This window comes from Niveispirillum sp. FG148, assembly GCF_057809655.1.
The window spans coordinates 57,672-173,014 of record NZ_JBMDKJ010000002.1 but is presented as its reverse complement, the minus strand read 5'-3'; the positions used below and the strand labels follow the sequence as shown (position 1 = coordinate 173,014).

Here is a 115,343-nt window from a genome sequence, read left to right as displayed (position 1 = left end):
GTGGTGGTGGACAGGTCCGGCGGGCGGGCCAAGATGCTGGCCTGCATTGCCATGCCGGCCGGGCGCAGCGGGGTGGCAGGGCCGACGACGTCACCAAGGCCGGCCGCCGCTGCGGCCTTCGGCACATTGGTGATGGCCGGGACGGTGAACCTGTCGGCACTCATCGCGGTCCCTCCCGCCTGATGGGTCAGTAGACCAGGGCGTTATTGGGATCGCTGCGGTTGGAGATGACGATCTCTCCTTCTTCTGCCAATTGCTTGGCCGTGCGCAGGACGGTCAGGCGGGCCTCTTCCACCTCCGTCGCGCGGACGGCGCCCATCAGCTCGATCTCGTCGCGGATCAGGTTGCCGGCGCGTTCAGACATGTTGGCCAGGAAATGCATCTGCATGGGCTGATCCAGCCCCTTCAGGGCCAGCGCCAGCACATCGGCATCGCAATTGCGGATCAGCACCTGCAGGGCCTGCGGTTCCAGGCGGGTCAGATCCTCGAAGGTGAACATCAACTGCTTGATGCGCTGCGCGCTTTCCGGCAGGCGGCGTTCCAGCGGGTCCATGATCGCGTCGAACAGCACCTTGTCGGTGCGGTTCAGGATCTCCGCCATGATGGCGTGGCTGTCATGGCCCAATGTGCGCACATAATTGGCCATGAATTCACTGCGCAGGGTCTTTTCCACATCTTCCAGCACGTCGCGGGGCACGGCTTCCATCTTGATGATGCGCGACACCACCATCTGCACCAGATTCTGCGGCAGCAAGCCCAGGACGCGGGCGGCATGGTCGGCCCGAATCTTGGTCAGGACGACGGCGATGGTCTGGGGATGTTCATTGCGCAGATATGTGGCTAGCACCTGCTCGTTCACATTGCTCATCTTCTCCCACATGGTGCGGCCGGCGGGGCCACGGATATCCGCCATGATCTCCTGCACCCGGTCGCCGGTCATGAATTTGGACAGGAAGCGTTCGGTCGTATCGAAGGTGCCGGCCAGTTCGCCCGTGCCCGCGAAACGTTCGGTGAAATCGCGGATCAGCCGTTCCACCACCTTGCCGGACACGGTACCCAGGCCGGCCATGGCGTAGCTGACCTCCCGGATCTCGTCATCCTCCAGCCGTTCCATCAGGCGCGATCCGCGCTCCTCCCCTAGCGCCAGCAGGATGCAGGCGGCCTTTTCCAGCCCGTTCAGGCTTTTTTGATCGGTGCGTACTTTCAGCATCGGACACTCTCCGTGAAGGGGCCGGGGTCAGCGGGGGGAAGGGGACAGGGCGGCATCGCCGCCGATCTGGCTGTTCAGGCGGTAGAGATGGCTCAGCACTTCGGCCACGGCCATCATGGCTTCCAGCGGGATTTCGGTGCCGGGTTCCACCGCCGCCAGCAGGGTGGCAAGGTCGCTGTCCTCCCGCACCGGCACGCCGTGGGCAAAGGCCAGCGCCACGATGCGTTCCGCCACGGCACCCCGGCCGCTGGCCGTCACGCGCGGCAGGTGATCATCACCCCGCTGGTAGTTCAGCGCGGCGGCGCGGGCCATGGGATCGGGGCGGTTGGGTGGTCGTCCCGTCATCCGCCCACCCCATAAGACCGCACCAGGCTTTGCGCCACCAGCAGCCAGCCATCGACCAGCACGAAGAAGATGATCTTGAAGGGCAGGGAGATGACGACGGGCGGCAGCATCATCATGCCCATGGCCATCAGCACGGCGGCCACAATCATGTCCACCACCAGGAAGGGCAGGAACAGCATGAAGCCGATTTCGAAGGCGCGGCGCAGTTCGGAAATGACGAAGGCCGCGATCAGGGTGCGCAGACCGGGTTCAGCGTCGGTCACCACCGGGGCCGGGGCGGCCGTCTGGTTCACCGGGGTGCCGGCAATGCCGGCCAGTGCCTGGAACGCCGCAAGATCCTTGGGCCGGACATGGGCACGCATGAAGGCGCGGAACGGTTCCACCGTGCGTTCCAGGGCCTGTTCCTCAGTGATCTGGCCATCGACCAGGGGCTGGACCCCCTCGCTCCAAGCCTTGTCCATGGTTGGTCCCATGATATAGGCGGTCAGCAGCAGGCCCAGCCCCACCAGCACCATGTTGGGCGGCGTCTGTTGCAGGCCCAGGGCGGAACGCAGCAGCGACAGCACGACGACGATGCGGGTGAAGCTGGTGACCATTACCAGCAGGCCGGGTGCCACCGACAGCACGGTGACCAGCGCCATGACTTGCACCAGCCGCCCGGAGAAGGAGGCGCCGCCGGCCCCGGCATCCAGGGTGATGGACTGGGCCATGGCCGCACCACCCGTGCCCAGCACGACCAGACAGAGCAGCAGCAACAGCTGCCATCGCGGGGGAGAGAGGGGCGTCATGGGGGCGCCGTCCTTCTGAACGGGGGCCAAGATCAGATCAATCCCAGCTCGGCCTTGACGATTTCCGTCATGGTGACACCCAGATTGCCCTTGTCGACAATCACTACTTCGCCGCGCGCGATCAGGCGGTCATTGACATAGACATCCACCGCCTCACCGACCTTGCGGTTCAGTTCCACGACGGCCCCGCGCCCCAGTTTCAGCAACTGGCTGACAGGCATGGTGGTGCAGCCCAGCACGACCTGCACATTGACCGGCACATTGAAGATGGCCTTCAGTTCGTCGCGGTCCTGCGGGGCGACGGTTTCATCATCGCCGGGGACGGTGCCGGCGCCGGGGAAGGTGGCCTGCTGCGTTGCCATGGGTCGGTTCCTTGGGAAGTTGGTGTTAAGGGGGGGGGCGGTCAGCGCGACGCGCGGGTGCCGACGGTCAGGCGGCTGATGGCAATGGCGATGGCATCGCCCAGTGCGCGTTCCAGGGCGCGGGGATCATGTTCAGCCCCGCCCGTGCCCCAGTCGGCCATGGCGGCACCGGGGGACAGGGTGGCGTCTGCGGTCAGATGCACGTCGCCCTTGAAACCGGATTCAGCCGCGATGGTGTCGATCTCTGTATCGATACGGTCCAGGGCGGACGGGGCCAGCCGGATTTCCAGGCGCGGGCGCCCGATGGCGGCGCGCAGGATGTCGCGGACCAGCAGATCCAGTTCTGCATCGGCCGCCGCATCCAGCAGAGGCGGGGCCAGACGCGCCACCAGCGCGGTCACGACGCGCACCGCGTCATGTTCCAGGCGGCGGTGAAAGCCGGTCAGGTCGGCCATTGCGGCGCGGATGGCGCTGTCGATGGCGGAAAGGGCTGTGCTGCGCTGGGCTTCCAGTGACTGTCGGGCGGCCTGCTGGCCACGCTCGAACCCGTCGCGTTCGCCCAGTTCCATGCCCTGCTTGTAGGCACGGTCGCGGACGGCGGCCAGATCCTCTTCCGTGAAGCCACCGGTTTGCAGGACCGGGTCCGGTGCGACAGTGGCTGTATTGGCGCTGCTGTCGCCGGGGAAATGGGTGTCGAACAGGAAAGGACGCATGGTTACGGTGCCCCCTCATAGATCCAGCTGCGCAGGACGCTGATGCTGTCTTCGGGATGGGTGTCGACCAGGGCCGCCAGACGTCGCAACGCCATGGCACTGACCCCACCTTCGACGGAGCGCAGGGCGATCAGTTCGTCAAATTCCATCTCCTCCTCACCCTCATAGACTTCCCCGGACGTGTCGGCTGCCGCCAGGTCGGTGCCGGGTGCGGCTTCATGCGCAAGCTGCGGCGCCTGGGTTGTTGCGGGATCGGACGACACCTGTGGGGCGGACGGTGCGCCGGCACCCGCCAGGGCCGGGGCGGGGACAAGGCCGGTGATGGTGCGACCCAGCAGGGGACGCAGGGCGAACCCCAGCAGCAGGGTGACGGCCAGGGCGGCGACGGCCCAGGGCAGCCAGCCGCGCGCCGGCCCCGCATCCGTGATGGGCATCATCCCCGATGCTGCCACCGGTTCGGCCAGGAATTGCAGATTTTCCACCGTCACCTGATCCCCGCGCGTCTGGGAGAAGCCGATGGCGGTGCGAACCACATTCTCCACCTGACGCAATTCCGCCTCGCTGCGGGGCTGGTACTGGCTGGAGCCGTCGGCCGCAGTACTGTAGGTGCCGTTGACGACGACAGCGACGGCCAGCCGGCGGATGTCGCCCGCATCCTGCACCCGTTCGCGCTGCCGGCTGCTGATCTCGTAATTGGTGGTTTCCTCGTCCCGGGCCGTCTGGTGGCGCGATCCGGTGGCAGCACCCTGATTGACACCCTCCAGCGGCAGGTTCTCTTCCACCGTGGTCGGGGTTTCCGTGTCCTGATCCTGGGAGCTTTCATGCTCCGCGACATTCTGCACGGACCGTTCGACGCGGCCATTGGGATCGAAAATCTGTTCGCGCAGGGTTTCCCGGCCCAGATCAATCTCCGCGGCGACACGCACCCGCACATTGCCGGGGCCGAATTTCGGCACCAGGATTTCTTCCACGGCGCGGGCCAGCCGCTGTTCGGCGGCGGCGCGCAGTTCTTCCGCCCGGACCAGGGCCAGACCGTCGGCGGCTTCCCCATCAGCGGCCAGGACGACGCCATTGGCATCCATCACGGTCACTGCACCCGGCCGCATGCCCGGCACGGCGGCGGCCACCAGATGCCGGACCGCCAGCGCCTGCGACCGATCCAGCCCCGCCGCCACCGACCGCACCACAACAGAGGCGGCTGGGGCGGACGTCTGTGGCTGGAAACTGTCCGTGTCCGGCACCGACAGATGCACGCGGGCCGACTTCACGCCGTTCAACGTCTGGATGGTGCGGACCAGCTCGCCCTCCGTCGCGCGCAGCTTGTTCATCTTCTGCATGAAGGAGGTGAGGCCCAGTGCCCCCTGGCTGTCGAACAGTTCGTATCCCACGCCACCGGCACTGGGCAGGCCCTGCTGGGCCAGCTGCATGCGGATGCGGGCGATGCTGTCGACGGGCACACGGATGGAGCCGCCTTCGCTGCCCACCTCGTGCGGGACGTTCAGGGTCTGAAGCTGGGCCAGGATGCGGCCGGCCTCTGCGTCGTCCAGTCCCGCATAAAGGACGCCCATGGTGGGCCTGGAAACGGAGTAGGCGACGACGCCCACCGATCCCAGCACCGCCGCCGCGATCACGCCCAGCGTCACCAGCCGTCGCGGTCCAAGTGCCATCAGGTTCTGAAGGAGGTTAGCCACCCTGGTGCCTCGGCTCTTTAACGTTTCTGGAAACCAGCCCCGGTATGGTCAACCCGTGGACTGAACAGCACCTTAGCCGAGGCTCTTTTAACGGGCGTAAAAATGGCGGCAGGTGGTGATCGGAAAATTGGAGAAGAATCGACTGGATTTGTAATTGATCTGTCGTGAGGTCAAGAATGACTGAAAGTACATTTGACCGATTGGAGAAACGTCTTCCGTCGTCGGCTCCGAATACCCGAAAGAAACTCTATGTCATTGCGGGTGTCTTCATTCTTGGTCTTGTCAGCGGCCTGACGGCTGGCCGGATGCAAGCCGATGGAGAGGCCGAAAAGGCGGTCATCGCGGCTGCACCCAAGGAACGCTTCGTCGTTCTGCCTGAACTGACGGTCAATCTGCGCAGCACGGCTGCGGTGAAGCTGATGAAGATTGGCGTCACCTTGCAGACCGCGCCCGAGCAGCAGCCAAAGCTGGCCCAGATGGAACCGGTGCTGGTCGATGAGATGCAGCAATATCTGCGCACCCTGGACGAAAACGATCTGGAAGGTCGCCTGGGGGTGGAGAATCTCCGGGCGGAACTGCTGCGCCGGGTGCGGAATATCGCTGATCCGGTCCCGGTCGATGCGGTGCTACTGCGCACCCTGATCCTGCAATAGGAGGCCTGCGATGAGTGATCCGACCATGGAAGGTGCCGATGGTGAGGATGTCCACAGCGCCTGGGAAAGCATGCTGGCGGGCGAGGGTGACAAGATGCTGAACCAGTCGGAAATTGACCGGCTGATGCAGTTCGATGCGGCGGAAGGTGTGGCACCCCGCAGCGTCATCGACCAGATCGTCAATTCCAGCTTTGTGAATTACGACCGGCTGCCCATGCTGGACGTGATCTTCGACCGGCTGGTGCGGATGATGAGTTCCAGCTTCCGCAACCTGACATCGGGCAATGTGGAGGTGACGGGCGTGGTCCCCGCCGCCGTGCGTTTTGGTGATTTCCTGTCCTGCATTCCGTTGCCTTCCCTGATTACCGTGGTGAAGGCGGTGGAATGGGACAGCACCCTGCTGCTGACCGTCGACAGCGAACTGATCTATTCCATTGTCGATATCCTGCTGGGGGGCCGGCGCAGCGAACCGGCTCCCATCGACGGGCGCCCCTATACGGTGATCGAGCGGGCACTGGCCGAACGGGTGATCAAGATGGTGCTGCGCGATCTGGCCAGTGCTTTCGCCCCCCTGACGGAGGTGCATTTCGTCGCCGAACGGATCGAGACCAACCCGCTGTTCGCCACCATCGCCCGGTCCAACAATGCTGCCGTGCAGGTCAGCTTCAATGCCCAACTGGACGGGCGCAGCGGTTCGGTCAGCCTTCTGATCCCCTATGCCGCACTGGAGCCCGTCCGCAATGTCCTGCTGCAGCAGTTCATGGGGGAGAAGTTCGGGCGTGACAGCATGTGGGAAAGCCACCTGAAAAGCGAGCTGCGTCGGACCAATGTCGATCTGTCCGCCGTGCTGGGGCAAGCGACGGTCAATCTGGCCGACATCCTGACCTGGAAGCCAGGCACGCAGCTGACGCTGGATACGCGTACCGATGCCCGGGCTACTCTGAGTTGCGGGCACGTCCCGATGTTCCAGGGAGAGATGGGCCAGCGCAACGGCCGCATCGCCATCCGTATCGAAACCGACCTGGGTGGACAGGATGAGGTGATCCATGGCCTTACCCAGCGTTGAGGCCCTGGCGCCCCTGGTCAGCCTGACCCTGACCGTGCTGTTCGCGGGCACCCTGTTCGTGCTGGCGCGGCTGCACGGACGGGTGGCGGCCCTGCGCGGTGCCCAGGCGGAACTGCGCGGCTTGCTGCGCGCCTGTTCGGATGCCGTGGATGGGGCGGAACGATCCGTCACCAGCCTGCGCCAGTCCGCCCAGCATCTGGCCACCGATCTGGGCCGGACGATGGATGAGGCCGAACGGCTGCACCAGGAGATCGACCGGACCTGCGCAATCGCCCGCCAAAGTCTGGATCGGCTGGGCCCGCTGGTGACGCAAACGCCGGCCGCCGTGCCGCCGGCGCCACCCGCGCCGCGCCGGGTGCCGACACCCGCCGCCGCTTCAACACCCATCGCATCGCCGCGCATGCCCGCCGGTCCGGGGGAACGCGCGGCCATGCGCCTGTTCAGGGAGACCATCCGTGGCCTTTGACAAAGCCAAGCTGGAGCGGATCGTGACTTTCCGTCCGCGCCTGCTGCCGACGGCCGCTACGGTCGCAGCATTGGCCATTCCCTTATATGCCACCACCCTGGTGGCCCGCGTCGGCGGCGCTGCGGCGGAGGTGGCTGGTCCGGAGACCATGTCGCCGCCGCCCGCCGCGGCCATCCCCCTGATGCAGGGCTATACCGATCTGCTGGCCGCCGGCGCCGCCAAGCCCACGGTATCGTCGGAGGGACCGACCCCGGCGCGCTGTGATCCGGCCCTGGCCATCATGCTGGCGGCCGAGCGCCGGTCACTGGCCGACCGTCAGACCGAACTGGACCTGCGGGCCCAGATGCTGGCGGCCGCAGAGAAGAAGGCGGCAGAGCAGATTGCCCGCCTGGAACAGGCACGCCAGGACGTGTCGACCCTGCTGGATCGACGCGCGGCCATGGCGAGGGCCGACCTGCAAAGGCTTGTGTCGATCTATGAGAACATGAAGCCCAAGGACGCGGCGCGCCTGTTGAACGAAACCGATGCCGAAATCCTGGTGGATCTGCTGGACCTGATGCAGGAACGGCGGTCCGCCCCCATCCTGGCGGAAATGGAAGCGGCAAAGGTGAACCAACTGACCCGGACCCTGGCGCTCCGGCGCGTGCTGCCCGCCGACCGGCCGACCAGAGCGCCCCCGCGCAGCGCGGGATTGACCGCCAGCCGGTAATGGCGGGCGTTGGCCCATCCCGGCTGCCCGCCCCATCCAAACAATGTTTCTGGAATTTCCGGGCCTGGCTGCCGACCACCGGGGTTGGCGGCCAGGCCTGTTTGTCTTGCGCGCAGGACGCCCATCGGATTTTGCTTTTCATTCATTTATCACTAAGTTAATGAAATGGCGTCCGCGAGCCGTCGGCCCCCGTGCGCAGGCATGCGCAGAAAAGAAGGGGTGGCGGGGAGGTTACAAGTCAGGAGTTGCCGTAATGTCGAATGATGGTGTCGCCCTCAGTTCCATTCTCACCCACCATGCGCGTCGATCTCCCGGCCGGGTGGCCCTGATCCTGGACGATGCCTCCATCTCTTTCGCGGCGCTGGATGCGCGCTCCAACCAGCGGGCGCGGCAGCTGGCGGCGCACGGGGTCGAGCAGGGGGACTTCGTGACGGTGGCGCTGCCCAACGGCGCCACCTTTTACGAGACGGTCTTCGCGATCTGGAAGCTGGGCGCCATACCGAACATCGTGGCGGCCAAGCTGCCCAAGCTGGAAATGCAGACGATCCTGGACATCGTCCGCCCCCGTCTGTTCATTGGTACCCCGCCTGGTCCTGGCATCCCGGCCCTGGCAATTGATCCGGACGCGCTGCACCAATATGCGGCCGATCCCTTGCCGGAGACTGTATCCCCGTATTGGAAGGCCATGACCAGTGGTGGATCGACGGGGCGGCCGAAGGTGATCGTGGATGCCATGCCCGCACGATGGAACCCGCAGGAGGGGTTTCTGGGCCAGGTTCCGGGTGATGTGATCCTCAATCCCGGACCGCTTTATCACAATGCCCCGTTCCACTGCATGTCCATGGGCCTGTTCGTCGGGGCGACCATCGTGGAGATGGGGCGCTTCGATGCCCTGCGCGCGTTGCAGCTGATCGAGGCGCACAAGGTGGAGTGGGTGACGCTGGTGCCGACGATGATGCACCGCATCTGGCATCTTGGGCCGGCGGTCCTGTCGCGCTTCACCCTGCCCAGCCTGCGCATGATGCTGCACATGGCGGCCCCTTGCGCGCCCTGGCTGAAGGAAGCGTGGATCGACTGGCTGGGCAGCGGGCGGGTGCATGAATATTACGGCACGACCGAAGCCATTGGCTCGACCATGATTTCCGGCACGGACTGGCTGGCTCACCGTGGATCGGTGGGGCGCGTGCGCGACGGTTATGAGTTGGCAATCCTGGACGGGGAAGGCCGGGCATGCCCCGCCGGAGCAGTCGGGGAGGTGTTTTTCCGCCCCAATGGTGGTGCCGGGTCCACCTACCATTACCTGGGCAGCACGGCAAAGCGCGTGGGTGAGTGGGAGTCGACGGGTGACCTGGGCAGCGTGGATGCGGAGGGCTATCTCTACCTTTCCGACCGGCGCAACGACCTGATCATATCCGGCGGTGCCAATATCTATCCAGCCGAGGTGGAGGCAGCCATTGATGCCCATCCGGCAGTGCGGACCAGTGCCGTCATCGGTCTGCCGGATGAGGAATGGGGCGCCCGCGTCCATGCCATCATACAGCCCCTGGCGGACACCGCCTTGGACGAGGCGGAGATCCTGGCCTTCATCGCTGAACGGCTGGCCCGCTACAAGCTGCCCAAAAGCGTGGAGTTCACGCAGGAGCCCTTGCGGGACGAGGCCGGGAAGGTCCGCCGGGCAGCCCTGCGCGACGCCCGGTTGCCGCCTGTCTGACCAAAAGGGCTGCCGGCCAGCAGACACGGCGGCCCCACTTACTTTGCTGCGGTCCGGCGCTTGTACAACGCTTCGAACCCGCCCGCCATGAAGGTGACGAACCTTTCACGGGCGGCCTCGAAATCATCGGAGGTGCAGAGATTGTCAGACAATCGGTCGATACGTCCCGTGCGGGACAGGATCAGCGTGTAGGCGCCGGACGTGAACTGGAAGCACCAGAACAGGTCTTCCAGTGGCGCTTCGGGCAGGGCCTTCTTCAAGATGCCCACCAGCCGCCTTACCGACGGGTCGAAATAGGCGTCCATCTTTTCCGCGCCGTAACCGGGCGCATTGTTGACCTGGGCGAAGATGCGGCCGAAATTGCGCCAGCCTTCGCCGCCGTTGATATAGATGTCGAAGGCCCCGTCATAATAGGCCCGCAGCGCCCCTTCAACGGTCGGATTGTCGCCCGTCTCCTCCTCATAGGTCGCCAGGGCGGCCGTGCGTGTGGTGACGGTGTACTGTACCCGACGGTCGAAAACCGCGTCGAACAGCGCCTTCTTACCGTCGAAATAGTAATGAATCAGCGCGGGATGGATGCCCATCTTGTCCGCGACATCCTTGATCGTCACCCCGAAATAGCCGAGCTGGGCGAACAGCTCCTCGCTTGTATCCAGGATCAGTTTCAAGGTCGCCGCCCGCTGTTCCGCGCGCGTGCGGCGACCCGCTGGTTTCGGCTCCGTTGCCATACCCTTCAGCCTTTCTGACGGGATGCACCCCGATAGGACGCCATCCACCCGATCATTCAGGCCAGACGATGCGTGCGGGACCCCTGCGCGGTCAAGCGATGACGTTCATGGCCAACAATTTCATTTATCACTAAATGAATGAACTTGACGGCCCGGCCGGGTTCGGGATATCGAACTGCAAAAGCCATAATCAAATAAGGGAGGAGATCACATGTCGAAGGGCTGGAAATCCGCGCGGCATCTCACGCTGTCCGGGGTATCTTCTGTTGTCCTGATGCTGACATCGGCGTCGGCTGGGTCAGCGCAGACGCCGGATACATCCGACAATGTTCTGGAAGAAATCATCGTGACCGGTTCCAGAATCCGGGGCGTGCCGCCCACCGGTTCGAACCTGATCAGTGTTTCCCGCGAAGATATCGAGGCTGTCGGAGCCCCGACCACGCCCGATCTGCTGGCCAGCGTGCCGCAGTTGAACAGTTTCAACACGGCTCCGCGTGCCAGCAGCGCCGGCTTCGGGCCCTTCGCGCCGGGACTGCGGGCGTTGCCAGCGAGCGCGACACTGGTCATGATGAATGGCCGCCGGCTGGTCGGTGCGGCTGCCAACGACACCAACCCAGACTATCCGCATCTGCCAGGTCTGGCGATCGAACGGGTGGAGGTGGTTGCCGATGGCGCATCCTCGGTCTACGGATCGGATGCGATCGCCGGCGTGGTGAACTTCGTCACGCGCCAGCATTTCTCCGGGGCGGAAGCCGATGTGCGCTACGGCGTCGCCGACGGCTATCATTCGACCTATGCCAGTACCCTGGTCGGTGATGACTGGGGCACCGGGTCGTTCCTGGCGGCCTATCAATATACGCAGAACGACAATATCACGGGGGCCGACCGGGATTACCGGGTGCTGGATTTCCGGCCCTATGGCGGTGTCGACACCAGACTGACCAACTGCCCGACGCCGAACGTCCTGATTCCGCAGACCGGTGCCGTCACATACGCCGCCCCTGCCTTCGCGCCGAATACGACGAATTACTGCGACAATGGTGCGACGGTTGACCTGTATCCCCGGACACGCATGCATAGTGGTTTCCTGTCCGGTCGCCAGGAACTGGGCGAGCATGTGACCGTGTGGGGCGACCTGCTTTATTCCGACCGCAAGGACAAGATCCAGGCGGCCCCGGCCATCCAGGCGGTGACGATCCGCAATACCAATCCGTTTTTCGTGGCGCCGCCCGGTACCAATGCCACCAGCGAGACGGTCCTGTTTCGAACCGATAACCTCTATGGGTCGGACCATGTCGTGAACACGGACCGGGCCAAGGTCGGCAATTCCACGCTCGGCCTTGACGTATCCCTGCCGGGTGACCTCAATCTCAGCGCCTATGGCACCTTCGGCTGGACCACCAACGACGCCTTCATTCCTGATGTGAACCCCTACGCGCTGGCGGCCGCTGCCGCGGGCACGACGACGGCGACGGCCCTGGACCCATTTGGCACGCGCACGGCCTCTGCCGTTGCCGCCGCCATCACCGACTATTCCACCAGTGTCACGGTCAAACAGCGCACATCGCTGGGCGCCGTGAAGGTCGATGGCCCGCTGTTCAACCTGCCGGGGGGCGAATTGAAATTCGCGGCTGGTGCCGAATACCGTCGAGAGACGTTCGAGCAGCAAGGATTTGTCGGGTTCTTCCCCGTTCCGGAAGATCTTGGCCGGAATATCTATTCCGTCTTTGGTGAGATTTTCGCGCCTGTGGTCGGGGCGGATAACGAGGCGCCGCTGCTGCATCGCCTTTCGCTGTCCCTGTCGGGCCGCTATGACCATTACAGTGATTTCGGATCGACGAAGAACCCGAAGATCGGCTTCAACTGGGACCCGATCAAAGGTGTCACTGTCCGCGGTACCTATGGCCGATCGTTCCGGGCACCGGGCATGCGGCAGGTGGGCGCGACCGTCGGCGCCTACTATCTTGACGCGGCCTCGGCGGCGGTTGCCGCCCGTGACCCGACGCGCGGCGCCAACCAGGTCAACACCGTCTATTTCCGGGGCGGCAACCGCGACCTGCAGCCGGAGAAGGCCCGTACCTATTCGTTGGGTATCGACTGGCTGCCCGGTTTCCTGCCGGAGCTGCGCACCAGCGCCACCTTCTATGATATCCGCTTTACCGATGCCATCGGCGTCCCGGCCGCCGCCCTGATGTTCTCCGACCCGACGCTGGCGTCGATCGTTTACCGCAACCCGTCGGCATCACAGCTTGCCGCCCTTCTGGCGCAGGCGACGCCGGTCAATCTGCCGACACCCTTGCCCCAGATCGGTAATGTGCTGGACCAGCGACTTGGTAATTTCGGTATCCGCAAGACCAATGGTCTGGATTTTGATATTGGCTGGCGGCATCCGACGGATTTCGGCGCGGTCTTTGCCGGTCTGGCCGGCAATTACATCTTGAAATTCGACACGCAACTGTCGCCGGGCGCGCCGATTTCGAACAGCCTGAATCTGGGGCTTGCCCGGGCGACGGCACGGGCCTCGCTGGGGGCGGTCGCCGGTCCGGTTGGTGTCATCGGGTTCATCAATTACCGGACGGGCGTTAAAAGCACCTACAGCACGCCGACCGGCCTCGGGGAGTACAAGGCCGATCCCTATACGACCGTCGATCTGCGCATCTCCTGGACACTGCCCGACGGCGGCGTGACGTCCGGCACGCAGCTGGCCTTGCAGGTCAATGACCTGTTCGACCGGAAGCCGCCCTTCTTTCCCGCAACGGACGGCATCGGGGGTAATTATAATCCCATCGGCCGTTTCGTGGCGCTCAACCTGCGCAAAGCCTTCTGATTAAATGTCAGGCTACCGGCGGAAGACGTTCGTTCCCTGGTGGATGAATTCTTCTGCCGCCTCCCCCGTGCTTCCGCAGCTTCGATGAGCGTCCAGACATGACCAATGTGCCCCAGACATCGTCATCCACCATGGCCCCACCGCCGGACGCCCGCGCCTGGTATGTGCTGGGTGCGCTGTGTTTTGTCTATGTGCTGAACTTCCTGGACCGGCAGCTTCTTTCCATCCTGGCCAAGCCGATCCAGGATGATCTGGGCGTCACGGATGGGCAGCTTGGACTGATCAGCGGGCTCTATTTCGCGCTGTTCTACTGCACCATCTCCATTCCGGTGGCCTGGCTGGCCGATCGCACCAACCGGGTGCGGGTCCTGTCGATCGCCTGTGCGTTGTGGAGTGCGGCAACCGTCGCCTGCGGTCTGTCATCGACATATCCGCAGTTGGTGCTGGCCCGCATGTCGGTCGGTGTGGGGGAGGCCGGTGGCGTCCCCCCCTCCTATGCCATCATTACCGATTATTTTCCGCCGGGCCGACGGGGCACGGCACTGGGCCTGTTCAATCTGGGCCCGCCATTGGGCCAGGCGCTGGGCGTGGCTTTCGGTGCCTCCATCGCGGCGGCCTACAGCTGGCGCAGCGCCTTCGTGGTACTGGGCATGTTCGGCGTCGGGGCGGCGATTGTCGTCTGGACGACCATCCGGGAGCCCAAGCGCGGTGGGCTGGACCTGCCGGCTGCCGGTGCGATGGCTGTATCGGCGCCCGCCAAGGCACGCTTCTGGGAGACGGTGGCCATGTTCTTCGGACGGCGTTCCCTGCTGCTGCTCTCCCTGGCCGGTGGCGCCACGCAGTTCGTCACCTATGCTGTGATGAATTTCACCGTCCTGTTCCTGATGCGGGAAAAGGGGATGAGCCTGCAGGAGGTGGCGCTTTACTACGCGCTGCTGATCGGCATCGGCATTTCCATCGGCATGTTTGCGTCGGGCCGGTTGATTGACCGGTACAGCGCCCGGTCCAAGCAGGCCTATGCCTATATTCCAGCGCTGGGCCTTGCCGCCTCTGTCCCGTTCTTCATCGGCTTCGTCTGGGCGCCGGGTTGGGAACTGGCACTGCTGTTCCTGGTCGGTCCGACCATCCTGAATTATTTCTTCCTGTCGCCGGCTGTGACACTGGTGCAGGAAGAGGTGAAGCCCCATCAGCGGGTGATGTCCGGCGCCCTGTTGCTGCTGGTCATGAACCTGATCGGTTTGGGCCTGGGTCCGACTTACCTGGGGGCGGCCAGTGACTATTTCCGGGCCGGCAACCCCGATAATTCCCTGCAACTCGCCTTCTACACGCTGACCCCCTTCTATTTCCTGGCCATCGCGCTCTATCTGCTGCTGGCCCGGGTGCTGAAGGCGGAAGCGAATGGTACAGGAGTTTCCTGATGCGTTTCTTCCGCACCCTTGGCACCGTTGCCGCCGTCGCCTTGTTGACCCTCTCTGCAATGGCCGGCGACAATCCGATGGTCAATGCCCCGGCGGGCAGTCTGGAAGGGCGCGCCGTCGGTGACCGGCTTGTCTTCAATGGCATCCCTTATGCCCAGCCGCCCATCGGGCCGCTGCGCTGGAAAGCGCCACAGCCGCTGGCGACGTGGCAGGGGGTACGCGATGCCGCGTCGCCTGGGCTGGCCTGTGTTCAGCCGACCGTGACTGCCATCAGTGTCTATACCAACCCGCCCAAAACCACGGGTGAGGACTGCCTGACCCTGAATATCACCGCGCCGAAGGGGGTGACCAAGGCGCCCGTCCTGATCTGGATCCATGGTGGCACGCTGTTGAACGGCCGCGGTTTTGGGGAGATGTATGACGGCACGGAGATGGCCGCCCGGGGTGTGATGGTGGTGTCCATCAATTACCGGCTGGGCGTGCTGGGCTATATGGCGCATCCCGGCTTGAGCGCGGAGAATCCCGATGGGGTTTCCGGCAATTATGGTCTGCTGGACCAGATTGCCGCCCTGCGCTGGGTCCGCGAGAATATTGCCGCCTTCGGGGGCGATCCCGACAATGTCACCATTTCGGGGGAGTCTGCTGGCGCCCTTTCGGTCATGTACCTGATGGCGTCGCCCCTGGCCAAAGGTCTGTTCGCCAAGGCCATCGTGCAGAGCGGCTATATGATTTCAGGCCCCGAACTGAAAAAGCCAAACCATGGGGAGTTCGCGGCAGAGGCGATCGGCGCCTATATGATGGCGCAGGCGGGTGCCGCGGATGTGGCATCGATGCGGGCCATGGATGCGCAGGCCCTGGTCGATGTCGGGGCCAGGCTCAACTATTTCCCGCTGGGCACCGTCGATGGCAAGGTGTTGACGGGTCAGCTGGTGGATGTGTTCGACAGGGGCGAACAGGCGCCGGTTCCCATTCTGGCCGGGTTCAATGGCGGGGAAATCCGCACCTTGCGTCACCTGCTGCCGCCGAAGCCGGCCGATGCCGCCAGCTATGAGAGGACCATCGCCGAAAAATATGGTGATCTGACCGATCTGTTCCTGCGGCTATATCCGTCCGGCAATCTGGAGGAAAGCATGCTGGCGGTCACGCGCGATGCGCTTTATGCCTGGACGGCGGAACGGCTGGTGCGCAGCCAGACTGCGCAGGGGCAGCAAGGCTATTACTACCTGTTCGACCATGCGTATCCGGCGTCGGATGAGAAGGGGTTGAACGCCTTCCATGCTGCCGAAATACCGTATGTTTTCGGTACCATGGGCCGCACGCCGCCATATTGGCCCAAGGCGCCGGATACGCCTGCCGAGCGCAGCCTGTCGGCCGCCATGACCGACTATTGGGCCAGCTTTGCCCGCGACGGCAAGCCGGTAGCCAAGGGGCAGCCGGACTGGCCTGTCTACGGCAAGGATGAAGGCTACATGGCCTTCATCGACAGCCCGACGTCGGGCCGGCAGTTGATGCCGGGAATGTTCAAGCTGCACGAAACAGCCATGTGCCGGCGCCGTGCGGCCGGCACCATGCCCTGGAACTGGAACACGGGCCTGGTGTCCCCGGTGCTGCCGCCCGGGGGGAAGGGGTGTTGACCGGGGGCAGGGAGGTAAGGCGGGATGGTCATCCCCGACCCAGGAATGGCTGACCAATCGGCAGGATCACGGATTCCAACACGTTCACTTCGCCGGGCATCGCGGCGATACAATGGACAAGTTCCGCCACCTGTTCCGGGCGCAGCGATTGTTCGGCTGTCATACGATCCAGACCGGGGACGAAATTGGTCACGGTCGATCCAGGATGGATGATGCCGGCCGTGACACCATATTCGCGCCCATCCAACGCGATGGACCGCGTCAGCCCGTCGAGTGCGAATTTGGTCGTCGTATAGGCTGCCGTATGTTCGCGTGGAACCAGGGCGGAGATGCTGCCGATCAGCAGGATGCGCCCCTGTCGTCGCGGCTTCATCAGCCTGACCGCCGCCCGGCAGCAGAGGAAGGCGGAGGTCAGGTTGACATCCAGCACTTCCCGCCACCGCGTCAGGCTCAAATCCTCCAGCGGGGTTTTGTCGGCGATGCCAGCATTGCTGACCAGCAGGTCCGGCGCGCCGAAGTCCTGGCGAACCGCGTCGAACATGTTGTCGACCTGATCTTCCTGCGTGACATCGGCGGCGTAGGCACGGGCCCGGCCGCCAGCGGCCGTCAGTTTTGCGGCCAGCTCCTCCAGCCGGTCCTGGCTGCGGGCCACCAGGGCGACCTGCATGCCCGACCGGGCCAGCCGGTCCGCCACGGCGGCCCCGATGCCGGAACTGGCGCCGGTGACGATGGCAACTTGATGGGACAGATCCTTCATCGCGGTTCCTCGCTTGGGCAGTATGCCAGGACGATGGCAGCACTCGACCGTTCAGATCTCATGTGCCATTATCGAAGTTGATTCTACATTACCGAACTGGAAGGCGAGCCATGGACATGGACCAGAACGCCATTCCTTGCGATGGCTGCATCCATTGCTGCCGGAGCGACCAGGTGATCCTGCATCCCGAAGCAGGGGATGATCTGTCCTTCTACCGATGGGAACCGATCCAATCCGCGCTCTACCCCGGCCGGGCCGTGCCTGCGCTGAAGCGTGACCCGGCGACGGGGAATTGCGTCTATCTGACGGGGCAGGGCTGTTCGATCCATGAAAGGAGACCGGCTGTATGCCGGCGCTTCCACTGCGCCCGCACCGCACTGGCACTGGAGCAGGTTCCCCGCCACATCCGCAAGATCCTGCGCCGCCGCGGCGATGTATTTGATGAAGAGCTGCTGGAACATGGCCGCGACCGGCTGCGGCTGGCCCGGGCGATGGGATTAGAACATGTGCTCGATACCGCGCAGCAGGTGGCGGCGTTTGAACGGATTGCCGCCTTGCCCGCGCCGAAAAGGCGATAGGCCTGCCCAGTCAAGGCGCGTCGACGCCATGCAGGACGCGGATTTCGGTATAGGAGCGCAACCCCGCCACGCCCAGGCCGCGGCCGATACCCGATTCCTTGAATCCGCCGAAGGGCAGGTCAGGTGCGGCACCGCCATGGGCGTTGATCCAGACCGTTCCGGCCTCCAACTGCCGGGCCAGGGCAGCGGCCCGCACCGGATCGGCACTCCAGACAGAGGCGCCCAGGCCGAAGCGGGTGGCGTTGGCGCGGGTCACGGCCTCCTCCTCACTGTCAAAAGACAGGATGGGCAGCACGGGTCCGAACTGTTCCTCATCCACCAGCCTTGTGCCCTCCCGCAGTCCCGTCACGATGGTGGGCGCGATAAAATAGCCGGGCCGGTCCAGCGCCCCACCACCCGCCAGGATGCGCCCACCATGGGTGCGGGCGTCCTGGATCAGGGCCAGCACCTTGTCGAACTGCGGCTGGTTCTGCACTGGCCCCAGTTCCACATCCGGTTCGAAGCCACCGCCGACCCGGGACTTGCGTGCCAGCTCCGCCATGGCTTCGGCCAGGGCATCGGCGATGGGGCCTTGCGCGAAGATCCGCTTCACGGCCATGCAGATCTGGCCGCTATTGACGAAGGCGCTGGCAAACAGCTTCGGTGCCACCGCCACTACGTCCACATCATCCAGCACGATGGCCGCATCGTTGCCACCCAGTTCCAGCGATACGCGCTTCAGGCTGGCGGCCGCCGCTTCCATGACCCTCTTTCCGGTCACCGTGGAGCCGACGAAGGCGATCTTGTCGATGCCGGGATGATTGGTCATCCACTGGCCCAGATCATTGCCGCCGGACAGGGTGTTGACCAGCCCCGGCGGCAGGGTGCGGGCCGCGATCTGCCCCAGATACAGGGTCGACAGCGGCGTGAAGGGGGAGGGTTTCACCACCACGGCATTCCCCGCCGCCAATGCCTGGGCCACCATCTGCACGGCCAGGATCAGCGGCGCGTTCCAGGGAGCGATGACGCCGACCACGCCCATCGGCACATAGTCGATGCGCACCGGACCCCACGGACCGTCCCGCAGGGGACCGCCGCCGATATCCAGGGCCGCCGCCCCATCCAGCCGGTCGGCGGTCACCGCCACCTCACGCCGGGCAGCAGCCAGCGGCTTGCCCTGTTCGCGCGTCAACAGGGCGGCCAGCGGTTCGGCCTCTGCGCGGATGGCAGCGGCGAAGGCGCCGATAGTGGCCCGTCGGGTTGCCACATCCGTCCGTCGCCAGTCGGAAAAGGCCGTACGGGCGGCGGCGACGGCCAGGTCCAGTTGGTCCCGGCTGGCGTCGGGTGCCATGGCGAAGGCTTCCCCCGTGGCGGGATCAATCACGGGAAAGGCCGACGCGGCGGCAACGCCAACGCCGCCGATGGAAAGCAGGAAATCAGTCATCACATACCTCTCATTGGCGCTTATCAAGACGCCGGAGAGAAAGATCAGTCCGTCTTCCCCGCCGCCTCGCGCGCCTGGATGACTTCCAGGAACTTGCGGCTGGCGGAGATGGCGGACGGCCAGGAGGCGTAGAAGGCGAGATGGGCGAGCGCCTCGCCGATCTCCTCCTTCGTCAGGCCATTGTCGAGGGCAAGGCCCAGATGCGCCGGCAATTGTTCGGGCCGGTACATCGCGACCAGGGCCGCGACGGTGATCAGGCTGCGGTCGCGCTTGGACAGGCCCGGGCGCTCCCACACCTCCTCGTAAAGCACCCGGTCGGTCAGGTCGACCAGGGCCGGGGCGACGGCCGCCAATTCGCTTCCCTTGGCACTGCTGGGCCTTTTCATGGGACTGCTCCTTCCTATCCTATCCGGTCCCTCAGGCGCCGGGCGCCGCCATCCGGCGGCTTGGCTTACGCGGCATGTGCCGCGCGACGGCAGTCGCCGCCGGGCCAGCGGTCAGGGGACCGCTGGCATCATTCCGGACGATTGTAGGTGCCCATGCCGGGCCGGAAAGTCTTTTCGTCCAGGAACTGCTTCAGCCCCTGTTCCTTGCCGCGTTCGGGATCGACGAAATTGGTCTGGTCGACCTTGGCCGTCAGATATTCCGCCGCCTGCTCCCAGTCCATCTCGCGGGCATATTTATAGGCCAGCTTGGCCTGACGCAGCACGGTCGGGTTCTTGCCCAGCAACGTGCGGGCCAATTCGGCGGTGCGGGCGCGCAGCCTGTCCTTGGGCACGGCCTCATTCACCAGACCCAGGGACACGGCCTTGGCGCCGTCGAACTGTTCACCGGTCATGACGTAATACAGCGCCTGACGGTCGCCCATCACGGTGGCGATGGCCTTGGATACCACGCCGCCGGGAATGACGCCCCAATTGATCTCCGACAGGCCAAACACTGCCTTTTCATCGGCGATGGCCAGATCGCAGCAGATCAGCGGGGTGAAAGCGCCCCCGAAGCACCAGCCATTGACCATGGCGATGGTCGGCTTGGCATAATGCATCAGGTTCCGCCATTGCCAGGCGCGGGTGGAACGGTAGGCGCGGTGGCGTTCGATATCGCCCAGCCCGTCGGTGGCGCGGAAGAAATCCTTCAGATCCATGCCGGCGGAAAAGGCCTCGCCCACGCCCGTCAGGACGATGACGCCGCAGCGTTCATCGGTTTCCAGCGCGTCCAGCACCTCGTTCATCTCCCGGGCCAGACCGACGCTCATGGCGTTGCGTTTGGCGGGACGGTTGATCTGCACCCAGGCGATCCCGTCATCGAATTCGACCAGGACTTCCCGGCCGCCGGGGACGGGCTTGGGTTGCGCGATGGCTTCTGCTGTCGTCATGTTATTCTCTCCTCAATCCGTAATGAACAGAGCGTCGAGCGCCATGACCCCTTCGCCCCGGGCGAAGACCGTCAGGGGGTTGACGTCGATTTCCTTAAGGCGCGGGTGGGTGCGCAGGATGTTGCCCACGGCCATGATGGCGTCCGCCACGGCCCCCACATCGCGCGCCGGCTTGCCCCGGAAGGGGCCCAACAGTTTGGCGCCGCGCATCTGATGCAGCCGTTCCAGGATCTGGGCCCGGCCGGCATGGGCAGGCAGCATTTCCAGCGCGTCCAGCGCCTCCACCCAGACACCGCCCAGCCCGAACAGCACGAACGGCCCCCATTCGGGATCGTTGCGCCCGCCGATGACCAGTTCCAGACCGGGCCGCGCCATTTCCTCGATCAGGATGCCTTCCACGGCGCCGTCGGGAATGGCCTGGCGGGCGCGGTCCATCAGGTCCTGCCAGCCGGCCCGCAGTGCCGCCTCGTCCGGTACGCCGACGATGACCCCGCCCACCTCGCTCTTGTGGGCCAGCGACGCCGCCTGCAACTTCATGACGATGGGATAGCCGATGCGTGCGGCCAGTTGCGCGGCGGAATCCACGTCGCGGAAAACCAGCACGCCGCGCGGAATGCGCACGCCGAATTCCGACAAAACCGCCTTGCCTTCATATTCCGGCAGCGATCCCCGGCGCGGCAGGGCGGCCACGGGACCCGTGCGCCGCGACCGCCCGGCGATATGGGCCGGCACCGCTGCCTGGCGCTGGATGGCATGGAAGGCCCGCAGCGCCCGGTCAGGCGACCGGAACAGCGGCGTGTCGGTCTCCCGGAACCCGGCGATGCAGGCGAGGTCCAGCGCCGCCTCGTCCCCGATGATGGCGACGGCCACGGGCTTTGGCGCGGTAAGGGCCAAGGGAGCGATCACTTCCGCCTTGGCCCGCTGCTGCCAGGGGCCGCCACCGGCCAGGGCCAGCAGGACGGAACCGACCGCGGGGTCGGCCATCATCACCTCCGTCGTGCGGGCGAAGACCGACGCGTCGGAGAAGCCGGCAATACCGACATCCAGCGGATTGGATGCCTCGCATTGCGGGGGCAGCAACTGGCGCAATGCTTCCAGTGTTTCCGCTGCCGGCACCGCAACGTCCAGCCCGATCTTCTCGCAGAAATCCAGGCTCAGGCCCCGGATGGCGCCGGAATTGGTGATGATGGCGACCGCCCCCGGTTTTGGCATGGGGAAACGGTAGAGGATGGCGGCCACGTCGAACAGTTCATCCATGGTTTCGACCAGGATGACGCCTTCATCCTCCACGGCGGCTTTCATCACGGCATGGTCGCTGGTCAGGGCGCCGGTATGGGACTGGGCCGCGGCGCGACCTGACGCGCTGGCACCGGGATGGACCAGGATGATGGGCCGCCCCGCCTCCCGCGCCATCCGGGCCGCCGCCAGGAAGGCGGCGGGGTCGCGGATCTGTTCCACATAGGCGGCGATCAGGCTGGCGCCTTCGGCCACCAGATAGCGGATGACGTGGTCGATACGGACGACGGCCTCGTTACCCGTGGTCACCACATGGCTGATGCGGGCCCCGCGTGCCAGCAAGGCGGAGCGGATGTTCGACGCCATGGCGCCGCTTTGCGCGATGACCCCGATATGCGGCCCCTCTGCCGCCGGCTGGAATTCCAGCGATTCAAAGGAAAGGGCGGCACCACTGGCGTAATTGGCGAAACCCATGCAGTTCGGCCCCAGCAGGGCGAGGCTGCCGGCACGGCAGATACGGGCGATTTCCTCCTGCTCCCGCGCGCCCGCCTCACCCGCTTCCCGGAAGCCGGCGGCGAAGACGATGGCCCCGCCGACACCGCGGTCGATGCAGGCTTCGATCGCCTCCCGTACGGCCTTGCGCGGCACGTTCAGCACCGCCACATCCACGCCGTGGGGCAGGGCCTGGATGGAAGGCAGGCAGGGGATGCCGCTGATCTCGCTGCGGGTCGGGCTGACCAGATGCAGGGGACCCGTGAAACCCGATCCCGTGATGTTCCGCAGCACGGCCCCACCCACCGATGCCGGGTCGGGAGAGGCGCCGGCAATGGCGATGGAGCGGGGACGCAGCAGGCGCGTCAGATCCATGCGGGAAGGCGGCTGCCCTCCCGTTCCATAATCATCGGTCTGCATAAGGGACCTACCCTCGGTTGGTGCGGAAGGGCGCGAACCGGTCCGCGGCCCCCTTCAGCGCGTTCTTGTACATGACCATGTCGGACTGCCAGGCGATGTAGCGGGCGCCGCGGTCGATCCAGCCCTTCAGGCCGTCCGGATTGCTGGCCACCACACCGAAATGCCGGCCCGCCCGCTGGCAGGCGGCCACCACCCCGTCCACGACCTTCTGCACGTCCGGATGGTCCGGGTCGCCGGGATGGCCCAGCGACTGGCTGAGATCGCCCGTGCCGATGAAGGCAACGTCCAGATGGCCCACGGCGCACAGCGCGTCGATATCGGCGGCCATGCGAGCATTTTCGACATGGACGACAATTGTCGTGTCGCGGTTGGCCTGTTCGATATAGGTCCTGGCCGGCGTGAAGGCGTAATCGCCGGCGCGGCAGCCGGGCGCCCAGCCGCGTTCGCCATGGGGATGGTATTTGGCGCGGCGGATGACGGCGCGGGCCTCTTCCGCCGAATTCAGCGATGGCACCTGGATGCCGCTGGCCCCGCTGTCCAGCGCGTGCAGGATGTTGGCTTCACCGGCATCGCTGGTGCGGACAATGGCGCTGATCCCGACCAACTGGGCCGCCCGGATCAGATCCTCGATCTCCCCATGCGTGAAATTCGCATGTTCGCTGTCGATGATGATGAAATCAAAGCCGGCCAGGCCGATCATCTCGACAAGATTGGGCGACGCGAATTTGACGAAGGTGCCGAAGGCCGGCTCGTCATTTTCCAGGCGTCGCTTGATTAGACTGTTGATCACACCGTACCTCCCGCCAGCGACGTCTCTTGGAACGGGACGTCTGCCGTGCCTTCATCCAATGCAATCGGCGGGGGGGAATCAAATGCTGATTGCGGTCCCATTCGATAACAATGTGGTATCAAAGCTGTTGGCGGGCTGACCGATGCCGTGACGGCATCAATCGAAGATTAAAAAGAATTAGACTGAAGATGTCATTGCCTTCCTACTGATGAAATCGGCCCATGCCGAAAAATACATAATTGTTCCCCGGGAGGCGGTGTGTACGGAAAGAACGACTTGCGGGCCTCGCTGGCGCCACCGGCGCCGAAGCCGCCCGCAGCCCCCTTCAAACCAGCATCATACGGGCGTTTTTACGAGGAAACGCCGGTTGAGGACGGGGATTTGGCCCGGACCTGGCTGACGCGGGGTCAGAATCTCATCATCGCCTACAGCCGTGTGTCTGCCGATGCGATATTGTCCCGGGTGGGCCAAGTGGATGAATATGCCCTGGTCCTGCCCGATGCCGGGCTGAGCGTGGAGATCACGGCCGGCGACCAGACGGAGATGGCGCATGGCCCTTGTGTGGCCTTCATTCCGCCGGGGGACAGCAGCGTCCGGGCCCTGGGCGAGGGCGATCTTTACCGGCTGATCACGGTTCGTTCCACGGATCTGGCAGCCCGCTGCAGCAATGCCGCGGCCTATGCGACGCCCGACCCCAATGTGCCGGAATTCGCACCCTGGCCCGACCCGGTCGGCGGCTGGCGCATCCGCGTCTATTCGGGCGACGTGCCGGGCCAGCAGGGCCGTTTCGGCCGCCTGTATCGCTGTTCCACCATCATGGTGAACCTGACCAGCGGCCGGTCCGGTCCGCGCGACCCGGCCGATCTGTCACCCCATCACCATGATGATTTCGAACAATATTCCGTCGCCACGGCCGGCACCTTCATCCATCACCTGCGCTGGCCCTGGACGGGGAACAGCGCGCATTGGCTGGATGACAGCCACGAATTCTGTGCCAGCCCGTCAGTGGCGGTGATCCCGCCGCCGGCGACGCACACATCGCAAGGCACGGCGCCGGGATTGAACCGGCTGCTGGATGTCTTCTGCCCGCCGCGCCGCGATTTTTCGGCCCGCGAAGGCTGGGTGCTGAACGCGGCGGATTATCCGGCCCCTGAACTCTGACCTGACGGACACGAACCGCGGTCAACGCGGCGTTTATGAAACGGGAGGAAGAAATGACTGACCCCAGGATTGATGCCCTGCTTGTCGGTGCTGTTGACCTGCACTGCCATAGCGGCCCGTCAGTGATGCCGCGCAGCCTGAACCATGTGGAGGCGATCCATCAGGCGGAAGCCGCCGGTCTGCGCGCGATCCTGTTCAAGGATCACTATTATTCGGTGACGCCAGTGGCCGAGCTTCTGAAGGAGACGATGAAGCCGAAGATCGAGCTGCTGACCGGCGTGCCGCTGAACAACACCACGGGCGGGCTGAACCCCTATGCCGTGGAGCACGGGTTCAGGCTGGGTGCGCGGCTGGTCTGGATGCCCACCTTCTCCGCCGCCAACCATATCCGGCATTCCCACCGCCGCCAGTTCCTGCCCACCAAGGAACAGATGCTGGCGCCGACGGCCTTGTCGGTCGTGGACAACCGTGGCGCCCTGGTGGACGAGGCGAAGGTGATCCTGGACCTGATCGCGTCGTACGACGCCATCCTGTCGGCGGGGCATCTGCATATCAGCGAGATATGGCCCCTGTTCGCGGAGGCGAAGCAGCGCGGCGTAAAGCGGCTGCTGGTCAACCACCCGACCTTCCTGATCGACGCCAATGCCGCTGACATGAAGGAACTGGCCGCCATGGGCGCCTTCCTGGAACATTCCTGCTGCATGTGGGCGGGGGTGCAGGGGCGCAACTACACGCCCGACAGCCTGGACAAGGTGATCAAGGCCGGTGGCGTCGACAGCACGATCATCGGCTCCGATCTGGGCCAGGTTGGCAACCCGTCGCCGGTGGACGGGTTCCGGCATGTCATCGGCATGTGCATCGGCCTGGGTTATTCTGACGATGACATCCGCAAGATGATCGGCCTTAACGCCGCCCGGCTGATCGGGCTGGACGAACCGGCGCGCCAGTCTGCCGCGGCCGAGTGACGGTGCCTGCAAGGGGACGGTGCAGCCATATCGTCCCCGCAAACGACAGAAGTCGGAAAACCGGGAGAGACGCACCATGTCGGCCAATCCGCTGGATGCCATCGCCACCATGCCGATGCGCATGCGGCAATATGTGATCATCGCGCTGTGCTGTCTGATCAACATCACCGAAGGCTACGACATGATGTCGGCGGCCTATACAGCCCCTCTGTTCACGGCAGAATGGAACGCGCCGCGCGCCGCGCTGGGCCTTCTGTTCAGCATGGGGTCGCTGGGCCTGGCCATCGGCGCCTTCGCGGCGGCACCGATCGCGGAAAAGATCGGGCGGCGGGGCGTGACCTTCATTGCCCTGCTGGGCATTACCCTCTCCCATGCCCTGTCGGCCGTCGCCAGTTCCATGGAAATGCTGACCGTTCTGAAGTTCCTGATGGGGCTGGGGCTGGGCATGCTGGTGGTCAGCCTGAATGTGCTGGTCTCCGAATTCGCCAATAATGACCGCCGCAACCTGATGCTGTCGCTGCTGCATACCGGCTTCAGCATGGGCATGACCATCAGTGGGGCCGTGACCGGCCTGTTGCTGGCACCCTATGGCTGGCGTGCCGTGTTCGTGGTGGGGGCCGGCATCAATGTCGCACTGCTGGTTGTGCTGGTGCTGTTCATGTGGGAATCACCCACCTACCTGCTGACGGCGCAGCCCCGCAACGCCTTGCCGCGCCTGAACAAGATTCTGGCGGGCCTGGGCCAGCCCTTGCTGTCGGCACTGCCGCCGCCACCGGAAAAGGCGCGCAAGGCAAATAATCGGGCCGTGGCGCTGCTGTCTGCCGACGTCCGGCGCCTGTCGGTGCTGATGTGGACGGCCTCCTTCATCTATGCGGTGGTGGGGTACTTCCTGCTGAACTGGAAGCCGACCGTGCTGGTGGAGGCGGGCCTGACCCCGACGCAGGCCAGCTTTGCCGGCGTCATCCAGGGCATTGCCGGGTCGGTCGGCCATATCGCGGTCGGCATGCTGGCCAAGCGGGTGGGGGAAGGGCGCCTGACGGCCATCTTCTTCATCATCATGGGGGTGGTGCTGGCCCTGTTCGGCAATTTGCAGGCGGGGCCGCCGGTGATGATCGCCATGGCCTGCGCGCTGACCTTCTTCACGGTTGGGTCCTATACCGGTGTGTTCCTGACCACCATCGCCCATTATCCCCTGCATCTGCGCAGCTTCGGCGTCGGCTTTGTCGTCGGCTTCGGCCGTGCCGGGGCGGTAATCGGTCCTTTCATCGGCGGACTGTTGCTGGGCGCCGATATTGGGCGGGCCGTCACCTTCGTCATCTTCGCGGTGCTGAGTGTGATCCCGGCTGTGGCCATGCTGTTCCTGGGCCGAAAGTCGGACCCGGGTACACAAGCCGCCGCATCGGCGTGATGTCAGTTCAAGAGAAGAGGGGTTAGCCATGGGCGGGGCAACCAGCCGGGAACCGATTTTTGACGCGCATGCGCATGTCTTCACCAGCGACGACCAGCTTTATCCCATGGATACGCGCAACGCGCGGGAGGGGGAGGACAATCTGCGCCGCCGCATCGCCGCCGAGCCGATGACGGGGGAGCATCTGCTTCAACAATGGGAGGCGACGGGCATCATCGGCGGGGCAGCCGTCCAGTACAACACCATCTACAAGAAGGATAACCGCTATCTACTGGACATGGCCGACGCCTATCCGGACCGGTTCTCCGCCGTCGTCATGCTGGATGCCCAGGACCCGGAGACGCCGGCCCGCATCGACCGGATGGTGGCCGACCATGCCATCGTCGGGCTGCGCCTGTTCGGCTATCCGGAGCAGGACGGCAGCTATCCCTGGCTGGACAGCGAGGCGGCGTTGAAAAGCTGGCAGGCCGCCGACCGTCACGGCCTGACCATGGTGATCATGTATGCCCCGGGGGTGCCGTCGGCCGCTGCACTGGAGCGCATTGCCCGCCTGGCCTGCCGGTTTCCGCGTCTGCGCATCGCCCTGGACCATTTCGGGTGGCCGGGCGGGGGACCGCCGGATGCGCTGGGGCTGGTGCCCGAACTGGCCGCCATGCGCCGCTTCCGCAATGTCTATTACAAGCTGACCACCATCAATTTCCGCATGTTCGACAAGGCAGGCGTTGACTATGCGGTCTTTGTGCGGCGGGCGGCCGATATCATGGGGGCCGACCATATCATGTGGGGGTCCGACGTGGGCAATACGCCGGAAAGCTATGAAAGCATGACGGCGCAGGCGCGTTCTGCGGCCAGCCTGCTGACCCCGGACGAACAGCGCCTTTTCCTGCGTGCCACCGCCCGCAGCCTGTTCCAACGCGGCAGGTAATCCGATGATCGCAGAACCGCCCATCGTCGACGCGCATGCCCATATCATGACCCGGCGCATGCCGTTCCGCGACGACGCCTGGACCCGTCCGGACTATGAATATACGGCGGAGGATTTCATCGCCGATCTGGACCGGCATGGCATTGCCTTTGGCATCGTCACCGCCGCCAGCCTTTATGGCGACTATAACGACTATACCCTGTCGGCGCTGGCCCGGTACAAACGGCTGCGGGCCACGGTGATGCTGGAACCCGACACCGATGCCCAGACCATCCGGCATCTGCGCGACCAAGGCGTGGTCGGGGTGCGCATGCAGTGGAAGGTTGATGCCACCCTGCCCGATTTCGCCAGCTTTCAATACCGGAAATTCCTGAACCGGCTGGCCGATTGCGGCATGCATGTTGAACTGAACGCCAGTGCAGCCCAGCAGGCGCTGGTCCTGCCCGTCCTGGCAGCGCACGGGATCGACATTGTCGTCGACCATTTCGGTCTGCTGCGCGCACCCGACGGGATGGCGGGCGACGGGTTCAAGGCCATCCTGCGGGCCGTCGCCCAAGGGCGGACCTGGGTCAAAGTGTCTGCCGGGTTCCGCTTGGACCCGGATCTGTGCCGGGCGGCAGCGGCACGGCTTCTGGCCGAGGCCGGGGGTGGCCGCCTGCTCTGGGGCAGCGATGCGCCATTCGTTGGCAAGGAAGCGGATGTTTCGTACGGGGAAACGATTGCGCTGTTCTTGGATCTTTTCCCGGACGCGATGGTGCGCCGCCAAATCTCCGACGCGGCCTTGCGCCTGTGCTTCTTCTGATCCGAAAAGCGGGCAGTCTTACAGTTTGATACCGGGTCGTTATCAATCAAACCGCCAGTGGCATTGGACTTTCGTCATCGTATAACGAAATATGAAATTAACAAACAATGCGCATCCCGAATGACAATGAAGCGGGAGGGAGGAGAAACAAGATGATCCAAGTGCAACGTCACAAGTCCGACAATGGATTTTCGCGTCGGCGGGGCCGGTTCTCGTTGAACCTGGGTGCTGTCAGCCTGCTGGCGCTGGGCGCCAGCCTGGTCATGCTGGCCGCCCCCCAGCAAAGCCTGGCGCAGCAGACGCCCACGCAGGCCGCCGCCTCTCCGCTGGATGAATTGGAAGAGATCATCGTTACTGGCACGCGCATCTCCGGCTTTACCGCGCCCACACCCCTGACGTCGATCGGGGCCGTGGAGATGCAGGACCGGGGTGTCAGCACGGTCGCCGACCTGTTGCGCGACGTGCCGCAATTGAAGGTGAACCAGAATATCGGCAAGTCCAGCGAACCGATCGGCGCATCGAATGCCGATCTGCGCGGCCTGGGGACACAGCGCACATTGGTCCTGATCAACGGCAATCGCGTCGGCGTCACCGATCCGGCCGGCACCATCGATACCAACATCATCCCGGTCGCCCTGATCAAGAATGTGGAGATCGTGACGGGCGGTGCCTCTGCCGCCTATGGTTCCGACGCGGTGGCCGGCGTGGTCAATTTCGTGCTGGACAAGTCCTTCGAAGGTGCGCGGGCCGATGTCTCCTACGGCGTGTCGGACTATGGCGATTTCCGCCGTCCCAAAGCCAGCGTTGCCGTTGGTCATAGTTTCCTTGATGGAAAGATGCATGCGGAGATCGCCGGCGACTTTCTGCATAATTCCGGCCAGACCAGCCAGGCTGAGCGTCCCTGGGGCCGGAACCGGACGGTGCAGCTGACCAATTCCGCCTATACGCCCACCAACGGGCAGCCGCGCCTGCTGATCGTCGACAACGGCGTCTTCTCGCAGATGACACCGGGTGGCGTTGTCGGCCTGTCGGGCGGCAAGAATACGCTGGCCCAGAGCCTGGCGGCGCAACTGGGCTTCGCGCCGGGGACCGGCGTGCAATTTGGTGCCAATGGCCAACCGATTCCGTTCGAATATGGCACCAATATCGGCGGCACCTATATGCAGGGTGGCAACGGCTATCAGGTGATCGATGACGGCAACCTGCTGCCGGAAATCGAGCGCGAGAGCGGCTATGGCCGGATCAGCATGGAGGCGACCGAGGACATTACCCTGTTCGCCGACATGCTTTATTCGCAAGTGCATGCGGAATCCGATCTGGCACCGAACCCGGATACCGGCACCCTTCAGATCCGAAACGACAACGCCTTTCTGGCCAGCTCCGTGAAGGCGGCGATGGCGGCCCTGAAGCTGACCAGCATTCCGTTCGGCCGCATCAATGTCGAAGATGGCAATTCCATCTTCAAGACCACGACCAAGGCCCGGCGCTGGAGCTTTGGTGCTGAAGGGTCGCTGGGCGGTACCTGGTCCTGGAGCACCACCGGTCAGATCAGCCGAAACACCTATGATCAGGCGGCGCTGAATAACCGCATCACCCAGCGCTGGAACTATGGCATCGACAGCGTGGTCAACCCTGCCACGGGTCAGCCCATCTGCCGTGTGCAGTTGAATAATCCGAACCCGACGGCCGCGCAGGACCCTTATGGCGACATCCGCGGCTGCGTGCCGATCAATCCCTTCGGTGCGGGGTCCATCAGCCCGCAGGCCCAGGCCTATTATCGGGGTACTTCGACCACCTATGCGGAGATGCGGCAGGAAGTCTATGCCGCCAACATCTCCGGCTCTCCCTTTGCCACCTGGGCGGGGCCCGTATCGGTGGCGGCCGGTGCTGAATACCGAACGGAAAAGACCGTGCAGACATCGGATGCCAATTCAGCGGTCAGCCGCTGGCGCTCGATCAACGCGCAGCCCTTCACTGGTGATTACAATGTGAAGGAAGGCTATACCGAAATCGTTGTGCCGCTGGCGGAGAATGCCCCGCTGGCCAACAAGCTGGAACTGAACGCCGCCGCCCGCTACACGGATTATTCGACCAGCGGCGTCGTCTGGGCCTGGAAGGTCGGCGGCAATTACGAACCGGTGGCCGATGTCCGGTTCCGCGGCACGATCTCCCGCGATATCCGCGCGCCCAACAATTTCGAACTGTTCTCCCGCGGCAATCAGGTGATCAACCAGATCATCGACCCGCGTACCAATATCGGCCGGCAGACGACGCAGATTACGGGTGGAAACCCGGAGCTGTTGCCGGAAAAGGCCGACACCTACTCGGCTGGTGTTGTCTATCAGCCTGGCTGGCTCAGCGGATTCCGCGCTTCCTTCGACTATTACAATATCAAGGTGAAGGACGCGATATCGGTCGTGGCGGCACAGGACATCGTGAATTTCTGCTTCAAGGGGCAGAGCGTCTTCTGTTCCGGCGTTATTCAGGTGAATGATATCATCACCGGCGTGAACATCATCCCCTTCAACGCCAACTCCCAAAAGGTGGCGGGCGAGGATCTGGAGGTGGAATATAATTTCGACCTGGAACTGGCCGGCACCGATGGTGACATGCGCCTGCGTCTGCTGGTCAACCATGCCGACAAGCTGTCGACCACGGCCAATGGCGTGACCAACGACTATGTCGGGCTGGCCGGCATCTCCCCGCCGCCGCAGGGCATCCCGGAATGGCGTGTCAATCTGAACGCAAATTACAGCTTCGATGACTGGAAGGTTGGCGTCGGCTATCGCTACATTTCCGGCGGCAAGATCGACACGCGGTTCAACCGGACAGTTCTGGATATTGCCGACAATCGCATCAAGGGCATCGGCTATTTCGATGCCAACCTGTCCTGGGATGCCACGGATAATGTCACGCTCTACGGCTCGGTGGAAAACCTGACCAACGAGGACCCGCCGATCACGCCCAACGGCATCGTGCAGCCGACCATCGCCAATTCCCCCTTCTTCGACAATCGCGGCCGCTACTGGGTCATCGGCGCGCGCGCCAAGTTCTGATCCCATTCCCCTCGACTGGCGCTGGAGCGTTGACCGCTCCGGCGCCTTTTTTTATGGGCTGGTCAAGATCAGGTCCGACGCCTTTTCCGCCACCATGATCACCGGAGCGTTGGTGTTGCCACCGGGTACGGTCGGCATGATGGAGGCATCGACGACACGCAGATTGTCCACACCGATGACGCGCAGGGCCGGGTCGACCACGGCGCCGTCGCCCGTACCCATGCGGCAGGTGCCGACAGGATGTTGGGTGATGCGCAGATTGGTGCGGATGAAGGCGTCCAGTTCGGCATCGCTCTGGCAAGCCGCACCGGGCTTCGTTTCCTGCGGGGCGAGGGTGGACAGCGGGGCCGTGTCGAACAGACGGCGCAGCGCCCGGATTCCGCGCCGCAGTTCAGCATAGTCACGCTCCTGTGACAGCAGGTTCAGCCGGATGCGGGGGCGGTCGGCGGGATCGGCGGAACGCAGGCTGACCTGCCCCCGACTTTCCGGGTGCAACTGGATCACCATGATGGAGAACCGGTCGGCCAGCTTCCGGCCCATGCCCGGCATCCACAGCTTCGCATCCAGCCTGACGGGCATCACCATCAACTGGATGTCCGGCCGGTCCAACGCTGGCAGGGTCTTCAGCAGGGCTGCACAAGAGGTGACCTGTGAGGCGAAAGGACCGGTGCCCAGCAGGGCCCAGCGCAGCACCGACAGGGCAGCCCGGTCGAAGCGAAGCTGGTTCAGGAACGTATCGGTGGCGGCGGCGTATTCCGCATAGACCATGGGATGTTCGGACAGGTTCTGCCCCACGCCGGGACTGTCCACCCGCACGTCGATGCCATGGTCACGCAGATGTGCCCCCGGTCCGATGCCGGACAGCATCAGCAGGTGCGGCGAATTATAGGCACCGCCCGACAGGATGACATCGCCGCTTGCCCGTGCCTGCCGGACGACGCCATCCCGGCGATATTCCACGCCCACGGCCCGGATGCCGTCGAACAGGATGCGCGTCACCTGCGCCGATGTCTCCAGCTGCAGGTTGGGCCGTTTCAGCGCCGGGCGCAGATAGGCGCGCGCCGCACTGGCGCGGCGGCCCCGGCCGTCCACCGTCACCTCGCTGAGCGCGAAACCTTCCTGCTGATCCCCGCTGAGATCGTCACTATAGGGAAAGCCCGCCGCGGCGGCGGATTGCAGGATCTCGTCCGTCAGCAGGGCGGGATGGCGCACAGGTGATACGGACAGGGGACCGTCGCCGCCATGATGGGGGCCGGCGCCGCGCCAACTGCTTTCCATCCGGCGAAAGTATGGTAGCACATCGTCATGCCCCCAGCCGGGACAGCCAAGGTCGCGCCATTCATCATAATCACGCGCGTGGCCGCGCATATAGATCATGCCGTTCGTCGTGGAACAGCCGCCCAGCACCCGCCCGCGCGGCAGGGGCAGTGTGCGTCCGTCCATGTTGGGTTCGGGTTCGCAGACATAGCCCCAATCCTTGGCCGGGTCGCCCATGGCCGCCATGAAGCCCAGCGGCATGGCGTGGAAGGGGCTGGCGTCGCTGCCCCCGGCTTCCAGCAGCAGCACGCGGCGGCTTCCATCGGCGCTGAGGCGGTTGGCCAGAACGCAACCGGCCGAGCCGGCGCCGACGATGATGTGGTCGAACTCCTGCGTCACGCATTCCTCACATCTCAAGAATGATCTGTTGCACAATAACGGAAGATGTTCAACAATAGCAAACGAAGAGACGCCCAGGGCGTCTGACCGGCCCCCTGTGCCGATGATCCCCCTCCATCCAAGACTACGAGACGGTGAGACATGCCGGATATCGCAAAGGACCAGATTGCCCTGGCAGAAGCGCGACGCTTCGCGGACCGGGAGCATGGACTGTTCATCAACGGCGCCTGGCAGGAGCCGCGCACCGGCGGCCGGTTCGCAACCTACAATCCCGGCGACGGCTCGCTGCTGGGCCACGCCGCACTGGGCGGGGAAGCGGATATCGACGCGGCGGTGAAGGCGGCACGGGCTGCACTGGACGGGCCGTGGGCGGAGATGAAGCCGGCGGAGCGCGCGCGCCTGCTGTGGAGGCTGGCCGACGCGATCGAAGCAAGGTCCGATGAATTCGCCCTGCTGGAAACGCTGAACAATGGCAAGCCGCTGCGCGATGCCCGCCTGTTCGACGTGCCGCATGCCGTGGAGACCCTGCGCTACAACGCCGGCTGGACGACCAAGCTGGGCGGGGAAACGGTGAACCTATCGGGCGCTGGCACCTGGCACGCCTATACAGTGCGTGAACCGGTCGGCGTCGTGGGCGCCATCGTGCCGTGGAACGCGCCGCTGGCCATGGCCGTTGCCAAGACCGCCCCGGCCCTGGCCGCCGGCTGCACCATCATTCTGAAACCCGCCGAGCAGACGCCGCTGACCGCCATCAAGCTGGCACATCTGGTGGAGGAGGTGGGTTTTCCCAAGGGCGTGTTCAATCTGGTCACGGGCGTGGGCGAGACGGCTGGTGTTGCGCTGGTCGCTCATCCTGGCGTCGACAAGGTGACCTTCACCGGTTCTACCGAGGTCGGGCGGCTGATCATCAGGGCCGCGACCGGCAACATGAAGCGGGTGACGCTGGAACTGGGTGGCAAGACGCCCGTCATCGTCATGCCGGATGCCGACATCAACCGCGCCATCGAGGGGGCGGCCCGGTCGATCTTCACCAATGCGGGACAGATCTGCAATGCCGGGTCGCGCCTGTTCGCCCATGAAAGCGTCTTTGACGCCCTGGTCGAAGGGGTCGCGGACTTTGCCGGGAAGCTGAAGGTCGGACCCGGCCTGGACCCGACGACGCAGATGGGCCCCGTCGTATCTGCCGAACAGAAGGAACGGGTCCTGTCCTATATCGACGCCGGATTGAAGGATGGGGCCCGGATCAGCGGGCAGGGAACGGCATTCGACGGCCCCGGCTATTTCGTGCCACCGACGGTGCTGACCGGCACCACGCCGCAAATGTCCGTGGTGCGGGAGGAGATTTTCGGACCCGTCCTTTGCGCCATGTCCTTCAGCGACAACGACCTGGATGCCATCGCGACGCGGGCCAACGACTGCGATTACGGGCTGGGAGCTGTCGTCTGGACCCAGAATCTCAGCGCCGCGCATCGGCTGGCGCGTAAGCTGAAGGCCGGCACGGTACGGGTCAATGGCGGCGGGCTGGACCCGGCGTTGCCCTTCGGCGGCTTCAAGCAATCCGGCTGGGGACGCGAAAATGGCAGGGAGGGGATCGAGGCCTATACGGAGGTGAAGTCGGTCGCCATCGCGATTTAGGTGGCGGGTGGCTTCGTTCCCGGCGGACGGCCGCCCAGCTTCGCACAGATACGGGCGGCAGTGTCCAGCACTTGGGCAATGCTGGGCTTCGTCCGCTCCCCGCTCAAGTACTTGTCCGGACCCAGCAGGGTCAATGCCGCCACCATGCCGTCGCTATAGTCGAAGATGGGAGCGGAGATGGCGGCGAAATTGGCGTTGATCAACCCGCTGGTCGTGGCAAAGCCATTGCGCCGTACTTCGGCCAGCAGGTCGGGCGGGGGCATTGTGTCAGCGTCGCCTTCGGCCGACAGGTAGGTCTGGGCCTGGGGCAGGAAGGCCAGGAAGACCAGGCCCGTGGCCGAGCTGGCCATGGGCAGCACATGGCCCAGCCGCACCGTGAAGGCGCCCTGCCGGTTGCCATCCACCTTGGAGACGATGGCGGGGCCGTATTCGGTGAAGACGGACAGGTAGGTGGCACACCCCGTCTGCGCCGTCAGGGCCGCCATTTCGGTATTGGCTGCTTCCACGACGGAAAGCTGGCGGATGGCCGACAGGCCCAGTTCGGTCGCATAGGGGCCAAGGGCATAGCGCGCCGTCTGCGGATGCTGCGCCACCAGCCCTTCGCGCATGAAACTGGTCAGGTAAAGGTGCGCCTTGCTGGCCGGCATGTCGGCCGCCTTGGCGATGTCACGCAGGGCCATCGGCTCGTTGGCCCGTTGCAGGACCCGGATGACGCGGAATCCCACCTCGATCGACTGCACGCGCCGCTTCTGGCTGAGGGGCTCTTCGGGCGATTTCGGCATCGGTCTCTCACTGCTTTGCCGCCATGGGTACCAGAGCTTGGCGTTGGCGTCGACTGCGCAATGGCTCTGCTGGGGCTCGACTCTTGTGATAATGACGAATAATGTTCGTTATAGATGAATGACAGACTGTCAAACGAGGTGCCATATGCGGATAGCGATTGTCGGGGCCGGGATCGGCGGATTGACGGCGGCGCTGGCGCTGCTGCAACGCGGGTTCGATGTCACGGTCCATGAGCAGGCCGATGAGTTGCGGGAGGTCGGGGCCGGATTGCAGATCAGCGCCAACGGCACGCGCGTATTCGCGGCGCTTGGCATCCTGGATGCCGTCCTGGCGCAGTCCTTCTGCCCCGTCGGCAAGGAAATCCGGCTGTGGAGCACGGGCCAGACCTGGAAGCTGTTCGATCTGGGGCCGCAATCGGTGGAACGCTATGGCGCGCCCTATGTCACCATCCACCGCAACGACCTGCATCAGGTACTGGCCCAGGCGGTACGTGCGCTGCGGCCCGACGCGATCCGTCTGGCGTCGCGCTGTGTCGATGTCGAACAGGGGCCGGGCGGGGTGACCTTGCGCTTTGCAGCCCAACCGGCGGAACGGGTCGATCTGGTAGTGGGCGCCGACGGCGTGCATTCCATCATCCGCCAGAAGCTGTTCGGTGAACTGGCGGCCCGCTTCACCGGCATCGTGGCCTGGCGCGGCGTCATCCCCATGGACCGACTGCCATCCCATCTGGTGCGCGATGTCGGCACCAACTGGATCGGACCCGGTGGCCATATCGTGCATTACCCGATCCGGCGTGGCGAATTGATGAATTTCTCCAGCGTCGTGGAAAACCAGGAATGGAAGACGGAATCCTGGTCCAGCCCGTCGACGGTGGAGGCGTATCTGGCCGATTATCCCGGCTGGCATGAGGATGTGCGCACCTATATCCGTGCCATCCCGCAGCCCTTCCGCTGGGCGCTGCTGTCGCGCCAGCCGCTGGACAACTGGACCGTGGGCCGCGTTACCCTGCTGGGTGATGCCGCCCATCCGATGCTGCCCTTCCTGGCGTCTGGTGCGGCCATGGCGATCGAGGATGGCTATATCCTTGCCCGCGCGCTTGAAGCTTATGAAGGCGATCATGCGCGGGCGTTCCAGGCCTATCAGCAGGTGCGCATTCCCCGTACCACCCGCGTGGTGCAGGGGGCCGCCGCCAATGCCGGCCGTTTCCACAATCCAGCGCTCGCCGATGCCGAGGGCGCGCAGGCCTATGTCGACCACGAATGGGACCCGGAACGGGTGGCCGATCGCTACGAATGGCTGTTCCGGCACGACGTCACAACGGTGCCGCTGTAAGCGGGCGTTAACGCATACCGAAAATCTGGAGAGAAACGAACATGTCGCAACCCACGGCCTGGACCCGGCAGCCGCAGGTGGTCAGCTTCCCCGATATCAGGGGGTTCAGCGAAACCTATGGCTTTGCCGGCAATTCGGGGAAGGTCAATCTGGAGGGGCAATTGCTGTCCCGGCCGGGTGAAACCGCCCGCACGGTCTATCTGTTCATGCACCCGACATCGACGCTGCAGCTGCTGCCGATGCCAATGGCGCTGGCCGACCGCGGCCTGCATGTGCTGTGCGCGGCCAGCCGCTATCCGCGCAATGACAGCGCGCTGATCATGGAAAAGGTCGCCATCGACCTGGGCCGCTGGATCGCGCACGCGCGCGAGGCGCTGGGTTACGAGCGTGTGGTGCTGGTCGGCTGGTCGGGCGGGGGTTCCCTGTCGCTGTTCTATCAGGGGCAGGCGGAGAAGCCGTCCATCACCCACACGCCGGCCGGCGACGCGCTGGACCTGACCCAGGCCGGGCTGCAGATGGCGGATGGCGTCATCTTCATTGCCGCCCATCTGTCGCGCGCGGAAACGCTGACCGAATGGCTGGACCCGTCGGTGCTGGATGAAGCCGACCCCGACCGGCGTGACCTTGAATTCGACATTTACGCCAATGACTGCCCCAACAAGCCGGCCTTCAGCGCGGATTTCATCGCGCATTTCCGTGACCGGCAGGTGGCACGCAACCGGCGTATCACCCACTGGTGCCAGGAACAGCTTGAACGGCTGCGCAGACGGGGCGGGTCAGAACAGGAACGCGCCTTCATCGTCCACCGGACCATGTGCGATGTGCGCTGGATCGACCCGACGGTCGATCCCAATGAAAGGCGGCCGGGCTGGACCTATATGGGCGATCCGCGCACGGTGAATGTGGGACCGGTCGGGCTGGCGCGGTTCTGTACATTGCGGTCCTGGCTCAGCCAGTGGAGCTATGATCTCTCCAATGCCAAGGGGCCGTTGAATGCCGCCCGCATCCACCGCACGCCGGTGCTGCAGATCGAGAACACCGCCGACGATGCGGTGCCGGCGTCCCACAACCCGGCAATCCATGCAGCCCTGTCGACGCCGGACAAGGAATATCACCGCATCATCGGAGCCACGCATTACTATATCGGCCAGCCGGAACACCTTTCCACCTGCATCGGCCTGATCACGGACTGGAGCCGGCGGAAGGGCTTTCTGGAAGGATAAGGGGGCTGTCTTCCGGGGCCGGGCGCGTGACCTACCCCGGAAAGTGGCGCCTTCCTACCGCCCCGCCAGCCGCGTGACCTTCGCCGCCGTCCAGGCGTCGATGGCGGTGTGGGCGTCGCGGGCGGCATCGGCCAGATGGGTGGGAGATTCGGTGCGGGCCGTCACTTCCAGGCGCAGGCCGTTGGGGTCGAAGAAATAGATGGATTTCACGAAGTCGTGGTCGACCAGTCCCAGCACCTCGACCCCGTGTGCCAGCAACCTTTCGCGCATGACCAGCACATCGTCGACCGATCTGGTCTCCATGGCGAAATGCTGTACCCAGGCCGGGGTATTGGGGGAGGGGGCGGGCATCTGGTTCTCCCCCAGATCGAAGAAGGCAATGTAGGATCCGTCTTCCATGGCGAAGAACAGATGGGCATAGGGCTTGGCCTCCCCCGTGCTGGGCACGCGGTCGGCCGTCATGCAGTTCACCAGGGGCAAGCCCAGCAGGTCCTCGTAGAAATGCCGGGTTTCCTCCGCATCGCGGCAAGGATAGGCGAAATGGTAGAGGCCCTTGATCTTCGGTGGCGTGGTCATCGTGACGGCTCCCTGACAGGTTCACATGGTTTCAGCCAGGATAAGGCGGACGGGGCCGGGCTTCGTCCCCCCGGCGGGAGGACAAGGACATGAACAGGCAGGACGACATGGCAATGTTGGCCGGCGTCGTGACGACGGTGGGGAGGGCCGAATTCCCCGCCCGCTTCCTGGGCACCCTGGCCCATCTGTGCGGAGCGCGGCTGTTTTCCGCCTTCGCCCGTCCGGGCCCGGGGGCGCCGTTGATCCTGTTTGCTGAAGGGGAATGCCGTGGTGTCCCGGATTTCGCGCGGGCCGCATCACAGGCCTATACCAACCGCTTCTGGCGCCAGGACCGGGCAGTGCGTCCGGCCCGTGCGGGCAGCGGCACCCTGCTGGTTCGCACCCGTGCCGGCGATATCAACGATGCCGATTACCGCCATAGCTGCTACGACCGCGGCGGCATCACAGAGCGTCTCAGCATCCTGTCATCAGGAAAGCAGCCCCTGATCGCCAGCGCTTACCGCGCGGCCAGTGATGGTGGCTTCCAGCCGGCGGATATCGCGCGGGTGGAGGCGTTGGCACCTGTCCTGATGGCGGCCCTGGCCCGGCATGTCGATCTGACCAGCGCCGGGCCCTGCGGGGACGCGCCCGAGGATGTGACGCTGACCCTTCTGGCCGCCGGTGCTGGCCTGAGCCTGCGGGAGGCGGAGGTGGCGGCCAGCCTGATCCTGGGGCGGACGCAAGCGGAGATCAGTGGGGCGACCCGACTGACCCTGTCCAGCGTCGTGACCTATCGCCGCCGCGCCTATTGCAAGCTGGGGGTGATGGACAAGCGCGAACTGGTGACAGCGTACCGGCAGCTACGGTGTGCAGACACCCCTACCGCATCGCGTTGATAAAGCGCAGCACCGCGGGGGAGGGGTCGGATTTGCGCCAGGCCAGGTGCAGGCCGAAGGACAGGTCCAGATCCTCTACCTTGCGCAGCAGCACGCCCTGGCGGGGGACCTGCCGTGTCTGCTGGGTGAAGCCGATGCCCATGCCGACAGCCACCAGGCTCAACAGAATGCTGTCGGTTGCCGTTTCCTGCATGATGTTGGGCGAGAAGCCATTGTCCAGGCAGGCCTGCATCAGCCGGTCGAAATAGCGGGGCTGGGGCTTGCGGGCGGGGAAGATGAACCGTTCTTCGGCCAGATCCTTCATCCGTATCGGCAGGTTGGCCAGCGGATGATCCTCATGGATGGCCAGCACGATCTCACTGCTGCCCAGCGCGCAGGATTCCAGTAGCCCCTGGTTTTCTTCCGCCAGATGGATGTCATAGACAATGGCCACGTCCACCGTGCCATTGCGCAAGCCATCGATCTGGTTCAACGAACTCATCGGCAGAAGGTTCAGTTCCACCTTGGGCTCATCCAGCCGGAAGCGCAGCAGTTTCGCCGGGATGTCAGGATGGCGCGACGCGATCTCGCTGAACCCGATCTGTACCGAACCGACCTGCCCCGTGGCATAGCTTTTGGCGCGGGCGACAGACCGCTGCAGCTTTTCCAGGATGGCGTTTGTGTCTTCCAGAAAGGCCCGACCCGCCGGCGACAGCCGGACGCCGCGCGGCAACCTTTCAAACAGCTGGACGCCCAGTTCCTCCTCCAGATCGCGGACCTGCCGGGTCAGCGCCGGCTGGGCGATATGGATTGCCTGCGCGGCGCGACCAAAGTGCTCCTCGCGTGCAACTGCTTGAAAATAACGGAGATGTCGGAGTTCCATGAGTAATTGATACCGCGGCGGCATCGGTTCTGCAAGACAAAGAATTGGACGGTGAAGCCTTTGGGCGGCCAAAAATTGGGCATCGTCAATCAAGCGCTGAAGCGTCCATGAAAGGTCGTAGCGGATGAATAGTGACACGGCGGACGCCCACTCTCTTAATGGAACGCAGTATCTGCAAGTCGGCGGTGCGCGCCTGGAAATGCTGGTCAAGGGCGAAGGCAGGCCCCTGCTGCTTCTGCATGGCATGGACGGGGTGGAGGCACTGTCCCCCCTGATCGACCTGCTGTCCGCGACGCACAAGGTCTACGCCCCGTCACATCCGGGGTTCGGCGCGTCGGAACTTCCGCGCGCCTTTTCCACTGTCGATGACCTGGGATATTTCTACCTGGACCTGCTGGAACAGTTGGATCTGCGCGATATCGTGCTGGCCGGTTTTTCCTTTGGTGGGTGGATCGCGGCCGAAATCCTGGTCAAGAACAACAACCGCATTGCCCTGTCGGTGCTGGGCGCCCCGTTGGGCATCGAGACGGCTTCGCGCAAGGACCGCCGGGTTGCGGACATCTTCATGCATGATGTCGCCGCGGTGGAACAGCGGTCGCAGGTGACACCGGTGCCGAAGCTGGATCTTGCCAGCATGCCGGACGCGGTGCTGGAGCGGCGTGTGCGCAATGCGGAAGCCACCATGCTGTTCGGCTGGTCGCCCTATATGTGCAATCCCAAGCTGCGCCACCGTCTGCATCGGATTGCGGCGCCCACACTGGTCCTGTGGGGTGCAGATGACGCCATCGCCTCCCTGGAATATGGGCGTGACTACGCGGCAATGATCCCCGGTTCCAGCTTCGAAACGATCCCGGAATGTGGACATCGCATCTATGTCGACCGTCCCGAACTGGCGGCGCAGCGCATCGACCATTTCGCCCGCCGCGCCGTTACGGCTGCGGCCTAGGAGGTTTTCCATGAAAGTCTGGCAATTCAGCGAACAAGCCTACCACCCCGCCTTCGACGTACCGGGGCCGATGCGTATTACCCTGCCGCAGCATCATTGCGATCCGGTCGAGGCGGGGCGACTGATCAATCGTTACCTGGATGAGTATGTTCTGGCCGATGAGCTGGGCTACAACATCATGATCAACGAACATCATGCGGCGGCGACCTGCATGTCGACCTCCTGCATGACGACGCTGGCCATCCTGGCCCGCCAGACCCGGAATGCCCGGCTGCTGGCCCTGGGTATTCCCATTGGCAATCGGGCCAATCCGGTGCGTGTGGCCGAAGAGATCGCCATGGCCGATGTCATCTCCAACGGCCGGCTGGAGGTGGGGCTGGTCAAGGGGGCAGCCTACGAGGTGTTCATGTCCAACCGCCAGCCGGTACGGTTCATGGACCGGTTCTGGGAAGCGCATGACCTGATCACCGAGGCGCTGACCAACCAGGGCGAGAATTTCTCCTGGGACGGTGAATTCTTCAATTATCGCTCCATCAGCCTGTGGCCGCGGCCCATCCAGCAGCCGACGCCCCCCATCTGGATGACCGCATCCAGCGGTTCCAGCGCATCGCAGCAGGCCCAGTTCGGCTATGTCTGCGCCACTTTCCTGTCGGGCGCGGTGGCGCGGTCGGTCTTCGCCGCCTATCGCAAGACGTATCAGGAAACGCACGGGCGGCCCGCGTCCGACGACCGGCTGGCCTATCTGGGCCTGGTCTCCGTCGCCCAGGACCGCCGGACCGCGTTCCAGCGTGCTGAACAGATGAAGGCCTATTTCACCACGGCGGCGCGGCTGGACCCGCAGTTCCGCAACCCGGCCGGCTTCACGTCGGTGAAGGACAATGTCCGCCTGCTGAAGGCCGGGCCCAACGCCATCCGTCCGCGGTTGCGCGATGGCAGCCCGCTGCCGTCAGATCCGACGATCGAGCAATATATCGATGCGGGCCTGATGTTCGTGGGCACGCCCGACGACGTATTCGGCCAGATCAGCCGCTTCTATGCCGATGTCGGCGGGTTCGGCAATCTGCTGATGATGGGGCAGGCGGGGACCCTGGGCCATGCGGAGACGGTGGAGAACCTGACCCTGTTCGCGCGGGAGGTTGCGCCGCGTCTGTCCAGCCTGTCGATGGAGTCGCCCGACATCCGCTACGAGGCCTTCGCCTGAGCCCGGCCGGTTCCGTGACAGAGGCACCCGTAACCCTGGCGGAAGGGATGGAGGCCTATATCGCGGCCTTCAGGGCGGGACAGGCGGCCGGTGGCGGCACAGTGGCCGGCAGTCGGCTTGCTGCCGACCTGGGGGCCGATGCTTTCGCAAGGCCGCCAGCGGCGGGCTTGCAGCATCATGCCAGCTTCATCGTGGTGCCGGGGCGGGAAATCGCCGTCACCATCCTGCATCCGGGCCGCGACATCGAACGACCCTGCATCTGCTATTTCCATGGTGGGGGCTTCGTTTTCGGCAGCGTCGAAAGCTTCAACATCCTGGCCCAGAGCCTGGCGGAGGCGACAGGGGCCGTCGTCGTCAGCGTTCAATATCGGCGCCTGCCGGAGAACAGCTACCGCGCAGCGCAGGAGGATTGTCTGGCGGCGTTCCGATGGTGCGTGGAGAATGCCGGTCTGCTGGGTGTCGACCCGCGCCGCATCGCGTTGGCTGGCGACAGTGTCGGCGCCCTGTTCGCCACCCTCACGGCCATGCTGGCGCGGGATTTGGACCTGGAAATCAGGCCCGTATGCCAGTTGCTGATGTACGGTGCCTTTGACATGACAGCCGGGCGACCTTCCCACCGCCGGGGGCGTGACCCGCTGCTGACGGCCCAGCGGGTGGCGGATTTCATCCGTCTGTACCAGCAGTCGCAGCAGGCCGAGCCATTTCTGGCCCCACCCCTTTCGGCACCCAATCTCTCCGCATTGCCACCTGCTTTGGTGCTGATCGCGGAGCATGACCCGCTGCGGGAGGAGGGGGAGGAATATGCCGGCCGCCTTCGAGAGGCAGGGGGACAGGTTCAGGTGATGATGGCTGTGGGAATGATCCACGGCTTCCTGCGCGCCATTGCTTTGTCGCCAGCGGCGGCGCGGGAGATGGCGGCACTGGCCGACGCCATACGGCCCCTTCTGTGGGCCCATGACATGGAGAAAACACCATGAGTGAATTGCCGGAGAACATGGCCGCCGAACGCGGCCGTCATCTGCGTGAACAGATTTTCGGCGCGGACGGCATGAAAAGCCTGCTGGAGGCCGATGATTTTACCATGCCGCTGCAGGACGCCGTCACCCGCATCTGCTTTGGCGAGGTCTGGAGCCGGCCGGGCCTGTCGCTGAAGATCCGGTCCATGCTGACCATCGCCATGTTGGTGGGGCAAAGCCGGCCGGCCCAGCTTCGCAACCATGTGAAGGGCGCCATCGCCAATGGGGTTAGCAAGGAGGAAATCCGCGAAATCCTGCTGCACGCCACCCTTTATGCCGGCCTGCCGGCGGGCGCGGACAGTTGGCGGGAGGCCGCCGCAGCCCTGAGGGAAATCGATGCCTACTGACATCGCCGCTGAATCCGATCCGGCACGGATCGCCGTCGCCCTGCGTCGAGGCCTGCGCAGCCTGGCAAAGGCCGTCGTCGTCATCACCAGCCACCATCAGGGGCAACGTTTTGCCATGACCGCGACAGCCGTCAGCGAATTGAGCATGGACCCGCCTTCCATGCTGATCTGCGTGAACCGTTCGGCCAGCCTGTTCGAACCCCTGTCCCGAGGGGCGGATTTCTGCATCAACATCCTGGCGGCGCATCAAGCCGATATCTCCACCCTTTGCGCCGGCCGGGAGAAAGGGGAAGCGCGGTTCGGCCTGGGCGACTGGCGATGGTCGGCAGACGGCCATGCCTATCTGGCCGACGCACAGGCCAGCTTCCTTTGCCGCAACGTCGCGAACACGGAATTCGGCACCCATGGCGTGTTCATTGGCGTGGTGCAGCAGGTACATGACCTCACCCCGATCAATCCACTGGTCTATATGGATGGGCGCTACGGTTGTTTCACCATGGCCCCCCATTGATCCGACCGTGTGGGAAAAAGGGGCTGTCTCAGCGCAAAGCAGCGGCGACGGCCTTGCCGCAGGTTACGGTGTCGGCGGTGCCCCCCAGGTCGCGGGTCCGCAGATGGGGCTGCGCCAGGACCATCTCGATGGCGGACACAATGGCGGCACCCGCCCCATATTCCCCCAGATGATCCAGCATCAACGCCGCCGACCAGATCTGTCCGACCGGGTTGGCGATCCCTTGCCCGGCAATGTCCGGCGCCGATCCATGGACGGGTTCGAACAGGGACGGGAAGCGGCCATCGGGATTGATGTTGCCGGCGGGGGCAATGCCGATGGTGCCCGTGCAGGCCGGACCCAGGTCGGACAGGATGTCGCCGAACAGGTTGGAGGCGACGACCACGTCGAACCAGTCCGGATGCTGCACGAAATGGGCGGCAAGGATATCGATATGGTACTTGTCCCAGCGGATGTCGGGATATGACGCTGCCATCGCCTCCACCCTTTCGTCCCAGTAGGGCATGGTGATGGCGATTCCGTTGGACTTGGTAGCCGATGTCAGGTGCTTGCGCTCCCGACGCTGCGCCAGGTCAAAGGCGTATTTCAGGATGCGGTCGGTGCCGATGCGCGTCATCACCGTTTCCTGCATCACCACCTCGCGGTCGGTGCCTGGAAAGATGCGGCCGCCGATGGCGGAATATTCGCCCTCCGTATTCTCCCGTACGACGTAAAAATCGATATCCCCCGGTTGCCGGCCGGCAAGGGGGCTGGGCACACCCGGCATCAGCCGGACGGGGCGCAGATTGACATATTGGTCGAACTCCCGCCGGAACTGGATCAGCGATCCCCACAGCGAGATATGGTCCGGGACCGTTGCAGGCCAGCCGACAGCGCCGAAGAAGATCGCATCATGGCCGCTGATCTGCTGTTTCCAGTCGTCCGGCATCATCTTTGCGTGCTGCCGGTAGTAATCGCAGCTGGCAAAGTCGAAATGGTCGAACTGGAAATCGATCCCATACCGTTCCGCTGCTGCGTGCAATACGCGCAGCCCTTCGGGGACCACTTCCTTGCCAATGCCGTCACCGGGGATGACGGCGATGCGGTAGGCGCGCTTCTTGTTCATTCCATCAATCCTCATTCGATCAGGATGGCCCTGAAATCATTCACATTTGTGCGGGTAGGGCCGGTGAAGACCAGGCAGTCCATGGCCTGGAAGAAGCTGTAGCCGTCATTGTTGGCCAGCCGGTCTTCGGCGCAGATCCCCGCCGCTGTGGCCCGCGCCAGGATGTCGGGGCCGATCCAGGCACCGGCATTATCCTCCGATCCATCAATGCCGTCCGTGTCGGCCGCCAGCGCATGCACGCCAAGCTGACCGTTCAGGGCCAGCGCCAGAGCCAGCAGGAATTCCGCATTGCGTCCGCCGCGGCCTTTTCCGCGGACGGTCACACTGGTTTCCCCGCCCGACAGCAGCACGCAGGGGCGGGGAGCCGGGATTTCCCCACTCAACACGGCCCGTACGACGTCGGCATGCTCGGCGGCGACCTGACGGGCCTCCCCCTCAATCGCGCTGCCAAGGAACAGGGGCGCCATGCCGAACCCGCGTGCCGCCGCGGCCGCCGCTGCGATGGCATCCGCCGGTGTCGCCACCAGCACGGCCCGACCGGATGGAAGCGCCGCCAGGGATTTCGGCGTTTCGCTGGCTGGGTTCGACAGCCATTGCGTCACGGTCGGCGGCGTGTCGATGCGGTATTTAGCCAGGATGGCCGCGGCATCGGTTCGGGTGCTGCGGTCGGGGAGTGTCGGACCCGACGCGATGGTGGCCGGATCATCACCCGGCACATCCGAGATCAGCAGCGTGTGAACCCGTGCGGGGGCGGCCAGCTGGGCCAGCCGCCCACCCTTGACAGCAGACAGGTGTTTGCGCACGCAATTCATTTCCGCAATTGATGCGCCACTTTTCAGCAGGGCACGCGTGACCTGCTGTTTATCGCCCAGGCTCAGACCCGGTGCCGGTGCGGCCAGCAGGGCGGACCCGCCACCGGAAATGAGGCACAGGACAAGGTCATTCGGGGTCAGTCCCGTCAGCATATCCAGCATCCGTGCCGTGGCGCGGAGTCCGGCCTCGTCACTGACCGGGTGGGCGGCTTCCACCACCTCGACCCACTGGCACGGCACACCGTGACCGTAGCGGGTGATGACCATGCCCGACAGCGGAGCCTGCCAGTGCTTTTCCACAGAAGCCGCCATCGCGGCGGCGGCCTTGCCGGTACCGATCACGATGGTTCGGCCCGTTGGCGGTGGGGGAAGGTGGGGGGGCACGCAGACTGAAGGGGAGGCGGCGGCGACCGCCGCCTCCAGCAGCCGTCGCAACAGTGCCTGCGGTGGGCAATGCATTGGCTTACAGCCGCCAGGTAACCGTGGCGCCCACCGTGCGCGGCGGGTTATACGCGCCGAAATTGGCGCCCAGGAAGACGGCCTGGAAGGTGCGCGTTACCTCGTTGGTCAGATTTTTGCCCCACAGCGAGACCGTCCACTGGCCTGAGGCGGCCGTGTAGACGATGCGCCCGTCGACAAAGTGCGTGGCCGGACGCCGCTCCGGTCCCACATTGGCATTGTCGTCGTACATCATGCTTTCATAGCGATAATCGGCGGCGAACAGCAGGCTGCCGCCAATGGGCAGCGCCGTCTCGTAGGACGCGGTCAGCGTGAATTTGTGTTTGGGCGTGCGGGAGAGGCGGTTGCCCGAATAATCTTCGCCCGGTTCAGGTTCGAACACGTCGAATGTGGCATCGGTGTAGCCATAGCTGGCCGCCAGCCGCGCACCGGCGAACACGCGCCAGTTCAGCAGCGTCTCATAGCCCTTGATCGTGGCCTTGCCCGCATTCTCTGTGACGATGGACAGGTTGGGCAGGGTGCGGCGTGTTTGCAGATCCGTGTATTTCATCACAAAGATGGTGTTGTTCCAGACCAGCCGCCCGCCCAGGAAGTTGCTTTTCTGGCCCAACTCATACTGCGTGGCGAATTCCGGCTCGAACCCGTCGCGCGCTTCGGCGGCCGAACCTGGCGTGTCCTGGAAGCCGCCGCTTTTGAAGCCACGGGAAATCATGCCATAGAGCTGGTGGTCATCATCCAGCCGGTACTGGCCGCCCGTGCGCCATGTCCAGGCATCATAGCTGTCGGAAACGCTGACGTCGAAGCGCTCCGTACCGCGCAGCACCGCGGTGCCGGCTGTATTGGCGACCCGGTAATCCTTCTTGTCCTTGGAATAGCGCAAGCCGCCAATCAGGGAGAAACGGTCATCCAGGGCGATGGTGGCGTCGCCGAACGCTGCATAGCTGGTCAGTTTCGCCGCCTGGTCATAGATTTCCGTACCCGGCCGCCCGGTATCAATGATCAGCGTGTCGCGGCGGTCGGTCTCATTATTGTAGTTGTAAACCCCAGCCACCCACTGGAACCGGCTCTCGGGAAGGGCGTTCAGCCGCAGTTCGTGGCTGGAAAAATCGCTGGTCTCGTCATTGGCACCATAGATGTTGATGCGGTTGCCCGGCGCGTGACCACCGTCAAAATCATAGGCGGCGTAATATTCCAGATCGCGATAGGAGCCCAGATAGGTCAGGCTGGCGAAGGGCAGGTCCCAATCCAGCTGGCCCCGGGCGCCCCAGGTGTCGCGGTCCTGCTGACCGTCATCGGAACCCGCGGTCACCCTCCGATTGCGATCAATCGTCCACAGGGCTGCACGCGGGTCGGTCTGGTCGCGGTCCAGCACATGCTGTGCGGGGCCGTTGGCCCGGTCGCGCGTGCCATCAACGCCCAGCAGGATACGCACCTGGTCCGACGGCTCGCCATAAATTTGCAGACGTCCGCTGCGCGTATCCTGATCTTCCACCCGACCGCCGGTGAAGCTGTTGCGGACATAGCCGTCATGGGTGCGCCACGTGCCGCTGGCGCGGGCCGCCCACTTGCCCTCCGCCAACGGCACGTTGGCGAAGGCTGCGCCTTCAAGCCGTTCGTAATTGCCGACCGTTGCTTCCAGGCCGACATCGGTGCGGTCCAGTTCGGGCCGGTTGGTGACGACGTTGATGGCCCCACCCACCACGTTGCGGCCATACAAGGTCCCCTGCGGTCCCTTCAGCACCTCGATCCGCGCGACGTCGAACGCGTCGAAGGCAACGGCCGCCGGGCGGCCCAGATAGACCTCGTCCAGGAAGACGGCAGAACTGGGGTCGCCAGCGGCGCCGCGGTCGGATGAACCAATGCCGCGGATGGTGATGCGCGGCTGTGATGCCGGGAAAGCGTCGAAATTCAGGCCGGGCGTACGGCTGGCGATATCGTCGATCTGACGCAGGCGGGCCTGATCGATCTCCTCGGCGCTGAATGCCGTGACGGTGACGGGGACATCCTGCAGACGTTCACTGCGGCGCTGGGCGGTGACAATGATTTCCTCCAGCGCTTCGGACGGGGCCGCATCCTGCGCCATCGCCACGCCCGCAGGCAGCAGCAGCATGGCGGTCGTTCCAAAGCTCATGAACCGGCGACTGATCGCACGCATTCCGTATGTCCTCCCTGGGATGCTTATCCCCGGTCAATGGTTCGCCGGGTGTAAACTTAGCTTACGCAGGGTGGATGTCGTTGGTCAATATAATGGATGCAAAAATAATATGTATGGATGTCATTATTGACAGAATGAACCCACGATAGCAGGATGGGCTGAACGACCCTCATTCCCTTCATCCAGGAACAATGCGCCGTAGCGTGTGCGCCCCGAATGCCTGAGAACTGGCCCGGGGCCGCTTGTTGCCGCGGCTGCGGGAGGACAGTGCCTTGTTCGAACCATTGCTTTCGCCGGCCCTGGCGGGCACGGCGATGGTCACCACCTTCATGGTGCTGATCATGACCAAGCGGATGTCGGCCATCGCCGCGCTGCTGGCCATTCCCATCCTGTTCGGTCTGGTGGCGGGTGCCGGCGCGGGGTTGGGCGACATGATCCTGCAAGGTGTGCATCAGGTCGCGCCGACGGCCCTGATGCTGACCTTTGCCGTGCTTTACTTCGCCGTCATGATGGATGCCGGCCTGTTCGACCCGCTGGTGCGCCGGGTTCTGGCGATGGTTGGCGACGACCCCGTGCGCATCGCGCTGGGCACGGCAGTTCTGACCACGCTGGTATCACTGGACGGTGATGGGACGACGACAGCACTGATCATCATCACCGCTTTTTTGCCCGTTTATCGCCGGGTGGGCATGAACCCGCTGATCCTGGCGACATTGCTGGGCCTGTGCAATTCCTTGATGAACTATGTCCCCTGGGGTGGGCCGTCTGCCCGTGCCGCGGCTGCGGTCGGTGCGGATCTGACAAATGTTTTCGCCCCCCTGATCCCGGCCATGGTGACGGGCCTGCTGGCGGTGTTTACACTGGCCTGGCATCTCGGCCGGTCGGAACGGCGGCGGCTCGGCCAGCGCGATCACAATGCAGAGGCGCCGGCATCAGCGGCAGCTATGGAGGTTGATCGCGGTATCCGTCGGCCCCGGCTGTTCTGGCTTAATCTTGCGCTGACCGTGGGGCTGGTGCTGGGGATGATCCTGGGCCTGGCACCGCTGCCGGTGATGATGATGGGGGCGTTTGCTGTTGCCATCACCATCAATTATCCCCGCCTGCGGGACCAGAAGGCCCGCATCACCGCCCATGCCGACAATGTTGTGAATGTGGTGGTGCTGATCTTTGCTGCGGGTTCCTTTACCGGCATCCTGAATGGTGCTGGCATGGCCGATGCCATGGCCAGCGCTGCCCTGACGGTGATCCCGCCCTCCATCGGTGCCTACATGGCTCCGATCACAGCCCTGGCCAGCATGCCGTTGACCTTCGTAATGTCGAATGACGCCTATTATTTCGGCGTGGTTCCGGTCATTGCCAGCACTGCCGCTGGCTATGGGATCGATGCCGACGCCATTGCCCGCGCCTCGCTGATCGGTCAGCCGGTACACACGCTGAGCCCCCTGCTGGCGCCGATCTATCTTGCCTGCGGCCTGTTGGGCGTTGACGTGGCGGATGCCCAGCGCTTTTCCCTGAAATGGGCAGTGTTGATCTCGTTGGTCGTATTGGTTGCGGCCCTGGTAACGGGTGCCATTCCACTGCGGGTGGGGTGATCCATGCTCTACAAGGCATGGCGCTGGCTGTTGCTGGCGGTGGTGACCGGGATCCTGGTGGCGGGCTTGAAGGCGGCGGCGGTGCCGGCCGCCCTTCTGCTGGGGCCGTTGGTGGCAGGCATCGCCTTTGCGCTTGCCGGCATGGCCATCAAGCCCCCAAAGGATGCGCTGCTGGCCAGTTACACCATTGTCGGATGCCTGATGGCGGTAGCCATGGGCCAGACGATGGGGCCGGACCTGATGCGGCATCTGCCTTTCTTCCTGGCAATGGCGGCCGGAACCCTGCTGCTCAGCGCGGGCCTGGGTTGGCTGCTGGCGAAGGGTAGCTGGTTCAGCGGGGCGACAGCAGTCTGGGGGTTGGCGCCAGGCGGTGCCGCGGGGATGGTGGCTCTGGCCCATGAACGGGGTGACGATGCCCGTATGGTCGCGGTCATGCAATATCTGCGCATCCTGATGGTGACGGGCTCCGCCATCGCGCTGTCCGATCTGCTGTCAGGCTCCGCCATCCCGATCCATAAGGCAGGCTGGTTTCCCGTCCTTGATCCCAAGGGGTTGGGCGAAACGTTCCTGTTGGCCGCCGCCGGTGGTCTGGCGGCGCGTTGGCTGCGATTTTCCTCGGGGGCCTTCCTGGTCCCAGGGCTGGCCGGTGCGGCCCTGATTGCCGGCGGGCTGGCGGCGCCGTCGGTGCCGCCGCTGCTGGCCGCCGCCGCCTATGCCGTCATCGGCTGGAATATCGGTCTGTCCTTCACCAGGGAAACCTTGGCCGGCTGCGCCCGGTCGCTTCCGCGGATCATGACGGCGACTGTCGGGCTCATCGGACTTTGTGCGCTGCTGGGCACGGTGGTCAGCCGGGTCTGTGGGGTGGACTGGTTGACCGGGTATCTGGCGACGACACCCGGTGGCATCGACGCCATCCTGATCATCGGGGCCACCGTGCCTGTCGATCTGCCTTTCATCTTGTCGGCGCAGGTAGTGCGCGTGCTGCTGGTGCTGCTTGTCGGGCCTGCGCTGGTAACCCATGTCGCCCGCCGCCTGGGCTGAAATCATCCGTCTGCAATCGACCGTGCCATGGCCGATATGGCGCGACACACCTGGCATGGCCAGCGTTGCTGCGCAGACTGGACCGTCTCTGGTGCCCGGTTTCCGCTGCTGGTCCCCCCCCCCGGCGACCCGCGCCTTGGCGTTCCGGCATCCATCCGATGCGAGCTGTAATTGCATCCAAAACTTGACAGTATGAATGCAATAATTCATCCTGCCGTCACTGGCCTCGCAGCAGGCCTCTGCAATCATCTGGATTGAGCAATCATGTTGGACGGTCCGATCAAAATCCTGGTTCCCACCGGGTCGCTGGGTGCTGGCGCGCGGGAGGAAGAGGTGCGCTATGGCATCTCCCGCGGTGCGCATGCCATCGCTACCGACGCCGGCTCCACTGACAGTGGCGCGGCCTATCTGGCGCTGGGCATTTCCAAGAATAATCGCGGCTCCGTGAAGCGGGACCTGACCATCCTGATGCGGGCCGGTGCCGATGCCGGCATCCCGCTGATCATCGGTACCAGCGGCCAGGCCGGTGGCGACCTTAATCTGGACTGGACGCGCGACATCGTGGTGGAGGTGGCGGCAGAACTGGGCATCACGCCCCGGATCGCGTTGCTTTACTGCGAGCAGGAGAAGGCGCTGCTGAAGGACTATAACGCGGCGGGCAAAGTTCGGCCGCTGCCCCCGCTGGGGCCGCTGGATGACGCCACCATTGATGCCTGCGACCATATCGTGGCGGCCATGGGCCCAGAACCCTATATGGCGGCACTGGCGGCCGGTGCCGACATCATCCTGGGGGGACGCACGACCGACACGGCGGTCCTGTCCAGCTATGCGCTGCTGCATGGGGCGCCCGCCGGCCCGGCCTGGCATGCCGCCAAGATCGCCGAGTGCGGCGGGCAATGTACCGAGTGGCCGACCAGGGGGGCAGGGGTTCTGATCAGCATTGGCTTCGACAGTTTCGAGGTGGAGCCATTGTCGCAGGATAACCGCTGTACACCCGAAAGCGTGTCGGCCCACATGCTTTATGAAAACAGCAACCCCTTTCTGCTGACCGAGCCGGGCGGCATCCTGGACGTGACCGACGCTGTCTATCAGCAGGTGGGCGCGCGCAGCGTGAAGGTCACCGGGTCCGTCTGGCGCCCGCAGCCCTATACGATGAAGCTGGAAGGGGCCGGCAGCCGCCGGTTCCAGACGATCATGCTGATCGGTATCCAGGATCCGCATGTGCTGAACAATGTGGATGAGTTCCACGACCGGATGCTGGCCGCCCTTAACGACCGGGTTCACAAGACCATCGGCCCCGCGGCGGGGGACTTCCATATCTCGCTGCGTCTTTATGGCTGGAACGCTGTTTCCGGCGATCGGCCACCGCCCGGCACGGCGGCCCCGCGCGAAATCGGCGTGCTGTTCGTGGCCACGGCCGACAGCCAGGAGATGGCGTCGCAGATCGCCAAGGCCTGCAACCCGTATTTCTTCCACTTTCCCGTTGTCCTGGATGAGGAGTTACCCAGTTACGGCTTCGCCTTTTCCCCCGCCGATATCGACCGCGGGCCCGTCTACGAGTTCCTGCTGAACCATGTCGTTGAACTGGATGATCCGATGGCGCTGGTGCGCACGGTCTGGATCGATCCGAGCCAAGGGGGGAAGGCGTAATGCCCAAGCTGAAGGATGTCTGCCGGCATGTGCGGTCGAAAAACGCCGGGCCCTACTGGGTGACTTTCGACCTGTTCTTCGATGGGCCTAGGAATTTCCAGGCCTACCACGATCACCCGGCGCTGGGGCCGGATCTGTTCAAGCGCCTTTTCGGGGCCGATCCGGCGCTGGTGCGCCACTTTCCGGTGCCCAGCCTGAACATGGTCAAAATCTCCCATGCCCGGACCAGCCCGCAGGGCGGCATTGTGGAAAGGGACATGCATTGCGGTCAGCAATTCGTGAGGCTGCTGGACGTGGAACTGGCCTGATACCAAATCCCGGTGAGTGGAACTCATCGGGATTTGGTCCGGCGGCGACCGCCGCCGCGCCGCGCGTGCAGCGTAACCAAGCCGACGCGCTGTTGATCAGCGCGGCATGACGATGGCGTGCAGCCGGTGCCTGGTGGCCAGCACATGCTCGGTCATCAGACGCTGCGCTGCTGCGCTGTCTTCACGCCGGAATGCGCCGACCAGGGCCTCATGCTCTTTCTGGGATTCCAGGACATGGGCCGGCGGCGTGGTGGGCATCTGCCGGTGGCGGGGGGGCACGCAGGCGGCGATGGTCGGGCATAATCGGGCCACGTCGCCCAGCACTGGATAGATCAGCGTCATGCGGGTGGCGTTGCGCAGCACCTCGTTGCGTGACGCCTGCATGATGGACCGGTGGAACTGCCAGTTCAGTTGATACCAGTCATGTTCAATGGCGTCCGACCATTCGCCCCGGTTCAGGATGTCCCGGCCCCGCGCGACCAGATCCGCCAATCGCGCCAGGGCCTGCGGCTCCCAACCCTGGTCAGCGGCCGTGCGGGCGGCGATCCCTTCCAACGACGCGCGCACCTCGATGCTGTCGAAAACGTCCCGAACGGTCACGGTACGGACGGTATAGCCACGGTTGACGCTGTAATTCACCAGCCCTTCCGCCGACAGCACGGCCAGGGCACTGCGGATCGGCGTGCGTGACACGTCCAGGGTCGTGGCCAGGGCTTCGGCGCGCAGTTTGGAATCCGGTGCGATGCGTCCCGTCACGATCATCTCGCGCAACTGCATCAGCACGGAATGGGTTGCAGGTTCCGTCTGCTGGGGTTCCACCAGGACGTCCTGCGCCGCCGTCTCTTCCATGTCTGCCATCTCGCTCATCTGTTCCGCGCCCCGTCCGGTTTTCTTCTTAAAGCAACCAGGTGGTTATCGCGCAACCCTGATCATTGCCGACCGTCGGCGACGATGCAGCCGGGTGGCGGTTCCCTGCCATCCAGGATGGCCACCACCGATCGGGCGGCCACCAGATTGGTCAGCGCCAGCCCCTCATGCGATGAAGCGCCCGCGTGCGGCGTCGCCACGACATTGGGCAGGGCAAGCAACGCGTCCGTTACATGACGATAGCCGGGGTCGCCTTCGCTGACAAAGACATCGAGTCCGGCGCCACCCAGATGACCGGACCGCAGATGGTCCAGCAATGCCGCGTCGTCGACCAGGCCGCCCCGGGCGGTATTGATCAGGAATGCGCCCTTCTTCATGGCGGCCAGGGCCGGGCCATCCATGAGAAAGCGGGTGTCCGGCGTCAGCGGGGCGTGCAGGCTGACATAGTCGCTGCGCCGCAGCAACTCCGGCAGGTCAACATAATCGACACCCGTCTGGGCAGCATAGGCGGCGTCGGGGGTGCGCGTATGGACCAGGACCCTGGCATCGAAGCCCGACAGGCGGCGCACGACGCTTTTCCCGATGCGGCCCAACCCCACCAGGCCCACCGTCTTCTCACAAAGATCGTGGCCATTCAGGATGGACCAGTCGCCGGCCAGCATCGCCTGCTGGCTTTCCCTGAAGCGGCGGCCGACCGCGATCATCAGCCCGATAGTATGATCGGCCACCGCGGCATCGTTGCCCCCCGCTGCGATGGTCACGACCCTGCCCAATTCACGCGCTGCCTGGATGTCGACCCTGTCATATCCCACGCCACGCCGCGCGATGACCGCAAGATGGGGGAGCGCTTGCAGCAGGGCGCGCGTGACCCGGGCATGCCCGACGATCCAGCCCGCCGCACCATCCAGGATGCGGCACAGCGCCTCCACATCCAGATCGCCTTCGCCCAACCCCGGCGGCGGCGGTCTCAGATCGACCTGGCAGCCATGGGCACGCAGAAAAGCAAGAGAACGATCGTCGAAAAAACGCTGCGTGACGACGACCTTGCGGGGGAGCGGGGACGACATGGGTACAATGCTCGCGGAAAGTTACCGGAGCCGCCACTGTATCGAATTCACTAAAATTTGCATCCAATAATTATAATTATGAATCCCCCCAAGGCGCCGCTCACCTCACGCCTTCTCGGGCTTCTTCAACGTGATGGTCGGTTCATTCACCAACAGGGCCTTGGCCAGTGCCGGTTCAGGGCTGGAACAGACCGATAGCGTCCGGCACGGCCCGTCGCCTGCGGCCAGATAGGCATGACCCATTGTGCTGTCGAGATAGATGCTCTCGCCGGCTCTCACCAAAGTGGGGGCGTAGAACTCCGTGTGCAGTTCGATCGCCCCTTCCATCACATAGATGAATTCTTCGCCGGGATGCCGGACCAGGGCACCAAACTCTTCCATGGTGCGCGCGCGATGCTCGACCAGGATGGGAATCATCTTCTTGTGAGTGATGTCGGTGTTGAGATAGCGGTGTCGATAATTCTTCGTGGGAACTTCCGCATCCTCCCCGCCACCGCGATCAATGCTGCGTCGGGTCATCAAGGCCACCGGTGCCGCGGGGGCCACCACTTCGCCCGTCGGCGCCGGGTCGCCCGTGAACAGGGTTCCGATATCGACACCCAACCCCTCACACAGGCTGACGATCTTGTCAAAAGTCAGTGACATGCGATCATTCTCCACCTTTGACAGGGTGGAGATGGCCAGACCAGTGCGTTCCGCCACGTCGGCCAGGGTCCAGTCATTTTGAAGACGCAGCCGGCGCAGGGCCTTGCCAATCGGTGCTCTCCGCGTCATCTGTCCTGGACTCCCGGTTCTGCCCGCATTTTCCATTAAGGCGGGTTAGGTTAGCGCTTCGGAAAAATGAAAAATGCCACAGGGGCGGGGGGCAATGGAACCCCTTTCCCTGCGGCAAGTTACAGCAGTCGAAACGCGACCGGATACAGCCTCCGGATGGTCAATAGGTCAGATCAAGGCTGAGCCCGATGGTACGCGGTTGCAGGACGGTCCGGTCGATCTGGACCGGGCTGCCCAGAGCGCTGGTGATCAGGCCGGCGGCCGTCGTCGCGCGCGAGTTAGTGGCATTGCGGATATAAAAACGCAGAGCCACGGTGTCATTGCTGACGCCTGCATGCAGGTCCAGCACGCCGTGCGACTTGGTGCGCACATAGTCGGACGAGTTCTCAGCGGCACTGTTCACCGCCCCCGTCCAGCGATAGCCACCCCCGGCATTGCCGACCCAGCCGGCGACCAGATCCCATTCATGATCGGCGGTCAGGGCGAAGGAATATTTGGGGATCAGCGGCAGCCGGTCGCCATCCTTGGCCCCGACGCCCGGTACGTCGCCCTTGAAACTGGCATCCGTATAGGCACCATTGGCGCCCAGGCGCCAACCCTGCACCGGCACAAATACCGTTTCGAATTCCAGGCCAGCACTTTTGGCCTTGCCGCCATTGCGAAGGAACGAAACGCCGCCATTGGAGTCGGCAATCTGGATGTCCTTCCAATCGATATAAAAGACGGAAGCGTTGGCCTGTAAACGCCCGTCAAGCAAGGTGGATTTCATGCCGCTTTCGTAACTGACCAGCGTGTCGGCATCGACGCTGGATGGAACGTTGGGCAGGGCGACATTGGGGCCACCGGGGCGATAGGAACTGGCGACCCGCGCATAAAGCGTCAGGTCCGGGTTCACCTTCAGGCGCGGGCTTGCCATGAAAGTCAGCACATTTTCGGAAGAGTCACCCGGCACCCGCTGCTTGCCGCCCAACAGGGCGCCGTCAGAGATCTGTTCGAAATCCTGCTTGTTGTGGGCCCAGCGCAGGCCGCCGGTGATGTCGAAAATATCGGTCAGGGCGACGGTGGCATTGCCGAAAACGGCCACTTCCCGATAGGTCGTCGGCAGGCTGGCCGTTGCCAGCGGATCCAGGCCGGGGATGGGTTTTCCATCCATGAACTGGGCACTTGCGGCCTGCTGGTTGGTGCTGTCCTCCCAGGTGTAGAAACCGCCCAGCATCCATTCCAGGCTGCCGCCGCTGGGCGAGGCCAACCGTACCTCCTGCGTGAATTTCTCATGGTCCAGCAGCAGATCGAACCGCGACAGACCTGCCGGCAAAGCACCACCCGACAGGGCGGGGAAGGCCACGCCGTAGATGGAACTGGCATCCTGCACCGTTTCCACCTTGGCGGTGGAGTAGGAGGAGGCGGAGGTCAGGGACGCGAAATCCAGGTCCCAGTCGATGGTGGCCGTGTAGAGGTCCAGATCCTTCTTGAAGGGCTGGTCCATGTAATACTGGCTGTCCAGCTTTCCGGCAATGGGCCGGTCGGTCACCACGTCATAGGCGACGACGGCATTGTTGCGGGAATCCACTTTCTGGAACAGGGCCTGCAAACGCACCGTGACCGGTTCCACCGGACGCCACAGCAAGGCGACGCGGGCGCCCTTCTGGGTGCTGTCGTTGATATCATCCTCGCCGTTGCGGGAATTACCGATATAGCCCTGGTTCTTCTGGCGGTAGAGGCTGGCCTGCACCGCCAGGCGATCGGCAATCAAGGGCAGGTTGGCCTGTCCGCGCAGGCCCCAGTTGATCCCGCCGGCATTGTCGGTGGTCGACAGGTCGGTCCCCAGGCGGACCTCTGTCTTGTCCAGATCGGGCTTGCGCGTCACATATTTCAGCAGGCCGCCCATGGTGCTGGCCCCATAAAGCGTGCCTTGCGGCCCACGCAGCACTTCCACCTGCTGGATGTCATAAGGGAACAGGTCCAGGGCATAGATGGCGGCCCGGGCATAGTTGGCGCTGGATCCCAGCGGCGTATCGTCGATATAGGTGCCGACCGTGGCGCCCGGCCCCACGGGCGCCACGCCGCGCAGCGCCAGTGACACCTGGCCCGGCGTACCAGCGCTGGTAATGGCCAGACCCGGCATATAGGCAGCATAATCGGCAACCCCCGTGGGGCTGGATTGGGCGATCCGCTCGCCGCCCAGCACAGACACGGAGGCCGGGACGGTTTGAAGGTTTTCAAGGCGCTTCTGCGCCGTGACGATGATTTCCTCCAACAGCAGCGGTTCGGTACTGGCCGCCTGTCCCGCTGCGGGCAGAAGCGGAAACGCCGACAGAGCCATGCTGGTCAGAAGTCCTGCACGCCTGTACCGACGCCGTGTTTCACAGCTGAAAACCATGTGATCGCCTTTCCTGTCCGGGGCAGGGACCGTTGTCCGGTCCCCTTGCATTGGCGCGCAGGGTCCGGTTCCGGTGCCGCCAGGGGGGGCGGCCGGTTACGGAAGCGCGTCTCATTGATTACCAGAAAATTAAAACAGGCTTCCGCAAGGTGGTCAACAAATAATATTCCGATACGAAAAATTTTACATCCTTGGTCAAGGTTGCGACCTTCGACCTGTCACACAGCCCTGACCTCATGGCGCTGACTGCACAGGATCCACTTGGATTCTGACACCTTTCCACGGTGATCCAATTGCCTCACGTCCCGTGCGGTCGCCCTCCGTATCCGGGCCGTTGGATTTGAGCAGGCGATATCCAACAATTTACGATACGAAAAATATTTGACATATCGGGCAAGAGTGTCAAGCATGGGGGCAATGGAGGTTTCACATGCAGGAATTCGACATCGCGATCATCGGCGCCGGCATCGGCGGCGCCTCGCTGGCGGCGATGCTGGCGGAGGCGGTACCGGGGCGGCCGGTGCTGTTGGCAGAACGGGAAAGTTTCCCCGGCTACCACACGACGGGACGGTCGGCGGCGCTTTACAGCGTGCTTTATGGCAACAGCACCGTCTGCGTCCTGACAGCCGCCAGTCGCGCCTTTTTCTTGGAGCCGCCGCCTGGCTTTGCCGAGCATCCGCTGCTGACGCCGCGAGGGGTGATGTATGTGGCGGAAGCGTCCGGTTCCGACGCCGTGCGGGAAATCAAGGAATCGGCTGCCCGTACGGGTGCAAGGGCTCTGGAACTGTCACCGCAGGCGGCGCGGGAGATGGTGCCCATTCTGCATCCAGGCCCCTTGCGTGAGGCGCTGTGGGAGCCGGACGCCATGGACATGGATGTACATGCCATCCACCAGGGCTTCCTGCGCCGGGCCAAGGCCGGGGGCGTGGAACAGCGCACCGACGCCCCGCTGCTGGCGGCAGCCTGGGATGGTGCCGCCTGGACCCTGACCTTCCCCGACGGGCCTGTCCGGGCGAAAAAGCTGGTCAATGCGGCCGGTGCCTGGGCCGATGAACTGGCCCGCATGGCAGGCGTTCCCACGGTGGGGCTGATGCCGTTGCGCCGCACGGCCATGATGCTGGATCCCCCGGCGGGTTTCGACATCCACGCCTGGCCGGCCGTGATCGATGCCGCCGGCAGTTTCTATTTCAAGCCCGATGCAGGCATGATCCTGGCCTCGCCGGCCGATGAGACACCGTCTGCCCCGTGCGATGCACAGGCGGATGAATGGGACATCGCCGTCTGCATCGACCGCGTCCAGAAAGCGGCCGATCTGCCGGTGCGGCGGGTGTCGCGCAGTTGGGCCGGCCTGCGCAGCTTCGTGGCCGACCGCAGCCCCGTGGTGGGCTCGCCAGCCTGTCATCCCGGCTTCTTCTGGTTTGCCGCGCAGGGTGGATACGGTATCCAGATGGCGCCGGCGCTGGCGCGGGTGGGTGCCAGCCTGCTGGATCATGGTGCGCTGCCAGCTGATATCGCCGCCGCCGGCGTCACCATCGCCGACCTGTCCCCCGACCGTTGCAACAGGGATTGAGCCCATGCGCATGTTCATGGCCGTGCTGGCCACCGAAACCAACAGTTTCGCCCCCATGCCAACCGGTCTGGGCAGTTTTGAGGAATATGGCATCTTCCATGGCGATGCTTCCCGCCGACCGCAGATCAGCGAGGGTGGGGCCTTCCTGCGTCATTGGCATCGGCGGGCAGAAGCAGCCGGGGTGGAGGTGGTGGAAGGCCTATGTGCCTATGCCCAACCGGCCGGGCGAACGCTGGCCCCCGTCTGGGAGGGGTTCAAGGCCGAGGTGCTGGATGGTATCGCCAAGGCGGGGCCGGTTGACATGGTCCTGCTGCTGCTGCATGGCGCCATGATGGCCGTGGGTCAGGATGACTGCGAGGGTGACCTGCTGGCCGCCATCCGGGCGCAGGTCGGTCCGGATGTGGTGATCGGGGCTGAGCTGGATCCGCACTGTCACCTGTCCCCACAGATGCTGGACAGCGCCGACATCCTGATCGCCATGAAGGAATATCCGCATACCGACGGGATCGAACGGGCGGACGAACTGTTCGACCTCTGCCTGCGCACGGCCCGGCGGGAGATCCGGCCGGTGATGCGGGATTTCGATTGCCGGATGATTACGCTCTATCCCACGACCGTGGAACCGATGCTGTCCTTCGTGGCTGATATGAAGGCGGCGGAGGGTCGGGACAGTGTCCTTTCCGTCTCTCTGGCCCATGGATTTCCCTGGGGCGATACGCACTGGACCGGCACCCGCGTATGGGTGGTGGCCGACGGCGATGCGGTCAAGGCATCGGTCCTGGCCCGATCATTCGGGGAGCGGCTTTACCGGGTGCGGGAGGCGCTGCGCCCCAATGTCACCAGCATCGACGCGGCGCTGGACCGGGTTGTTGCGGCGCCCAAGGTGGCGGGCCGTCCGGCTGTCCTGGCCGATGTGGCTGACAATCCCGGTGGCGGTGCACCGGGCGACAGCACATTCATCCTGCGCCGTCTTCTGGACCGGGGCATCGGCAATGCCGCCATCGGCTGCTTCTGGGACCTGGGAGCCATCAATATCTGTGTGAACGCCGGTATCGGGTCGCATTTCGACTTGCGGCTGGGCGGCAAGTGCGGCCCGGCGTCGGGCGATCCGGTGGATCTGCCGGTGACTGTCCGCAATATCGTCACCGCCCATTTCCAGACGGGACTGGACAAGGAGCCGACGGCGCTTGGCCTGTCGGTCTGGCTGGAGGGGCCGGGCGGATTGCAGATCGTTTTGGCCAGCCAGCGCAGTCAGGTCTTCCAGCCGGATGCGTTTACCGGCCTGGGCATCGATCTGTCGGGCCTGGACCTGATCGTGGTGAAGTCGACCCAGCATTTCCACGCGGGTTTCGCGCCGCTGGCATCCTCCATCCAGTATGTCTCCACACCCGGCGCCATCGCCCCGGAATTCACCAGCATCCCCTATCGCACGCGCAAGCTGGATTTCTGGCCGCGCGTGGCCGATCCGTTGGGCCTGGATGCCTGACGGCAGTTCGCTCCAGAGAGAAACTTGACCCCGGACGGTTCCCCGTCCGGGGTTTTTATTTCAGCGCCGCTTGGCGATGGCCTCAATCTCTACCTTTGCACCGGGCAACATCAGGTCGGACCGGACCGTGGAGCGCGCCGGGCGATGGTCGCCCAGGGTCTGGGCGTAGGCGGCATTGAAGGCCGGAAAGTCCGCGATGTCGGTCAGCCAGACCGTCGTCTTCACGATGTCGGACAGGTCCAGTCCCTGGCCGGCTAGAACACGGGCCAGGTTGGCCAGAACCTGCCTTGTCTGTGCGGCCACATCGTCGGGCGCCACGATGGTGCCATCAGGCCCAAAGGCCAACTGGCCGGACAGGAAAATCAGATCGCCGGCAGCGAGTGCGGGCGACAGGGCGGGGATGATGGACATTGTCTGCAAACTCCGGGGCTGGTGATAAAAAACCCCCGGACGGCAGGCACCGTCCGGGGGTGAAGTGATGGAAAAAGCTTAGTAATTCAGGCTGAATCCGATCAGGTGGAACCGTTCGATCAGATACAGGAAGTAGATGAAGATCAGCACCATCAGGCTGGCCCGGATGCGGGCCCACCAGCCGGCGGCCGGGTCGGTCCACAGCTTCCAGGCGCGCCAGCCGGCCGGGAACAGACCCAGCAGACCCAACAGGCCGGACAGTTGCAGCAACCGTAGCTGCAGATCCAGTTCACCGAACATCAGCGGATCGACGGCCAGCGCCATGACCAGACCGAAGCCGGCCAGACAGGTCACCGACAGCAGGCTGGCCACCCGCACCAGCCGGTCGGCCAGAAGGTGCTGACCCGTCAGCGGATGCGCCACGCCATAGCGACGGCGGACAATGGCGGCCACGGGCCACCAGATGACGGTAAACAGGGCGATGCTGATCGACAGGGCGATGGCCGGCAGGTTCCAGCCCTTGTTAATGCTGGCGGGAACGGGCTGGGCTACGAAGATGGCGGGGTAGTCGTCGGTGGTGATGGCGGTGACGCGGCCGTTCTCGTCCGTCTTCGTGTGCATCAGGCTGTCGCTGCCCGGCTCCTGCCAGCGGTCGGGTGCCACCTCCCGCCAGTGCTTTGGCTGGCCGGCATAATCACGGAACAGGGTGAAGGTGACGGTACCGTCATCATTGGTCACCAGATCTCCCTGGCCCAACAGGTTGATGACGCTGACCAGGGTGCCTTCCGCCCGGCGGGACATATAGAAGGTGCCGCCGACCGGTATTTTGCGCTTCACGGGTTCGGCCTTGGGCGCTTCCGCTGCGGCCTTTGCCGGGAAGTAGCGGTCGGCGAACATGCGGTGCAGTTCGGTGCGGATGGGGCCGCGCGACACCTCATCCCCCGTGCTGTTCATGGAGATGTAGAGGCCGACCCCTTCATCCAGCCACATGGCCAGGTCGCTGTGGAACAGGGTCGTGTCGCCACCATGGCCCATGATGCGATAGCCGTTGCGGTTCTGCTCATAGAAGCCAAGACCCATGGCCAGTTCCTGGCCGGGCAGGGGGCGATATTGCGGCTTCCACATCTGGGCCAGGCTTTCCGGCGTCAGGATGCGCCCGTTCGGGCCTTCCCCCCTGTTCATCAGCGCAATCATGAACCGGCCCATGTCGGCGCCACTGGCCGACAGCGAACCGGCCGGGGCGTGGTTCACCACCTCGAAATCCTGTGCTGGCGCGCGAGATGACAGATAGCCCTTGGACATCAGCGGCGCCAGATTGGCCGGCAGGGGCTGGGCCATGCTGGAATGCTGCATCCCGGCGGGTGCCATGATGTGCTTTGCGACGTAATCCTCGAACTTTTCCCCGCTGACGCGCTGCACGATCAGGCCGGCAAGTGCCGTGGCATAGTTGGAATAGGCCGGCACCGTGCCCGGCCGGAACGCGCGTTCCGGAACCCAGCGGGACAGCAGCTTTTCCAGGTCAAGCGGGCTGTTCTGCCCGCGCACGATCAGGTCCTTTACCGTCTCGGAGAAGCCGGCCGTATGCGTCATCACATGACGCAGCGTGATCGGTTCCGGCCAGGTGTCCGGGATCTTGAAGCCCAGATATTTGTTGATATCGGTGTCCAGGTCGATGCGCCCGGCCTCAACCTGCTGCATCACCGCGACCCAGGTGAACAGCTTGGAAATGGAGCCCGGCCGGAACAGATGCTTCTCGGGGTCCACCGGCTCGTTCGTTTCCCGGTCGGCAACGCCGTAGCCCTTGGCGAACAGGATCTGTCCGTCCTTCACCACGGTCACCACTGCCCCCGCGATATCCCCGCGCTTCAGCGCGTAGGGCAGGAAGCCGTCGACCATTGTCTCCACATCCTCCCGCGTCAGGGGATGAGCGACCGGAGCCGTGGCCTGCACGGCCGATCCGGCCGCAGCCGCCGTGGCCGGAACCGCCGGGACCGGGTCCTGGGCCAGGGCCGGTGCGGCCGACAGCCAGGTGGCGGCCAATAAAGGAACAAGCAGGCGTTTGCGCAGTGTCATGGATCTAACCCCTGTTCGTTGGTTGTGTTTTTAATTCAAGCTGTTGCCGTGGCCGCCAGATTCTGTCGCACGCGGCGGTAATGGGGCAGCGACCGCCACATGGCGGCAGCCGACAGGGCCAGCAGCGGAATGCCGGTCACACTGATCGAAAGGCCAACCGACAGCGGGTCGGCGAACACATGGTCGGTGGTCACAGCCACCAGCGTCGGTCCCAGGCCGAGGCCGAAGGCCGTGTAGGCAAAGGCCTGTACCGCTGTTGTCATGCCCCGCAGTTCCGACGGGACCAGATCCAGTATGGCCGCAATCCCGACGCCGGCGCCGATGGCCAGCAGGAAGGCATAGGCCGTGAACAGGCCCAGCGACAGGCCGGCGCCAGGCATGACCGCAAACAGCAGGCAGGGCACGCCGGCGCTGACAGCCGATGCGGCCACCAGCGGCTTGGCGGTGGAATGGCCGCGTGCTTCCAGCAGGTCGGCCAGCATGCCGCCGGCAATGGTACCCAGCCCGGCCACGCCGATCAGGATGGAGCCCAGCGCCGTGCCGGTTTCGGACGGCGTGAAGCCATACACCCGCATCAACAGTGACGGTGTCCAGCTATTGGCCCCATAATCAACGATCTGCGTCAGGGTCAACCCGCCCAGCAGCAGACCGAAGGCCCCGCGGTTGTCGACAAGATAGCGGCGCAGCATGACCAAACCGGGCTTTGCCGCACCGCCCAGGCTGTCCTGGCGTTCCGGTTCCCGGATCGTGGAGACCAGCAGCGCCAGAACGACGCCGGCCAGTCCCAGCGTCAGCAGTACGGCACGCCAGGGCGCGACACCCGCTGACTGTGCCAGACCCGACAGCGCCCCCAGGCTGAACACATCGATCAGGATGCCGCCCACCAGCGTGGCCATGCCCGCGCCCATGATCATGCCGCCGATGAAGATGGCGACTGCGGTGCCGCGCCGGTGCGGGGGAAACAGGTCCGGCACCATGGACAGCACGGCCGGTGCCAGGGCTGCCTCCCCGATGCCGACCAGAATACGGGCTCCGAACAACTGGCCATAGGATTGGGCCAGTCCGCACAGTGCCGTCGCAACGCTCCACAGGCCGATGCCGGCCAGGATCAGGTTACGGCGGCCATGCCGGTCCGCGTGCCGCCCCATGGGCAGGCCGGCGAAGGCATAGATGATGGCGAAGGCGGCCCCTTGCAGCAAACTGACCTGCGTATCGCTGATCGACATTTCCGCCCGGATGGGCGCGACCAGCAGGTTCAGGATCAGGCGATCGGTGTAGGAAAGGACGGCGGCCAGCGCGAAAATGACGATGGCGTACCAAGCGCGGGCATCGGCTTCCCGCTTGGGGCCCGGATCGGGCGGTGATGAGGTGACCATCCCAGCTCTCCCTGTTGTTCTTTTCTTATAATAAAAAAGTTTCCGAAATGATAGTGCCACTTTATGGCCTGCCGGACCGGGACCAATTGAAGCCAGTTGCGAGGGTGAGTCCCGGATATGCGCCATAAAACCGGCCGATTTCGGCCTGGCGCGGCGCAATCAGCTGTCTTTCGTAACAATCGCGGCACGCCGGCTGGTGATGAGGCAGCCAAAGAATGCGGAAAGTTTATTTAACATAAGAAAAGTGCAGCCACCGCCGCAGATCGGTTCCTGGCGGGCGGCGACATCCTTCTATGGTTCCACCCGGCACAAAACCGGATTAAACTGCGTCAGTTAGTGAACTGTTCGGATGATGTTGGATTGCAGTTGTGACAGAAGACCGCGAACTTTTCCCACGTTTCCAGGCTTTGATGGAAACGGTTCCCGATGGCGTCATCATCATTGACGACCGGGGGCTGATTCAGTCCTTCAATCCGGCTTGCGAGACCCTGTTCGGCTGGAAGGCGGCGGACGTGATCGGTCGCAACGTCAAAATGCTGATGCCAGCACCCTATCAGGCTGAACATGACGGGTATCTGGCCCGCTACCAAGCGACGGGTGAGCGTCGGATCATCGGCATCGGGCGGGAGGTGACGGGATTGCGCCGTGATGGCAGCACCTTCCCCATGGAATTGTCGGTTGGCGAGGCGCAGCAGGAGGGCCCCCCGGTTTATATCGGCATCATCCGCGACATCAGCGACCGGCGCGCCGCTGAGCAGGCCTTGCGCAACCGCGAAGCGCGTCTTGCCTCCATCATCGAAACCATTCCCGACGCCCTGATCGTGATCGACGGGCAGGGGCTGATCCGATCATTCAGCCCCGCCGCCCAGCGCCTGTTCGGCTATCAGGAGGCGGAGGTGCTGGGCAGCAATGTCAGTATCCTCATGCCATCCCCCTATCGGGAGCAGCACGATCATTATATCGCCCGGCATCTGGCCACGGGGGAGAAACGGATCATCGGCACGGGTCGCATCGTCTCCGGCCAGCGGCGGGACGGCTCCGTATTCCCCATGGAACTGGCGGTGGGGGCGGTGGATCTGGAGGGGGAGCGGCTTTTCACCGGCTTCATCCATGACCTTACGCAGACACAGGCCACAGAGCGGCGGTTGCAGCAGCTTCAGGCGGAACTGCTGCATGTCAGCCGGGTCAGTGTCATGGGACAACTGGCATCGGCCCTGGCCCATGAACTGAACCAGCCATTGACGGCCGTGGTCAATTACATCAAGGCGTCGATGCGCCTGATCGAACGACCAGATGCTGCGGAAATGGCGCTGGTGCGGGAAGCAATGGAAAAGGCGTCGCAGCAGGCGCTGCGGGCCGGGCAGATCATCCGTCGGCTGCGCGATTTCATTGCCAAGGGCAGTACCGATCGGCGCACCGAGAGTCTGGATGGAATCATCGAGGAAGCCGTCGCGCTCGCCATGGTAGGGGCCAAGGATACCGGCGTGCGCCTTGAAATGGATCTGCATCGGGAGGAATTGCGCGCCACCATCGACAAGATCCAGATCCAGCAGGTGCTGCTCAATCTGATCCGCAACGCAGTGGAGGCCATGACGGGTCGCCCGCAGCGGGTCCTGTCCATCGCGACAGCACCGGTGGATGGCGAGGACATGGTGGAGGTCCGCGTGGCAGACACGGGGCCAGGACTGGACGAGTCCGTCATGGCCACCCTGTTTCAGCCCTTCATCAGCGGCAAGGAGCGGGGCATGGGGCTGGGCCTATCCATCAGCCGTTCCATCATCGAAGCCCATGGCGGCCGGCTTTGGCCCGAACGAAACGAACGCGGTGGAGCCACCTTCCGCTTCACCCTGCCGCTTCTGGAGATGAATGAAGATGACCAAGGCGCCTGACCCGATGATCGCGGTTGTCGATGATGATGGCGCGGTGCGCGATAGCCTGCGCCTGCTGCTGCTGACGTCGGGGTATCAGGTGGCGGCCTTCTCCTCCCCCCTTGATTTCCTGACATCCGAGGCGCCTGAACGCTGCGCCTGCCTGGTGGTGGATGTGCGCATGCCGGAAATGACGGGGCTGGAGGTGCAGGAACGGCTGGTTGCGGCCGGCCGCGGGATTCCTGTCATCGTCATGACCGGTCACGGTGATGTGCCCCTGGCTGTGTCGGCCATGAAGGCCGGGGCCGTGGATTTCATCGAGAAGCCGTTCGAGGAGGAGGTGTTGCTGACCGCACTGCACACGGCCCTGTCACGTCCCCGCACAGCCGCGGTGGCGGCGACCATCGCGGAGGAGGGGCCATCGGCGGACATGCTGGCCAGACTGTCGGCGCTGACCCCGCGTGAGCAGGATGTGCTGCAAGGGCTGGTGGACGGAAAGCCCAACAAGATCATTGCCTTCGATCTTTCCATCAGCCCCCGCACCGTTGAAATCCACCGTGCCCGCGTCATGGAGAAGATGCGGGCTGACAGCCTGTCGCAACTGGTGCGGCTGGCATTGGCAGCGGGCATCCGGCCGCGGGTGGGTTGATCTTCATCAATTCGGGTCGGCATACGGGGAAACCCTTATTTCTTCCGGGACGATGCTTTTTTAAATTCGGACATATCAATGGATCGGTGCCAGCCCGGCATCGGTCCCAATGTCCAGAGGTTAATCGTGGCCGACGCACCGTCCGGCCGGGTCTATGTCGTCGATGATGACGAGTCCGTCCGGGATTCCCTGAAAATGCTGCTGCGGCTCTATGGGTTCGAGGTGGACCTGTATCCTTCCTGCCGAGACTTCATGGCCGCCTTCGACGGCCAGGCCGGCTGCCTGCTTCTGGATCAACATATGCCGGGCATGACCGGGATCGAATTCGTGGAACGCCACGGGCAGGACCTGCAGGGCGTAACGGTGGTCATGATGTCGGGTCGCCGGGAACCCGAGACGCAGGCCCGTGCCGACAGGGCCGGTGTTGCGGCATTCCTGGACAAGCCCGTCGATCCTGATTGCCTGGTGGATGAGTTGCACCGGCGGCTGCCGGCCCGCGCGCATTCGTAAACCGGCGCGGCGGATACGGGATTTTACGTAGGTAGAAGACCGAACTGATCCGGCAACGCAACCGGCGCTAAAGTCTGCGCATGAACGAGAACGGACCGCCAGGCGGTCCCGCAGAACGGGAGCCCGATGACCATGACGCTCGCCTTTGCCCCAGCTTCTACCGTCCCCGTCAGCCCGACCCTGTTCCAGCCCGGTGCCGTCATGGCGACGGTGGCAATGCCCGAAGCCGTCATCAACCCGTTCATCCTTTGGGCGGATGAGTGCAACAGCTATGACCGCGACCAGACCATCTTCTCCGAAGGCGACCCGGCAACCAGCGTCCGCATCATCACCGCAGGCATGGTCAGGATCGTGCGGCTGCTGGCCGATGGCCGGCGCCAGATCATCGGGTTCCTTCAGCCCGGCGACATGCTGGGGCTGGCCCTGGCAGGCAATTATCTCTATTCGGCTGAGGCGGTGACCCCGGTCACGCTGCGGCGACTGACCCGATCACAGCTCGACGCCCTGCTGGAACGTGATCCCGACCTGCGCAAGCGTCTGCTTGCTGCCACGGCGACGGAGCTGCAGGTCGCGCAGGACCAGATGGTGCTGCTGGGGCGTAAGACGGCCGTTGAACGTCTGGCCAGCTTCCTTCTGGTCCAGGCCAAGCGCCGTACCCCGGAACCGGAAGACCATTGCCGTGTGGATTTGCCCATGACCCGCGCGGATATGGCGGACTTTCTGGGGCTGACGACGGAAACCGTCTCACGCGCTGTCACCAAGCTGAAGACCAGCCGCCTGATCCGCCTGATGTATGGCAATGTCGTTGAGTTGCTGGATATCGCGGCCCTGACCGATCTGGCAGAAGGGTACTGACATCGCCCCGCGCGCCATTCATCAAGAAGCTGCGTGCGGCGGCCCAAGGCCAACCCCCGTCATTTGCCGTCGTTGTCCATCCTGTGTCGGCCGGATTTGTGTATGATGCCTCCAGGCCTGCGCAGCACCGCTGAAATCAGCCGGCTGCCTGCGATGGAAAATCAAAGAATGACTGACCGCACCGATACGGCAGGGGGAATTTTCGATGAGTTTGGACGGTTTCGATGTGAAGCTTCTATCCGCTATCCAGGAGAGAGGCGATATCACACTGGGTGAACTGGCCGAGAAGGTCTGTCTTTCGTCTTCCCAATGCTCCCGTCGCCTGCAGAGATTGCGGGAAGACGGTTATATCAGCCGGGTCACGGCGCTGTTGTCACCGCAGAAGCTTGGCTTCTCCCTCAAATCCTATGTGGTGGTGGTGCTGCGCTCTCACGCCGGGGAGCATACGTCGGAATTCTCCGCTTTCGTGCAATCGTCTCCGCAGATCCTGGAATGCTGCATGCTGACCGGTGATGCCGATTACATGTTGAAGGTGGTGGCCGCCGACCTGAAGGCCTTCGATCAATTCGTCCAGGGATTGCTGCGGCTTCCGTGCATCGCCACTGTCCGTTCCTCCCTGGTCCTGCGCGACCTGAAGGAAACGACCGACTTGCCCCTTCCCATGTGACCGTTTCGGGTGCGGCTGGTGCAAGTTTGTTGCGCCAGTCCGCGCTTTCAGGATGATGAATGCAAAGTTTTGTCGCTGAACATTGGCTATAATTCACTGACCGACTGGACGGTCATCGAATTATAGCGGGGACGACATGATCTCTCATAACCGGCGCAGCGTGGTTGATGAGATTCCGCGCAATGCACCCGATCCCTCCTACGACTGGCGCCGGATTACGCATCTGCTGCACGTCTCCCGCGCGCTGGACGAGTTGGAGGAGAAGGTCCTGGTGCCGGAGCGCAAGGTTCTCTACCAGTTCTCCGCGCGTGGGCATGATATGGCGCAAATCCTGTTGGGTTCGCGCCTGACCGACAAACATGACGCCGCCTGTGGTTATTACCGGTCACGCCCCATGCTGCTGTCGCTGGGGGTGGACATCGCGGATGCGTTGGGTTCGTCCATGGGCCGGGCCGGCGGCTATTCCGACGGGCGCGATATCGGTGTCGTCTTCAATTATCCCAATCGGGACGGCGCATCGGCTTTGCCCATGTGTGGTGGGGTGGGCGCGCAATATACGCCGACGGCCGGCTGGGCCCAGGCCGTTGACTATTATACCCGGGTACTGAAACGGCCGGATTACGAAAAATCCATCGCCGTGGTGCTGGGCGGGGACGGGTCGGTTGCGGCAAACGGCTTCTGGGCGGCCCTGACCATCGCCACCACCCAGCAATTGCCGATGCTGTTCTATATCGAGGACAATGGCTTCGGCATTTCCGTTCCGTCGATCATGCAGACGCCGGGCGGCAACATCGCCGCCAACCTTGCCAGCTTCAAGGGCCTGACCATCCTGGCCGGCGACGGGGCGGAACCGGCGGAAGCCGCGCGTCTGATCGACCAGGCAGTGTCCCATGTGCGGAACCGCAAGGGTCCCTGCCTGCTGCGCCTGACCGTACCGCGCCTTCAGGGCCATTCGTTCCAGGATACTCAGACCTATAAATCGCCTGACATCGTGGCATCCGAATGGGCACGCGATCCACTGCCGCGGCTGAGGGAATATCTGGTGCCGGCCGTACTGGAGGAAGGGGAGTGGGACGCCATTGCCGCCACCGCGAAGGCCGAGGTGGAGGCTGCCCGGGCGTCGGCGGAAGCGCGACCGGTCGCGGACCCCACCGGTGTCATCCGTCATGTCTTCGCCGAGCAAGGCGAGGTGCAGGTGCAGGGCGGGCAATGGTCCCATGGCTATCTGCCGCCGCCATCGGTGGCGGAGCCGCGCCCGGAAGGCCAGCGCCTGAACATGGTGACGGCCATCCGCCGCACCCTGGACCAGGAAATGACCGGCAATCCCCGTGTCGTCCTGTTCGGGGAGGATATCGGCCCCAAGGGCGGGGTGCATGCTGTGACCCTGGGTCTGCAGGAGAAATATGGCACCACCCGCGTCTTCGATACCAGCCTGTCGGAAGAAGGCATCGTGGGTCGGGCCGTCGGCATGGCGCTGGCCGGGCTGATGCCCGTACCGGAGATTCAGTTCCGCAAATATGCCGAACCGGCGATGGAACAGATCAATGATTGCGGCACCATGCGCTGGCGCACCAATAACCGGTTCGCGGCCCCCATGGTGCTGCGGGTGCCGGGCGGCTTCTTCAAATGCGGGGACCCCTGGCACAGCCAGACCAACGAGGTACAGTTCTGCCACGCGCCGGGTTGGAAGGTGGCTGTTCCGTCGAATGCAGAGGATGCGGTGGGCCTGCTGCGCGGGGCGTTGCGCGGCAATGATCCGGTGCTGTTCTTCGAACACCGCGCCATGCTGGACGATCCCTGGGCCCGGCGCGCCTGGCCGGGCGATGATTATGTGCTGGAATTCGGCAAGGCGCGCAGCCTGACGGTGGGTGACGACCTGACCATCGTCACCTGGGGTGCCATGGCGCCCCGCTGCCAGATGGCGGCGGAGGGGCGGTCGGTGCATGTCATCGACCTTCGGACACTGATGCCGTGGGATGAAGCTGCGGTGCTGGCATCTGTCCGGCGAACGCGGCGCTGCCTGATTGTGCATGAGGATATCCAGACAGCGGGCTTCGGGGCGGAGATCGCGGCCATCGTCGCCGACAAGGTGTTTCTGGACCTGGATGCGCCCGTCGCCCGCCTGACCATGCCCGATATCCCCAGCCCTCATAATCCCGTGCTGCTGGATTGGGCTGTACCGTCGGTCGAGCGCATCCGCGCAAGGATCGACGAACTGATCGCCTTCTGAAACAGGGGGAACAACAAGTGATCGACATTCTGGTCCCCCTTGAACAGGAGGGGACGAAGGCCATCGTGCGCGCCTGGCTGAAGAAGGTGGGCGACAGTGTGGCGGCGGACGAGCCGCTGGTGGAACTGGAAACCGACAAGGTGACGCAGGAGGTGCCGTCGCCCGCCGCCGGCATTCTGGCGGAGATCACCTTGTCCAGTGACAGCGAAGCCGTTCCCGGCGCGCTGCTGGGTCGGTTGGCCCCAGCGGGCGTGGTGGCGTCAGAGAGGCAAGACGCCGACGCGGATACACCGTCCGCCCCGCCCGAAATAAGGGAAACCCGCTTGTCGCCGTCGGCCAAGCGCGCGGCCCGGGAACTTGGCGTCGATCCTTCGGGGCTTTCGGGGACGGGCATCGCCGGTCGTGTCACCCGCGCGGATATCGAACGTGCCGCCGCCGCCGCTCGTGAAATACTGCCGACGCCGCCGGTGCCTCCGGTGGTCTCGCCGCCTCCGTCGGCACCGCGACCCGTCATGGCGGAGGTGCCGCCGTCATCCGGTGTCAGGTCCTACAGCATTCCGCACGACAATATGCGCCGCCGCATTGCCGAGCATATGTCGTACTCCCTGACCACGGCGCCGCATGTCACGTCCGTGTTCGAGGCGGATTTCAGCGCCATCATGGCCCACCGCCGCGCGAACAAGGTTGGTTTCGAACGGGCGGGTGTCAATTTGACCTTCACCGCCTATTTCATCGCAGCGGCCGTCAAGGCCATGAAGGTAGCACCCAGCATCAACAGCCGCTGGCACGACGACCGGCTGGAAATTTTCGAGGACGTGAATATCGGCGTCGGCACGGCGCTGGGGGACAAGGGTCTGGTCGTTCCTGTGGTCAGGGGCGCCCAGGACCTGTCCCTGCAAGGGATCGCCACCCGCCTTCAGGATCTGACGGAGCGGGCACGCCAGGGTCAGTTGACACCGGCCGACATGCGCGGTGGCACCTTTACCATCTCCAACCATGGTGTTTCCGGCTCCCTGGTGGCCACACCCATCATCATCAACCAGCCGCAATCGGCCATTCTGGGGATCGGCAAGCTGGAGAAGCGGGTGGTGGTGCGGGAGGTGGATGGGGTGGATACCATCCAGATCCGGCCCATGGCCTATGTTTCCCTGACCATCGATCATCGTGTTGTCGATGGTCACCAGACCAATGCCTGGCTGTCGCGGTTCGTGCAGGCACTGGAATGCTGGCCACCAGACGCTGGGGGGTGAGCGGCAGCCCTTCAGGGGCCATCATAACGGATGGCCTGGGCCGCCGCTGCCGATAGGATGAAACCAATGGGCCGGTCAGCCTCTTCCCGCAGATGCGCGATCAGGCTGGCCGTGCGGGCCAGCAGCGATATGCCCTTCAAGGCTGCCAGTGGAAAGCCGGCATCCAGCATCACCGCCGGGATGGCCCCGTTGACATTGATGGGCAGGTCCCGGCCCAGGGCTGTCGGCAAGGCCGCCTTGATGGTCCGCAGCATGGCAACATGGGCACCTGACACGCCCCGCTGATCGGCCAGGGCCAGCAACCGGTGGGCGCGGGGATCGCCGCCGGAATGCTGCGGATGTCCGAAACCGGGGATGGCCCGCTTCGCCGCCCGGCATTCCGCCAGCCGGGCCGTTGCCACCGCTGTTGCGTCGCCACCGGCCGCCGCCTCCACCAGATCGGCCAGGAAACGGCCTGCCACCTCCGCGCTGCCCAGCACAACGCTGCCACAGCCCGACAGGCCGGCGGCAACTGCGCCCTGAAACGCCTCTGGGGCGGCGGCATAGGTCATGCGCGCGGCCACGACGCTGGGCACCAGCCCATGTTCGGCGATGGCCGTCAGCACGGCATCGGCCAGGAACCGCTGATCCTCGCTGGGCTGCGTGCCCGTAACCAGCAGCCAGAAATAACTGGTGAAATCCATCTGCCCGATGACCTCTGTACACAGATCCAGACCCCGCACGCAGATATTGTCCGCGTCGGAAGTGCAGATGGAGGTCAGGGGCTGATCGGTCTTGCCGATACGCATGGTGCCGCTCCGCTGTTCGTCTGCCAGCAGCTAACGACAAGGTTCCTTCTCTGGCAAGGGAAATTCGATAATCGAAGTTGATTTCGATAATCGAAGTCTATATATCGTGAAACGAGGCAAAGGCGCCCGACCTCCTGCCGCCGGGTCGCAACCGGCCGCACCGGCGCGCATCTTCGGTCTCCCCCCGATTGGAGCAAGATATGGCAAAGGTCCTGAAGGACGTCCGGGTCCTGGAAATGGGCACATTCATCACCGGCCCCGCAGCGGGCATGCTGCTGGCTGATCTGGGTGCCGATGTCATCAAGATTGAACAGCCGGGGGCGGGTGATCCGTTCCGGGCCTTCAAGGGCGGCCTCTACAGCCCGCATTTCCAGACCTATAACCGCAACAAGCGCTCCATCACCCTGGATACACGCGAGGCGGCGGGCCGTGAGCAACTGGACGCGCTGGTAACCGGCGCAGATGTCTTCATCCAGAATTTCCGGCCCGGTGCGGCCGCCAAGCTGCATGTGGATGCCGACCGGCTGCGCGCCATCAATCCGCGTCTGATCTATTGCGCCATTTCCGGTTTCGGCGCCACGGGGCCGGACAGCCAGCGTCCGGCCTTCGATACCGTGGCGCAGGCGGCCAGCGGGTTCTTGCGCCTGGTGCTGAATCCCGGCAATCCGCGTGTGGTGGGGCCGGCACTGGCCGATGCGATCACGGGCTTTTATGCAGCGTACGGCATCCTGGGGGCGCTGCATGAACGGCACAGCACAGGGCGGGGGCGGCTGGTGGAACTGTCCATGCTGGAGGCCATGTGTCATTTCAACCTGGACGACTTCACCCATTATTTCGCGGCCGACCAGATCATGGGGCCCTACAGCCGGCCATCCGTGTCGCAATCCTATGTCTTTGTCTGTGCCGACGGGAAATGGATCGCGCTGCACATGTCGTCGCCGCCGAAATTCTGGGAAGGGCTGGCCCAGGCGGTGGATTGGCCCGACATGCTGCAGCAGCCGGAATTTGCCAGCCGGGATGCCCGCATCGCCAATTATGAGAAGGTGGTGGAACAGCTGGCCCCGATCTTCCGCACCCGCACGCTGGCCGACTGGTGTGAACGGCTGGGCAGGGCAGATGTCCCGCATTCGCCCGTGCATGATGCGGCCGCGGCCCTGGCCACTGACCAGGCCCGGCACCTGCAATTGCAGATCGAGGCGGACCATGCCCCCACGGGTCGATTCCGCACCGTCCGCTCCCCCGTCAGCTTCGATGGCGAACGCAGCCTGGAGGTGACTGCACCGCCCCTGCTGGGCGAGCATAATGGGGAGATCCTGACGGATTCCGTATAATCGCTGGCGTGCCCGCCGGTGCAGCGGTTATAGCTGGCCCGCTGGGATTTCGGCGGACAGGGCGGACGCGATGGCGTTGGACAGCGCAGACAGGGACGTGGGCACGGCGGAGCGGGAGAAGGACCCCGAATATCTGCTGACGCTGGAACGCGGCCTGACGGTTCTGCGCGCCTTCAACCAGCAGCGCCCGGAAATGCAGTTGAGCGAGGTTGCCGCCGCAACGGGGCTAAGCCCGGCGGTGGCGCGGCGCTGCCTGAACACACTGGTGGCACTGGGTTATGTCGGCCGCTACGGGCGGCGCTTCCTGCTGCGGCCGGAGGTGCTGGTCTTCGGGTCGGCCTATCTGGCGTCCATGAACCTGGAGCAGGTGGTGACGCCGCACCTGCAGTCCCTGCGTGACGAGACGGGCGACAGCGCCTCCATGGCCACGCTGTCCGGCCACGATATCCTGTATCTGGTGCATGTTTCCACCAACCGGCATATCCGGCTCGGGGCCAGCGTCGGCACGCGCTATCCGGCGCATGCAACCTCACTGGGCAAGGTGCTGCTGGCGTTCGAACCGGAGAAGCCCTTGGCCGATTATCTGGCAACGGCCAGCCTGACCCGCTTCACCGAACGCACCCTGACCAACCGCGACGAACTGGCGGCGCGGCTGGGACGGGTGCGGGAACTGGGCTATGATTCAGCCCTGGATGAGTTGGATTACGGCATCGTCTCTGTGGCCGTGCCGGTGCGCGACAAGGATGGCAAAGTCTGCGCCTCCATCAACTGTTCCACCTCCACCACCCGTATTTCACAAGATGAACTGGTGCGCACCCGCCTGCCGCTGCTGCGCAATGCGGCCCGCGATATCGAAGCGTCGTTGCAGCAATGGCCCTTCCTGATGCATTCCCTGGCCCGGAACTGACGCGGGCCGTCCTTTCCCGCCTGAAGCCTTTCTGAAAACGCCCCGGTCGCCGCCGGGGCGTTTTTCGTTGCGCCCGGCGCAAACTTCGATAAACGGATAAATCTTCGTATATCGAACTTGACTTCGATAATCGAAACATGGATTGTCCTCAGTACGGGCAACGACCCGACGTCCGCGCGCGATTGCGCGGGCCAGCGCCGCACCGGCGGCCGCTAATGGCGGAACGCACCGTGCGCCATCAATGACAAGTGAACGGGAGGTTTTGCATGGGACGTTCCTCTTGGCGTTTCGCCTGTTTAGCCGGCGCCTCGGCGATGGCGCTGACGGCCGCCGCCCCGGCCGGTGCGCAGTCAACCGCCGGGGTCAGCACCGTGGAAGAAGTGGTGGTGACAGGCCTGCGCCGTCCGCAGGCACAGCAGGATGTGCCTGCCGCGATCATGGCTTTCACGGCCGACACGATCGAAATGGCGGGTATCGAAAAGCCGGCCGATTTCATTGACCTGACCTCCAACGTCACGCTGGTGGAAACGCAGAACGCCGGCAATGCCTTCATCATCATCCGCGGCATCACCCAGGCCCGTAACAGCGAACCGTCGGTCGCCGTCATCGTCGACGGGGTCCAGCAGGTCAACGCCGCGCAGTTCAGCCAGGAACTGTTCGATATCGAGCAGATCGAGGTGCTGAAGGGCCCACAGGGCGCGCTTTACGGCCGCAACGCCATCGGCGGCGCCATCGTCATCCGCACCAAGCAACCGACCGACACATTCGATACCCGCGTCAAGGTGGGGGTCGAAAACGGCTTCGGCTATTCCGCCCGTGCCGGCGTCAGCGGACCCTTGTCGGAGAAGGTGAAATTCCGTCTGGCCGGGTCTTATGTGAACAGCGACGGGTTAATCCGCAACGCGTACCTGAACGAAAAGGCCGATCCGTATGAGGATTTGTCGCTGCGCGGCACCCTGCTGTTCCAGCCGTCGGACAAGCTGTCGATTGATCTGCGCGGGTCGATGTCGCAATTGCGGACCCAGGCGCTTTATTTCAACATCGTCAATGATGTGAACAATACCAGCCTTCCTGTCCGCGTGAACAATCCCGGCCAGAATGACCGCGACATGTACGGCACGTCCCTGCGCATCGCGTACGAGACGGAGGCGGGAACCCTGACCTCCGTCACCTCCTACGATCAGGTGAAGGAGATATTGACGGGCGACGCCTTCGATTTCCTGCCCATCAAGGAAAGCCTTTTCTATCAGATTCTGGGTTTCGACCTGAACCAGAGCCAGTATCTGAATGTGAAGGCGTGGAGCGAGGAACTGCGCTTTGCGTCCCCCACCGACCAGAAGTTCCAATGGAGTGCTGGCGGCTATATGATCGGCACCAAGCGCTATATCTCCACCGGCAACATGATCGACCGGGGGCAGGGCGTCTTCCCCGTCTATCGCACGCCGAGCACCAACCCGCTCAACCCGCAATTCTCCTTCCTGGCCGATGCCCAGGATAATTTCGCCTGGGCCCTGTTCGCCAGCAGCTCCTATGATCTGACAGAAAAGCTGACGGCCGATCTGTCGCTGCGCTACGACAAGGACAAGCGGGAGAACACAACCCTGACGCCCACGGCCTATCTGCCCAATGTGGCGGGCTTTCCGGCCGGGCGCAGCGGGGAGGTGCGGGAACGCAGCTTCACCGCCTGGCAGCCCAAATTCACCCTGACCTATAAGGCCGATGACGCGCTGACGCTTTATACCGGCTATTCCAAGGGCTTCCGCAGCGGTGGTTTCAACCAGACCGGGGTGGGTGCCGTGGCGGCGGCCAATGGCATCCTGGGCGTGGAGGACGCGTTCAAGGCGGAAACGGCCGGCACGGTGGAGGCCGGGTTCAAGTCGCAATTGCTGGACCGCAAGCTGCGCCTGAACGGGTCCGTCTATAACACCATCTCCGACAATTCCTATTTCTTCGTCTTCCTGGCGGCCAATTCCACCCAGAACCTGGGCAATGTGCCCGAAACCCGGCTGCGCGGGTTTGAACTGGACGCCACGGCCTTCCTGACCACGGGGCTGCAGGTCAATCTGGGCTTCGGCTATACCGACAGCAAGATCAAGGAATTCGCCGATCCCACATTGGTGGGAAACGAGGCGCCGCTGATCTCCCGATACACGCTGAACCTGGGGGTGCAGTACAGCACTGACCTGGGCGACAGTGGCTTGACCGGCACAGTGCGCGCCGATTACCGGCGTCTGGGCAAGACCTGGTTCGATATCCAGAACAGCACGGTGCGCGATCCGTTGGATATTGTTGATGTCCGCTTCGGGGTGGAAGGTGACAATTGGAACCTGGCGCTCTTCTCCGACAATCTGTTCAACAAGAAGTATAATGCCGAATTCTCGCCCGGTGGCTTCGTCTTCAAGGGACGGCCGCGCCGTTATGGCCTGGAACTTGGCATGAAGTTCTGACCCCCTGTCTTGGGAAAGGGATGATCCATGGCGAAACTGCTTGTGCTCTACTATTCCAGCTATGGCCATATCGAAACCATGGCCGGGGCCGTGGCAGAAGGGGCCGGCGCTGTGCCCGGCACCCAGGTGACGGTGAAGCGTGTGCCGGAACTGGTGCCGGACGAGGTGGCCAAGGCCGCCGGCATCCGGCTTGATCAGACGGCCCCCGTCGCCAGTCCCGGCGAACTGGGCGATTATGATGCCATCATCTTCGGCACGCCCACACGCTTTGGCAATATGGCGGCGCAGATGCGCAACTTCCTGGACCAGACGGGCGGGCTGTGGGCCAAGGGTGCCTTGGTCGGCAAGGTGGGTAGCGTGTTCGTTTCCACCGCCAGCCAGCATGGCGGACAGGAAACCACCATCACCTCCTTCCACACCACGTTGCTGCATCACGGCATGATCATCGTCGGCCTGCCCTATAGCTGGGCCGGGGCGACCCGCATGGATGAGATCAGCGGCGGCACACCCTATGGCGCCAGCACGCTCGCCGGGGCCGATGGATCACGCCAGCCCAGCGCCAATGAACTGGATGGTGCCCGTTATCAGGGCCGCCATGTCGCGCAGATCGCTGCCAAGCTGTTCGGCTGAATAAAGGGAGAGGAAACGACCATGAACGCGAAGCTTCCCAACCGTCTGCACCACACCGCCTATGTCACCAGCGACCTGGAGGCCACCCGCCATTTCTATGAGGATGTGCTGGGCATCCCCCTGATCGCCACTTGGTGCGAGAAGGATATGCTGTTCGGGGCCGAGCGCACCTATTGCCATTGCTTCTTCGGGTTGGGGGATGGCAGCGCGCTGGCCTTTTTCCAGTTCGCCGATCCCGACGATCAGAAGCTGTTCGGCCCGCCCATGCCGGAATCACCCTTCCACCATATCGCCCTGCATGTGGATGCCGACACCCAGGCCCAGATCGAAGCGCGCATCCGGGCGGCCGGCTACACGGAACCGCAGACCTATACGCTGGAACATGGCTATTGCCGGTCGGTCTATATCAAGGACCCGAATGGCATGATCCTGGAATTCACCTATGACGCGCCGTCGGCGGCTGAATTGGAGGCGGACAAGCGGGCGACGGCGCGGGCCGATCTGGCCCGCTGGCTGGGCGGCGATCACAGCATCAACAACACCTATCGCCACTGACCATGGCCATCGACCTTGCTGTGGCCGATGGCGCGCTGTCGGTGGAAAGGGTGGGGCAGGGGACGCCGGCGCTGCTGATGCTGCACGGCTGGACCCTGGACCGGCGCATGTGGCGGCCGCAGGTGGCGGACCTGTCAGGGTCATTCACGCTGCTGCTGCCCGACCGTCGCGGCTTCGGACAATCGTCGGCCCCGCCCGGACTGGCGCGGGAAGTGGAGGACATCCCGGCCCTGCTGGACCATTTCGGAATGGAAACGGCTGTTCTGGTCGCCCATTCCCAGGCGGGACGCGTCGCGCTTCACGCCGCTGCCCGCCATCCGGGCCGGGTGGCGGGCTTGGTCCTGCTGGCCAGTCCCCATGATGCAGAACCGCCCGATCCCGCGCAGGAGCCCGCGCTGCCGCTTGCCCGGCTGGTGGAACTGGTGCGGGCGGGTGACCTGCCGGCGGCGCGCACGCTCTGGCGGTCACATCCGATGCTGAAGGTGCCGGACATGGCGACATCACGGATGTTGGACGAGGTGCTGGGCGACTATCAGGGCCGAGATCTGTTGGTTCCGCCCGAACCGCTGCCGGTGGACGATGCCCTGCTGCAGATGGTGTCCTGCCCGGCCCATGTCATTGTCGGTGATGGCGATGCGCCATCCCGGCTGCGTGCCGCCGCACGCTGCGCTAGTGGCCTGCGCCATGCCCGCCTGACCGTGCTGCCGCGGGCCGGCCATATGGCCAATGTCAGTCACGCCGCGGCCTGCAACACCATCATCCGGTCCTTCATCGCCGCGCTTTGACGCGACGACTGCGCGTTTTCTCCAACCATCGGGAATAAACCCGCTTCCCCGCCCGTCCAGGATTGGAAGGAGCGGGAGAAGCCGATGGATGGTCAGTTCGATAAAGAATGTGAGGCGGTGGCGGAAGGCCCGCCGCTGTCGCGTCCCGGCGTGGTCCTGTTCAACCCCTGGGCCACCAGCCGACCGCGCGTGCCGAACAGCATCTTGCATCTGGCTGCCATCCTGGACCGCGATTTCGACGTGGAACTGGTGGACGGCAACCGGGAGGCCGATCCCTGGCCCACCATCCGGGCGCTGCTGGCCAGCGGCCGCTATCGCTATTTCGGCTGTACGGTGATGCCGGGGCCGCAGCTGCGCCAGGCCGTACCCGTCACCCGCCAGGTGCGGGCGGAATTTCCCCAGGTGACCACGGTCTGGGGCGGTTATTTCCCATCCAACCAGCCGGACGCCGTGCTGCGGTCCGGCTGGGTCGACTATATCATCGACGGTCCGGCCGATACGGCCCTTCCGGAATTGCTGGCAGCACTGCATGCCGGCAAGGCGCCGGATGGCGTGCCCAGCATTATCCTGATGCGCGACGGTCAGGTAGTGCGCGCGGCCCGCGGGTCCATTCCCGATCCCGACGCCGTGCCATCGCTGCCGCTGGAAAATCTGGCCCGGCGCTATCCGTTGCAGCCCTATTTCCAGCGGACCTTCCTGGGCCGGCGCACCCACGCCATGCATACCAGCTTCGGCTGCCCCTTCACCTGTTCCTTCTGTGCGGTCGTGCCGATCTATCAGGGGCGGTGGAAGGCGCGGTCGGCGGCACTGGTGGCCGCGGATGTGTTGTCCATGCGTGACCGGTACGGCGTGGACGCCATCGAATTCACCGACAACAATTTCTTCGTTTCCGAAAAGCGCGTGGTGGATTTCGCCACCCGCCTGCTGGACCAGAAGGTGATCTGGTGGGGGGAAGGGCGGATCGACACGATCGACCGCTACAGCGATGCCAGTCTGGCCCTGATGCGCAAGGCCGGCTGCCGCATGATCTTCTTCGGTGCCGAAAGCGGGGATGACAGCATCCTGGCCCAGATCGACAAGGGCGGCAAACAATCGGGCGCGCAGATCCTGCGCTTTGCCCGCCGCCTGCTGGATCACGGCATCATCCCGGAATATTCCTTTGTTCTGGGCTTTCCCAAACCGACGGAGGCAGAGGTCTGGCAACAGATCCACCGCGATATCGCCTTCATCCGGGAATTGAAGCGGCAGGCCCCGGAAACGGAGATCATCCTTTACATCTACAGCCCCGTGCCGACCGAAGGCAGCGCCCTGCACCGGCAGATCGTGGAGGCGGGCTTCAGCTTTCCCCAGACGCTGGAAGACTGGCTTTCGCCAGCCTGGGAGAATTTCGACCTGCACCGCAATCCGCTGACGCCCTGGCTGACGCCGGCCATGGTTCGGCATATCCATGATTTTGAAACGGTGTTGAACGCCCGCTATCCGACCCGCACCGATTTCACGGTGGGCCGCGCCAGCCGGCTGCTGATGCCCTGGCTGGCGGCCCTGCGCTACCGGTTGGGCCTTTACCGGCGTCCGCTGGAACTGAAGGCCGTGCAGAAGCTGCTGCGCTATACCAGGCCGGAGATCGAAGGCTTCCGTGCGGAGGCCAGCCTGTGAAAATCCACCCTTTGCGCGCCGCCGCCGATGCCGCCGTAATGGATCCGCTGGATGCGGCCATTCTGCGCGTGCTGGCCTATCACGACCTTTTCCGTCATCCGTTGATGGTGGAGGAAATCCAGCAGGCGCTGAGCCTGCCGGGGGCCACGCTATCGGAACTGATACTGGCCCTGCATCGGCTGGGGGGCCTGGGGCTGGTTCAGTGCCATGATGGCCGGTATTTCGCCCTGGCCGATGTCGCGGCGCGCGTCGAGCAGCGCAAGGCGATGAACGACCGGGCGGCAGCGGCGATGCCGCAGGCGGTGGCCCTGGGCCGTGGCTTGATGCGTCTGCCCTTCGTGCGCGCCGTGGCCATCTCCGGATCGCTGTCCAAGGGCGTTCTGGCTGAGGATGGGGATTTTGATTATTTCGTCATCACCCATCCCGGTCGGTTATGGATCGTGCGCACCCTGATCCGGTTGCGCTCCCGCCTGCTGCCCGATCCGGAACTGCTCTGCGCCAATTACCTGATCGATGGGGCGGCCCTGGACCTGAGCCAGCGGGACGGCTTCACGGCGATCGAACTGCTGAGCCTGATCCCGGTGGCCGGTCACCGGCATATCCGGGATTTGCGCGCCCGCAATGCCTGGGCCTTCGCGGACCTGCCCAACGCGGTGCCGGCAGAACCGGTGGCGGACAGACAGGTCCGGCCGTCCCCGGTCGCGCGCCTGGCCGAATTCGTCCTGGCCGGCCCCATTGGCGATGTGCTGGAGCGGTTGCTGCTGTTGGCGACGCGGGTCTGGGTGCGTCGCTGCGTGCCGGATTTCGCGCTGCTGGAAGCGCGGGGCGCCCTGCTGCTGAGGCCGCAGGTGGCGAAGATACACACCAAGGATTGGCGCAACCGCACTTTGCGCCGTTTTCAGGACAGTCTGGACAGAATGGAACGCCAGGGCGGCATGAGCATCGACCGTGGGGTGGAGGCGCGCAATCTCGTCGTCGCTTCCAGCTTCTTCTATCGCTTCGACGAGAAACAATGGCGCACGGCCCAGCCCTATCCGCCGCTGGGCACGCTGTATGCGGCCGGGGTGGCACGGGTGGCGGGGTTCGATGTCTCCCTGTTCGATGCCGGGCTGGCGGAGAGCGAACAGGGCTTCGTCGCCCTGATCGATGAAAAGCGCCCCGGCATCGTCGTCCTGTACGAGGACGGGTTCAATTACCTGACCAAGATGTGCCTGACCCGCATGCGCGAGGCGGCCCTGGGCATGGTGGCGCTGGCGCGTGCCCGCGGTGCCAAGGTGGTGGTGTGCAGTTCCGATGCCACCGATCATGCCAGCCGCTATCTGGCCGCCGGCGCCCATGCCGTCATCGCGGGCGAGGGGGAGGAGACGCTGCGCGCCGTGCTGGACGCCTGGCACGACGGCCGGTCGCTGGACGGGATCCCCGGCATCATCCATGTTCCGGCCGCAGTGGAAAGGGCCAGTGCTGCCCTGGTTTCCAGCGCACGCCGACCTGTCCTGCGCGATCTGGACAGCCTGCCGCGTCCGGCCTGGGACCTGGTCGAAATGGACGCCTATCGCCGGGTCTGGCGGCGGGCGCATGGCTATTTCTCCTTGAACATCTCCACCACGCGCGGCTGCCCCTATAGCTGTAACTGGTGCGCCAAGCCCATCTATGGCAACCGCTACAATTCCCGCTCTCCGGAAAGCGTGGTGGCGGAGATCGCCGATCTGATTGCCGCCTATCAGCCCGACCATTTCTGGATCACCGACGATATTTTCGGCCTGAAGCCCGGCTGGATCAAACGCTTCGCCGAACTGGTCCGCGAACGCGGGCTGCGCTTCCGCTACACGATCCAGTCGCGCGCCGATCTGCTGTCGAAGGGTGATGTGCTGGAAGACCTGGCGGCGTCCGGGCTGGATACGGTGTGGATCGGGGCGGAAAGCGGTTCCCAACGCATCCTGGATGCGATGGACAAGGGGATCAGCCGGGACCAGATCGACACGCTGGTGCCACGCCTCCGCGCCCTGGGCGTGCGGTCGGCCTTGTTCCTACAATTCGGTTATCCGGGAGAGACGCGGGCCGATATCGAGCACACCATCGACATGGTTACAAGGTTGATGCCGGACCAGATCGGCATCTCCGTCTCCTACCCGCTGCCCGGCACTGTCTTCTATGACCGGGTGCGGGCAGCCCTGGGCGACAAGACCAACTGGACCGACAGCGACGATCTGGACCTGATGTTCCCCGGCGCCTACAGCCCCGGCTTCTATCGCCGTCTGCACCGCTATGTGCATCGGCGCTTCGCCGTGGCCCGCGCGCTGAACATCCTGATGGGGCGACTGCCGGAGCGTCGGGCCGGCGGCAGGCTGCGGGGATTGCTGACGCTTGCCCGGCATGCGCTGCCACTGGCCATCGGCCTGCTGCGGTTGCGGCTGGAACGGCCGCGCCCCGATGCGCCCGTGATGACCACCCAGGCGGGGGCCACATCATGAGCATGGTCGCCTTCGATGACGCCGCCGCAAGCTATGACGCCGACTTTACCGACAGTCTGGTCGGTCGGGCGCAGCGTAATCTGGTCTGGGCACATCTGATGCCCCTGCTCGACACGCTGGGGCGTCCGGCTGACGTGCTGGAAATCAATTGCGGCACCGGGGAGGACGCCTTGCGTCTGGCGGCGGCCGGCTACAATGTTCTGGCCACCGATATTTCCGCCGGCATGCTGGCCGAAACGCGGCGCAAGGTTGCCGCCGCCGGCCTGGGCGACAGGTTGATGACGGCGCAATTGTCGGCGCAGATGCTGTCGGCGGCGCGGCTGGAACGGCAATTCGATCTGGTCCTGTCCAATTTCGGCGGGCTGAACTGCCTGGACCCGGCGGAAATGGCGGCATTGGCCGGGCAGCTGGCCGGGCTGGTCCGGCCCGGCGGGCGTGTTGTGCTGGTGGTCATGCCGCATCTCTGCCTGTGGGAGGTGGGCTGGAACCTGCCACGCCTGCGCCCTTCTGCCGCCTTTCGCCGCTGGGGCCCGGGGCCGGTACCGGCCAAGGTGGGGGATGCCGCGTTCCCCATCTGGTATTACGGGCCGGATGAGTTGCGTCTGATGTTCCAGGCGGATTTCGACTGTCTTGCCATGCGCCCCATCGGTCTGGCCGTGCCGCCCAGTGCCTTGGAATCCGTCTTCGCCCATCGTCCGCGCGCAGTTGACTGCCTGGAGCGGATTGACCGCTCGCTGCCCGGCTGGGCGGCCCTGGCGGCGGCGTCTGACCATATGTTGCTGGATTTCCGGAGGCGGGGATGAGCCTGGTTCTGTCACATGGCTATTTCCTGGCCGACGATCCGGCAGAGCAGGCGGTTATGCGCCCCTATCCGCCGCTGGGGCTGCTGTCCATTTCCGCCTGGCTGGAACAGCAGGGTGTGGCGCATGAGGTGATCGACAATACCTTCGGGACCGAGGCGGCGTTTCGGGACCGGATGGCGACGCTTCGCCCCCGCCTGGCCGCCTTCTATGTCACCCTGATGACGCGCAAGGTGGTGCTGCGCCTGATCCGGGAATTAAGGGCATCGCCCCTGCATGCGGGGCTGGTGGTGGTGCTGGGCGGGCCGGATGCCCGCTATAACGCGGCGGATTACCTGCGCCATGGCGTCGATCTGCTGGTGGTGGGGGAGGGGGAGGAGACGATGGCGGCGCTTGCCACCCTGTCCCCCGCCGACCTGTGCGACCCATCAGTGCTGTCCGGCATTGCCGGGCTGGCCTATCGGGACGGGAAGGGAGAGCCCGCCTTCACGCCGGCCCGCGCCCATCTGCCGAAGCTGGATGACCTGCCGGTGCCGGCCCGCCACCGCATCGACCTGTCCCCCTATTTTAATGCCTGGCAAGGCGCGCATGGGCAGACATCGCTGAATGTCAGCACGCAGCGCGGCTGCCCCTATAGCTGTTCCTGGTGCAGCCGCGCCGTCTATGGCAAGAGCTACCGACGGCGGTCGCCGGACAAGGTGGTGGCGGAGCTGGCGGAGCTGACCCGGCTTTATGGTCCGGACCAGTTCTGGTTTGTCGATGATGTGTTCACCGTCAATCACCGCTGGCTGGCGGAGTTTGCCGAGGCGCTGGATGCCGCGAACCTGCGCATCCGCTATGAGTGCATTACCCGCGCCGATCGCATGAATGAACAGGTGGTGGCGCTTTTGGCCCGCACCGGCTGCATCCGGGTGTGGATCGGGGCCGAAAGCGGATCACAGCGCATCCTGGACGCCATGCACCGGCAGGTGACGGTGACGGCGGCCACCGCCATGATCCGCCAGGCCAGCGCTGCCGGGATCGAAACGGGCACCTTCCTGATGCTGGGCTATCCGGGAGAGGAGGAGGCGGATATCCTGGACACCGTCACCTATCTGAAGCGCGCCCGCCCGGACCGGTTCACGGTGACACTTGCCTATCCCATCAAGGGGACGGAACTGTATGGGGAACTGGACGGCCATGTCCAGTCGCCGGAATTCGCCACGGGCAGCGACCGGGAAAACCGCTTCCCCCGCACCTATTCCGACCGGTATTACGCCCATGCCCTGAAGTATTTACAGCACGAAGTGGCCTGGGACCGGCGGGATAACCGCACCCATCCGCGCGCCCTGGGGCACAAGTTGCGGGCGATGACGGCACGGCTGGGCATGGTGCTGGAACGCTGGCGGATGCCGGCCCGGCCTGATGCCCGCGCCCTGATTGACCTGTCCCCGGCGGCACCGGATGCGTGAGCGCCTGCATGTGGCCTTGCTGACGCCCGGATTTCCGGCCGATGAGGAGGATAGCGGCTGCATCCCCGCCCTTCAGGACTATGTGCTTGGGCTGCGGCGGGCGCGGCCGGATTGGCGGATCAGCGTCTTTGCGCTGCATTACCCGGCATGTCGGGCGCCCTATCTTTGGCAGGGGGTGGAGGTCATACCCATCGGTGGCGGTAACCGGCGCTGGCCGTTCAGCCCGCTGGCCCGTGCCCGTCTGCTGGCTTCCTTGTTCCGGGCCGGGCCCTTCGACCTGCTGCACGCCTTCTGGCTGGGAGATTGTGCGGGGCTGGGCCATCTGGTGGCCCGGCTGACCCGCCGTCCGCTGATCGTCACCCTGATGGGGCAGGAGGTGCGGCGGGTGGATCGCTGGCGCCGACTGATGGGGCGGCCCGGCTTCACGACCGTGGCCGTCAGCCCGTTCCAGCGACAAATCCTGCTGCGGACGGGCGGCCCGGATGCCGACCATACCATACCCTGGGGCGTGGAGGCGGCGGCACTGGTATCGACGGCGCGCGATATCGACCTGCTGGCGGTGGGCAACCTGATCCCGGTCAAGGACCCGCTGGGTTTTGTGCGGGTGGTGGCCAAGGTGGCGGCCCGCCGGCCGGGCCTGCGCGCCTGCTGGGCCGGCGGCGGGCCGATGCAGGCAGCGGCGGCGGCATTGGCAGCCGACCTGGGCATTGCCGACAATCTGCACTTTACCGGTGCGGTGCCGCGTGAGGTCGTGTTCGACCTGATGGAGCGCAGCCGGGTGCTGCTGCATATGGCAGAATTCGAGAGCTTCGCCATGGTTCTGGCCGAAGCGCGCGCCCATGGCATGCAGGTGGTCTCCCGCCCTGTCGGCATCGCGCCGGCCAGTCCCGGTCCCGGCTTCCATCTGGCCGACGGGGAGCCGGAGATGGTGGAGGCGGTTCAGGCCGCCCTGTCATCCCCGCCCGTGGCACCCACCCGGCCCTGGCCGCTGGAAGCGACGGTGGATGCTTATCTGGACCTGTATCGGGGGTTGGTCGCATGACGGTGACGGCGACACAAGGCGACCGCTGGATCGCAGCATTGCGCCGCCTGTTGCTGCGGCCGCTGACGCCGCTGCTGCAACGCTGGTTCCGGCGGCATTACGCCGTGGCGCGGCGCTGGCGCCGGCATGGGCTGGACATTATCGTTCAGCCAGGCGTGTTCCCGCCCGGCCCGACGATCAGCACCAGCGTGTTGCTGGATCATCTGGCCCGGCGCTTTCGGGACGGGATGCCGGCCGGTTTTCGGGCCCTGGATATGGGCTGCGGCACGGGGCTGGTCGGCCTGTTCCTGACGCGGTACGGGGCCTGGACGCTGGCCACCGACATCAATCCCGCCGCCATCGCCAATGCCAGGCTGAACGCTGCGCGCAACGGGCTGGCCTTGCCGGTGGCGGTGATGGACCAGATGACGGCGCTGCTACCGGCTGGTTTCGACCTGATCGCCATCACCCCGCCCTATTATCCCAGGCAGCCGGAGAGCATGGCCGAGCGTGCCTGGTTCTGCGGACCGGCATTCGAATATTTCCGGCAATTGGCGTCGCAACTGGCCGCCCTGGATTTGCAGGCGACGGAGGTGGTGATGGTCCTGTCGGAAGACTGCGACCTTGACGGTATCGCGGCTGTGCTGGCCGATGCGGGGCTGGGTTTCCGGGGCCTGCATGCCGAACGGCGCTGGCTGGAACGGACCTGGCTGCTGCGGGTGGTGGATCAGAAATTCTCGTAATCCGCAAAGCAGACGCGCAGCCCCTGGGCGGGCAGATCCAGACCCGGCCGCAGGGGGGCCGCTGTCAGGAACCAGCCATCGGGCGGCGGCCCCAGCAAGGCCGAAAGTCGGGCGTGCAGCGGGTCACGCCGGTCGACCATGAAGCGGACAGACGCCGCCCCAACATCGCGCGCCAGATGGCGCAGCCGGTCCAGCAGGGATGGTAATTCGGAATCCGACACAGAATCCACCCCACCTACCTTCAGCACCGATCCCGCCGATACCAGCAGACGATGACTGCACAACTCCACGGTCCGCGCGCCTATGGCGTGACGGCTGTGCAGATAGGCTGCGTCATGCCGGATGCGCCAATGGTCGGGCCCCGCGGCCACCATATCCACAGGCAGGCCGGGGGCGGACACGCCCGCCAGCCGCAGCGGTGCCCACAGCCGCCGCCGGATGCGCCCGGCCCAGCCCGCACCAGCCGCCACCGGCAGGTCAAACGGGTCGATGCGGGTCATCTCCCGATGGCCCAGGCGCCGCTTCAGCAGGGCTGCACTCATCGGGTTGCAGAAGCCGAAGGTCAGATCGCCGCCATCACGCGTGATCTCTTCCATCAACGCCTCATACAGCATGGGCGTGGCGCGGCCGTTGCGCAGGCTCCGGTCGATGAAGATGTCGCAAAGCTGCCAGCCGGTCAGCAGTCGGTCGCCCGCGTCGATCTGAAAGCCGATAGCGCCGATGCAGCCGACGGGGCGGGTGCCATCGTAAAGGATGCGGCCCTTGCCGGGGCGGACGGGGCCACCGGGGCCGTATTTGCGCCGCCAGCGATCGCCATCCAGGCGCTGGCCGGTGACGCCGGCAATGACCGCGACCATGTCCGAAACGGTGGCCGGTGTGACGGGGGTGATGGACAGGGTCATGCTCTATGAACCTCATGCCCGTAAAAGCCGCTGGCGGTGATGGCCCGCTGCGCCCGCGCGCTGATGAAGGGGTTGACGCCCAGCCGGCTGGTCAGGCGTGGATCGGTGACATCAGCGGCGCGCGCATAATCGGTCAGGCCCTGGCGGTCATGCCCGGCTTCCTGCGCCAGATCGGCCAGGTCGGGCGTGTAGTCGCCATCGGGCCAGGCGAAATCCACCACAGGCTGACCGGTGACATCGGTCAACCAGCGTCGGCCGATGGTCAGTTCCTGCCAGGCCTGCATCCGGGTCAGGGTAGGGAAGTTGCAATGGCTGACGCCGTGGGCGCCAATGGTGACCAGCGGGTGGCGGCCCAGCCGTGCCAATTCCCCTTCATCCAGCAGGCGCCAGTAATCCGCAAGCGCGGCCGGCAGGGCGGCGGCGGGACCATCCCTTTCCGCCAGGGCCGCCAGCAATGCCGTCAGAAAGGCGGGCGGGCTTGTCTTGCACAGGCGTTTCAGGGGCATGCCGTCGCCCACGCGGCGCCATTGCCGGGCCCCATCCTGCACAAACCGATCCCCCATCACGGTCAGCGGGTCCGGGGTGATCCAGGCGGCGATATCCAGGCGGTCGGCCCATAGAAAGGGGTCTGTGCAGCCACCAGGCAGGAAACCCGCCCCATGGTCCAGTTCGCCGACAGCGCGGATGGCCGTGACATAGAGGGTGGCCGGCACCCGCGCCGCCGCCAGCACGGGCAGGGCGTGGGTCAGAAAGTTGCGATAGCCATCATCGAAGGTCACGGCCACGCGCCGGCCGGGCGCATCCGGCTCGGCAAACAGCTCGGCCAGCGGCACAAAGCGCAGACCGGGAATGGCGGCCAGCAGAGACAGGTCCGCCGCCAGCCGGGCGGTGGAGACGAAACGGCTGTTGAAGCGCTGATCCCCCGTTGCCGTCACGCCGTGATAGATCAGTACCCGGCTGGCATGGGCCGGCATGGGCGCCCGTCGCCAGCCACGCAGTTCAAACCGCAGATTTGCGATCCGGGTCCGGAATGACATGCGGGCCGCCTTCAGAAACTGTACTGGAACAGCAGGCCGATGGTCTGCGCCGCATAATTCTCCGGCCGCACCCCCAGATAGGTATTGTCGCTGATGGCCCCGGCCTTCCCGCCCGTATAGTGGAAATCCACTACCCGTTCCTGCGCGAAACGGTAAAGGACGCGGTAGGAGAAGGCATCCGTCACCTGCTGACGCAGTTCGGCGCGCAAGGTGTGGCTGTTATAGGTGATGGCGGGGAAGCCGGTGCCGGCCTGGGCCGCCGTCATGACATCGAAGAAGGCGCCCGTGCTGGCGAAGGTATAGTCGATGGCGGTGCGGGCGTGGCTGAAGCTGTAATCGCCCGTCAGGGTGAAATCAGCCCAACTATGCTGGGCGGACAGCCCGGCGGTGTAGATGTCCGATCCCACTGTCTCCGTCCAGCCATTGGCCAGCGGATAGGCTTGACCACCGGCGGCACCGTTTGTTCCGGAACCGGTATGATTGATGTTGGCGACATCGCGGTCCTGGCCCTGCCAGGTCAGGAAGCCCGTCATCCGCGTTGCGGCCGACATCTGATAGCTATAGGCCGTGGTGATGTCCCAGCCATTGGTCGATTTCAGGCCATAGGCGGCGTCATAGTCGTTGACCTTGATGCTGCCGGTCAGTTGCAGGTCGCTGCGCGGCGTGACGATGTAGTTGGCCTGGGCGCGCAGGACATGCTGCGTGCGGTCGGCCACGTCAAATTTACGCAGGTCCGACAGGACCCAGGCCACATCGCCCGCCGCGGTCGCCGGCCGATAACCGGGCAGCGAGGTCGAATAATAGGGGCCATAGGGGTTGGATGTGTAATCGCTGCCTGTGCGCCGGGCATATTCATAACTGAGCCGCGCCGTGCCCCATTCATAGCCCGTACTGGACAGTTGGATGCGGCCGATATGGTCGCTGCTGTCCGTCACTTCCCGCACCGAATGATCGATGCTGTCATGGGTGTAGGACAGGTCAAGCTTCCAGTGCTTGTCCAGCCGGTAATCGGCCTTGGCTTTCAGCGTCATCCGATCATTGGCAAAGGGCATGTTGCGGATCTGGACCCGGCTGCCCGGCCGGTCGGGACGATAGATGCCGCTTTGTGACGGGATGAAGGGCGCCAGCCCGCCATCAATGGCGATATAGCCATATTGGTTGGTCAGCGGGTTGAAGGCGACATAGTTGGTCTTGTTCTCCTCGTTCCGCATCCGCCCTTCCAGAGTAAGGCCCAGGTCGGGGGAGACCGTGTAATGGTACTGCATCATGGCGTTCAGCACGTTGATGGCAGCATCCGCCGTCTGCTGGCTGAGGGCGGAAGTGCTGTTCCATTGGTCCAGATTGATGCTGTCGCCGCCGCTGGCAATGGTGCCGGACCCTATGGTGGGCGCGATCAGCATGTCGTCCTGGCGCATCATGCTGTAAGAGACGCTGCCCGTCAGGCGCGATGCCTTCGACAGGTCCAGCGCCATGTCGCCCTTGAAACTGTGGGCGCTGTTGTCGGGCGGCAGGCTGAGGCGGCCTTCCGCCGGCACATACATGCCGGGAGCGTTGATGGAATTCAGCCCCGGATTTTGCCAGACCAGTTCCCGGTTATCGTTGCGGAAGAACGATCCCCCATAGGCCAGATTGGCCATGAGACGACCTTCCCGGTAACGCAGGCCCGTGGTGACATCGAAGGTCTGATAGTCGATGGGCTGGATGATCTGGGTGGCGCCGTTCTGGAAGGGATAGCCGAAGGTGGCGCTGATCGGCTGGGTGCCCTTGCGCAGTTCCGCACTGGTGCGCATGAACAGTTCGGTCTGTTCATCCACCGCGTAGGTCAGGTTGCTGCCCGCCTTCTCGCGCGTGATGCGCAGGGCCGTGGGGCCGGCGGCGGCGGCCACGGCATTGACCTGGGCGGCCGTGGACGCGCCGGGCTTCAGTGCCGCCGTCAGGGTCAGCCGATCACTGCCCATCCCGTCCCACAGCGACCGCGCGGTGGTGGCATAGGTGTGCGGGATGCTGTCGAAATACCAGAGCGTGTTGAACACGCCATAGCGCCCGACCTCCACCTGATAATACTGGTCATTGCGGCCGACATTCTGGCCGATGGCCGACACATGCAGGGCCGTGCGCCGGTTTTCCGCCAGAAAGCCGATGCTGGTCAGGACCGGCCCGCTGTTCCAGGCGCCATATTCCTTCAGCGCCGCCGCCCCGTCATTCTTGCCGAAGGTGCCGATGACCCCGCCTTCGGCCCAGCGCAGCAGCCACCAGTCAGGGTCGCCACTGGCCTGCACCATCTCCGGCGTGCGGTAGGGCAGCGGGTAGAGCAGGCCCGTCGGCGTGCGGGTGATATCGTCCAGGGCCGACAGTCCGTCGCTGTCGCGCCGCCGGTCCAGCCATTGGCCCTGCGGGTTCAGGACATTGCCCGGCCCGCCATAGCCGGTGCCGGCGCTGTCCGCCAGTGCCGGCACCATGGCCGTGCCGTTCAGCAGGGCCGCCATCAGAACGCAGTGCCGGGGGGAGAGGTGCCGCCGCTTGCTCATCGTTCGAACCTGGAGCCGGAGGGAGAGTTCGAGCCATGCACGTTGGTATGGCAGGTGGAGCAGGAGGTGCCGATCAGTCGCGGGTCGGCCATCACACCCTGGGCCATGTTGCCCGCCGTCAGCAGTGCGCCAGGGTGGCTGGACTGCGAATGGCACTGCTGGCACAAGACGGGACGCGGCACGGTCAGCAGCGCCTCGAAATTCGATCCGTGCGGGGAATGGCAGTTCAGGCAGCTGTCACGCACGGGCGCATGTTCGAACAGGAACGGCCCGCGCTTTTCGGCGTGGCAGGTGAAGCAGATCTCGTTCACGCTGTCCGCCTTCAGCAGCGGCGCCGTGCTGGATCCATGCGGATTATGGCAGTCGGTGCAGGACAGCTTGCCTTCCAGCAGCGGCATGTGCGACCGGCGGGAGAATTCGGCATGCTGGGCCTTGTGGCACTGGAAGCAGGTTTCATTGATGCTTTCCCGCGCTGTCAGGCCGCGGGAACCGAAATTGGTCATCGGGTTATGGCAGTCTGAACAGCCGACCTGATTGCTGTCATGGATGCTCTGATGCCAGAAAATGCGCTGCCCGCCCTGGTGGCAGGTCAGGCACTGGCCGTTCTGTTCAGGCAGGGGCGTCTTGCTCTTCTTTGAGAAGGCGATGATTTTCGTCAGGTCGCTGGGGTCTTCGACATGGGCCGAGCCGGGACCGTGGCAGGCCTCGCAGTTCTGGGTCTGCTGCTGCGTGCGCGGGTTCAGGCCGAAGACCTTGGCATGCACCGTGTGCGCCCAGTTCATTGTCTCCTGCTGGTGACAGCCCGAACAGGTCTCCTGCCCGACGAAGCTGCTGTCGGACGGCGGCGGCGGTGCGGCCGCCGCCGCGGGTTCGGCCTTCATCTCCTTCTCCGCATCGACGCTGGCCAGCCAGGTCCAGGTCTGGCTGGCCTTTGCCTTCGGCGCCGACGCGGCGGCGGCCGTGGCCACCTGCGTCGGCACCGTACCGCCATGCAGGGCGGTGATGTCGGTGTCGATACGCGCCATCGCCGCATCATCCACCTTGCCGGCATGGATGCGCGCCATTTCAGACCGCAGGGCGGCCGGGTCGGGTGTCATGCCGACCGTTTGCGCCAGCGCGCCCGGCGTCAGGCCCAGCAGCAGCATGACGGATAGAATTGTTTGACGCAGCCTCATCCGGCCTCTCCCCACGATACCCGATCATCAGGACGGGTGGGGACGGCCGGATATTCCCGGCCGGATGAAAAAAAAGCTCTCAGGCGGAATTTTTATGCGGGGTGGGAATAAGCCGGCACTCCGCCCCGTCCATAGGACAAGAGGTGCAAAAGCGGTGTCGTCGTGGCTGGGAAGTGGATGATGGTGACTATATGCTGATGCGGCGAGGGGCCGTCGGTTCATGGATGGGCGGTGCCGGACCCGTGCCGGAGATCAACCTGCCGTGACGCGACCGCAACAGTTCGTAAATGCCCTGGTCACGCAGCTTCCGGCGCTGCGTCGCTATGCCATGGCGCTGGCGGGGAATGTCGCGCTGGCCGATGATCTGGTGCAGGATTGCGTCGAACGGGCCCTGAACCAATCGACGCAACTGCGGGAGATGGGAAGCCTGCCGGCTTGGCTACGCCGCATCCTGCGCAATCTCTATACGGACGAAATCCGCAAGGGCCGGACGCGTGGGGAGGAGCAGGACATCACCGAACTGGTCGACCATGTCGGCCTGTCCGAACCGCCGGTCGATACGGGCGCCGTCCGGGATTTCGTGACGGCGGTGAACCGGCTGGCGCCAGAACATCGTGAGATACTTCTGCTGGTCAGTGTCGAGGAATTGAGTTACCGCGAGATTGCGGAGGAGTTGAAGATTCCGATCGGAACCGTGATGTCGCGGCTGGCCCGCGCACGGGAGCGGTTGCGGTCGGTGATGCAGGGCGAAGGCGCGGAGATCATACCGCTGCCGCAGGGATCGAAAGACAGGACGTGAGCGAGCATCCCCCCTTAGACAACCAAATGACGGAGGAAGAGCTGCACGCCTTCATCGACGGCGAGTTGCCGCCCGATCGCGCCCGCGTGGTGGCGGCCATGATCCAGGCCGATGCGGCGCTGGCCGCCCGCGTGGAGGCTTTCCGCGCCGACAAGGAGATGATGAAGCGGATCTATGGTCCGCTGGCCGACCGCCCCCTGCCGGAACATCTGCTGCGTCTGGCGCGGTCGGGCACCACGCCCTCCCGGATGGGCTGGCGTCGGCTGGCCGTGGCGGCATCGGTCCTGTTCCTGGTCGTGACGGGCGGGCTGTGGCTGCGCCCGCCTGGGCCGGACGATGTTGTGGCACTGGCCCTTGCGGCCCGCAGCGAACCATTTACTTCGGTATCCGACGATCTTTCGCCCTATAACGAGGCGCTGAGCCGCATTGTCGAGGCTAAGGTGAAGGTGCCGGACCTGCGTCGGGCGGGCTATACCCTGGCCGGGCTGCAGGTCGAACAGGACGCGGCCACCCTTTCCTACCGCGATGGCGCGGGCAAGGTTTTCACCATCTATCTGCGGCAATCGGATGGAACCGTCCGTTTCGATCAGTTCAAGCGCGCTGACCTGCGCATCTGCATCTGGCAGGATGACCGCCTGGCCATGGTCATGGCGGGGGAAATGTCGGCAGCCGTGATGCAGAAGCTGGCCAGCATGGCCTATGTGGGACTGACGGCCTGATCACCTTACCGCACGGAACGGGCGGACAGGCTGTCGGGGCTGAACAAGGTGGCGGGGTGGGGAGCAGTCAGTTGGTAAGGGGCGGTTTCACCATTGAAGGCAAAGGTGAAGGCATAGCCGCCCAGTTCGAAATCATGGACGAACTGGCTGCCGATGATGACGGCCGGGACGTCCGGCATCAGGTACATTGTCGCCTGTCCGAATTTCCACAGCTTGCCCTGTTCGTCCCAACTGTCCGAATAGACGGCCATCCAGGTATCTTCGTCCAGATAGAGGCGCCGATGCGGCACCACATCATGCGCCCCGGGGGCCAGGGTTCCTTCCACGACCCAGACGCGGTGAAGCTCATAGCGCAGCGTGTCGGAATTGGGATGGCCCTTGGACAGGATGTCGCCAACCGGCAACTGATAGAGCCGGTTGTTGTTGTACGGAATATACATCTCCTTCTTGCCGACCAGCCGGAAACTGTAATGATCCAAGCCGCCGAAGAAGACGTAATATTCGTCCTGGTTCATGTAGCCGGCGGCATTGGGGTCCGGCACGTCGTAGGAGATGGGTGGCGCCTTGCGCACACGATGTTCACCGGGCAGCAACCGCCAGGCGGCGAAATCGTGCCGCCTGATATTGATGGGCTGCCAATAGAGATAGCCCTCGCCCAGGCGCGAAGCGGGTGCCGTGGCCAGCCGGATGGTCTTGAAATAATAGCCGTCCAGATCCTGAGGCTGCGCGCCGGGATAGTAATAGGGGAAGTCAGCGATTTCGCGATAGGCGCTGGTCAGTTCAACGACGCCATCGTCGGGAACGATATAGGTGCTGACCGTGAGATCCCGTGCCGGCCCCCAATAGGCAAGCAGATGGTTCCAGACCGCCTGGAACCCATCCTTGGGAATGGGGAAAGGAACCCCGCCGATGGCCCCTTCAACCCCATATTGGATGCCCTCTGCGGCCGGGCGGGCCTGGGTGGCATTGCGGAAGATGGCGTCATAGACGCTCTGCGGCGCGGCCGCCGTGCGGTGGGTCGGATAAATGTCCATCCGATAACCGGGCTGCGTCTGAAACAGATGTCTGGCCCCTTCCGGCAGTCGGTCGGCATGGTCCTTCCAGTTCTGCGCCGTGATAGTGAAAAGCGGCTTCTCTGCCGCGAAGGGATCGGGGCGCGCCCCCTTGACGGCGGAGGCGCGGTCCGCCAGGCCGCCCGTCCAGGCGGGAATGGTACCATCGGCGTTGCCGGCCCGTTCCGCCCCGACGGGCGTGAGGCTGGAATTCAGCAAGGCCGCGTCCTGCTCCCCCACCTGGGCGGCGGCGGGAAGATGGGAGGCCATCAGGATGAAGGACAGGAGGAAGAGACGGCGCATGAAATCCGGTTTCCGACGCCCGGCACAGGGACGGCTTTCTGCCCCCCCCTTGCCAGGGCGGGCCGAACCGTGGGGGGCAGCCTTGCCCTTATCGCCCGTCGCTGGCGTCGATCCGCGGGGCCGGGCGATCATTACCCAGGGGGAAGGGTGAAACAAGAGGCTTGTCGCCCCCGGCGGCCATTGTCCCCGGCCATCGCGACCGGTCCGATGCTGGCCGGGCTGACATTGATGCTGTCGGCTGCCATGCCGGTGACTGCCGCCGAGCTTTACCGTGACGATGCCATCGCGGTCCGCTGGGACAATCTGCTGCGCTACACACTGGCAAGTCGCGTCGCCCGCCAGGATACGGCTCTGCTGGACGATCTCAACTGGGACGATGGCGACCGCAATTTCACACGCGGTTTGATCTCGAATCGTCTGGATATTCTGTCCGCGCTGGATATGACGGCCGGCGACTGGGGACTGCATGCCAGTGCCGCTGCCTGGTATGATCAGGTTTATCGCAATGGCACGGATGCCCAGGCCCTGCCGGCCGCCAATGCAGGCACTGCGGCGCCGGGCCGTTTCGCCCCTGCCGTCCGTGATCTGTACGGACAGCATGCCGAGTGGCGCGAAGGGTTCGTCTATGGTTCCTTCACCGTGGCGGACATGCCGTTGTCGCTGCGGGTAGGGCGGCAGACCCTGCTGTGGGGTGAAAGCCTGTTCTATGACCCACAATCCATCGCCGCCGCGCAGGCACCCGTGGATTATACCCGTCCCGTCGGGGTACAGAGCGCCTATAGCAGCGATACCTATCGTCCGGTCGGGCAGGTGTCGCTGACCCTGCAGCCCACCGCCGATCTGGCCCTGTCATTCTACCACCAGCTTGAATGGCGACCGACCCGGCTGGCCGGCAGCGGCACCTATTTCTCCTATCTGGATCAGTTCGGTGCCGGGGCCGACCGACTCTATGTCGCGCCGGGGCGTTATCTGGTCCGGCGGCCCGACCGCGAACCGTCGGGCAAGGGGCAGTTCGGCCTGTCGCTGCATGCCGTGATCGGCGATGTCGACTACGGGCTTTACGCCCTGCGCTATAACGCCCTGGACCCGCAACATCTGCTGCGGGTCACCGAACCCGCCACTACGGGTCCCGTCGGCTATTACCGGCTGGTCTATCCTGGCGGCATTCAGCTTTACGGCGCCAGTGTCAGCGCGTCGGTCGGAGACGGGATGGTTTCAGGCGAGGCATCGTTGCGCCGTCATATGCCACTCTATCTGGCCGGATCGGCCGGAAGCGACGGGAGCGTCTACAACGCCTATGTCACGGGCCAGACATTGCATGGACAATTGTCGGTGACCCAGGCGCTGGGCCGATCCGCCCTGTGGGACAGTGCCGATCTGAATGCGGAAACCATGGTCGATAAGGTGCTGGACCATGATCCGGTATCGTTCAGGCCGCAATGGAAGGGAACCGCCACGAAAATAAGGGTGATGCTGGAACCCCGCTATTTCCGGGTCCTGCCCAACCTGGACCTGACGGTCCCCATTGGTGTCGGCTATACCATCTCCGGTCACAGTTTCGGATATCGGGTGCAGAATGCCGGGGCGGCTGACATGCAGTTGGCGGTAACAGCGACGTACCGGTCCGTCTGGAAGGCCAGCCTCAGCCTGACCCGTTATATGGGCCCGCCCGCAAAGCAGTGGCTGTCCGATCGCGACTATCTCGCGCTCAGCGTGACCCGGACCTTCTGACATGCGGGCCGATACGGAACCCGCGCGGCTTTGGCTGCGGTTGTTCGGGGGGATGTGGAACCGGTCGCGGGGTCGGCTGATGGTGTGGTGCGTGGGTACGGCCCTGGTGACGGCGGGTACCTGGGCGCAGACCAACCTGCTGACGCGCGTCATCGATGGCGTCTTCGTCGCGGGCGGGACCGCCGCGGAATTCCGGGGACTGGCTGGCGCGGCCATCCTGTTTGCGGCGCTGCGTGGGCTGGGTGCCTACTGGCAGACCGTGTCCCTGTCGGTGGCCGGTACGCAGGCCGTCTCCGAACTGCAAAAGCAGGTGGTGGCCCGCCTGATCGCGGCCGACCTCTCCTTCCTGCAAACACGGGTGTCGACCGGCGTGGTGACCCAGGTGCAGCGCGACACGCTGCTGGTCCAGAACATGCTGGGGCCGGGGCTGGGCGCCATGGGCCGCGACACCGTGACGGCGCTGGTCATTGCCGCCTGGATGTTCTGGGTCGATTGGCGGCTGACCCTGCTGACGATGCTGGCGTTGGGGCTGAGCGGCCTTCCCGTGCGCTGGCTGGGACGGCAGGCGGCGAGCCACTCCAACCGTCTGCATGAAGAGATTGCCCGCATGGCGGCGCGGCTGGGGCAGTTGTTACAGGGGATAAGGCAAGTCAAGATCTATCGGATGGAAAAGGCGGAGGTAGCGCAGGCCTGGGCGGCCATGGACCGTATGACGGACGCCTACGCCGCGGAAATCCGCGTCCACGCCCTTTCCATGCCCCTGTTGGAACTGGTGGGCGGGGTGGGATTGGCAGCCTTGGTTCTGATCGGTGGTGCGGGCCTGCCGGGGCTGGGCACGGGGACCTTGGTCACCTTCACCAGCGCCTTCGTGGCCTTGTCGCTGGTGTTGCGCCGCATCGCCTCTGCCCAGGTGGCCAGACGCAACGCCGATGCCGCCCTGGCGCGGCTGTTCGACCTGGCCGATCAGGCACCGGTCATCGGCGACAGACAGGGGGCGGGGATGCTGCCGGCATCGGCCGGTGCCATCCGTTTCGACCATGTCTGTTTTGGCCATGGGGACGGTCCGGCCGTGCTGGATGATCTGTGCCTGGACATCCCGGCGGGGGCTACGGTGGGGCTGGTCGGCCTTTCCGGTGCGGGTAAATCGACGGTGCTGAACCTGATTGCGCGTTTTCACGATCCGGAGTGCGGCCGCGTTCTGATCGACGGCATCGATATCCGCGATGTCACGCTTTCCTCGCTGCGGGCGCAGGTGACGCTGGTGAGCCAGGAGGGCGGCCTGTTCGACGACACGATCCACGCCAATATCGCCCAGGGCCAACCGGATGCCGACCGAGTTGCTGTGATGGCCGCCGCGCAGGCCGCGCATCTGGATGATGTCATCAGCCGCCTGCCGCGCGGATATGACACGCCCGTCGGCGAAGGGGGAACAAGGCTGTCGGCGGGCCAGCGTCAACGGCTGCTATTGGCGCGCGCCATCCTGAAGGACTCACCCATCCTGTTGCTGGACGAGGCAACAGCATCCCTTGATTCAGAAACAGAACAGGCGATTCAGGGCTTTCTGCAGGGTTTCGCGAAAGGCCGGACAACATTGATCGTCGCCCATCGCCTGCATACCATCATGCAGGCCGACATGATCTGCGTGTTGGCGGCAGGGCGGATCGCCGAAAAGGGAACCCACCCGGAACTGCTGGCCCGCCAGGGCCTCTATGCCCGTTTGTGGCAAAGCCAGCAGGGACCCGACCCGGCCCGGACGGTTTGATTGAATCGGGCCGGCCGCATTGGCCGTCGCTTTGAACAAGGGCCGTGGCACGCGTCGCTTTGCGTTGCCGGCCGGCGGTATCAGGGTTGAGGTGCTGCCTGCTTGTCTGATGCTGGCATGGTCCAGATCGGCACACCCGTCATGTCGGGTAGACGGTGGGCAATGCCCTTGTGACAGTCGATGCAGGTGGCCTGACCCGTGAACAGGAACCGCTGATGCGCTTCCGCGCCGCGGGCACCCTGGCGGGTGATATCCATGCTGTCGGCGCTGTGGCAGTTACGGCATTCCAGGGAGTTATTGGCCTTCAGCCGGGCCCATTCATGGCCCGCCAACTCCTTGCGCTTGGCCTCGAACTTTTCCGGCGTATCGACGGTGCCAAAGACCTTGCCCCAGACTTCCTTGGATGCCTGCATCTTGCGGGCAATCTTATCCGTCCAGTTATGGGGCACATGGCAATCCGGGCAGGTGGCCCGCACGCCGGATCGGTTGGAATAATGGATGGTCTGCTTCAGGTCGGCATAGGGATTGTCCCGCATCTCGTGGCAGGAGATGCAGAAGGCTTCCTTGTTGGTCATTTCCAACGCGGTGTTGAAGCCGCCCCACCAGATGACGCCGGCCAAAAAGCCGCCGATGGTCAGGAAACCGATGCCCAGATGACCGGCAGGGCGGTTGAAGGCCGCCCAGACCATCCTGGCCAGATCCACGGCCCGCCGGATGATGCCCATCATTTGCCCTCCGTTACCGGGGAATGGGCATCGCGGATCACGCTGTCCACGTCACGGAAGGTATTGACCACGCGCGGCTGCGCCTCCGTCTGCGGCACATGGCATTGCAGGCAGAAATAGCGGCGCGTGGACACGGCCCCCAGCACCTGCCCGTCGCGATCCTGGAAGTGGGTGACGGAGATCATGGGTGCCTGACTGTCGCCCGTGAATTCACGGGCGTGGCAGGTCAGGCACTTGTTGGCGCGCAGGTCCAGCTGATAACCGGCAATGGCGTGGGGGATGACGGGCGGCTGTTCGGGATAATTGCGCTGCCGGCGCTTATCATCCGTCGCGTCCTTGGGCATGGGTGGGGCTTCCTGCACCGTCAGGCCTTCGGCCCCGGTGAAAGCAGGGCGGCCGCTGGCCTTCACATCACGGGTGCTGGCCGTGGTCGCGGTGGTCGCGGGATCGGTGGCCAGCGCCCGCTGGGCCAGCGGCATGGCCAGCAGCGGCAGGGCCGCCAGCAGGGCCAGCAACAGGGGGGTGCGCAGCTTTTTCATGGCTCAGGCCCCTTCAACCGGCGTGATGCGCACGGCACATTTCTTGAAGTCGGTCTGCTTGGAAATCGGGTCGGTGGCGTCCAGCGTGACGCGGTTGATGAGAACGTCCGCATCGAACCAGGGCACGAAGACCAGGCCGCGCGGCGGCTTGTTACGCCCACGGGTTTCCACCCGCGCCCGTACCTGGCCCCGGCGCGACGCGACCAAAACCTCCTGTCCGCGCCGGATATTCAAGACCTGGGCGTCATCGGGGTGCATGTAGCAAAGGGCCTGCGGCACGGCCTTGTGCAGTTCCGGCACGCGCCGGGTCATGGACCCGGAATGCCAATGTTCCAGCACACGGCCGGTGCTGAGCCAGAAAGGATATTCCTTGTCCGGGCTTTCGGCCGGCGGTTCATAGGGCAGGGCAAAGATGCGGGCCTTGCCGTCCTTGTGACCATAGAACCGGAATCCTTCGCCGGCCGGCACATAGGGGTCGCTGCCTTCACGGAAGCGCCAGCGCGTCTCCTGCCCGTTGACCACCGGCCAGCGCAGACCCCGCTCCTCGTGATAACGCTCATAGGGGGCAAGGTCGTGCCCGTGGCCGCGGCCGAAGCTGGCATATTCCTCGAACAGGCCCTTTTGCAGATAGAAACCGAAGGCCTTCGCCTCCCGATTCTCATAGGCCGGGTCGCATTCGCCGACAGGGAACTTGTCCACCTGTCCATTGCGATAAAGGATGTCGTAAAGGGTCTTGCCGCGATATTCCGGGGCCTTGGCCAGCAATTCCTCCGGCCATACCTCTTCCACCTTGAAGCGTTTGGAGAATTCCACCAGCTGCCACAGGTCGGATTTGGCCTCGCCCGGCGCGTTCACCAGTTGATGCCAGACCTGGGTGCGGCGCTCGGCATTGCCATAGGCACCTTCCTTTTCCACCCACATGGCGGCGGGCAGGATCAGATCGGCCGCCATGGTGGTGACGGTGGGATAGGCGTCGGAGACGACGATGAAATTGTCGGGGTTTCGGTAGCCGGGCCAGGTTTCATTCCCCGTATTGGGGGCGGCCTGCATATTGTTGTTCACCTGCACCCAATAGCAGTTCAGCTTGCCGTCCTTCAGCATGCGGTCCTGCTGCACGGCATGGAAGCCGGGCTTGGCCGGGATCGTGCCCTCGGGCAGTTTCCACAGATGTTCGGCATGGGCGCGGTGTTCGGGGTTCGTCACCACCATGTCGGCCGGCAAGCGGTGGGAGAAGGTGCCCACCTCGCGCGCGGTGCCACAGGCACTGGGCTGGCCGGTCAGGGAGAAGGGGCTGTTGCCGGGCTGGGCGATCTTGCCGGTCAGCAGATGGATGTTATAGGCAAGATTGTTGGCCCAGACGCCGCGCGTATGCTGGTTGAAGCCCATAGTCCAAAAGCTGGTGACCTTGATCTTCGGATCTGCGTACAGCTCCGCCAGCGCCTTCAGCCGGGCCGCCGGCACACCGGATTGCGCGGCCACCTTCTCCAGCGTGTAAGGAGCGACGAACGCAGCATATTCCTCGAAACTGATCGGATCGGAATCGTTGGCCTTGCCGGCGTTTTCCGCGGCCTTTTCCAGCGGATGGTCGGGGCGCAGGCCATAACCGATATCGGTGCGGCCCTTCACGAAGGTCGTGTGCTTGCCCACGAACTCCTTGTTCACCCGCCCCGTCTGGATGATGTGGTTGGCGATGTAGTTCAGGATGGCCAGATCAGTCTGCGGCGTGAACACCATGGGAATGTCGGCCAATTCGAACGACCGGTGCTCGAACGTCGACAGCACGGCCACCTTGACATCGGGGTTGGCAAGACGGCGGTCGGTGACACGGGTCCACAGGACCGGATGCATCTCCGCCATATTGCTGCCCCACAGCACAAAGGCGTCGGCGGCTTCGATATCATCGTAGCAACCCATCGGCTCATCGATGCCGAAGGTGCGCATGAAGCCGGCCACGGCAGAGGCCATGCAGTGCCGGGCATTGGGGTCGATATTGTTGGACCGGAACCCGGCCTTCATCAGTTTGACTGCGGCATAGCCTTCATGCACGGTCCATTGGCCGGACCCGAACATGCCGATGGCCTCCGGCCCCTTAGCCTTCAGCGTCGCCTTCCATTTCTCCGCCATGATGTCGAAGGCCTGGTCCCAGGTGATGGGGGTGAATTCCCCATCCTTGGCATAGCGGCCGTCCTTCATCCGCAGCATGGGCATGGTCAACCGGTCCTGCCCATAGATGATCTTGGACAGGAAATAGCCCTTCACGCAGTTTAGGCCGCGATTGACCTCGGCCTTCTGGTCGCCGTGGGTGGCGACGATGCGCCCGTCCTTCACGCCAACCATGACGCTGCAGCCCGTGCCGCAGAAGCGGCAGGCGGCCTTGGACCATTTCATCTTGCTGTCAGCACCCGTGGGCAGTTGCGTGGCACCGGCCGGCAGGGTCAGGCCAGCGGTGGCGGCGGCCGTTGCAGCCGCCTGCGCCTTCAGATAGTCGCGTCGTGTCAGGGTCATGGCATCGGCTCCGCAAGGGCCGCCGCAGGTTCGGCGTGGTGATAGACGGGCAGGGCGCTGTAGACGCCGGGCAGGGCGTTGATGGCGTCCAGGGTTTCAGCGACGGCCCGGTCACTGGTCCTTTCGACCAGCACGATCAGGCGGCTGATGTCGCCCTGACTGGGTACGATTTCACAATCCAGGGTCAGCAGGCGAGCCGACAGGTCGGCGATGGCATCGGGGCGGGCATGGACGATGAAGCTGGAAATGTGGATTTCAGTGCCCATGCGCTTCCTCCAATGTGCCCATCAGGCTGATGGCACCGGCAGGGCAGGGGGGCAGACAGTCGCCGCACCCGGTGCAACGGTCGGCATCGACATCGCCGCGCGCCCGGCCACGCGGCAGCAGGTGGAACCGAATGGCACCCTCCGGGCAGGAATCCGCGCAGGTTCGGCAGTAGGCGCCGTTTTCCGCCAGGCAGGTGGCGGCAATGACAGCCAACGGCGCGGCCGGCTGTACCTCTGTATCAGGCCGGCGGCCGAACAGGGCGCGGCGGGACAGGTCGGTTTTCATTGGTACCCCTCCCTCACATGCCCGGCGGACCGGCAACCAGTTGGTACATCCAGACGGCAAATCCGAAGGCGCCCACGACCCCGACCGACAGGCCGGGGATCAGAACGAAGGCGAGGAACAGGAACTTCAGAAGCTCTTTCCGTCGTGTGTCGGGATTGGCGTGCATGACGTCCTGCCAGCAAGATTGTTTGCCAGGAAAATCAATACCGTGATGGACAGACGGCAGACATTGATCAGGATCAAATCAGAGCATGTATAGTAGACAATAAATAGATTTGATCCAGGCGAAAAAATGGATGATTTTTGTATTTATTGAGTATTGTGAATTATAAGATTGATAAATTTCTGAAATCATCTTGATAAATGTCAAGATTGGATTCCTGCTGTTTTTTCGCAATTTCTCTCTTCGGCAGCTGGATGGGCTTTCCGGTCGGTCACGCTGTCGGACGGCAGCGTTCCGCCTGATGTCCGGTTGCGATCTGGCTGACTTGCGGCTTACGCCATAAAATATTCACTATCTTGATAGTGAATATTATTTCAGCTATACAGGCGCACCAAAACCGGAAAGAGGAGCGCCCGGGAATGATGTTGAAGGGACGGATCGCAATTGTGACGGGGGCCGGCGGGGGCCTGGGACGGCAGCATGCCTTGTTCCTGGCCCGCCAGGGCGCGAAAGTTGTTATCAACGACCTCAGCCAGGAAGCAGCCAACGCCGTCGCGGTAGAGATCGCCGCGGCCGGTGGCGATGCGATGGCCATTGCCGGGTCGGTGACGGACGAGGCTGCCGTGGCGACCCTGGTCGCCCGAACCCTGGATGAATGGCGCCGCATCGACATCCTGGTCAACAATGCCGGCATCCTGCGTGACAAGAGCTTTGCCAAGATGGGGTTGGATGATTTCCGCCTGGTGCTGGAGGTGCATCTGATGGGGGCCGTGATCTGCACCAAGGCGGTGTGGGAAGTCATGCGGGCCCAGCGTCATGGTCGCATCGTCATGACCACGTCGTCTTCCGGTCTTTACGGCAATTTCGGACAGGCGAATTACGGGGCAGCCAAGATGGCCCTGGTCGGCCTGATGCAGACCCTGGGCATCGAGGGGGAGAAGCATAATATCCGCGTGAACTGCCTGGCGCCCACGGCTGCCACGCAGATGACGGACGGCGTGCTTTCCGGAGACAGCCTGGAACGGCTTCATCCGTCGCTGGTCAGCCCGGCGCTGCTGCCGCTGGTGTGCGATGATGCGCCGACGCGCACCATCCTGTGTGCCGGCGCCGGCCATTTCGCCACAGCCAACATCACCCTGACCCAGGGTTGCCATATCGGCAGCGGTGCGGATGCAGGCGAGCAGGTGGTGGAGCGGCTGGCTGCGGTGACTGACCGCACCGGCGACATCGTGCCCACTTATGGCTTCATGCAGGCCGAACGCGAACTGGCGTCCAGCGGTTGGACGGCACCGGTGGCCGCAGTGACACGGTAGATGGAATGCCCCCGCCGGGTCGTCGGCGGGGGCCAAGACCGGGTTCACCCTTGCCGCGGCTTGCAGACTTCCTTGAAGCCTGCTGCCATGAACGCAGCCATGCGGGCCTTCACTGCGGCGAAATCATCGGATTTGCAGACACCGCCAGACAGCTTGTCGATACGCCCCGTCCGTGCCAGGGTCAGCAGCAAAGCCCCCGTCACGAAATGGTAGCCCCAGAAGATGTCCTCTTCCGCACAGCCGGGCAGGGCCTTCTTCAGCAGTTCGATCAGGCGCAGCACGACCGGATCGAAATGTTTGTCCATCAGCTCCGCCCCCCATTCCGGGGTATTGGCCACCTGGGCGCCCAGGGCCGCGTAATTTTTCCAGCCCTCTCCACCCTCGATATACAGATCCAGGTCGGTGTCCAGGAAGGCATGCAGCGCGCCCTCCACTGTGGGATGGCCGGCAGTGGCCTTCTCATATTCCTCCAGCACGGTCATGCGCCGTTCGCTGGTGACTGCGGCCCGACGGGCAAAGACCGCGTCGAACAGCTTCTTCTTATCCTCGAAATAATAGTTCAGCAGCGTGTGGTGGACCCCCACGCGCTGTGCCACATCCTTCAGCGTGACACCGTAAAGCCCATGCTTGGAGAAAAGATACTCCGCCTCGTCGAGGATCTGTTCCATCATCTCCGCGCGCTGCTCGGCCTTGGTCGAGCGCCGACGGGATTTCACCTGTTCAGACACCACTTGGTCTTTCCGTTGCTGCCTGTCCTGCCGATGGACGGCACGCTGGGGCTGTCCATCCGTTCACCGGGCGCCATATTGGACCCGCAGGCGCATTTTGTCGATCTTGCCGGTTCCCGCCAAAGGCATGCTGTCCAGCCGGATGATTTCGTCCGGCAACCACCAGGGCGCCACCTTGCCCAACAGCGGTGCCAGCAGATCAGCATCATCGATCGGGGCCCTGGTTTCCACCAGCAGCAAGGGACGTTCACCCCATTTGGGGTGGACACGACCGATGACGGCCACCAGCGACACCTGTGGCAGGGCGCCGACCAGCGCTTCGATCTCTGCCGGGTTGATCCATTCCCCTCCCGATTTGATCAGGTCCTTGGCCCGGCCCGTGATCATCAGATTGCCGGCCGCATCAATACGGGCGAGATCGCCCGTGGCGAACCAGCCGGCCGCATCCGTCGCCGGCTCCACCTGTCCGAAATAGCGATCGACGACGGCGATACCCCGCACGCGAAGATGCCCCTCGGCCCCGCGCTGTTCCGGCAGGGCGACACCGTCGGCGTCGGTCAGCAACAAATCCACCCCGACCGACGGCCGTCCCGACAGGGCAGCGTCACGCACGGGATCGTTGGCGGGTGCAACGGTGCCGGACGGCGACAATTCCGTCATGCCCCAACTGGTCTGAACAATGACACCCAGCCTTTGTTCGATCCGCTGCATCAGCGCCGGCGGCAGCGGGGATCCACCGACGATAATGCGGCGAAGGCTGGGCAGCGTGCCGCCTGTCGCTTCCAGATGTTCCACCAGCCCCAGCCAGACTGTCGGTACGCCGACCCCGACTGTCACCTGCTCGGACGCGATCAGGCGGGCCAGACTGGCACCGTCATTGTGCCGGCCGGGCAGCACCAGCCGCCCACCCACCGCCGGCACGGCAAAGGGCAGGCCCCAGGCATTGGCATGGAACATGGGTACCGCCACCAGCACACTGTCGCGGCCGGACAGGGCCATGACGTCGGTCTGCAGCAATTTCAGTGTATGCAGGAAACTGGAACGGTGGGTGTAGGTCACGCCCTTGGGTGCACCCGTTGTGCCCGAGGTGAAGCAAAGCCCCGATGGCGCCGTCTCCGTGAACCCACCCCACAGCACATCGGGTGATGCCGTCGCGATCAACGGTTCAAGCGTGGTGGCCTGAGGCCAGTCGGCCGGGGCCTCCCCATCAATGACCAGTATGGTGGACAGGCCGGGTGACAATGCCGCGATCTGTCGGGCCAGCGGCACCAGATCAGCGCTGACCACCAGGATGCGCGCCTGGGACTGGGCCAGCATGGACGCCAGTTGGTCAGCCGTCAGCCGTGGGTTCAGGGTGTGGCAAATGGCACCCGCTCCCATGATGGCATACCAGACTTCCACATGGCTCTGGCTGTTCCAGGCCAGCGTCGCCACCCGATCACCGGCCCGCATCCCGTATCCGACCAAAAGGGTTGTCACAGCCAGACTGCGTTCCATCAGCGACGCATAGCCGATGCGGGCGGGCTCCATCCCCTCCCGTGCCGTGACCAGTTTGGCATCTGGATGCCATTTCGCTGCGTGGCGCAGGAACTGGTCCAGCGTCAGCGGGAAATCCTGCATGGTTCCGTCCAGCATCAGCAAACATTCCCCTTGGGCGGCAACACAGGCGAGGCCACGCCGGTATTCCAGTTCCAGGGCATGGTGCCCGCCGCCCGACGCCGACAGACGGCCGTTTCATGCAGGGCGAACATGCCCGGTCGCATCCGTTCCCCCGGTTTGGCGACGTCGGAGAAGGCCATGTACCCTTCTGTCTTGCCGAATACCGGCCATGCCGGCTGCCCTTCTGCCGCTGGCCGGCCGGTGATGGCGAAGCTGGCCCAATAACTGTTCATGGCTGCGGACAGCCGGCGTTCGGCAGCGTTGTCCGGCACCTTGGGCCAGAGTGGCGGAGTGCGGTCGGCCGTGCCGAAAACATAAGGGATTTCGGCAGCGTGGAAGGCGTGCAGCCCCTTTTCGTCCGCCGCCGGGTAGCCATGGTCGAAAATATAGAGATAGGCGTTCTGGCCCAGCGCCGTCTGGTTGCGCGCCAGCCGTTCCGACGTCCAGCCATAGAGCGCGTCACGCGTGGTGGCCAGCATGCTTTCTTCGACATTGCCGGCCGGGTAGAGGTGCTGGAACAGGTCTGCCAGATCGCCGTACCGTTCCCGGATCGTCGCCTTATAGGCTGCGCCGTCCGCGGGCTTCTGTGGCAGCAGGAAACGCAGCGACCGGATTTCCCCGCTGTTGAAACCAGCCAGGATCGGGACCGGTGCCTGCTGCCCCTTGTCGAAAATCTCCACCAGCTGGGCCGGCAGCACCTTGCCATCGACGGTACCGAAGGGGATGTATCCGGCCTTCACCGCGTCCGCGGTCAGGGCTTCCGCGTCCATGGCGCGCAGGGCCGCGACATCGGCGGCCCCCACCTTGCCGGCCACATAGGTGCCGATCCCCTCGGCCGCGAACTCGCCATTGCGTGGCTGTTTCAGTTCGGGTGTGGAGATCATATAGGCGCTTTGCGCGATGGCCTTGGTGAACAGGCCCCGCGCCTGGGGAGAGGCCATCAGATACATGACCGACAGGGCGCCGGCGGACTCGCCCGCCACGGTGACCTTCCCGGAATCGCCGCCAAAGGCGCTGATATTGTCGCGGACCCAGCGCAGGGCGGCAATCTGGTCCAGCAGACCGTAATTGCCGGAGATGCCGTCGGGGCTCTCGGCACTCAACCCCGGATGCGCAAGATAACCCAGGATGCCCAGGCGGTAATTGATGGAGACGACAATCAGGCCCTGCCTGGCCAGGGCTGATCCGTCATACATCTCCTCATGCCCGTAACCGCCGGTCAGCGATCCGCCGTGGATCCAGACCAGCACGGGGGCGTTTTTCGTACCCTGCGGCGCCCAGATGTTCAGGAACAGGCAATCCTCCCCCATTTCCCGGGGTGGATTGGCGTAGATGCTGGCCAGACGTGGACGTGGCTGCACGCAGGCCCGGCCCGGCTCGCCCGCATCGCGAACCCCGGTCCAGACGGGCAGGGGTTCTGGCGCTTTCCAGCGGCGTTCGCCCACGGGCGGCAGGGCATAGGGAACGCCCTTGAAGACGGCCAGACCATCCTTGGCACGGCCCGCAAAGGTACCGGCTGGTGCGGTAACGGTAGGGGATTCCTGCGCCAGGGCGGCAAAGGACAGAAGGGCGGCTGCCGCACAGGCCCCAAGTCGAAGGGAAAGACGCATCAGCGACCTCCATTCCGGTTTGTCATCCCCTTCAGCACCCGCGCCAGCACCAGGAACAGGGCGATGGCGACGAAGTAGAAGGGAATCAGGGTGTAAAACGCGAGTTGCAGTGAGTTGTCCGGGTTGGCCGCGCGGAAATAGTCGCTGGCCGCCCCCAGATAGGTCGGCCCCAGGCCCAGCCCGATCAGGTTCATGACCAGCAGCAGCAAAGCACCAGACATGACCCGCTGATTGGGCCGCACCGCCTCCTGCACCAAGGCAACGGCAGGGGACAGGTAGAAATAATTGAAGAAGGTCGGCCCGATCAGGAACAGCAGCGCCAGTTCCCAGCCCGGCGCCCAGACGAAGCCCGCGAAGAAGGGCACGGCCCCAACCAAACCGACGGCCGGAATCAGGGCATAGGCCTCTCTGGACCGGCTACCGAACCGGTCGATCAGGCGGCCTGACGCGTACATGCCCAGGCTGATGCCGACCCCGATCAACAGCGCATAGTAGAGCGCCACCTCCTGCAGGCTCATCCCCTTTTCCCGCATCAGGAACAGGACGGTGAAATTCATCACGGCATAGGTGACGAACTGCGTAGCGCCGCAGGCCAGCGACAGCAGCACCAAGTCCTTGCGGCCGAAGAACATGGCTACCGTTTCCCCGAACCCGGCCTTTTCCGGGGCGACAGGTGCGGTTCCGGCCTCTGGTAGATCCAACCCGCCCCGCTTGGGCTCCCGGATTGTGGTCCAGACAAGAAGGGCAGCGGCGATGCCGACGACGCCCAGTACCACGAAGGCGCTGCGCCAACTGTAGGCCGCCGCGATGGAGGCACCGAAAGCCACGCCCAGCGCCTGGCCCAATGGCGGGCCCAGATTGAACAGGCCCAGTGCCGTGCCCCGACGCCCCGGCGGAAAATAATCGGTAATGATGGCATAGGAGGGGGGGACGCCACCGGCCTCCCCCACACCGACCGACATGCGGGCCAGCACCAACTGCGGATATGTCGATGACAGACCGCAGGCGACGGTTGCCGCACTCCACAACGCACAGGCGATCGACAGGACCCGCACCCGGTTGGTGCGATCGGCCAGCCAGGCCACCGGAATGGAGATGGTGCAGTAGAACAGCGCGAAATAGAGCCCGCTGATCAGTCCAAGCTGCCCATCCGTGACGCCCAGATCATCCTGGATCGGCTTGGCCAGGATGGAAAGAAGCTGCCGGTCCAGGAAGTTCAGCACATAGACAAAACACAGCGCACCCAGCACATACCAGGCGCGGGCGTCCGGCGGCGCACCAGCCGCCGGACCGTGCAGGGGGGACGGGTTTATCTTCATCGCTTAGTACTCGTACCCGATGCGGATACCCACGGTGCGCGGGCGCATGGTGCCGAAGCGGCTGGCCAGGAAGGCTTCCGGGTGGATGTAGGTGATCGAATGATCGTCGAACAGGTTCTCCACATAGGCCGTTCCCGTCCAGTTCCCCTTCGTGATCCCGAAGCTGGCGTTGACATTGCTGTAGCTGTCGGTGTGGCCATAGGTCGGGCTGACGCGTGTCGGCGCGCCCGGCACATTGGGGAAGGAGGAGGGGAAGGAGCCAACATGCTGCCAGTTCGCGGTAGCGAAACCATCCAGTTCCGGGGCCAGATTGACCCAGTACTGGGCAAAGACCGACCCCTGGAAGCGCGGGGACGACAGGCGCGCACCCTCCACCGCCCCGGAAATGGCGGCCTCCGCCGCTGACAGCTTTGTTACCTTGGCGGTATTTACCGATCCGTTCAGCCCGATGGTCAGGCCCGTGGCCGGGACGGCGGCGATTTCAAATTCGATGCCCTTGCTGCGGGCAGCACCGATATTGGTGGCGAACTGCACGCTGTCCGACGTCCGGTTGGCCTGCACCTGGATGTTTTTCCAGTCGATGTAGTAGGCCGCGAGGTGCGCCGTCAGCTTGCCATTCAGCCAGCGCCCCTTGAGCCCCAGCTCATAATTGGTCAGATCGTCAGAACTGGCTCCATAGGGGATGATCAGGTCGTTGGCGTTCACGACGCTGGGCCGCCCGGCATAGGCATTGACCACGGGCGCGCGGAAGCCGGTGGAGACGCTGGCATAGGTCGTGATGGCCTCGTTGGCCCGATAGGAAGCGCTGACCTTGTAGGAAGGTTTGGAGCCCTTGGCCTTCACGCCCGTCGCCGGCGCGATGGGGACCATGGTCAACGCGCCGGACTGTCCGGTCAGGGCCCAGGTCAGGTACGCGGAATTATAGCCGCCTTCCGTAAAGCCCTGCGCGTCCAGCCGGCCGTAGCGCAGACCACCGGTCAACCAGAACTTCTCATTGACGTGATAGGTCAGCTCTCCGAACCCGGCCAGTTCATGCGAAATCGTGTGAACGTACTGCCGCTGGTAATATTCGTCCGGAAGGCCGGTGATGCGCCGCGCCGCCAGGAATGCCGGGGAAGAGCGATAGAAATAATCCACGTCATGCCGACGATCCAGGTAAAAGCCGCCGATGGTCCAGTCCCAGTCGCCACCCGGATCGGAGGCCAACCGTACTTCCTCCACGAACGTGTCCTGATATCCGTTGGCGTCCAGGCCGAAGGCAATGGCGCCACCGAAAGTGCCGGCAAGGTCGACATGGAATTTCTGGTCGAAGGTGGAATATGTGGTGGAACTGACCAGCTTGGCCCCGTCGAACTGGTATTCCACAGTGCCATTGTAGGTCGTCAGGACACCCGAATAGAGGTCGGGCCGGTCGGAGATGCGCTTTTCCTCACCCAGAGACGGGCTTGTCAGCGAACTGTCCCGCGGATTGCTGTCCTCACGCGATACCAGCAGGCGCACTGACATCTGCTCGGCCGGCTTCCATTGCAGGATGGCCCTTCCGCCCCAGCTTTCCAACGTATTGGAATTGTGGATGCCGGTGCCGACATTGTCGAGATAGCCTTCCTCATGCCGGTAGAAGCCGACCATGCGCAACGCCAGCTTATCCTCCACCAGAGGTGTGTTCAGCATCAGATTGTAGCGTTGGCGCAGGCTGTCCGACCCGGTCAGGCCGAAATCCGTTTGCGCCGCGGCGTCGAATTTCCGCAGATCGGGGCTTTTGGTCAGGATGCGCATGGCACCCGACAAGGAACCGGAGCCGAACAGCGTTCCTTGCGGCCCGCGCAGGAATTCCACCCGCTCCACATCGAACAGCGTAGGGTCCAGCACCGTGGTGTTGCCAATGGTCGAGATGGGCAGTTCGTCGATATAGACCGCCACCGTGCTTTGCAGGTTGGCGCCGTAACCGTTGGTGGCGATGCCGCGGGCCGTGAAATTGTTAAAATTGGCGCTTGGCCGGTTCAGGACGACACCCGGCGTTTCGCGCGCCAGCCCTTCATAGCCGACTACACCCTTGATCGTCAGGTCTTCCTGCGAGAAGGCGGTGATGGACAGGGGGACTTCGCTGATATTCTGGGCGCGGCGGGTGGCCGTCACGATGATTTCCTGCAGCGCGTCTTCCTGCGTCGCAGCCTTGCGCGGTGACGGCGCGTCCTGCGCCATTGCATGGGACGAAATGGTGGTCAGCGCGACCGCGCAGGCGGACGCGAGCAGCTTGGCCCTCATGTGAAGCGTTCTCCCTATTGGCCGCCGGTCGTTCGCCAGCGTGCCAGGGGAGGATGGGGCAATGGTTAGTCCATGTCAACATTCACTCTCATGTGTGTGAATATTATTTATGACTGATTGGTCCGGCGCAAACCGCGCCAAAACGGGGTTGATCAGGTACCGGCAGGACGATCGGGAATTCTGCCCGACGTCACGCCGTGGGGATGGTCGCGCGGGCCGGCGGGCGACGGGGCACGGTGATGGTGAATGTTGTCCCGTTGCCGGGTGCCGTCGTCAATTCCACATCGCCACCCAGGGCTGCCCGTGCCAGATTATGGACGATATGCAGGCCCAGGCCGGTTCCGCCATTGCCGCGCCTTGTGGTGAAGAAGGGGTCGAAGGCGCGGGCGGCAACATCCGGCGTCATGCCGACGCCATTATCGGTAACCGCGAAACGGGCTGGTTCCTCCAGGTTCGCCGGGCGTGACAGGCGGATGGTGATCATGGGATCGCTGATGCCGGCAAAGGCATGGACGGCGGCGTTCTGGACCAGATTGGTGACAATC

General features: G+C 64.4%; 101 protein-coding genes (2 of these 101 cut by a window edge). 55 read left to right on the top strand and 46 right to left on the bottom strand.

Features of this window, described 5'->3' with window-relative positions:
* The 7 genes in view from ACODTW_RS02635 to fliF are tightly spaced (at most 41 nt apart) and all read right to left on the bottom strand, a layout consistent with a single transcriptional unit that may run on beyond the window.
* Positions 1–164: the 5' end (the start) of a hypothetical protein gene (locus ACODTW_RS02635; protein ID WP_488944324.1), read on the bottom strand. Its footprint begins 1,339 nt before the window's first position; 164 of the gene's 1,503 nt are visible here — the first part of the coding sequence; it begins with the start codon at positions 162–164; its stop codon lies off the left edge, out of view.
* A 23-nt stretch (positions 165–187) separates the two neighbouring features.
* On the bottom strand, positions 188–1,210 hold the full coding sequence (locus ACODTW_RS02630) for a flagellar motor switch protein FliG (RefSeq protein ID WP_488944323.1): 1,023 nt from the start codon (positions 1,208–1,210) through the stop codon (positions 188–190).
* Positions 1,211–1,237: 27 nt separating this feature from the next.
* On the bottom strand, positions 1,238–1,555 hold the full coding sequence (locus ACODTW_RS02625) for an EscU/YscU/HrcU family type III secretion system export apparatus switch protein (protein ID WP_488944322.1): 318 nt from the start codon (positions 1,553–1,555) through the stop codon (positions 1,238–1,240).
* Positions 1,552–2,343, bottom strand: coding sequence for a flagellar type III secretion system pore protein FliP (gene fliP, locus ACODTW_RS02620; protein ID WP_488944321.1), 792 nt, complete (start codon positions 2,341–2,343; stop codon positions 1,552–1,554). Before fliP ends, ACODTW_RS02625 begins: the two co-directional genes overlap by 4 nt.
* Positions 2,344–2,375: 32 nt before the next feature.
* Positions 2,376–2,705: a flagellar motor switch protein FliN gene (fliN, locus tag ACODTW_RS02615; RefSeq protein WP_488944320.1), complete on the bottom strand. Its 330-nt coding sequence runs from the start codon at positions 2,703–2,705 to the stop codon at positions 2,376–2,378.
* A gap of 41 nt (positions 2,706–2,746) precedes the next feature.
* Positions 2,747–3,418: a FliH/SctL family protein gene (locus ACODTW_RS02610; protein ID WP_488944319.1), complete on the bottom strand. Its 672-nt coding sequence runs from the start codon at positions 3,416–3,418 to the stop codon at positions 2,747–2,749.
* Between the two features lie 2 nt (positions 3,419–3,420).
* Positions 3,421–5,085 (bottom strand): flagellar basal-body MS-ring/collar protein FliF, encoded by a 1,665-nt coding sequence (gene fliF / locus ACODTW_RS02605; RefSeq protein ID WP_488944318.1) that lies wholly within the window; start codon positions 5,083–5,085, stop codon positions 3,421–3,423.
* Positions 5,086–5,414: 329 nt separating this feature from the next.
* Between fliF and ACODTW_RS02600 the strand changes: the two genes are divergently transcribed.
* The 5 genes from ACODTW_RS02600 to ACODTW_RS02580 all read left to right on the top strand — a co-directional run bounded on the left by ACODTW_RS02600 (position 5,415) and on the right by ACODTW_RS02580 (position 9,714).
* On the top strand, positions 5,415–5,762 hold the full coding sequence (locus ACODTW_RS02600) for a flagellar basal body-associated FliL family protein (protein WP_488944317.1): 348 nt from the start codon (positions 5,415–5,417) through the stop codon (positions 5,760–5,762).
* A 10-nt stretch (positions 5,763–5,772) separates the two neighbouring features.
* The gene (gene fliM, locus ACODTW_RS02595) at positions 5,773–6,828 is read left to right on the top strand and encodes a flagellar motor switch protein FliM (RefSeq protein ID WP_488944316.1); all 1,056 of its coding nucleotides are present in this window, start codon (positions 5,773–5,775) and stop codon (positions 6,826–6,828) included.
* Entirely contained in the window at positions 6,809–7,294 is a 486-nt protein-coding gene (locus ACODTW_RS02590; RefSeq protein ID WP_488944315.1) for a DUF6468 domain-containing protein, read from the top strand. Before fliM ends, ACODTW_RS02590 begins: the two co-directional genes overlap by 20 nt.
* Positions 7,284–8,003, top strand: a complete 720-nt coding sequence (locus ACODTW_RS02585) for a MotE family protein (protein ID WP_488944314.1) — start codon at positions 7,284–7,286, stop codon at positions 8,001–8,003. Before ACODTW_RS02590 ends, ACODTW_RS02585 begins: the two co-directional genes overlap by 11 nt.
* Positions 8,004–8,256: 253 nt before the next feature.
* On the top strand, positions 8,257–9,714 hold the full coding sequence (locus ACODTW_RS02580; RefSeq protein ID WP_488944313.1) for an AMP-binding protein: 1,458 nt from the start codon (positions 8,257–8,259) through the stop codon (positions 9,712–9,714).
* Between the two features lie 38 nt (positions 9,715–9,752).
* Here the strand turns inward: ACODTW_RS02580 and ACODTW_RS02575 are convergent, their stop codons facing one another.
* Positions 9,753–10,442, bottom strand: coding sequence for a TetR/AcrR family transcriptional regulator (locus ACODTW_RS02575; RefSeq protein ID WP_488944312.1), 690 nt, complete (start codon positions 10,440–10,442; stop codon positions 9,753–9,755).
* 346 nt (positions 10,443–10,788) lie between these two features.
* Here ACODTW_RS02575 and ACODTW_RS02570 point away from each other — a divergent pair, with 346 nt between their 5' ends.
* From ACODTW_RS02570 to ACODTW_RS02560, 3 genes are all read left to right on the top strand, one after another.
* Complete coding sequence (locus ACODTW_RS02570; RefSeq protein WP_488944311.1) at positions 10,789–13,269, top strand: TonB-dependent receptor plug domain-containing protein; 2,481 nt, start codon at positions 10,789–10,791, stop codon at positions 13,267–13,269.
* A gap of 98 nt (positions 13,270–13,367) precedes the next feature.
* The gene (locus ACODTW_RS02565) at positions 13,368–14,687 is read left to right on the top strand and encodes a spinster family MFS transporter (RefSeq protein WP_488944310.1); all 1,320 of its coding nucleotides are present in this window, start codon (positions 13,368–13,370) and stop codon (positions 14,685–14,687) included.
* Entirely contained in the window at positions 14,687–16,321 is a 1,635-nt protein-coding gene (locus ACODTW_RS02560; RefSeq protein ID WP_488944309.1) for a carboxylesterase/lipase family protein, read from the top strand. The genes ACODTW_RS02565 and ACODTW_RS02560 overlap by 1 nt, the downstream gene beginning before the upstream one ends.
* A 28-nt stretch (positions 16,322–16,349) precedes the next feature.
* Here the strand turns inward: ACODTW_RS02560 and ACODTW_RS02555 are convergent, their stop codons facing one another.
* Positions 16,350–17,078 (bottom strand): SDR family oxidoreductase, encoded by a 729-nt coding sequence (locus ACODTW_RS02555; RefSeq protein ID WP_488944308.1) that lies wholly within the window; start codon positions 17,076–17,078, stop codon positions 16,350–16,352.
* 116 nt (positions 17,079–17,194) lie between these two features.
* Here ACODTW_RS02555 and ACODTW_RS02550 point away from each other — a divergent pair, with 116 nt between their 5' ends.
* Complete coding sequence (locus ACODTW_RS02550; RefSeq protein WP_488944307.1) at positions 17,195–17,656, top strand: YkgJ family cysteine cluster protein; 462 nt, start codon at positions 17,195–17,197, stop codon at positions 17,654–17,656.
* 10 nt (positions 17,657–17,666) lie between these two features.
* Here the strand turns inward: ACODTW_RS02550 and ACODTW_RS02545 are convergent, their stop codons facing one another.
* From ACODTW_RS02545 to ACODTW_RS02525, 5 genes are all read right to left on the bottom strand, one after another.
* Positions 17,667–19,079: an aldehyde dehydrogenase family protein gene (locus ACODTW_RS02545; protein WP_488944306.1), complete on the bottom strand. Its 1,413-nt coding sequence runs from the start codon at positions 19,077–19,079 to the stop codon at positions 17,667–17,669.
* A gap of 44 nt (positions 19,080–19,123) precedes the next feature.
* A complete protein-coding gene (locus ACODTW_RS02540) occupies positions 19,124–19,465 on the bottom strand; it encodes a carboxymuconolactone decarboxylase family protein (protein WP_488944305.1) in 342 nt (113 codons plus the stop codon).
* Positions 19,466–19,593: 128 nt separating this feature from the next.
* The gene (locus ACODTW_RS02535; RefSeq protein ID WP_488944304.1) at positions 19,594–20,454 is read right to left on the bottom strand and encodes a p-hydroxycinnamoyl CoA hydratase/lyase; all 861 of its coding nucleotides are present in this window, start codon (positions 20,452–20,454) and stop codon (positions 19,594–19,596) included.
* A gap of 12 nt (positions 20,455–20,466) precedes the next feature.
* A complete protein-coding gene (locus ACODTW_RS02530) occupies positions 20,467–22,602 on the bottom strand; it encodes an acetate--CoA ligase family protein (RefSeq protein WP_488944303.1) in 2,136 nt (711 codons plus the stop codon).
* Between the two features lie 7 nt (positions 22,603–22,609).
* Complete coding sequence (locus ACODTW_RS02525; protein ID WP_488944302.1) at positions 22,610–23,392, bottom strand: HpcH/HpaI aldolase family protein; 783 nt, start codon at positions 23,390–23,392, stop codon at positions 22,610–22,612.
* Between the two features lie 381 nt (positions 23,393–23,773).
* On the opposite strand from ACODTW_RS02525, the gene ACODTW_RS02520 reads away from it, so the two are divergent.
* The 6 genes from ACODTW_RS02520 (at position 23,774) to ACODTW_RS02495 (ending at position 31,709) form a co-directional block, all read left to right on the top strand.
* Positions 23,774–24,553 carry a hypothetical protein gene (locus tag ACODTW_RS02520; RefSeq protein ID WP_488944301.1) on the top strand — a complete coding sequence of 260 codons (780 nt, stop codon included), beginning with the start codon at positions 23,774–23,776 and terminating at the stop codon, positions 24,551–24,553.
* Positions 24,554–24,606: 53 nt separating this feature from the next.
* Complete coding sequence (locus ACODTW_RS02515) at positions 24,607–25,518, top strand: DUF6282 family protein (protein WP_488944300.1); 912 nt, start codon at positions 24,607–24,609, stop codon at positions 25,516–25,518.
* 76 nt (positions 25,519–25,594) lie between these two features.
* Positions 25,595–26,926, top strand: coding sequence for an MFS transporter (locus tag ACODTW_RS02510; protein WP_488944299.1), 1,332 nt, complete (start codon positions 25,595–25,597; stop codon positions 26,924–26,926).
* 28 nt (positions 26,927–26,954) lie between these two features.
* Entirely contained in the window at positions 26,955–27,851 is an 897-nt protein-coding gene (locus tag ACODTW_RS02505; protein WP_488944298.1) for an amidohydrolase family protein, read from the top strand.
* Between the two features lie 4 nt (positions 27,852–27,855).
* On the top strand, positions 27,856–28,653 hold the full coding sequence (locus tag ACODTW_RS02500; RefSeq protein ID WP_488944297.1) for an amidohydrolase family protein: 798 nt from the start codon (positions 27,856–27,858) through the stop codon (positions 28,651–28,653).
* 152 nt (positions 28,654–28,805) lie between these two features.
* A complete protein-coding gene (locus tag ACODTW_RS02495) occupies positions 28,806–31,709 on the top strand; it encodes a TonB-dependent receptor domain-containing protein (RefSeq protein WP_488944296.1) in 2,904 nt (967 codons plus the stop codon).
* Positions 31,710–31,760: 51 nt separating this feature from the next.
* On the opposite strand, the gene ACODTW_RS02490 is transcribed toward ACODTW_RS02495, so the two are convergent.
* Positions 31,761–33,365 carry a GMC family oxidoreductase gene (locus ACODTW_RS02490; protein ID WP_488944295.1) on the bottom strand — a complete coding sequence of 535 codons (1,605 nt, stop codon included), beginning with the start codon at positions 33,363–33,365 and terminating at the stop codon, positions 31,761–31,763.
* 141 nt (positions 33,366–33,506) lie between these two features.
* Between ACODTW_RS02490 and ACODTW_RS02485 the strand changes: the two genes are divergently transcribed.
* A complete protein-coding gene (locus tag ACODTW_RS02485; protein WP_488944294.1) occupies positions 33,507–35,000 on the top strand; it encodes an aldehyde dehydrogenase family protein in 1,494 nt (497 codons plus the stop codon).
* Here ACODTW_RS02485 and ACODTW_RS02480 read toward each other — a convergent pair.
* Positions 34,997–35,782: an IclR family transcriptional regulator gene (locus ACODTW_RS02480; protein WP_488944293.1), complete on the bottom strand. Its 786-nt coding sequence runs from the start codon at positions 35,780–35,782 to the stop codon at positions 34,997–34,999. The two genes, ACODTW_RS02485 and ACODTW_RS02480, sit on opposite strands and share 4 nt — an antisense overlap.
* A gap of 145 nt (positions 35,783–35,927) precedes the next feature.
* On the opposite strand from ACODTW_RS02480, the gene ACODTW_RS02475 reads away from it, so the two are divergent.
* Both ACODTW_RS02475 and ACODTW_RS02470 read left to right on the top strand, forming a co-directional pair.
* The gene (locus tag ACODTW_RS02475) at positions 35,928–37,115 is read left to right on the top strand and encodes an FAD-dependent monooxygenase (RefSeq protein WP_488944292.1); all 1,188 of its coding nucleotides are present in this window, start codon (positions 35,928–35,930) and stop codon (positions 37,113–37,115) included.
* A gap of 41 nt (positions 37,116–37,156) precedes the next feature.
* Entirely contained in the window at positions 37,157–38,338 is a 1,182-nt protein-coding gene (locus ACODTW_RS02470) for an alpha/beta hydrolase (RefSeq protein WP_488944291.1), read from the top strand.
* A 54-nt stretch (positions 38,339–38,392) separates the two neighbouring features.
* Here the strand turns inward: ACODTW_RS02470 and ACODTW_RS02465 are convergent, their stop codons facing one another.
* Positions 38,393–38,914 (bottom strand): VOC family protein, encoded by a 522-nt coding sequence (locus ACODTW_RS02465; protein ID WP_488944290.1) that lies wholly within the window; start codon positions 38,912–38,914, stop codon positions 38,393–38,395.
* Positions 38,915–39,003: 89 nt separating this feature from the next.
* On the opposite strand from ACODTW_RS02465, the gene ACODTW_RS02460 reads away from it, so the two are divergent.
* Entirely contained in the window at positions 39,004–39,789 is a 786-nt protein-coding gene (locus ACODTW_RS02460; RefSeq protein ID WP_488944289.1) for a helix-turn-helix transcriptional regulator, read from the top strand.
* Here the strand turns inward: ACODTW_RS02460 and ACODTW_RS02455 are convergent.
* Positions 39,773–40,651, bottom strand: coding sequence for a LysR family transcriptional regulator (locus ACODTW_RS02455; RefSeq protein WP_488944288.1), 879 nt, complete (start codon positions 40,649–40,651; stop codon positions 39,773–39,775). The genes ACODTW_RS02460 and ACODTW_RS02455 overlap by 17 nt on opposite strands.
* 124 nt (positions 40,652–40,775) lie before the next feature.
* Here ACODTW_RS02455 and ACODTW_RS02450 point away from each other — a divergent pair, with 124 nt between their 5' ends.
* From ACODTW_RS02450 to ACODTW_RS02430, 5 genes are read left to right on the top strand one after another with little or no spacing between them, the layout of a single operon-like run.
* The gene (locus ACODTW_RS02450; RefSeq protein ID WP_488944287.1) at positions 40,776–41,597 is read left to right on the top strand and encodes an alpha/beta fold hydrolase; all 822 of its coding nucleotides are present in this window, start codon (positions 40,776–40,778) and stop codon (positions 41,595–41,597) included.
* A 10-nt stretch (positions 41,598–41,607) separates the two neighbouring features.
* Positions 41,608–42,798: an LLM class flavin-dependent oxidoreductase gene (locus tag ACODTW_RS02445; protein WP_488944286.1), complete on the top strand. Its 1,191-nt coding sequence runs from the start codon at positions 41,608–41,610 to the stop codon at positions 42,796–42,798.
* Between the two features lie 14 nt (positions 42,799–42,812).
* Positions 42,813–43,775 carry an alpha/beta hydrolase gene (locus ACODTW_RS02440; protein ID WP_488944285.1) on the top strand — a complete coding sequence of 321 codons (963 nt, stop codon included), beginning with the start codon at positions 42,813–42,815 and terminating at the stop codon, positions 43,773–43,775.
* A complete protein-coding gene (locus tag ACODTW_RS02435) occupies positions 43,772–44,161 on the top strand; it encodes a carboxymuconolactone decarboxylase family protein (protein ID WP_488944284.1) in 390 nt (129 codons plus the stop codon). Before ACODTW_RS02440 ends, ACODTW_RS02435 begins: the two co-directional genes overlap by 4 nt.
* A complete protein-coding gene (locus ACODTW_RS02430; RefSeq protein ID WP_488944283.1) occupies positions 44,151–44,672 on the top strand; it encodes a flavin reductase family protein in 522 nt (173 codons plus the stop codon). Before ACODTW_RS02435 ends, ACODTW_RS02430 begins: the two co-directional genes overlap by 11 nt.
* Positions 44,673–44,700: 28 nt before the next feature.
* Here the strand turns inward: ACODTW_RS02430 and ACODTW_RS02425 are convergent, their stop codons facing one another.
* From ACODTW_RS02425 to ACODTW_RS02415, 3 genes are read right to left on the bottom strand one after another with little or no spacing between them, the layout of a single operon-like run.
* Positions 44,701–45,777: a tartrate dehydrogenase gene (locus tag ACODTW_RS02425; protein ID WP_488944282.1), complete on the bottom strand. Its 1,077-nt coding sequence runs from the start codon at positions 45,775–45,777 to the stop codon at positions 44,701–44,703.
* Positions 45,778–45,788: 11 nt separating this feature from the next.
* Complete coding sequence (locus tag ACODTW_RS02420) at positions 45,789–47,024, bottom strand: glycerate kinase type-2 family protein (RefSeq protein ID WP_488944281.1); 1,236 nt, start codon at positions 47,022–47,024, stop codon at positions 45,789–45,791.
* A 28-nt stretch (positions 47,025–47,052) separates the two neighbouring features.
* The gene (locus ACODTW_RS02415) at positions 47,053–49,203 is read right to left on the bottom strand and encodes a TonB-dependent receptor (protein ID WP_488944280.1); all 2,151 of its coding nucleotides are present in this window, start codon (positions 49,201–49,203) and stop codon (positions 47,053–47,055) included.
* A 272-nt stretch (positions 49,204–49,475) separates the two neighbouring features.
* On the opposite strand from ACODTW_RS02415, the gene ACODTW_RS02410 reads away from it, so the two are divergent.
* The 4 genes from ACODTW_RS02410 to ACODTW_RS02395 all read left to right on the top strand — a co-directional run bounded on the left by ACODTW_RS02410 (position 49,476) and on the right by ACODTW_RS02395 (position 53,794).
* The gene (locus ACODTW_RS02410) at positions 49,476–50,795 is read left to right on the top strand and encodes a CitMHS family transporter (protein WP_488944279.1); all 1,320 of its coding nucleotides are present in this window, start codon (positions 49,476–49,478) and stop codon (positions 50,793–50,795) included.
* Positions 50,796–50,798: 3 nt separating this feature from the next.
* Positions 50,799–51,836, top strand: a complete 1,038-nt coding sequence (locus ACODTW_RS02405; protein ID WP_488944278.1) for an AbrB family transcriptional regulator — start codon at positions 50,799–50,801, stop codon at positions 51,834–51,836.
* Positions 51,837–52,100: 264 nt separating this feature from the next.
* On the top strand, positions 52,101–53,486 hold the full coding sequence (locus tag ACODTW_RS02400) for an acyclic terpene utilization AtuA family protein (protein WP_488944277.1): 1,386 nt from the start codon (positions 52,101–52,103) through the stop codon (positions 53,484–53,486).
* Positions 53,486–53,794, top strand: a complete 309-nt coding sequence (locus tag ACODTW_RS02395; RefSeq protein ID WP_488944276.1) for a DUF4387 domain-containing protein — start codon at positions 53,486–53,488, stop codon at positions 53,792–53,794. The genes ACODTW_RS02400 and ACODTW_RS02395 overlap by 1 nt, the downstream gene beginning before the upstream one ends.
* Before the next feature lie 96 nt (positions 53,795–53,890).
* Here ACODTW_RS02395 and ACODTW_RS02390 read toward each other — a convergent pair whose 3' ends face one another.
* The 4 genes from ACODTW_RS02390 to ACODTW_RS02375 form a co-directional block, all read right to left on the bottom strand.
* Positions 53,891–54,661 (bottom strand): GntR family transcriptional regulator, encoded by a 771-nt coding sequence (locus ACODTW_RS02390; RefSeq protein ID WP_488944275.1) that lies wholly within the window; start codon positions 54,659–54,661, stop codon positions 53,891–53,893.
* Between the two features lie 62 nt (positions 54,662–54,723).
* Positions 54,724–55,728, bottom strand: coding sequence for a phosphoglycerate dehydrogenase (locus ACODTW_RS02385; protein ID WP_488944274.1), 1,005 nt, complete (start codon positions 55,726–55,728; stop codon positions 54,724–54,726).
* A gap of 105 nt (positions 55,729–55,833) precedes the next feature.
* Positions 55,834–56,502, bottom strand: coding sequence for a helix-turn-helix domain-containing protein (locus ACODTW_RS02380; RefSeq protein WP_488944273.1), 669 nt, complete (start codon positions 56,500–56,502; stop codon positions 55,834–55,836).
* Positions 56,503–56,662: 160 nt separating this feature from the next.
* Positions 56,663–58,825 carry a TonB-dependent receptor gene (locus ACODTW_RS02375; protein WP_488944272.1) on the bottom strand — a complete coding sequence of 721 codons (2,163 nt, stop codon included), beginning with the start codon at positions 58,823–58,825 and terminating at the stop codon, positions 56,663–56,665.
* Between the two features lie 487 nt (positions 58,826–59,312).
* Between ACODTW_RS02375 and ACODTW_RS02370 the strand changes: the two genes are divergently transcribed.
* Both ACODTW_RS02370 and ACODTW_RS02365 read left to right on the top strand, forming a co-directional pair.
* Positions 59,313–60,452 carry an NAD(P)/FAD-dependent oxidoreductase gene (locus tag ACODTW_RS02370; protein WP_488944271.1) on the top strand — a complete coding sequence of 380 codons (1,140 nt, stop codon included), beginning with the start codon at positions 59,313–59,315 and terminating at the stop codon, positions 60,450–60,452.
* Between the two features lie 4 nt (positions 60,453–60,456).
* Positions 60,457–61,938 carry a M81 family metallopeptidase gene (locus ACODTW_RS02365; RefSeq protein WP_488944270.1) on the top strand — a complete coding sequence of 494 codons (1,482 nt, stop codon included), beginning with the start codon at positions 60,457–60,459 and terminating at the stop codon, positions 61,936–61,938.
* Between the two features lie 60 nt (positions 61,939–61,998).
* Here the strand turns inward: ACODTW_RS02365 and ACODTW_RS02360 are convergent, their stop codons facing one another.
* The 3 genes from ACODTW_RS02360 to ACODTW_RS02350 form a co-directional block, all read right to left on the bottom strand.
* On the bottom strand, positions 61,999–62,349 hold the full coding sequence (locus ACODTW_RS02360) for a RidA family protein (RefSeq protein ID WP_488944269.1): 351 nt from the start codon (positions 62,347–62,349) through the stop codon (positions 61,999–62,001).
* A 78-nt stretch (positions 62,350–62,427) separates the two neighbouring features.
* Positions 62,428–64,422, bottom strand: coding sequence for a serine hydrolase domain-containing protein (locus ACODTW_RS02355; RefSeq protein WP_488944268.1), 1,995 nt, complete (start codon positions 64,420–64,422; stop codon positions 62,428–62,430).
* Between the two features lie 35 nt (positions 64,423–64,457).
* Positions 64,458–65,798: an MFS transporter gene (locus ACODTW_RS02350; protein ID WP_488944267.1), complete on the bottom strand. Its 1,341-nt coding sequence runs from the start codon at positions 65,796–65,798 to the stop codon at positions 64,458–64,460.
* 368 nt (positions 65,799–66,166) lie between these two features.
* Between ACODTW_RS02350 and ACODTW_RS02345 the strand changes: the two genes are divergently transcribed.
* From ACODTW_RS02345 to ACODTW_RS02315, 7 genes are all read left to right on the top strand, one after another.
* On the top strand, positions 66,167–67,687 hold the full coding sequence (locus tag ACODTW_RS02345) for a PAS domain-containing sensor histidine kinase (RefSeq protein ID WP_488944266.1): 1,521 nt from the start codon (positions 66,167–66,169) through the stop codon (positions 67,685–67,687).
* Complete coding sequence (fixJ, locus tag ACODTW_RS02340; RefSeq protein WP_488944265.1) at positions 67,671–68,315, top strand: response regulator FixJ; 645 nt, start codon at positions 67,671–67,673, stop codon at positions 68,313–68,315. The genes ACODTW_RS02345 and fixJ overlap by 17 nt, the downstream gene beginning before the upstream one ends.
* Before the next feature lie 126 nt (positions 68,316–68,441).
* Positions 68,442–68,825 (top strand): response regulator transcription factor, encoded by a 384-nt coding sequence (locus ACODTW_RS02335; protein ID WP_488944264.1) that lies wholly within the window; start codon positions 68,442–68,444, stop codon positions 68,823–68,825.
* A 126-nt stretch (positions 68,826–68,951) separates the two neighbouring features.
* The gene (locus tag ACODTW_RS02330) at positions 68,952–69,680 is read left to right on the top strand and encodes a cyclic nucleotide-binding domain-containing protein (RefSeq protein ID WP_488944263.1); all 729 of its coding nucleotides are present in this window, start codon (positions 68,952–68,954) and stop codon (positions 69,678–69,680) included.
* A gap of 205 nt (positions 69,681–69,885) precedes the next feature.
* Complete coding sequence (locus ACODTW_RS02325; RefSeq protein ID WP_488944262.1) at positions 69,886–70,347, top strand: Lrp/AsnC family transcriptional regulator; 462 nt, start codon at positions 69,886–69,888, stop codon at positions 70,345–70,347.
* Between the two features lie 136 nt (positions 70,348–70,483).
* The gene (locus ACODTW_RS02320) at positions 70,484–72,577 is read left to right on the top strand and encodes an alpha-ketoacid dehydrogenase subunit alpha/beta (protein WP_488944261.1); all 2,094 of its coding nucleotides are present in this window, start codon (positions 70,484–70,486) and stop codon (positions 72,575–72,577) included.
* A gap of 17 nt (positions 72,578–72,594) precedes the next feature.
* Complete coding sequence (locus ACODTW_RS02315) at positions 72,595–73,827, top strand: dihydrolipoamide acetyltransferase family protein (RefSeq protein WP_488944260.1); 1,233 nt, start codon at positions 72,595–72,597, stop codon at positions 73,825–73,827.
* 11 nt (positions 73,828–73,838) lie between these two features.
* Here ACODTW_RS02315 and ACODTW_RS02310 read toward each other — a convergent pair whose 3' ends face one another.
* Positions 73,839–74,615 (bottom strand): citryl-CoA lyase, encoded by a 777-nt coding sequence (locus ACODTW_RS02310; protein WP_488944259.1) that lies wholly within the window; start codon positions 74,613–74,615, stop codon positions 73,839–73,841.
* A 200-nt stretch (positions 74,616–74,815) separates the two neighbouring features.
* On the opposite strand from ACODTW_RS02310, the gene ACODTW_RS02305 reads away from it, so the two are divergent.
* The 12 genes from ACODTW_RS02305 (at position 74,816) to ACODTW_RS02250 (ending at position 89,412) form a co-directional block, all read left to right on the top strand.
* Entirely contained in the window at positions 74,816–75,946 is a 1,131-nt protein-coding gene (locus ACODTW_RS02305; protein ID WP_488944258.1) for a CaiB/BaiF CoA transferase family protein, read from the top strand.
* A 70-nt stretch (positions 75,947–76,016) separates the two neighbouring features.
* Positions 76,017–76,853, top strand: a complete 837-nt coding sequence (locus tag ACODTW_RS02300) for an IclR family transcriptional regulator domain-containing protein (RefSeq protein WP_488944257.1) — start codon at positions 76,017–76,019, stop codon at positions 76,851–76,853.
* A 266-nt stretch (positions 76,854–77,119) separates the two neighbouring features.
* On the top strand, positions 77,120–79,300 hold the full coding sequence (locus ACODTW_RS02295) for a TonB-dependent receptor (protein ID WP_488944256.1): 2,181 nt from the start codon (positions 77,120–77,122) through the stop codon (positions 79,298–79,300).
* A gap of 27 nt (positions 79,301–79,327) precedes the next feature.
* The gene (wrbA, locus tag ACODTW_RS02290; protein WP_488944255.1) at positions 79,328–79,930 is read left to right on the top strand and encodes an NAD(P)H:quinone oxidoreductase; all 603 of its coding nucleotides are present in this window, start codon (positions 79,328–79,330) and stop codon (positions 79,928–79,930) included.
* 21 nt (positions 79,931–79,951) lie between these two features.
* Positions 79,952–80,485, top strand: a complete 534-nt coding sequence (locus tag ACODTW_RS02285) for a VOC family protein (RefSeq protein ID WP_488944254.1) — start codon at positions 79,952–79,954, stop codon at positions 80,483–80,485.
* A gap of 2 nt (positions 80,486–80,487) precedes the next feature.
* Positions 80,488–81,270 (top strand): alpha/beta fold hydrolase, encoded by a 783-nt coding sequence (locus ACODTW_RS02280; RefSeq protein WP_488944253.1) that lies wholly within the window; start codon positions 80,488–80,490, stop codon positions 81,268–81,270.
* Positions 81,271–81,354: 84 nt separating this feature from the next.
* Complete coding sequence (locus ACODTW_RS02275) at positions 81,355–82,926, top strand: B12-binding domain-containing radical SAM protein (protein WP_488944252.1); 1,572 nt, start codon at positions 81,355–81,357, stop codon at positions 82,924–82,926.
* The gene (locus tag ACODTW_RS02270; RefSeq protein ID WP_488944251.1) at positions 82,923–85,397 is read left to right on the top strand and encodes a B12-binding domain-containing radical SAM protein; all 2,475 of its coding nucleotides are present in this window, start codon (positions 82,923–82,925) and stop codon (positions 85,395–85,397) included. The genes ACODTW_RS02275 and ACODTW_RS02270 overlap by 4 nt, the downstream gene beginning before the upstream one ends.
* Entirely contained in the window at positions 85,394–86,200 is an 807-nt protein-coding gene (locus ACODTW_RS02265; protein WP_488944250.1) for a class I SAM-dependent methyltransferase, read from the top strand. Before ACODTW_RS02270 ends, ACODTW_RS02265 begins: the two co-directional genes overlap by 4 nt.
* Positions 86,197–87,648, top strand: coding sequence for a B12-binding domain-containing radical SAM protein (locus ACODTW_RS02260; protein WP_488944249.1), 1,452 nt, complete (start codon positions 86,197–86,199; stop codon positions 87,646–87,648). The genes ACODTW_RS02265 and ACODTW_RS02260 overlap by 4 nt, the downstream gene beginning before the upstream one ends.
* Positions 87,641–88,690 carry a glycosyltransferase family 4 protein gene (locus ACODTW_RS02255; RefSeq protein WP_488944248.1) on the top strand — a complete coding sequence of 350 codons (1,050 nt, stop codon included), beginning with the start codon at positions 87,641–87,643 and terminating at the stop codon, positions 88,688–88,690. Before ACODTW_RS02260 ends, ACODTW_RS02255 begins: the two co-directional genes overlap by 8 nt.
* Entirely contained in the window at positions 88,687–89,412 is a 726-nt protein-coding gene (locus ACODTW_RS02250; RefSeq protein ID WP_488944247.1) for a methyltransferase, read from the top strand. The genes ACODTW_RS02255 and ACODTW_RS02250 overlap by 4 nt, the downstream gene beginning before the upstream one ends.
* Here the strand turns inward: ACODTW_RS02250 and ACODTW_RS02245 are convergent.
* From ACODTW_RS02245 to ACODTW_RS02230, 4 genes are read right to left on the bottom strand one after another with little or no spacing between them, the layout of a single operon-like run.
* Complete coding sequence (locus ACODTW_RS02245; RefSeq protein WP_488944246.1) at positions 89,397–90,314, bottom strand: hypothetical protein; 918 nt, start codon at positions 90,312–90,314, stop codon at positions 89,397–89,399. The genes ACODTW_RS02250 and ACODTW_RS02245 overlap by 16 nt on opposite strands.
* Positions 90,311–91,351, bottom strand: a complete 1,041-nt coding sequence (locus ACODTW_RS02240; RefSeq protein WP_488944245.1) for a polysaccharide deacetylase family protein — start codon at positions 91,349–91,351, stop codon at positions 90,311–90,313. Before ACODTW_RS02240 ends, ACODTW_RS02245 begins: the two co-directional genes overlap by 4 nt.
* Positions 91,352–91,362: 11 nt before the next feature.
* A complete protein-coding gene (locus ACODTW_RS02235; protein WP_488944244.1) occupies positions 91,363–93,879 on the bottom strand; it encodes an MtrB/PioB family outer membrane beta-barrel protein in 2,517 nt (838 codons plus the stop codon).
* On the bottom strand, positions 93,876–95,054 hold the full coding sequence (locus ACODTW_RS02230) for a DmsE family decaheme c-type cytochrome (RefSeq protein WP_488944243.1): 1,179 nt from the start codon (positions 95,052–95,054) through the stop codon (positions 93,876–93,878). Before ACODTW_RS02230 ends, ACODTW_RS02235 begins: the two co-directional genes overlap by 4 nt.
* Positions 95,055–95,197: 143 nt before the next feature.
* Between ACODTW_RS02230 and ACODTW_RS02225 the strand changes: the two genes are divergently transcribed.
* From ACODTW_RS02225 to ACODTW_RS02215, 3 genes are read left to right on the top strand one after another with little or no spacing between them, the layout of a single operon-like run.
* On the top strand, positions 95,198–95,320 hold the full coding sequence (locus tag ACODTW_RS02225; protein ID WP_488944242.1) for a hypothetical protein: 123 nt from the start codon (positions 95,198–95,200) through the stop codon (positions 95,318–95,320).
* Positions 95,317–95,853: an RNA polymerase sigma factor gene (locus ACODTW_RS02220; protein WP_488944241.1), complete on the top strand. Its 537-nt coding sequence runs from the start codon at positions 95,317–95,319 to the stop codon at positions 95,851–95,853. The genes ACODTW_RS02225 and ACODTW_RS02220 overlap by 4 nt, the downstream gene beginning before the upstream one ends.
* 26 nt (positions 95,854–95,879) lie before the next feature.
* On the top strand, positions 95,880–96,572 hold the full coding sequence (locus tag ACODTW_RS02215; RefSeq protein ID WP_488944240.1) for an anti-sigma factor family protein: 693 nt from the start codon (positions 95,880–95,882) through the stop codon (positions 96,570–96,572).
* 5 nt (positions 96,573–96,577) lie between these two features.
* Here the strand turns inward: ACODTW_RS02215 and ACODTW_RS02210 are convergent, their stop codons facing one another.
* Positions 96,578–97,927, bottom strand: a complete 1,350-nt coding sequence (locus tag ACODTW_RS02210; protein WP_488944239.1) for a DUF1329 domain-containing protein — start codon at positions 97,925–97,927, stop codon at positions 96,578–96,580.
* A gap of 207 nt (positions 97,928–98,134) precedes the next feature.
* Here ACODTW_RS02210 and ACODTW_RS02205 point away from each other — a divergent pair, with 207 nt between their 5' ends.
* Both ACODTW_RS02205 and ACODTW_RS02200 read left to right on the top strand, forming a co-directional pair.
* On the top strand, positions 98,135–99,658 hold the full coding sequence (locus tag ACODTW_RS02205) for a DUF1302 domain-containing protein (protein ID WP_488944238.1): 1,524 nt from the start codon (positions 98,135–98,137) through the stop codon (positions 99,656–99,658).
* A 79-nt stretch (positions 99,659–99,737) separates the two neighbouring features.
* Complete coding sequence (locus ACODTW_RS02200) at positions 99,738–101,420, top strand: ABC transporter ATP-binding protein (protein WP_488944237.1); 1,683 nt, start codon at positions 99,738–99,740, stop codon at positions 101,418–101,420.
* Positions 101,421–101,500: 80 nt separating this feature from the next.
* On the opposite strand, the gene ACODTW_RS02195 is transcribed toward ACODTW_RS02200, so the two are convergent.
* The 6 genes from ACODTW_RS02195 to napE are packed head-to-tail and all read right to left on the bottom strand — an operon-like array spanning position 101,501 to position 105,907.
* Entirely contained in the window at positions 101,501–102,145 is a 645-nt protein-coding gene (locus ACODTW_RS02195; protein WP_488944521.1) for a NapC/NirT family cytochrome c, read from the bottom strand.
* The gene (locus ACODTW_RS02190; RefSeq protein ID WP_488944520.1) at positions 102,145–102,675 is read right to left on the bottom strand and encodes a nitrate reductase cytochrome c-type subunit; all 531 of its coding nucleotides are present in this window, start codon (positions 102,673–102,675) and stop codon (positions 102,145–102,147) included. The genes ACODTW_RS02195 and ACODTW_RS02190 overlap by 1 nt, the downstream gene beginning before the upstream one ends.
* Positions 102,676–102,687: 12 nt before the next feature.
* Complete coding sequence (gene napA, locus ACODTW_RS02185) at positions 102,688–105,189, bottom strand: periplasmic nitrate reductase subunit alpha (RefSeq protein WP_488944236.1); 2,502 nt, start codon at positions 105,187–105,189, stop codon at positions 102,688–102,690.
* Positions 105,186–105,455: a chaperone NapD gene (locus ACODTW_RS02180; RefSeq protein ID WP_488944235.1), complete on the bottom strand. Its 270-nt coding sequence runs from the start codon at positions 105,453–105,455 to the stop codon at positions 105,186–105,188. The genes napA and ACODTW_RS02180 overlap by 4 nt, the downstream gene beginning before the upstream one ends.
* Positions 105,445–105,741, bottom strand: coding sequence for a 4Fe-4S dicluster domain-containing protein (locus ACODTW_RS02175; protein ID WP_488944234.1), 297 nt, complete (start codon positions 105,739–105,741; stop codon positions 105,445–105,447). Before ACODTW_RS02175 ends, ACODTW_RS02180 begins: the two co-directional genes overlap by 11 nt.
* Before the next feature lie 13 nt (positions 105,742–105,754).
* On the bottom strand, positions 105,755–105,907 hold the full coding sequence (gene napE / locus ACODTW_RS02170) for a periplasmic nitrate reductase, NapE protein (RefSeq protein ID WP_488944233.1): 153 nt from the start codon (positions 105,905–105,907) through the stop codon (positions 105,755–105,757).
* Positions 105,908–106,323: 416 nt separating this feature from the next.
* Here napE and ACODTW_RS02165 point away from each other — a divergent pair, with 416 nt between their 5' ends.
* Entirely contained in the window at positions 106,324–107,217 is an 894-nt protein-coding gene (locus tag ACODTW_RS02165; protein ID WP_488944232.1) for an SDR family NAD(P)-dependent oxidoreductase, read from the top strand.
* Between the two features lie 44 nt (positions 107,218–107,261).
* Here the strand turns inward: ACODTW_RS02165 and ACODTW_RS02160 are convergent, their stop codons facing one another.
* From ACODTW_RS02160 to ACODTW_RS02135, 6 genes are all read right to left on the bottom strand, one after another.
* Complete coding sequence (locus ACODTW_RS02160) at positions 107,262–107,948, bottom strand: TetR/AcrR family transcriptional regulator (RefSeq protein WP_488944231.1); 687 nt, start codon at positions 107,946–107,948, stop codon at positions 107,262–107,264.
* A 60-nt stretch (positions 107,949–108,008) separates the two neighbouring features.
* Entirely contained in the window at positions 108,009–109,580 is a 1,572-nt protein-coding gene (locus tag ACODTW_RS02155) for an AMP-binding protein (protein ID WP_488944230.1), read from the bottom strand.
* Positions 109,580–111,214: a carboxylesterase/lipase family protein gene (locus tag ACODTW_RS02150; protein ID WP_488944229.1), complete on the bottom strand. Its 1,635-nt coding sequence runs from the start codon at positions 111,212–111,214 to the stop codon at positions 109,580–109,582. Before ACODTW_RS02150 ends, ACODTW_RS02155 begins: the two co-directional genes overlap by 1 nt.
* The gene (locus ACODTW_RS02145) at positions 111,214–112,533 is read right to left on the bottom strand and encodes a spinster family MFS transporter (protein ID WP_488944228.1); all 1,320 of its coding nucleotides are present in this window, start codon (positions 112,531–112,533) and stop codon (positions 111,214–111,216) included. The genes ACODTW_RS02150 and ACODTW_RS02145 overlap by 1 nt, the downstream gene beginning before the upstream one ends.
* Positions 112,534–112,536: 3 nt before the next feature.
* Positions 112,537–114,798 (bottom strand): TonB-dependent receptor, encoded by a 2,262-nt coding sequence (locus tag ACODTW_RS02140; RefSeq protein WP_488944227.1) that lies wholly within the window; start codon positions 114,796–114,798, stop codon positions 112,537–112,539.
* A gap of 190 nt (positions 114,799–114,988) precedes the next feature.
* On the bottom strand, positions 114,989–115,343 hold the end of the coding sequence (locus ACODTW_RS02135; protein WP_488944519.1) for a GAF domain-containing sensor histidine kinase. It continues 1,739 nt past the right edge of the window; only the last 355 of its 2,094 coding nucleotides appear in the window; its start codon lies off the right edge, out of view — the gene reads right to left on this strand; it ends in the stop codon at positions 114,989–114,991.

Excerpts from the sequence above, each read along its gene's own strand:
- ACODTW_RS02630 (WP_488944323.1), bottom strand. The coding sequence starts at position 1,210 with ATGCTGAAAGTACGCACCGATCAAAAAAGCCTGAACGGGCTGGAAAAG.
- ACODTW_RS02625 (WP_488944322.1), bottom strand. The coding sequence starts at position 1,555 with ATGACGGGACGACCACCCAACCGCCCCGATCCCATGGCCCGCGCCGCC.
- fliP (WP_488944321.1), bottom strand. The coding sequence starts at position 2,343 with ATGACGCCCCTCTCTCCCCCGCGATGGCAGCTGTTGCTGCTGCTCTGT.
- fliN (WP_488944320.1), bottom strand. The coding sequence starts at position 2,705 with ATGGCAACGCAGCAGGCCACCTTCCCCGGCGCCGGCACCGTCCCCGGC.
- ACODTW_RS02610 (WP_488944319.1), bottom strand. The coding sequence starts at position 3,418 with ATGCGTCCTTTCCTGTTCGACACCCATTTCCCCGGCGACAGCAGCGCC.
- fliF (WP_488944318.1), bottom strand. The coding sequence starts at position 5,085 with ATGGCACTTGGACCGCGACGGCTGGTGACGCTGGGCGTGATCGCGGCG.
- ACODTW_RS02600 (WP_488944317.1), top strand. The coding sequence starts at position 5,415 with ATGCAAGCCGATGGAGAGGCCGAAAAGGCGGTCATCGCGGCTGCACCC.
- fliM (WP_488944316.1), top strand. The coding sequence starts at position 5,773 with ATGAGTGATCCGACCATGGAAGGTGCCGATGGTGAGGATGTCCACAGC.
- ACODTW_RS02590 (WP_488944315.1), top strand. The coding sequence starts at position 6,809 with ATGGCCTTACCCAGCGTTGAGGCCCTGGCGCCCCTGGTCAGCCTGACC.
- ACODTW_RS02580 (WP_488944313.1), top strand. The coding sequence starts at position 8,257 with ATGTCGAATGATGGTGTCGCCCTCAGTTCCATTCTCACCCACCATGCG.
- ACODTW_RS02575 (WP_488944312.1), bottom strand. The coding sequence starts at position 10,442 with ATGGCAACGGAGCCGAAACCAGCGGGTCGCCGCACGCGCGCGGAACAG.
- ACODTW_RS02565 (WP_488944310.1), top strand. The coding sequence starts at position 13,368 with ATGACCAATGTGCCCCAGACATCGTCATCCACCATGGCCCCACCGCCG.
- ACODTW_RS02560 (WP_488944309.1), top strand. The coding sequence starts at position 14,687 with ATGCGTTTCTTCCGCACCCTTGGCACCGTTGCCGCCGTCGCCTTGTTG.
- ACODTW_RS02555 (WP_488944308.1), bottom strand. The coding sequence starts at position 17,078 with ATGAAGGATCTGTCCCATCAAGTTGCCATCGTCACCGGCGCCAGTTCC.
- ACODTW_RS02550 (WP_488944307.1), top strand. The coding sequence starts at position 17,195 with ATGGACCAGAACGCCATTCCTTGCGATGGCTGCATCCATTGCTGCCGG.
- ACODTW_RS02545 (WP_488944306.1), bottom strand. The coding sequence starts at position 19,079 with ATGACTGATTTCCTGCTTTCCATCGGCGGCGTTGGCGTTGCCGCCGCG.
- ACODTW_RS02540 (WP_488944305.1), bottom strand. The coding sequence starts at position 19,465 with ATGAAAAGGCCCAGCAGTGCCAAGGGAAGCGAATTGGCGGCCGTCGCC.
- ACODTW_RS02535 (WP_488944304.1), bottom strand. The coding sequence starts at position 20,454 with ATGACGACAGCAGAAGCCATCGCGCAACCCAAGCCCGTCCCCGGCGGC.
- ACODTW_RS02530 (WP_488944303.1), bottom strand. The coding sequence starts at position 22,602 with ATGCAGACCGATGATTATGGAACGGGAGGGCAGCCGCCTTCCCGCATG.
- ACODTW_RS02515 (WP_488944300.1), top strand. The coding sequence starts at position 24,607 with ATGACTGACCCCAGGATTGATGCCCTGCTTGTCGGTGCTGTTGACCTG.
- ACODTW_RS02510 (WP_488944299.1), top strand. The coding sequence starts at position 25,595 with ATGTCGGCCAATCCGCTGGATGCCATCGCCACCATGCCGATGCGCATG.
- ACODTW_RS02505 (WP_488944298.1), top strand. The coding sequence starts at position 26,955 with ATGGGCGGGGCAACCAGCCGGGAACCGATTTTTGACGCGCATGCGCAT.
- ACODTW_RS02500 (WP_488944297.1), top strand. The coding sequence starts at position 27,856 with ATGATCGCAGAACCGCCCATCGTCGACGCGCATGCCCATATCATGACC.
- ACODTW_RS02495 (WP_488944296.1), top strand. The coding sequence starts at position 28,806 with ATGATCCAAGTGCAACGTCACAAGTCCGACAATGGATTTTCGCGTCGG.
- ACODTW_RS02485 (WP_488944294.1), top strand. The coding sequence starts at position 33,507 with ATGCCGGATATCGCAAAGGACCAGATTGCCCTGGCAGAAGCGCGACGC.
- ACODTW_RS02480 (WP_488944293.1), bottom strand. The coding sequence starts at position 35,782 with ATGCCGAAATCGCCCGAAGAGCCCCTCAGCCAGAAGCGGCGCGTGCAG.
- ACODTW_RS02475 (WP_488944292.1), top strand. The coding sequence starts at position 35,928 with ATGCGGATAGCGATTGTCGGGGCCGGGATCGGCGGATTGACGGCGGCG.
- ACODTW_RS02470 (WP_488944291.1), top strand. The coding sequence starts at position 37,157 with ATGTCGCAACCCACGGCCTGGACCCGGCAGCCGCAGGTGGTCAGCTTC.
- ACODTW_RS02465 (WP_488944290.1), bottom strand. The coding sequence starts at position 38,914 with ATGACCACGCCACCGAAGATCAAGGGCCTCTACCATTTCGCCTATCCT.
- ACODTW_RS02460 (WP_488944289.1), top strand. The coding sequence starts at position 39,004 with ATGAACAGGCAGGACGACATGGCAATGTTGGCCGGCGTCGTGACGACG.
- ACODTW_RS02455 (WP_488944288.1), bottom strand. The coding sequence starts at position 40,651 with ATGGAACTCCGACATCTCCGTTATTTTCAAGCAGTTGCACGCGAGGAG.
- ACODTW_RS02450 (WP_488944287.1), top strand. The coding sequence starts at position 40,776 with ATGAATAGTGACACGGCGGACGCCCACTCTCTTAATGGAACGCAGTAT.
- ACODTW_RS02445 (WP_488944286.1), top strand. The coding sequence starts at position 41,608 with ATGAAAGTCTGGCAATTCAGCGAACAAGCCTACCACCCCGCCTTCGAC.
- ACODTW_RS02435 (WP_488944284.1), top strand. The coding sequence starts at position 43,772 with ATGAGTGAATTGCCGGAGAACATGGCCGCCGAACGCGGCCGTCATCTG.
- ACODTW_RS02430 (WP_488944283.1), top strand. The coding sequence starts at position 44,151 with ATGCCTACTGACATCGCCGCTGAATCCGATCCGGCACGGATCGCCGTC.
- ACODTW_RS02425 (WP_488944282.1), bottom strand. The coding sequence starts at position 45,777 with ATGAACAAGAAGCGCGCCTACCGCATCGCCGTCATCCCCGGTGACGGC.
- ACODTW_RS02415 (WP_488944280.1), bottom strand. The coding sequence starts at position 49,203 with ATGCGTGCGATCAGTCGCCGGTTCATGAGCTTTGGAACGACCGCCATG.
- ACODTW_RS02405 (WP_488944278.1), top strand. The coding sequence starts at position 50,799 with ATGCTCTACAAGGCATGGCGCTGGCTGTTGCTGGCGGTGGTGACCGGG.
- ACODTW_RS02400 (WP_488944277.1), top strand. The coding sequence starts at position 52,101 with ATGTTGGACGGTCCGATCAAAATCCTGGTTCCCACCGGGTCGCTGGGT.
- ACODTW_RS02395 (WP_488944276.1), top strand. The coding sequence starts at position 53,486 with ATGCCCAAGCTGAAGGATGTCTGCCGGCATGTGCGGTCGAAAAACGCC.
- ACODTW_RS02390 (WP_488944275.1), bottom strand. The coding sequence starts at position 54,661 with ATGAGCGAGATGGCAGACATGGAAGAGACGGCGGCGCAGGACGTCCTG.
- ACODTW_RS02385 (WP_488944274.1), bottom strand. The coding sequence starts at position 55,728 with ATGTCGTCCCCGCTCCCCCGCAAGGTCGTCGTCACGCAGCGTTTTTTC.
- ACODTW_RS02380 (WP_488944273.1), bottom strand. The coding sequence starts at position 56,502 with ATGACGCGGAGAGCACCGATTGGCAAGGCCCTGCGCCGGCTGCGTCTT.
- ACODTW_RS02375 (WP_488944272.1), bottom strand. The coding sequence starts at position 58,825 with ATGGCTCTGTCGGCGTTTCCGCTTCTGCCCGCAGCGGGACAGGCGGCC.
- ACODTW_RS02370 (WP_488944271.1), top strand. The coding sequence starts at position 59,313 with ATGCAGGAATTCGACATCGCGATCATCGGCGCCGGCATCGGCGGCGCC.
- ACODTW_RS02365 (WP_488944270.1), top strand. The coding sequence starts at position 60,457 with ATGCGCATGTTCATGGCCGTGCTGGCCACCGAAACCAACAGTTTCGCC.
- ACODTW_RS02360 (WP_488944269.1), bottom strand. The coding sequence starts at position 62,349 with ATGTCCATCATCCCCGCCCTGTCGCCCGCACTCGCTGCCGGCGATCTG.
- ACODTW_RS02355 (WP_488944268.1), bottom strand. The coding sequence starts at position 64,422 with ATGACACTGCGCAAACGCCTGCTTGTTCCTTTATTGGCCGCCACCTGG.
- ACODTW_RS02350 (WP_488944267.1), bottom strand. The coding sequence starts at position 65,798 with ATGGTCACCTCATCACCGCCCGATCCGGGCCCCAAGCGGGAAGCCGAT.
- fixJ (WP_488944265.1), top strand. The coding sequence starts at position 67,671 with ATGACCAAGGCGCCTGACCCGATGATCGCGGTTGTCGATGATGATGGC.
- ACODTW_RS02330 (WP_488944263.1), top strand. The coding sequence starts at position 68,952 with ATGACCATGACGCTCGCCTTTGCCCCAGCTTCTACCGTCCCCGTCAGC.
- ACODTW_RS02325 (WP_488944262.1), top strand. The coding sequence starts at position 69,886 with ATGAGTTTGGACGGTTTCGATGTGAAGCTTCTATCCGCTATCCAGGAG.
- ACODTW_RS02320 (WP_488944261.1), top strand. The coding sequence starts at position 70,484 with ATGATCTCTCATAACCGGCGCAGCGTGGTTGATGAGATTCCGCGCAAT.
- ACODTW_RS02310 (WP_488944259.1), bottom strand. The coding sequence starts at position 74,615 with ATGCGTATCGGCAAGACCGATCAGCCCCTGACCTCCATCTGCACTTCC.
- ACODTW_RS02305 (WP_488944258.1), top strand. The coding sequence starts at position 74,816 with ATGGCAAAGGTCCTGAAGGACGTCCGGGTCCTGGAAATGGGCACATTC.
- ACODTW_RS02300 (WP_488944257.1), top strand. The coding sequence starts at position 76,017 with ATGGCGTTGGACAGCGCAGACAGGGACGTGGGCACGGCGGAGCGGGAG.
- ACODTW_RS02295 (WP_488944256.1), top strand. The coding sequence starts at position 77,120 with ATGGGACGTTCCTCTTGGCGTTTCGCCTGTTTAGCCGGCGCCTCGGCG.
- wrbA (WP_488944255.1), top strand. The coding sequence starts at position 79,328 with ATGGCGAAACTGCTTGTGCTCTACTATTCCAGCTATGGCCATATCGAA.
- ACODTW_RS02285 (WP_488944254.1), top strand. The coding sequence starts at position 79,952 with ATGAACGCGAAGCTTCCCAACCGTCTGCACCACACCGCCTATGTCACC.
- ACODTW_RS02280 (WP_488944253.1), top strand. The coding sequence starts at position 80,488 with ATGGCCATCGACCTTGCTGTGGCCGATGGCGCGCTGTCGGTGGAAAGG.
- ACODTW_RS02275 (WP_488944252.1), top strand. The coding sequence starts at position 81,355 with ATGGATGGTCAGTTCGATAAAGAATGTGAGGCGGTGGCGGAAGGCCCG.
- ACODTW_RS02265 (WP_488944250.1), top strand. The coding sequence starts at position 85,394 with ATGAGCATGGTCGCCTTCGATGACGCCGCCGCAAGCTATGACGCCGAC.
- ACODTW_RS02260 (WP_488944249.1), top strand. The coding sequence starts at position 86,197 with ATGAGCCTGGTTCTGTCACATGGCTATTTCCTGGCCGACGATCCGGCA.
- ACODTW_RS02255 (WP_488944248.1), top strand. The coding sequence starts at position 87,641 with ATGCGTGAGCGCCTGCATGTGGCCTTGCTGACGCCCGGATTTCCGGCC.
- ACODTW_RS02250 (WP_488944247.1), top strand. The coding sequence starts at position 88,687 with ATGACGGTGACGGCGACACAAGGCGACCGCTGGATCGCAGCATTGCGC.
- ACODTW_RS02245 (WP_488944246.1), bottom strand. The coding sequence starts at position 90,314 with ATGACCCTGTCCATCACCCCCGTCACACCGGCCACCGTTTCGGACATG.
- ACODTW_RS02240 (WP_488944245.1), bottom strand. The coding sequence starts at position 91,351 with ATGTCATTCCGGACCCGGATCGCAAATCTGCGGTTTGAACTGCGTGGC.
- ACODTW_RS02235 (WP_488944244.1), bottom strand. The coding sequence starts at position 93,879 with ATGAGCAAGCGGCGGCACCTCTCCCCCCGGCACTGCGTTCTGATGGCG.
- ACODTW_RS02230 (WP_488944243.1), bottom strand. The coding sequence starts at position 95,054 with ATGAGGCTGCGTCAAACAATTCTATCCGTCATGCTGCTGCTGGGCCTG.
- ACODTW_RS02215 (WP_488944240.1), top strand. The coding sequence starts at position 95,880 with ATGACGGAGGAAGAGCTGCACGCCTTCATCGACGGCGAGTTGCCGCCC.
- ACODTW_RS02210 (WP_488944239.1), bottom strand. The coding sequence starts at position 97,927 with ATGCGCCGTCTCTTCCTCCTGTCCTTCATCCTGATGGCCTCCCATCTT.
- ACODTW_RS02205 (WP_488944238.1), top strand. The coding sequence starts at position 98,135 with ATGCTGGCCGGGCTGACATTGATGCTGTCGGCTGCCATGCCGGTGACT.
- ACODTW_RS02200 (WP_488944237.1), top strand. The coding sequence starts at position 99,738 with ATGGTGTGGTGCGTGGGTACGGCCCTGGTGACGGCGGGTACCTGGGCG.
- ACODTW_RS02195 (WP_488944521.1), bottom strand. The coding sequence starts at position 102,145 with ATGGGCATCATCCGGCGGGCCGTGGATCTGGCCAGGATGGTCTGGGCG.
- napA (WP_488944236.1), bottom strand. The coding sequence starts at position 105,189 with ATGACCCTGACACGACGCGACTATCTGAAGGCGCAGGCGGCTGCAACG.
- ACODTW_RS02180 (WP_488944235.1), bottom strand. The coding sequence starts at position 105,455 with ATGGGCACTGAAATCCACATTTCCAGCTTCATCGTCCATGCCCGCCCC.
- ACODTW_RS02175 (WP_488944234.1), bottom strand. The coding sequence starts at position 105,741 with ATGAAAACCGACCTGTCCCGCCGCGCCCTGTTCGGCCGCCGGCCTGAT.
- napE (WP_488944233.1), bottom strand. The coding sequence starts at position 105,907 with ATGCACGCCAATCCCGACACACGACGGAAAGAGCTTCTGAAGTTCCTG.
- ACODTW_RS02165 (WP_488944232.1), top strand. The coding sequence starts at position 106,324 with ATGATGTTGAAGGGACGGATCGCAATTGTGACGGGGGCCGGCGGGGGC.
- ACODTW_RS02155 (WP_488944230.1), bottom strand. The coding sequence starts at position 109,580 with ATGCTGGACGGAACCATGCAGGATTTCCCGCTGACGCTGGACCAGTTC.
- ACODTW_RS02150 (WP_488944229.1), bottom strand. The coding sequence starts at position 111,214 with ATGCGTCTTTCCCTTCGACTTGGGGCCTGTGCGGCAGCCGCCCTTCTG.
- ACODTW_RS02145 (WP_488944228.1), bottom strand. The coding sequence starts at position 112,533 with ATGAAGATAAACCCGTCCCCCCTGCACGGTCCGGCGGCTGGTGCGCCG.
- ACODTW_RS02140 (WP_488944227.1), bottom strand. The coding sequence starts at position 114,798 with ATGAGGGCCAAGCTGCTCGCGTCCGCCTGCGCGGTCGCGCTGACCACC.